Source organism: Rahnella sp. CG8 (assembly GCF_023701875.1).
Taxonomy (GTDB): Bacteria; Pseudomonadota; Gammaproteobacteria; order Enterobacterales; family Enterobacteriaceae; genus Rahnella; species Rahnella aceris.
Genome location: NZ_JABAED010000005.1, coordinates 15,066 through 130,408, shown reverse-complemented (window position 1 = coordinate 130,408; position 115,343 = coordinate 15,066). Strand labels below are relative to the sequence as shown.

The window sequence follows — 115,343 nt, the reverse complement described above, 5'->3', positions numbered from 1 at the left end:
TCGCGTGTACCTTCATCCAGCTTCACGCCCATCGTCGTCATACCCATGCGCAAACACTCCATATAAAAAATTTCAGGTGAATTCGTTATTTTATGCTGAGCAATATCTTCTATGTTGCAACCTTGTGCAACCATGTTAATGCATGAAGTATGCCTGTTGTGATTTGTCTGGCATTTTTAACAATAAAATAACGGCATGGATCTTGCCTGCATTCACCTGAGGAGAATGTCAAAGGTTGCATCAGGTGCAACTTTTGTCAGTGCAAAGTACAACCGGTATTGCGGATAACTGTGATGGAGCGTGAATTTTGTGTATTTGAAATGTTAAAAATATTGAAAAGTGGATCAGGCTAAACCAGTATCCGGCCCGACAGTAATTTTGAACAAAAACCACACAGAGTCAGTGACTACGTAAAAAATATGGAGAGTCTTGCTGCAACCTTACAGGGTTTCAGCCATCATCTCGCCCCGGCAGGTTTTTAGCGGCACTTCTGGTGGAGTGCTTCAGGACAGACAGCTGCCGGACAACATCGCAAAAAATAAGAAGTGGAGAATGGAATGACAATGAACACACCGATGCTGGTGACGTTTTGTGTTTATATTTTCGGGATGATTTTTATTGGGCTCATCGCGTATCTACGAACCAAAAACTTTGATGATTATATTCTGGGCGGACGCAGTTTAGGCAGCGTGGTGACGGCGCTTTCAGCCGGTGCTTCTGACATGAGCGGCTGGCTGTTAATGGGATTACCGGGGGCGATTTTTATTTCCGGGATTTCGGAAAGCTGGATCGCCATTGGCCTGACCATCGGCGCGTACCTGAACTGGAAACTGGTGGCAGGGCGGCTGCGTGTGCACACTGAAGCCAACAATAATGCGCTGACACTGCCGGATTACTTTACCCATCGTTTTGAAGATTCCAGCAAGCTGCTGCGCATTATCTCCGCGATTGTGATTTTGGTGTTCTTCACCATTTATTGTGCCTCCGGCATCGTGGCCGGTGCGCGTCTGTTTGAAAGCACCTTCGGCATGACGTACCAGACTGCACTTTGGGCTGGTGCAGCGGCGACCATCATTTATACCTTTATCGGCGGTTTTCTGGCAGTCAGCTGGACTGATACCGTGCAGGCCAGCCTGATGATTTTCGCGCTGATCCTGACACCGGTTATCGTCATCCTCGCAGTGGGCGGTATTGATACCTCGATGATGGTAATCAATGCCAAAAACCCTGAATACACCGATATGTTCAAGGGCATGAATCTGGTGGCGATTTTGTCATTGCTGGGCTGGGGACTGGGCTATTTTGGTCAGCCGCATATTCTGGCGCGCTTCATGGCGGCCGATTCTCACCGAACTATCCGCAGCGCGCGCCGTATCAGCATGACATGGATGATTTTGTGTCTGGCGGGCACCATTGCCGTAGGATTCTTCGGGATTGCGTACTTCAGCAATAATCCGGGCGAAGCGGGCAACGTGACGCAAAACGGTGAGCGCGTGTTCATCGAGCTGACGAAAATTCTGTTTAATCCCTGGATTGCCGGTATTTTGCTGTCCGCTATTCTGGCGGCGGTGATGAGTACCCTGAGCTGTCAGTTGCTGGTGTGTTCAAGCGCCATTACCGAAGATTTGTATAAAGCCTTCCTGCGCAAAGGCGCAAGCCAGCGCGAACTGGTGTGGGTAGGGCGTGCGATGGTGCTGGTTGTGGCGCTGGTCGCGATTGCGCTGGCTGCCAATCCGGAAAACCGTGTTCTCGGTTTAGTCAGTTATGCATGGGCCGGTTTTGGCGCAGCATTCGGACCGGTGATCCTGATTTCCGTGATGTGGAAACGTATGACGCGTAACGGTGCACTGGCAGGCATGATCGTCGGTGCCGTGACAGTGATCCTGTGGAAACAATACGGCTGGGCCGAACTGTATGAAATCATTCCCGGCTTTATTTTCGCGTCACTGGCTATCTGGATTGTCAGCCTGGCGGGGCGTAAACCTTCCGCCGCCGTGGAACAGCGCTTCACTGTTGCGGAAGCGGAATATAATACTATTTAACGGTATTTTACTTTTATGACACTCAGACCGGGGGCATTCAGCCCCCGGTTTTCAGCATTTTCCGCCAGATAAACCCCCTGACCTGATTTTTCCTGTCTATTTACTGATCACGCTTCAAAAAAGGATCGGTTACCTCTTGTATTTCTTTTGGCAAGAATGATAATCACTATCGTTTCTTTTTACTTTTCTTTACAGAGACCTTACACATTCTGTTGTTCGTCAGAATTCAGGGCTCGGGAGCTCGTCATGTTCGTTCCGTTTCTCATTATGTTTCGCGAAGGGCTGGAAGCTGCACTGATCGTCAGCCTGATTGCCAGCTATCTCAAACGGACGCAACGCGGGCAGTGGCTCGGTGTGGTCTGGATTGGCGTTTTCATCGCTGCCGCACTGTGTCTGGCGCTCGGTCTTTTCATCAATGCCACGACCGGTGAGTTTCCACAAAAACAGCAGGAGCTGTTTGAAGGTATCGTCGCCGTCGTTGCGGTGTGCATCCTGACTTATATGGTGTTCTGGATGCGCAAAGTGTCGCGTTCTATCAAAGTGCATCTGGAAGGGGCGATTGATCATGCGCTGAATTCCGGCCGCGGTCAGGGCTGGGCACTGGTCGCGATGGTGTTTTTTGCGGTAGCGCGTGAAGGTCTGGAATCGGTGTTTTTCCTGCTGGCGGCCTTCCAGCAGGACGTCGGCATCGAAGCGCCGATCGGCGCAGTGCTCGGGCTTGGCGCGGCCATCGTGTTGGGTTTCCTGATTTATTACGGCGGGGTGAAGCTGCATCTGGCGAAGTTCTTCAAATGGACCAGCCTGTTCATTCTGTTTGTCGCCGCCGGGCTGGCTGCGGGGGCTATTCGCGCTTTCCACGAAGCCGGATTGTGGAACCGTATGCAGGATATTGCTTTTGATCTGAGCGGCACATTATCCACGCACTCTTTATTCGGCACGTTGCTGGAAGGGATGTTTGGCTATCAGGAAGCCCCGACGGTCAGCGAAGTCGCGGTGTACTTCCTGTATCTGATCCCTGCGCTGTTCCTGTTCTTTATGCCACAAGGTAAATCGCCTGTGGCCGCGCCGGCCTCTGCCGGGCAAAAAACACGACGTTGATCCTTAAACCTTTCCATCATCTTGCCTTTGTCACGGAGTTGTACATGACACATTTTCGCCGTAAAGCTTTACAGATTGCACTGTTATCCCTGCCGGCTTTTGCACTGAGTGCCAACGTGCTGGCTGCTGATGTTCGTCAGGTCAAAATTGCTGTTAACGACAAACAATGTGAACCGATGGCGCTGACCGTGCCCGCCGGTAAAACCCAGTTTGTTATCCATAACAACAGTCAGAAAAACCTGGAATGGGAAATTTTGAAAGGCGTGATGGTGGTGGAAGAACGTGAAAACGTGGCACCGGGTTTCACGCAAAAAATGACGGCTAACCTTGAACCGGGCGAATACGACATGACCTGTGGTTTGCTGAGCAATCCGAAAGGCAAACTGACTGTCACCGCCGAGGGGACAGCCGCTTCCGGTAAGCCTGACGCCATGGCGCTGGTTGGCCCGATTGCGGAATACAAAGTCTATGTGACGCAGCAGGTCGCTGAGCTGGTGGCGCATACCAAAGCCTTTACCGACGCAGTGAAGAAGGGTGATCTGGCGAAAGCACAATCCCTTTACGCGTCAACCCGTGTTTACTATGAGCGCATCGAACCGATTGCCGAACTGTTCTCTGATCTGGACGGCAGCATCGACGCCCGTGAAGATGATTTCGAGAAAAAAGCCGAAGATCCTAACTTCACCGGTTTTCACCGTCTGGAGAAAATTCTCTTCGCGGACAAAACCACCAAAGGCACCGAACCCTTTGCTGACAAGCTTTATACCGATACCGTTGATTTGCAAAAACGTATCGCAGACCTGACTTTCCCGCCTAGCAAAGTGGTCGGCGGCGCGGCGGGCCTGATTGAAGAAGTGGCCGCCAGTAAAATCAGCGGCGAAGAAGACCGTTACAGCCGCACTGACCTGTGGGATTTCCGTGCCAACCTTGATGGCGCACAAAAAATCGTCAATCTGCTGCGTCCGTTACTGGTCAAAGCCGATAAACCGTTGCTGGATAAAATCGACGCTAACTTCAAAACCGTCGATGCGCTGCTGGATAAATACAAAACCAAAGACGGTTACGAGAATTATGAAAAACTGTCTGATGCAGACCGTAACGCAATGAAAGGGCCGATCACCACGCTGGCAGAAGACTTGTCCAAACTGCGCGGTGTGCTTGGTTTAGATTAAACTCCTTAGCACCCTCCCCTGCGAAGGGGAGGGTGGGGTGGGGTATTAAAGAAAAATCCAGCAGCCGAAGTATGCATAACCCCCTGTTTTATCATTAAAACCCCCTCCCAACCTCCCCCTTCGCAGGGGGAGGAGCGTTATAACGAGGCATAGCAATGAGTCACAAAAACGATAATCAGAACGACGTTTCTTCTTCCCGCCGCAGTTTACTGAAAGGTGTGGGATTGTTAGGCGGGGCATTTGCCCTGGGCGGCGCTGCCACGGCGCAGGCTGAGAAAACACCCGGCGCAAAAAAAGAGTACACACCAGGCACGGTTTCCCCGGACGAACGCTGGGGCAGGCAACCTTATTACGGCGAGCATCAGGCAGGGATTTTAACGCCACAACAGGCGTCGATGATGCTGGTTTCCTTTGACGTGCTGGCCACCAACAAAGCCGATCTGGAGCGTCTTTTCCGTCTCCTTGATTCACGGTTTGCCTTCCTGACCAAGGGTGGCACCGCACCTTCAATGGATCCGAAATTCCCGCCGATGGATTCCGGCGTGATGGGGGCAGAAATCTACCCGGATAACCTGACCATGACGCTGTCGGTGGGGGATTCCCTGTTCGATGAGCGCTTTGGATTAGCGCCGCATAAGCCGCTGAAATTGCAGCGCATGACGCGTTTCCCGAATGATTCACTGGATGCCACACTCTGTCATGGTGACCTGTCACTGCAAATCTGTGCCAACAACAACGATACGGTGGTGCATGCGTTGCGTGACATCATCAAGTACACACCGGATTTACTCAGCGTGCGCTGGCGTCGTGACGGCTTTATTTCGTCCCACGCAGCGCGCAGTCAGGGCAAAGAAACGCCGATTAACCTGCTGGGCTTTAAAGACGGCACGGCGAATCCTGACTCGAAAGACACACCACTGATGGATAAAACCGTCTGGGTCACCGCCGGTCAGGGCGAACCGGCGTGGACGCTTGGCGGCAGTTATCAGGCCACACGTCTGATCCCGTTCAAGGTGGAATCCTGGGACCGTACGCCGTTGCAGGAGCAGCAGTCTATTTTCGGGCGTAACAAAGCCACCGGCGCACCTTTGGGGATGGAAAAGGAGCACGATGTGCCGGATTACGAAAAAGACCCGGAAGGTAAGACCATCCGCCTTGATTCACATATCCGTCTGGCGAATCCGCGTACCAAAGCCACCGATGAAAACCTGATGCTGCGCCGTGGCTACAGCTATTCGCTTGGCGTGACCCATTCCGGGCAACTGGAAATGGGGCTGATTTTTGTCTGTTATCAGCATGACCTGGAAAAAGGTTTCCTGACCGTGCAGAAACGCCTGAACGGCGAAGCGCTTGAAGAGTATATCCGTCCGAATGGCGGCGGCTTTTTCTTCACGCTGCCGGGGAATAAAGATGAAAGCCACTATCTCGGTCAATCGTTAATCGAAGCGTAATTTAATGCCTCCCCCTGCGAAGGGGGAGAAGCTCAATCCAGAAATCCTTTTTACGCTTCGTTACGCAATTCACCGCCTGTTAATACTCCGCTGCATCCCAAAAAATCTCAGCAATGTCATGATGATAAATCGTCAAACTGATTTATTACGATGCCTGCTCCGAGACTGTTATGACCATCAACCATGCCCGCAGAAAATTACTGATCTTTGGCATCGGACTTTCCCTGACGGCACCACGCCTGTATGCCGCCCAAAAAGCCGTGCGCATTACCATGACATCAGACGCCAGTCAGATTCACCTGGCGTTACCGGCGGCGGATAAATACAGCCGGGTGTTTATGCTCAGTGCGCCGGAAAGAGTGGTGATTGATATGCCGATGGCGTCATTTCCACCGGAACTGGAGCATGCGCTGACGGTGGTCAGGCAGAAATTTTCGTGGGTAAAAGAGGGGAGGATTGCTCACTTCAGCCCGCAAGTGGCGCGCATTGTGTTGCAGGTAAACGGTAAACCGAAGATTACGCGCAGCACGGAAAACGGTGTGCTGAACGTGACGATATCCGGAGAAAGCCCTGACGCCGCGATTTTGCCCGTCACCACCGCTGCACCTCGGGCAGAGAAACCGCTGCTGGTGATGATTGATCCGGGGCATGGCGGAAAGGATCCGGGCGCGATCGGCAACGAAGGCACCTATGAAAAACACGTGGTGCTGCACATCGCCAAACGACTGCAAACCTTGCTTGATCAACAGCACGGTATTCAGGCGGTGCTGACGCGCCAGGATGACGTATTTATTCCGCTGTATCACCGCGTCAGCCTGGCGCATCAGCATGAGGCAGATCTGTTTATCTCAATTCATGCCGACGGTTTTACCAACGATCAGGTCTCCGGTGCGTCGGTTTTCGCGCTGTCTGAACACGGTGCGGGCAGTGCGATGGCGCGCTATTTGTCGCAAAGCGAAAACAGCGCAGATGTGTTGTATGACGACGATTTTAAAACCGACGATCAATACCTTAAAGAAACGCTGTTTGATCTCGACCAGCACGAAACCATTCATCGCAGCCTGAATTTTGGCCATCATCTGGCGACAACTATTAGTAAAGTGCATCACATGCACAGTCCGCATCCTGAACAGGCGGGATTTGCGGTACTGAAATCCCCGCGCATTCCTTCCGCGCTGGTGGAGACATCCTTCATCACCAATAAACAGGAAGAAAAATTACTGGGTGAGCCGGTGTTTCAGGAGAAAATGGCGCATGCGCTGGCGGAAGGCATTAACAGTTACTTCATCAATGAAAAGAAAAATAATCTGCTGGGCTGAGAGAAATTCAGCACGATTAAAGAGGATCTGAAAAAGATCCTCATGATCCTATTGACGTCAGCCACAAACTTTTTTACATTTTGGTAACGCAAATGTTTCAGCTGTCATTATACTGACATTTATAAGCGGTAGTTTTCACGAGGTGTACGGCAGGTGCCGTTAATAACACTGCGGGGAGCGCGAATGGTAAAGTCCATGTTTGGGCTGTTGATCGAAAATAACACACTTCTCTCATTCACTCGTTGTTGTCGCTTAAATGCAAACGAGGGCCAGGCTTCCGACTCTCTAATATTTCAACCTTTACTTTCAGCTTTTTCCTGCCGCTTGCTGCAAAAAATATCATCCACTCAACCTCAACCCTGTTCTTTAACTGACCCCGTAAATGTTTACCAAAATGATGTGAATATCACTGGCTTTTATTCTGGAATTTTCATTGTATGGGTCAGCGGTTTGTCATTATTGACACTTTTGACAATGCCTCCTCGTGAACAGAAAACAACCAAAAGACTTTCCGTTAATCCCTTTGGTTTCTTTTCCTCTTCACGTTATTCATTGGCTCCACTTGGTCTAAAAGGAGACCAAAACCTCATTTGTTAGTGAAACATAACCGTGCGGGCATTATGCCTTAGCGTTAAGTGAATCAAACTGTAAGGTGCCACTATGGGAAGACAGAAAGCAGTGATCAAAGCTCGTCGTGAAGCAAAACGTGTTATTCGTAGTGATTCACGTAGTCACCGCCAGCGCGAGGAAGAATCTGTGACGTCATTAGTACAGATGGGCGGTTTGGAATCGATCGGCATGGCTCGCGACTCCCGCGATACGTCCGTCATCGAAGCGCGTACTGAAGCTCAAGGTCATTACTTATCAGCCATAGAGAATAAGCAGTTAATTTTTGCCACCGGTGAAGCCGGTTGCGGCAAAACATTTATCAGCGCTGCGAAAGCGGCAGAGGCATTAATTCACAAAGAAATCGACAGGATTATTGTGACGCGCCCGGTATTGCAAGCCGATGAAGATCTCGGTTTCCTGCCCGGTGATATTTCTGAGAAGTTCGCGCCTTATTTCCGTCCGGTCTACGACATTCTATTACGTCGTCTGGGTTCATCATTCCTGCAATATTGTTTGCGACCGGAAATAGGGAAGGTTGAAATTGCGCCATTCGCTTATATGCGCGGGCGTACTTTCGAAAATGCGGTGGTTATTCTGGACGAAGCGCAGAATGTCACGGCCAGCCAGATGAAAATGTTCCTGACCCGTCTCGGTGAAAATGTGACGGTGATTGTTAACGGTGATATTACCCAGTGCGATTTACCACGCGGCGTAGTATCGGGGCTCAGCGATGCAATGTCTCGCTTCGAAGAAGACGAGATGATTGGCATCATTGAATTTGGCAAAGAGGACTGCGTGCGTTCAGAGCTGTGTAAACGCACTCTCCACGCCTACTCTTAATTCTCCCATCCCTCCCATGAAAAAGGCCGCTCAGTTGAGCGGCCTTTCTTTTGTCATTCTTCATTCAATCAAAATCATTTGGGTTGTATCAGGGCGGCAACCCGAAGGATGAAGATTTAAAGCATAATTAGCATCATGTAGGCGCAGAAGAGGGCCAGATGCGCAGTACCGTTTAATACATTGGTACGGCCGGTGGAGAATGAAATCTGGCACAAGATCAGCACCGCCAGCATCACCACAATATTCGCCGGATCCAGGCCGAAAATCAGATCCTGACCTGTCAGGGTGGCGATGACGGTCACCGCCGGTACGGTCAGTGAAATCGTCGCCAGCACGGAGCCGAAGAACAAATTCATGGCGCGCTGTACCTGATTTTTCAGTACCGCTTTCAGTGCGCCCAGACCTTCCGGTGAAAGGATCAGTAACGCGACCAGGAAGCCGGTGAACTGCGCAGGAGCATTCAGTTCGGTCAGCAGGCTTTCCAGCGGATTGGCGTTGAATTTGGTCACTGCGATAACCAGCACCAGATGGACAATCAGCCAGAGCGTATGCGTCAGGTTACTTTTCGAAGACGGTTTTCCGTGTCCGTCTTCTTCGCCTTCATCTTCATGCTCGTAAATAAACAGGCTCTGGTGGGTTTTGGTCTGGATAAGCAAAAATACGCCGTACATGGCGGCTGAAATCATCGCGACAAACAACGCCTGTAGCGTCGAGAAATTGCCCGCCGGCAACGCGGCAGGCAGCACCAGCACAATCACCGCCAGCGGGAATATCGCCATCAGGTACTGTTTGATACCACCGAGATTCACATATTGTGTCGCAAATTTGCGCCCGCCCAACAGCAGGGCAACGCCAACCAGACCGGCGGTAACAATCATGATGATCGAGAACAACGTGTCACGCATCAGCGCGGGCGCGGCGTCGCCGGTCGCCATCAGGGCCGAAATCAGGCTGACTTCGAGGATGACCACTGAAAGGCTGAGGATCAGCGACCCGTAAGGTTCGCCAAGACGATGTGCCAGTACGTCGGCATGACGCACCACGCTGAAGGCGCTGGCGAGGATACCGACCAGCGCGATTAAATTGATACCGACAACCGAGGCAAAGTTACTGCTGTTGCCCCAGAGGATGAGAACGATAAGTGCAGCGATGGGAAAAACCAGGGAGTATTCCTGATGGCGGGTTTTGATTTTTGGATGTTCCTGTGAAGACACCATGATGATTATTCTCCTTATAAACGCTCACGTAATAACAACCGCCTGTCTGTCAGTTGTCAGAAAAATGCCTGGCAGCATAAAGGTCTAACCTGTTAAGTATAGTAGATAAATTAATCTATTAACAGGGTAAATTCATTGTTAATGCATAAAAAATGACATATCAATTGTTTATCAGGGAATAATCTGAATTAACCAGCAATAAACACCCTAATAATTCGTTTTGTTAAAATATTAAGTCATTTAAAAACAATGTATTATATTGCTATTGTAGTAATATGGCGATTATGCGTCAGTTTATGTAAATCATCAGGATACCCACACAATTTCATGGAGGAAATGTGCAGTCAGCGGCCCGATAACGAGAATAATCTGGCAGCGTCCTTTGAGGGTAGCAGCTAGACTTTATCCTGTGCGCAGACGCCGCACATAAAAAATATCAATGCCATGAACGCTATGAAAAAGGAGACGACTATGCCTTATCAGAACCGCTCAGCGTTGCCTGAATCCGTGCGCAATGTGCTTCCTGCCCATGCGCAGGATATCTATAAGGAAGCGTTTAACAGCGCCTGGGATGAGTATAAAAAACCTAAAGACCGGCAGGGCGATGACTCGCGTGAGGAAACGGCGCATAAAGTTGCCTGGGCCGCTGTGAAACATGGGTATAAAAAAGGAGATGACGATAAGTGGCATCCTAAGAAATCCTGATATGAATGGCAGGTGAGGGCGATCCCGCGCCTGCCAGAAGGTCTGCCCGGCCTCCGGGTTCCCGCTGTTTTTGTTTTATTCCCTCCCTAAATATCAACATTCATGCAATGTTCATAAAATAATCACTTTATTTTCGTTTTGTGATCGCTCTCAACCTTGATTGCAACGAAAGAAACGAATAAGGTTTCATTCAGCAGGGGTATACGAAACTTCCTAATAAATTTGCCCCGCGGCCTGAAGCTCAGGCGAAACTGTCCGATAGCGTTATTAAATGAAACTCACGATAACGGAGAACACAGCGTTAACAGCATGGCATGTTCAAAAGTAAGTCGTACCGAAGGGGGAATGAATGTTAACTCGAGATTTCCTGCGTAACGCAGATTGCAAAACAGCATTCGGCAGCATTGATGAGTCGATGCTACTGACCCCTGAACAGCGCGCAGCCTCTCTGAGCTGCACGCTGGCGCGTCGCCCCGACAACAGCCCGGTCTGGATTTTTGGTTACGGTTCACTGATGTGGAACCCGGTTTTTGACTCGGAAGAGGCGCGACCCGCCACATTGCACGGTTATCATCGTGCCTTCTGTTTACGCCTCACCTCCGGGCGTGGCACCCATGCGCAACCTGGCCGCATGCTGGCGCTGCGGGATGGCGGAAAAACCACCGGTCTGGCGTTCCGTCTGCCGGAAGACACACTTCTCGATGAACTCGAATTGCTGTGGAAGCGTGAAATGCTGACCGGCTGTTATCGTCCGACCTGGTGCGAACTGAATCTCGACGATGGCCGCAAGGTGACGGCGCTGGTGTTCATTATGGATCCCTCGCACCCGCAATATGAGGCCGATACCGATTATCAGGTTATCGCGCCACTGATTGCGCAGGCCAGCGGCCCGCTCGGAACCAATGCACAATATCTGTTTGCCCTGGAAAAAGAGCTGAACAACTACGGCATGCGTGATGACTGCATGAGTGAGCTGGTCAAACAGGTACGGATGCTGTTGTCCGTTTCTCCCGGTTTTGATGTGCCGGAGCTGAGCTAAGCCCCGCATCTGCGGGCTGTGCGGGGCCTTCCGTGCAGCCCGCTTCCCTTAACACCCCCTGGTTTACGTGCTATTCATTCCCACATCCCTTCAGCGGGTATTTCCCTGTGGTTTGTACAGTAACAATCCCCTGCCAGACCGCATTCCGACGCTTTAATAACCAATCAGATAACGTTATGCAAAATTCGCATAACGATAGTATTTATCAGACTTTCTGGTAGGTTGAAGAAACTTTACACTCAACAAAACTTTAGCAATTTCGCTACCTTGGAGAGTCTGACCTGATGAAAGCTTTATTACCGTCCGTCCTGTTTACGGCTATTGCGGCTACTTTCTCTGCGCAGGCTGCCACGCCGCCGGATACTTTGGTTATCGCGCAATCCATTGATGACACCTCCAGTTTTGATCCGGCGCAGGGCTTCGAACTGACCACGGTTCAGGCTTTCAATAATATTTATCAGCGTCTGGTGCAGTCTGACCCGAACAACCCGATCGATTTAAAACCGACGCTGGCGGCCTCCTGGGAAACAGGTAAAGATAACCGCAGCCTGACCTTCACGCTGTCACCGAAAGCCACCTTTGCCAGCGGCAATCCGCTGACAGCCGATGATGTGATTTTCTCGTTATCGCGTGTGGTGAAGCTGAATCTCGAACCTTCGTTCATTCTGACGCAACTGGGCTGGACCGATAAAAACGTCGATACCTTCCTGACTAAAATCGATGATCAGCATGTGAAAGTCAGCTGGACCGCCGATGTCAGCCCGTCATTCGTGTTGAGCCTGCTGTCGGCGCCGGTATCTTCTATCGTTGACAGCAAGCTGGTGAAAGCTAACGCCACTGCTGACGACCTGGGGCATCAGTGGCTGAGCAACCATTCTGCCGGTTCCGGCCCGTATCAGATCCGCAACTACATTCCGCATGAAGTGGTGATTCTGTCTGCGAATCCGACTTCGCCGGAAGGCGCGCCGAAGCTGAAAACCATTCTGATCAAAAACGTACCGGATCCTGCCGCACGCCGCTTGCTGATCGAGCAGGGGGATGCCGATATGGCGCGTAATCTCGGTTCTGACCAGATGGCCGCACTCGCCGGCAAAAAAGGCGTTAAGCCTCTGGCGATCCCGTATGCCTCGCTGTACTTCATGCAGTTCAACGCCAAAGCTTCTCCGGCGTTGGGTAATCCTGCGTTCTGGGAAGCGGCCCGTTACCTGTTCGATTACAACCACATTGCGCACGACCTGATGAAAGATCAGTTCCAGGTGCATCAGGCCTTCCTGCCGGAAGGTTATCTGGGCGCGCTGAATGACACGCCATACACCTATGATCCGGCGAAAGCCAAAGCGATTCTGGCAAAAGCCGGGCTGACCAACGTCAGCTTCACGCTGTCTACCGCCAATCAGCCGCCGTACCTGGACATCGCCCAGGCGTTGCAGGCCAGCTTCGCGCAGGGCGGCGTAACGGTGAAACTGGATCCGGGTTTAAGCTCGCAGATCTCCACCAAAGTGAAATCACACAATTACGATGCGTATATGTCTTCGTGGGGACCGGATTACTTTGACCCGAACACTAACGCTTCGGCGTTTGCTTTCAACCCGGAAGATGGCAGCAAAACGCTGGCATGGCGGGCGAACTGGTCCATTCCGGCGCTCAATAAACTGACGCTGGCCGCGATTGCGGAACCGGATCAGGCCAAACGCGTGGCGGATTACCGTCAGTTGCAACTGGAAGTACAGAAAAACTCACCGTTCGTGATTGGCCTGCAAGCGAAAAGCCTGATTGCCGTACGCGACAACATCAAAGGTTACGTGCAGGGCATCAACCCTGACATGGTCTTCTACAGCAAGGCCACTAAGTAATGACAGACAGTTCAACACCCGCCGGATTCGTCCGGCAGGGTTGGCGCTGGTCAGGCCGTTTGCTGACTGGCGTGATTTCGCTGGCGCTGACGTTACTCGGCCTGCTGGCGTTTACTTTTACGCTTTCCCATCTTGCTCCGATTGACCCGACACTTCAGGTGGCGGGTGATCACGCCAGTGAAGCCACCTATGCGCAGGTGCGTCGTGATTTAGGTCTCGATCAGTCGGTGCCGGTGCAGTTCACCCGTTATCTGGAAAGACTGGCGCACGGCGATATGGGTATCTCCCGCATCACCGCGCAGCCGGTCGCCAGCGATTTGATGCGCACCTTCCCGGCAACGGTCGAACTGGCGACCTGTGCGATCCTGCTTGGCGGCACACTCGGCATTCTGCTGGCGCTGCTGGCGGTGTGGAAACCGGGAAGCTGGCTGGATAACGTTGCGAGAATGGTGTCGCTGCTCGGTTATTCTGTACCGATTTTCTGGCTGAGCCTGCTCGGCCTTTTGCTGTTTTACGCGGTGCTGCACTGGGCGGGCGGGCCGGGACGGCTTGATGACCTGTATATGTACACTATGACGCCGCGCACCGGTTTTGTGCTGATTGATACCTGGCTTTCCGGCGACCGTGAAATGTTCTACAACGCCATCAGCCATTTATGGTTGCCGGTAACGGTGCTGGCGATGTTGTCGATGGCGGGCATTACGCGCCTTCTGCGTGCGTCGATGCTCGGCGAAATGAACAAAGAATATGTGATTCTGGCGCGCTCGAAAGGCGCGGGCAGGGTACGTGTATTGCTGTGTCACGTTTTCCCGAATGTGCTCGGCACGCTGATCACCGTGCTGACGCTTTCCTACGCCAGTTTGCTGGAAGGGGCGGTTCTGACGGAAACGGTATTTGCCTGGCCGGGCGTTGGACGTTATCTGACCACCGCGCTGTTCGCCGCGGATACCCCGGCAATTCTCGGCGCTACGCTGCTGATCGGCACCTGTTTTGTGCTGCTTAATGCGCTGGCTGACGCCCTTACTTATCTGCTCGATCCGCGGACCCGGTAGTTTCTATGACTCAAATGATCCCTGAACAACCCACGCAGGTTGAGGCTGAAGCCGAAATATCCGTCTGGAAACCGGCCCGGCGCATCACCACGTTTTCCGTGGGGCTGGTGCTGGTCGCTATTCTGGTACTGACCGCGCTGCTCGCACCGTGGCTGGCGCCGTTTGACCCGAACATTCAACACATCGAACTGCGTCTGCTGCCGCCATCGGAAACCCACTGGCTGGGCACCGACGGTTTTGGCCGTGATTTGCTCTCGCGTGTGGTGTATGGCGCACGCCCGACGCTGTTGCTGGTGTCACTGATCCTGGTTCTGACCATTCCGGTTGGCCTGCTGATCGGTATCAGCGCCGGTTACATTGGCGGCTGGTATGAACGCATTGTGATGCGACTGACCGATATTGTGATGTCCTTGCCCAGTCTGGTCATGGCGCTGGCGCTGGTGGCGATCCTTGGCCCCGGTCTGATGAACGGTGCACTGGCTCTGGCTTTCACCAGCTGGCCGCCGTTTGCACGACAGGCGAGGGCCGAGACACTGGCACTTCGCCGCAGCGATTATCTGGCGGCGGCACGGATGCAGGGCATCGGTGGGTTGCGACTGATGTTCGGCCACATTTTGCCGCTGTGCCTGCCCAGCGCCGTGGTGCGGGCGGCGCTCAGCCTCGGCGGCATCATTCTGGCCTCTGCCGGTCTGGGCTTTCTCGGCATGGGCATTCAGCCACCGACGGCTGAATGGGGCTCGATGGTTGCCGAAGGCAGCAAAGTCATTTTCGATCAGTGGTGGGTCGCCGCTGCACCGGGCGGGGCGATTCTTTTCGCCAGCCTGGCTTTCAATCTGCTGGGCGATGGCCTGCGTGACAAAATGGATCCACGACATGGCAACTGACTTTTTACATAAAGACAAATCAAATAGCGACAAGCTGGTCGCGAAAGATATGACCATTTACCTGCCGGGTGAACGTCCGCTGGAACTGGTGAAATCCCTGTCATTCAGTGTCGGACAGGAACGTGTGGCGCTGGTCGGCGAGTCCGGATCCGGCAAATCCCTGACTGCCCGCGCGCTGATGGGGTTGCTGCCACATCCGTGCAAGCTGCGCGCGTCACAGCTGACGCTGGGTGATAACGATCTGACCACACTCAAAGAACGTGAGTGGAGCACGCTTCGCGGTAACCGCGTATCGATGGTCATGCAGGATCCGAAACATGCGCTGAATCCGACGCAGAAAATCGGCAAACAGGTGGAAGAACCGCTGCGTCTGCACACCCGTCTTGGCCGCAAGGAGCGTCAGGAAAAGGTCACCGAGATGCTGAATGCGGTCGGTCTGCCGAATCCGGCTTTTCTGCAACAGCAGTATCCGCATCAACTTTCCGGCGGGATGGGGCAGCGCGTGATGCTGGCGATTGCACTGATCAACGACCCGCAATGGCTGATTGCCGACGAACCCACTTCCGCGCTGGATTTCGACATGCGTGAGCAGGTTCTGGGGCTGATTGAGCGTTTAGTCGAACAGCGAAATATGGGGCTGATCCTCATCAGTCACGACCTGCAACAGGTCGCCCGCTATTGTGAACGTGTGCTGGTGATGTACAAAGGCGAACTGCTCGATGAGCTTGCAGCCGATCAGCTGGCGAACGCTACACATCCTTATACGCATACACTCTGGTCATGCCGTCCGAGCAAATTTACCCACGGTGAACGCCTGCCAGTGCTGGATCGCGCGCTGCTGGCCTCTTTAAAACAGGAGCCGCGCCATGAGTGAGATTATTGCTGAACTGCATCAGCTGAGCGTGTCGCATCGTCAGGGTTACGAAACCCGCACGGTGGTACATAACGTCAACCTGACTATCAACAAAGGCGAATGCTTCGGGCTGGTCGGGCCGTCCGGTTGCGGTAAATCCTCGCTGCTGTGGGTGCTGGCGGGCCTGAACGGACACTGGGACGGCAGCCTGACGTTGCTTGATCATCAGGTGAAACCCGGTAAACCTTTTACCGGTAGCCTGCGCCGCGACGTGCAGATGGTTTTTCAGGACCCTTATGCCTCGCTGCACCCGAAACACAAGCTGCTGCGCACGCTGGCAGAGCCGCTGAAAATCCTCAAAGAACAGGATATTGAACAGAAAATTGCCGAAGGTTTTCGCCAGGTCGGGCTGGATCCGGCGCTGATGAACCGCTATCCGCATCAGCTTTCCGGTGGCCAGCGTCAGCGCGTGGCAATTGTCCGCGCACTCCTGCTCAAACCGAAACTGCTGCTGCTTGATGAACCGACGTCTGCCCTCGATATGTCTGTACAGGCGGAAATTCTCAATTTACTCAACGACCTGAAAGCCAGCAGCGACCTGACCATGATTCTGGTCAGCCACGATGCGGATGTGATTGACCATATGTGTGATCGTGCGGTGCATATGGCCAAGGGTTACGTCTTGACGTAGTCCTTCCCCTTCGCGGGGGAGGGAGCTGGAAAATGCTTAATCTAATTTATTAAATAACAAAGCTTTATTTCATTGTTCGGGCCTTGCCGTTGCACCTCTACACTCGGAAAAACTGTCTTTTCACCTGTGGAGATCGACCTCAATGAAAGTACGTGTTCCTTCCCTGTTATTTCTGCTCATGATGGCGGCAACCCGTGTGGATGCGGCGACACCTGCGGATACGCTGGTGGTAGCCGGTTCGCTCGAAGGTATTATCAGCCTGGATCCGGCGGAGAGTTTTGAAACCGTCAGTTCCGGCAATCTGGTTAACCTGTATCAGCAGCTGGTGGTTTCAAACCGTCAGCATCCCGATCAACTCGACCCGGACGCCGCCGCCAGCTGGCAGCCAGGGCCTGACGCGCACAGCCTGATTTTCACCCTTAAGCCGGGGCAGAAGTTTGCCAGCGGCAATCCGCTGACCGCTGACGACGTGATTTATTCCTTTAGTCGCGTGGTCAAACTCAATAAAAGCCCGTCGTTTATTCTCGGCGAACTGGGCTGGACACCAGAAAATGTCGACGGCAATCTGAAAAAACTGTCGGACGATAAAGTGCAGCTGAGCTGGCCTGCGGATATCGGCAGTGGTCTGGTGCTGAGCATTTTATCCGCGCCGGTGGCAGGCATTGTTGACAGCAAGCTGTTGAAAGAACATGTCGATCAGAACGATTTCGGCAACAGCTGGCTGCGTTCACGTTCAGCAGGCAGCGGTGCCTTTGAAGTGCGTAACTATGTGCCTCACGAAGCGCTAATCTTCAAACGTAACCCGAATGCCAAACCGCTGGCGAAGCTGGAAAACGTACTCTTTAAAAATGTCGGTGATCCTTCTACCCGCCGTCTGCTGGTACTTAATGGTGATGCTGACGTGGCATACGATTTAGGCGCGGATCAGTTCAGCTCGCTGCAAAAAGAAAAGGGTGTACATGTCGCCCAGTTCCCGGCGGCGAAAGTGTTCTATCTGGCGTTTAACGTCGGCGATACCACCCAACCGGCGCTGGCGAATCCCGCACTCTGGGAGGCTGCCCGCTGGCTGGTAGATTACCAGGGTATTTCAACCGATCTGCTCAAAGGCCAGTACGGCATTCATCAGACTTTCCTGCCGGACGGTTTAGCCGGTGCCATTGACGATCAGCCGTTCAAATACGACGTCGCGAAAGCCAAAGCCATTCTCAACAAAGGCGGCATTGCACCGGGGACTAAAATCGATTTAATCGTGATTAACCAGCCACCTTATTCCGATATCGCGCAGGCGTTGCAGGCCAGCTTTGCCAAAGCCGATATCAATTTAGTGGTGCATCCGTTGGTGGAAAGCGATGTGCTGACCCGCATGCGCGCGCATAAATTCCAGTCGATCTTCACTTACTGGGGTGCGGATTACCTCGACCCGAACACCAACGCCAGTACCTTTGCCTATAACGTGCCGAACGGGCCGAAAACACTGGCACAGCGTATTCAGTGGGTGATCCCGGAAATCAGCAAACAAACCCGCGCAGCGGCGGCGGAATCTGACCCGACCAAACGCAAGGCGCTGTATGCAGATTTGCAGCGTGAATTGCAGAAAAACTCACCCTTTGTGGTGGCGTTGCAAAGCAAGTTGCTGGTGGCCATCCGCGATAACGTGAAAGGTGCGAGCCAGAATGTGGCGGGGAGCCAGTTGTATCTGGATACGGTGAGTAAGGAATAAGAGGGGTTTCATCGTCCCTTATTCTCAAGTCATGACCCCGGGCCACAGGTCTCGGGGTCGCTCCTGTCAGCAGGTTCCTGAACGCGCCATTGAGGCTTGTCTGCTGCGGAGTTTTCATGACTTTTTCATAAAATCTTTCAGATGGGCGACTTTGTTAATGTCATCCATCAGGCGCGGGTTATTGCGCACTTCCCAAATATCGACATTGGTTTGCAGGTTTAACCAAAACTCGACAGAGGTCTCAAATGTCTTTGCCAGCCGGAAGGCAATATCAACGGTCAGTTTGCGGTTGTTATTCACCAGCGCGCTGATGGTATTGCGGTGAACATTCAGCATGTCGGCGAGATCGTTGATCCGCAGGCCTGCAGGTTCGAGAAATTCGTAAAGTAAAATATCACCAACAGTAGCGGGTTTACGTGTGGTCACAGCCATACGATGTTCCTTCTGGTATGTCTTCATTAACATCAAAGCGAATATGCTCATAATTACCGGTAACTCCTGTAACCGTGGGGATCTAAATACAGGCCATGTGCTTTTCCTTCCCGCCAGTAAAAAATCAGACGGTACTGCTCATTCACTCTGATCGATGAAAATCCCTTTAACGGGGGGGCCAGATCTTCATAGCGATTGCCCGGGGGCCAGAGTAAATCGCGATAATCCATTGCGGCATTGATCATATCCAGCTTCCTTTCCAGAGCAGTTGCCAGCGTCCAGGGTATTTTGCGATGGGGAGTGGCGAAGTGGAAAAAGTCTTCCAGCCATTGATCGCGGAAACTGCTTATCCTGAGCATATCGTTCATGAGATGAACCCATCCTGATTTTTAAGGTGGGGCATCGAAGCCTTGTTGCACTGTGCTTCGGTGCATAAATTAACAGAGTCTTTTGCCGTTGTATAGGGATTGTTCTCCCGGGAACGAACGTGACTTTAATGCTTCATGCATTTAGCGAAAGCGGTTGTTTAGGATTTTGCAGGATGTTTTCCAGAGAATTTGCATCGTCCGACAGAGGGGACGGCATAAGTGCGGCAAAGCGCGCAGAATGTTTACGCTGCATTGGCGGCGTAGTGACCGCACTTTATCACCGTGGCGGCGGAACAGGCGGGGGACAACAATTTTCGATTTTAAGCCACGCCCCGGGTTGCGTCGGGCTGATGAGCATGATAATGATTTCCATCGGTATTCTGCCTGTCACTGTTTTCGACCACTGAGATCTTATGAGCCTGAAAGCTTTCAACCCTGACGTCCTGCAAAAGAGTGATCTGATTAACCTGCTGATCGCCATTCCCGCCGGGATTATTGCCGCGCTGGTGACAATCGCTTTTCGCGGGGCGATTTCGGGCATTAACGGCCTGATGTTCACCGATGGCAGCGACATCACCAAAGCTTTCAATGAATATCCCAAAATTGTCTGGCCGCTGATCACCACAGCCGGCGGCGTCATTGCCGGTTTTATCCTGATCCTGGCGCTGCGCTACGAAAACAAGCACGGCAAAATGCCGGATTATCTGGATGTTATCGATCAGCGTCTGCCGGGCATTCCGGTGGTCAGTACCGTGCTGCGCGGGCTGTCGTCGCTAGCCAGTATTGCCAGCGGTGGTTCAATCGGTCGCGAAGGGGCAATGGTGCAGTTATCCGCGCTGAGCGGCAGTCTGCTCGGGCGTTTTTCGCGTTTCAAAGGTGTACATCAGTCAGATATTATCGCCATGGCCGCCGCGGGCGGACTGGCGGCGGTGTATCACGCCCCGTTTGCCGGCGCGCTGTTTGTGGCGGAAATCGCCTTTGGTGTGACCGCAGTTCAGCGACTGATCCCGTTGTTTATCTCGGCGTCGGTCGCGGTGCTTACTGTCCGTTCTCTGACCGATTACGCGCCACTGTATCTGTATTCTTCCGCCTCTTTCAGCCCGTCTTTCGGCGCGATTTTCACCGTGCTGATTATCGGCATGGCGACGGGGATTCTCGGGCCGCTATTCATCTCATCAATCGATAAAGTCCGTCAGTGGATGAAACCCATCTCGCATCCCGCGCTGCGCCTGGGGCTCGGCGGGCTGGGCGTCGGGTTGATCGCGATGATGTCGCCGCTGGTGCTGGGTAACGGTTTTGAGGTGATTGATTTAATCCTCAATAACGGCGATTTACAGACGTCGTTACTGGTGCTGCTGATCCTGAAAATTGTCGCCACAGCGATCACCATCGGGTCCGGTGCGGTCGGCGGGTTGTTTACGCCGTCGTTACTGATTGGTGCGGCAGGCGGGGCGCTGGTGTGTACTTTCCTGCAATGGCTGGGGTTCGATCCCGGTCCGGTCGGTTTATATGCCGCGATCGGCATGAGCGCATTGCTGGCGGCGACCAGTCATGCGCCGCTGATGTCGATCATGATGGCGTTTGAAATGACCCTCAACAGTTCGCTGCTGTTCCCGCTGATGCTGGCGACGGCGATTTCTTATGTCGTGGCCTCACGCCTGAAAGTCGGTGGCACGTATCCGGTGCTGACACGTCATAACGCGCGGTTCGCGGCGAAAAATGCCTTTGAATACAGTACGGTGGCGTCACTGATTTCGCCATGTTCGAAAATGTATGTTGATGCCTCGCTGTCTGAAGTGGTCAGCGAAGGGCTGAAACAGCGCACGCGATATGTGTACGTGGTGGACAGGGAGGAGCGTTTTCTCGGCGTAGTGCCGACCAATGTGGTGGCAGCAGGGCTTATCGATGGCAGCGTGAAATCCGGCAGCCCGATTGGCCCGTTTATCGAGCAGGAATTCACGACGATTTTCCAGCAGGCCAGTTACGAACAGGCGTGGGCGATGTTCAGCAATTCGCCGCTTGAACGTTTACCGGTGCTGGAAAACGCTGAATCCCGCCGTCTGCTGGGGGTGATCACCAAAGCCTCGCTGCTGAATAAAGCCAAAGATTTCCTGTAGTTGTTGTGCGGTTCGCGGCCGTCAGCCGTCGTCGCGATGCCTTAATGCATACCAGCCCGCCAGCAGGGTAAACACGCCGACAATCATCACCAGCAAAATAAAACCGTGATGATTGCTGGCAAGCGGAATGCCCCCGACGTTCATGCCAAAGAAACCGGCCACAATATTGATCGGCAGCGCCAGCACGGTGATCACGGTCAGCACATACAGCGTGCGGTTGCTTTGCTCCATCTGGCGTGAGGTGATTTCTTCCTGCAATAACCGGATGCGTTCGGTCAGCGCGATAAGGTCATTGAGCACCACAGAAAATTCCTCGGCAAACTGCCGTAAATCCTGGACCACAGCGGGAGCTATCCAGGTAGGAGGGCGGTTCAGCAGGCGGAAAAGCGCAGTCGGTTCCGGTGCCAGTAAACGCTGAAACCGCAGCAGCATCCGGCGCAGACGCCCCAGATCGGCGCGGTTCTTTTTCACGTGATGGCTCAGGAGTCGCTCTTCGATGGTGTCCACGTACTGATTGGCCCGACGCACAATGTGTTCCAGTAAATCTTCCTGTTCTTCTAAAAGATGCACCAGCAGCGCGGTGGGCGTGCTGATGTTCAGGTGCTCCAGTCGTTTGAATAATTGCTCGATCAGCCTGACCGGTTTATGGCGTGCCGTGACCACCAGTTGCTGATGGCAACTGAGCCACAGCGTCGAAGCTTCATCACTGGTTTCATCCGGGCGAAAAATCACATCGTTGAGCACCGCCAGCAGCGTATCATCGAGCCGTTCAATGCGCGTGCTGCGCGAGCCTTCGCGGATTTCCTCGAAAAACACCTCACCGACGCCAAAATGCTTTTTCAGCCATTTTTCTGACATGGCATGATTGAGATTGACGTGGATCCAGACGAATCCTTTGTCGTGGCAAATCTGCTGCCAGGCTTCCTGAACCTGTTGTGAAGAAACACGTTCGGCAGGGCGGTTTGGACGAAAAACGAAGCCGTAAATCATTCCGGTGACTTCATCGTTGAAATTGAGTACGGCGGGTTTTTCTGTCGGCATGTCGGATTTCTGGTGACCAAAGCAGGTGGCACCATTACGCCAGACATCGGCGTAAATACAATAACCTCCCGTCTAATTTCACAATACTGTCACATTCAAACAGCCTTACCCCCAATTTTCCGTCAGATGACGTCACTCCCGCCTTTTTGCTTTCTTTCCGAAATTATGACCAATAAATCATAAAGTTAACCCCGTTTAAATTTGTACCTCTTTGGGAGTATCTGGCGTTATGTAAATAAATACATGACGCGAAGGCGTTGATCGCAATCAAGTAGACGGCTCCCGCGCGTGCATACCCTGAGCCCATATTGAGCAATGTAGTTGTATTCCCCGCCATTCACATAATGACAAAGCGCAAATAAGCCTTTGCACAGGAGAGTTCCGGATGAGCAAGTTTCTTGACCGGTTTCGCTATTTCAAACAGCTAGCTGAACCTTTTGCTGACGGCCACGGCCAGACGCTGAATACCAATCGCGACTGGGAAGATGGTTACCGCAGCCGCTGGCAGCATGACAAAGTGGTCCGTTCCACGCATGGTGTGAACTGCACCGGTTCATGTAGCTGGAAGATTTACGTCAAAAATGGTCTGGTGACCTGGGAAACTCAGCAAACTGATTATCCGCGCACCCGTCCGGACTTGCCAAACCACGAGCCGCGCGGCTGTCCGCGTGGTGCCAGTTATTCCTGGTATCTCTACAGTGCTAACCGCCTGAAATATCCGCTGATGCGCAAAAAGCTGATCCAGTTATGGCGCGAGGCCAAACTGAATTACAGCGATCCGGTCGATGCCTGGGGCTCGATTGTGAATCAACCGGAAAAAGCCAAAGAATACAAAGCGGCACGTGGTCGCGGTGGTTTTGTGCGTTCAAGCTGGCAGGAAGTGAATGAGCTGATCGCCGCTTCCAACGTGTATACCGCCAAAACCTTCGGCCCGGACCGTATTATCGGTTTCTCGCCAATTCCGGCGATGTCGATGGTGTCTTACGCTTCCGGCGCGCGTTATCTTTCTTTGATCGGCGGCGTTTGTCTGAGTTTCTACGACTGGTATTGCGATTTGCCACCGGCTTCTCCGCAGACGTGGGGCGAGCAGACGGATGTCCCTGAATCCGCTGACTGGTACAACTCTTCGTATATTATCGCCTGGGGCTCCAACGTTCCGCAGACCCGTACGCCGGATGCCCACTTCTTTACCGAAGTGCGTTACAAAGGCACCAAAACCGTCGCGATTACGCCGGATTACGCTGAAATCGCCAAGATTTGTGACCAGTGGCTGGCACCGAAACAAGGTACCGACAGCGCGCTGGCGCTGGCAATGGGCCATGTGATCCTCAAATCCTTCCACATCGACAATCCAAGTCAGTATTTCACTGACTACGTGCGCCGCTACACCGATATGCCGATGCTGGTGATGCTTGAACCGCGTGAAGACGGTTCTTATGCTGCAGGCCGTATGTTGCGTGCCTCTGATCTGGTGGACAATTTGGGTCAGGAAAATAACCCGCAGTGGAAAACCATCGCCTTCGACGAAAACACCGGCGAACTGGTCTCGCCGTTAGGTTCGATCGGTTACCGCTGGGGTGAAAAAGGCAAGTGGAATCTGGAATCCCGCGAGGGGCAAGACGGTAAAGACGTCAGCCTGAAGCTGAGCCTGCTTGATGATCATGATGAGGTCGTGAATGTTGGCTATCCGTATTTTGGCGGCGCGGTCAGTGAGCATTTCAACAGCGTGGCGCTGGATGAAATTCTGATGCACAAATTGCCGGTCAAACGCCTGCAACTGGCAGATGGCAGTACCGGTCTGGTGGCCAGTGTTTACGACCTGACACTGGCGAACTACGGCATTGAACGCGGTCTGAATGACGAAAACTGCGCGCAAGGCTACGACGAAATCAAAGCCTACACGCCAGCCTGGGCAGAAAAAATCACGGGTGTTTCTCAGCAGAACATCGAGCGCATCGCGCACGAATTTGCCGATAACGCCAACAAAACCCATGGCCGTTCGATGATTATCGTCGGTGCCGGGATGAACCACTGGTATCACCTCGACATGAACTACCGCGGCCTGATCAACATGCTGATCTTCTGCGGTTGCGTCGGTCAGAGTGGTGGCGGCTGGGCACATTATGTCGGGCAGGAAAAACTGCGTCCGCAAACCGGCTGGCAGCCGCTGGCGTTTGGTCTGGACTGGCAGCGTCCGCCGCGCCAGATGAACAGCACCTCGTTCTTCTACAACCATTCCAGCCAGTGGCGTTACGAAACCGTCGCGCCGCAGGAGTTGTTGTCGCCGCTGGCGGATAAATCCAAATTCACGGGCAGCATGATCGACTACAACGTGCGCGCCGAGCGTATGGGCTGGCTGCCGTCTGCGCCGCAGCTCAACGTTAACCCGTTGCACATTGCACAACAGGCAAAGGCCGCCGGTTTATCGCCAGCAGATTTTACCGTGGCAGCCCTGAAAGACGGCAGCGTGCGTTTCGCGGCTGAACAGCCGGACAATCCGCAAAACTTCCCGCGCAACCTGTTCGTCTGGCGCTCCAACCTGCTGGGCTCTTCCGGTAAAGGCCACGAGTACATGCTGAAGTATCTGCTGGGCACCGAACACGGTATTCAGGGTGATGATTTAGGCATTCAGGGCGGCGTGATGCCGGAAGAAGTCGAATGGCAGGCGCAGGGCGGCGAAGGCAAACTGGATCTGGTGGTGACGCTTGATTTCCGTATGTCCAGCACCTGTCTGTATTCCGACATCGTGCTGCCAACCGCCACCTGGTACGAAAAAGACGACATGAATACCTCGGATATGCATCCGTTTATTCATCCGCTGTCCGCGGCTGTTGATCCGGCCTGGGATTCAAAAAGTGACTGGGAAATCTACAAAGGTATCGCCAAAGAATTCTCCCGCGTATGCGTCGGCCATCTGGGTGTCGAAACCGATATGGTGACGTTGCCTATCCAGCATGATTCCGCCGCTGAACTGGCGCAGCCGTTTGGTGTGGAAGACTGGAAAAAAGGCGAATGTGAGCTGATCCCGGGGCGCACCGCCCCGCATCTGATGGCCGTTGAACGTGATTATCCGAACACCTATGAGCGTTTCACTTCCGTCGGTCCGTTGCTGGAAAAACTCGGTAACGGCGGTAAAGGCATTAGCTGGAATACCGACAGCGAAGTCGATTTGCTGAAAAAACTGAACTACACCAAAGCGGATGGCGCGGCGAAAGGCCAGCCGATGATCAACACCGCGATTGATGCAGCCGAAGTCATCCTGACGCTGGCACCGGAAACCAACGGTCAGGTGGCGGTGAAAGCCTGGGCAGCGCTGAGCCAGAATACCGGCCGCGACCACACGCATCTGGCGCTGAATAAAGAAGACGAGAAAATCCGCTTCCGCGATATTCAGGCGCAGCCGCGCAAAATTATCTCCAGCCCGACATGGTCTGGTCTGGAAGATGAACACGTTTCTTACAACGCCTGTTACACCAACGTGCACGAGTTGATTCCATGGCGCACGCTGTCCGGCCGTCAGCAGATTTATCAGGATCACGCGTGGATGCGCGCCTTCGGTGAAAGCCTGCTGGTGTACCGTCCGCCAATCGACACCCGCGCGGCGCAACCGTTGCTGAATGCGAAGCCGAACGGTAATCCGGAAATGGCACTGAACTTCCTGACGCCGCACCAGAAATGGGGTATTCACTCCACCTACAGCGACAACCTGCTGATGCTGACCTTAGGTCGCGGCGGTCCGATTGTCTGGCTGAGTGAAGACGATGCGAAACAGTTAGGTATCGAGGACAACGACTGGATCGAAGCGTTTAACGCCAACGGCTCACTGAGCGCCCGTGCGGTGGTCAGCCAGCGTGTACCAGCGGGGATGACCATGATGTATCACGCACAGGAACGCATCGTGAATATTCCGGGATCCGAAATCAGCCAGCAGCGCGGTGGTATTCACAACTCCGTCACCCGCGTTTGCCCGAAACCGACCCATATGATCGGCGGTTATGCGCAACTGGCCTACGGCTTCAACTACTACGGCACGGTCGGTTCTAACCGCGATGAATTTGTGATTGTGCGCAAAATGAACCGCATCGACTGGTTAGACGATGAAGGCAATGACTACGTGCAGGACGCCGTGCAACAGGAGAAAGCCAAATGAAAATTCGTTCACAAGTCGGCATGGTGCTGAATCTCGATAAATGCATTGGCTGCCACACCTGTTCCGTGACCTGTAAAAACGTCTGGACCAGTCGCGAAGGGATGGAATACGCGTGGTTCAATAACGTGGAAACCAAACCGGGTCTGGGTTATCCGCACGACTGGGAAAACCAGGAAAAATGGAAGGGCGGCTGGATCCGCAAAATCAACGGCAAACTGCAGCCGCGCATGGGCAATAAAGCCAACCTGTTGCATAAAATCTTTGCCAACCCGCATATGCCGGAAATCGATGATTATTACGAGCCGTTTGATTTTGATTATCAGCATCTGCATACCGCGAAAGACGGTAAACATCAGCCGGTGGCGCGTCCGCGTTCGCTGCTGACCGGCAAACGCATGAAGAAAATTACCGGCGGCCCGAACTGGGAAGACGATCTGGGCACTGAGTTCAGCAAACGTTCTGCCGACCAGAACTTCGCCAACATGCAGAAAGAGATGTACGGCGAGTTCGAAAACACCTTTATGGCCTACCTGCCACGTCTGTGCGAACACTGTCTGAATCCGGCGTGTGTGGCGACCTGTCCGAGCGGGGCGATCTACAAACGTGGCGAAGACGGCATCGTGCTGATCGACCAGGACAAATGCCGTGGCTGGCGCATGTGCCTGACCGGCTGCCCGTACAAAAAAATCTACTTCAACTGGAAAAGCGGCAAGTCAGAAAAATGTATTTTCTGTTATCCGCGCATCGAAGCGGGCCAGCCAACGGTGTGTTCCGAAACCTGCGTCGGCCGCATCCGCTATCTCGGCGTGGTGTTATATGACGCCGACCGTATCGGCGAAGCCGCGTCAGTTGAGAACGAGAAAGACCTGTACGAAAGCCAGATGAGTATCTTCCTCGATCCGAACGATCCTGAAGTGATGGCGCAGGCCGAAAAAGACGGTATTCCTCTGTCGGTAATGGACGCCGCGCGTCAGTCGCCGGTCTACAAAATGGCGATCGAATGGAAGCTGGCGCTGCCGCTGCATCCTGAATACCGCACGCTGCCGATGGTCTGGTACGTGCCGCCGCTGTCTCCGATTCAGTCTGCCGCCGATGCCGGTGCTTTACCGCACAGCGGCGTGCTGCCGGACGTCGAAAGCCTGCGTATTCCGGTGGAATATCTGGCGAACCTGCTGACCGCAGGGGACACCGCACCGGTGCTGCGTGCCCTGAAACGTATGCTGGCGATGCGTCATTTCAAACGTGCTGAAACGGTTGATGGCGTAACGGACACCAGCGCGCTGGAACAGGTCGGATTGTCTGCGGCACAGGCGGAAGAAATGTACCGTTATCTGGCGATTGCCAACTACGAAGATCGTTTCGTAGTGCCATCCAGCCATCGTGAACAGGCGCGTGAAGCCTTCCCGGAAGCCAAAGGTTGTGGTTTCAGCTTCGGCGACGGCTGCCACGGCAGCGACAGCAAATTCAACCTGTTCAACAGTAAACGCATCGATGCCATCGACATCGGCGCGAAAACCGAAAGGAACCGCTGATGAACAGTTTACGACTGACAGGCTTACTGCTTGATTACCCGTCCGAAGAGGTGTGGCAACACCAGCCGGAACTGCTGGAAGCGGTGGCAGATTCCCCGGAACTGACTCAGGAGCAGCGCCTTGATCTGGCGCTGTATATCACGGCGTTCTGTAAGCAGGATTTGCTGGATGCACAATCGGCGTATACCGGTTTGTTCGATCGTGGTCGCGCCACCTCGCTGCTGTTGTTTGAACATGTGCACGGCGAATCCCGTGACCGTGGTCAGGCGATGGTCGATCTGATGGGGCAATACCGTGAAGCCGGGCTGGAAATCGACAGCCGCGAGCTGCCGGATTACCTGCCACTGTATCTGGAATACCTGACCACGCGTGATGAAAATCAGGCGCGGGAAGGGCTGCGTGATATCGCACCGATTCTGGCGTTACTCAGCGCCCGCATGCAGGAGCGGGACAGTCATTACGCTGAATTGTTTGATCTGCTGCTGGCGCTGTCTGGCAGTGATATCGCGACCGAAACGGTGCGCGAAGGTATCAGACAGGAAGCCCGTGATGACACACCCGCCGCGCTGGATGCGGTATGGGAAGAGGAGCAAATCAAGTTCCTCGGCGAGCAAAGTTGTGCGTCGGGCGATGAGACTGCGCACCAGAAACGCTTCGCTGGTGCGGTCGCACCTCAGTATCTGAACCTTGATGAAATGCCTGCGGGGGAACCACGCAAATGACCGACTTCCTCAACAACTTCTTTTTCAATATCTATCCCTACCTGTGCGGCACGGTATTTCTGGTCGGCAGCTGGTTGCGTTACGACTATGGCCAGTACAGCTGGCGCGCCGGTTCCAGCCAGTTGCTGGAGAAAAAAACGCTGCGTATCGCCTCGCCTTTGTTCCACGTCGGTATTCTCGGTATTTTCGCAGGACATGCCATCGGTATGCTGACGCCGCACTGGATGTATGAATCCTTTCTGCCGGTGCCGGTGAAACAGCAGATGGCAATGTGGGCGGGGGGGGCCGGTGGCCTGATGAGCCTGATCGGCGGCGGCATGCTGGTGTGGCGTCGTCTGAGCAACGAGCGCGTGCGGGCGACCTCCAGTTTTGGTGACATCATGATCATCATTCTGCTGGTGGTTCAATGTGCCCTCGGGCTGAGTACCATTCCGTTCTCCGCGCAGCATATGGACGGCAGTGAAATGATGAAACTGGTTGGCTGGGCGCAGTCCGTGGTGACCTTCCGTGGCGGTGCGGCAGCGCATCTGGATGGCGTGGCGTTTATCTTCCGCGTGCATCTGGTGCTGGGGATGACGCTATTCTTGCTGTTCCCGTTCTGCCGCCTGGTGCATATCTGGAGCGCGCCGGTGGAATATCTCACCCGCCGTTATCAGCTGGTGCGTAATCGTCGCTGATTGACCTGCATGATTGTGATCTGGCAATTTTGACATAAAAACGAAGGGCGCTATTATGCGCCCTTATCTTTATTTTATTGCTCAAGGACGCATCTGATGGCCACCCCAAGACAACCTATGACCGTAGCCCGCCGTTTACTTCGCAACAGCCTGATCTTACTGGTTATCGGCATTGTTGCCACTATCCACGGTTTAGTGGTCGGCAGCCCTGAAACTCCGCCAGGAGAAATGGCACCGCAACTGATGCTCGGCATCTGGTTTATCTTTATCGGCTGCGTGATGGCGCTGATCAGCTGGTTAGTTATCCGTAACAAAAAGAAAAAAGGCGAACTCTGATCTTTCGCTCCATACCGCATCAGCGCTCATCAGGGCGCTTTTTTTTATGTCTGGTGTGCCGGAAACCTGCGTTGCATCAACATCTGCTGCTCAGTTTTCACGCAATTTATGCTTTCAGTCGTCTTACAGCTAATAAAAATCCTAATCAACGTTGGCCAGGAAAAATAACATGACCAGAACGGTATACCTTAACGGGGAGTTTGTTGCCGAGCATGACGCGAAGGTGTCGGTATTTGATCGCGGTTTCTTATTTGCTGATGCCGTCTATGAAGTCAGCGCCGTACTGAATGGCCGTCTGCTCGACAACGCGGCACATCTGGCGCGGCTTGCACGTTCCTGTCAGGCGCTGAATCTGCGTCTGCCTTGCGCGCTCAGCGATATTGAGACCCTGCAAAAGCGTCTGATTGCTGAAAACCATCTGGTGGAAGGGGCGGTGTATCTGCAAATCAGCCGCGGCAACAGCGGTGACCGTGATTTTGATTTCCCCGGCGAAAGCGTAACGCCAACTTTTCTGATGTTTACCCAGGCGCGGCCGCTGATAGATCACCCCAAATCGAAAAGCGGTATTCGCATGGTCTCCGTTGAGGATATCCGCTGGCAGCGTCGTGACATCAAAACCGTGGGTCTGCTGGCTCCGTGTCTGGCGAAAGAGTATGCCCATCAGCATAATGCCGATGACGCCTTACTGATCGAAAACGGCCTGATCACCGAAGCCAGTTCCAGCAATGCCTGGATCGTAGATGCTGATGGCACGCTGATCACCCGCCCGCTGAGCACGCACATTCTGCATGGCATCACCCGTCAGGCGCTGCTGGAACTGGCGAAGCATCATGATATTCGCTTCGAGGAACGTCCGTTCACGCTCGATGAAGCACAAAATGCGCGGGAGATCTTTATCAGCTCGGCAACGACCTTTATCTGGCCGGTGATCGCACTGGACGGTAAGCCGGTCGGGGACGGAAAACCAGGTGCCGTCGCCGCAAAATTGCGGGCGATTTATGTGAACATGGCGGTGGAAGCGACGAGCCGGTAATTAACGTCAACGGAAGACGGCTCCTCCCCCTGCGAAGGAGGAGGATGGGAGGGAGTATGACGGTTGTCGCTGTGTACAGACGCGAACGTTTTTAACCTGGAAATAATCCCTCATCGCTTATTTATTTTAATGATAAAAATGACGCCATCATTTATTGAAAATGATTTACCGGTTGATTGCGCCGTTTCTCTCTTGTGACTAATTTTTTGAAGGCAGGGGCAATGGAATAATGCCCACCTTCGGAATTCATCACAGGAGAGGCATTTTGAAATCAATCATTAAATTCAGCGTCGCGATGTTTATTGTCGTGATGACAATGACCGCGTGTTCCACACATCAGTACGACCTGACGTTAGATAATCAAATTACCGAATTCGAAATTAAAGCTGACCGGCAATTTGTGACCTGGACTGCGCAGGCAATGGCTGACAATACGCAACCCGCCGTGCCGGTGGTTGCCTGCCAGGCTGCGGCCGTGGCGGCAGGGCAAACACTTTCACTGATTTCTCCCCTTTCTGAACCCGACAGTCAGTTCTTCAATTCCGCGGAAACCGATCTGGCGTTGATTGAATCCCGCACCAAAGCCTTAAATAACAATCCTGCGATTGATCAGCAGATATTCGGCCTGAGAAATATCTTCTATCAGATCAAATATAAAAAGCAGCATTGTTCGCAACAGGATTCTCCGGCGTATATCGCTATTCAGCGTAAACAGGTTTCCGTGATTATGCAGTCAATGCTGACGTATGAGCGGGTATTAAAAAATGGCTCAGGCACATCGCAAAAATAATAAAGGTGAACAGGATGAGTGATATTTTTGATTTAAGAGACCGCGCAATCAATGCGGCAAAAGCTTCACTGGGCGCAAACTGGAATACGGTGGCAAGCAGTGCCGTCCCGCAGATTGAAGCCTTACTTCAGCTGACATGGGAGATTGAAAAGGGCAAAGGCAGTTTCCGTTCGGGGGAGTATGAATCTTTGCTGGCGACTCAAAAATCCACTTTCGTGGCGGTGCTGACCACCTATGAAGCGATCAGCGCAGAGATAGCCTGGCAGGCGCTGAATGCGGTCTTTGACGTGATTTTGAGCGGCGTGCGCAACGTCCTGTAAAAACGATCTTGCGGCGGGCGAGTCTAAAATTATCTTTATCGATAACTATTTTCATTTAGACTGACGGACTTGCCCGCCTCCGGGTCGTTTCTATGAGGATGTCTGATGCTCCGCCGTTTCTTCTCTTATTACGCGCCCTATAAAAAACTGTTCTTCCTCGACTTCGGGTGCGCCATTCTGGCCGGATTGCTGGAACTAGGCTTTCCGATGGCGATCAAAACCTTCATCGATAAGTTGCTGCCCGCACACGACTGGGTGCTGATCATCGGCGCGACGGTCGGTCTGTTGCTGATTTATCTGTTCAATACTGCGCTGATGGCGATCGTTAACTACTGGGGGCATGCACTGGGCGTCGGGATTGAAACCGACATGCGTCGCGAAGCGTTCAGCCATCTGCAGAAACTGTCATTCCGTTATTACGACAATACCAAAACCGGTCACATCATTACCCATGTCACCAAGGATCTGGAGGAAGTGGGCGAAGTGGCACACCACGGGCCGGAGGATGTATTTATCGCGGTGATGACCTTTATCGGCGCGTTCATTCTGATGGCGACGGTGCATGTCCAGCTGGCGCTGATGACCATCATTATTGTGCCCGCGATGACCTGGATGGTCAGCCGCTACGGTGCGCAGATGACTGAAACCTGGCGGCGCCTGTTCGGCCAGGTGGGTAATTTTAACGCACGTATAGAAGAAAGCATCGGCGGCATTCGTGTGGTGAAAGCCTTCGCTAACGAAGCGCATGAGCAAAAACTGTTTGCTTCTGACAACGATAATTACCGCACGACGAAACTGAAAGCCTATCAGATCATGACTGCCAGCCTGACGCTGAGCTATCTGAGTACGCGTCTGGTTCAGTTGATCGTGATGGTCGCCGGAACCTGGTACGTGATTAATGATCAGCTGACTTACGGCGGATTCGTGGGGTTCCTGCTGCTGGTGGAAGTGTTTTTCCGTCCGGTGGCAAAAATCAGTTCGGTACTGGAAAGCTATCCGAAAGGGATTGCTGGTTTCAAACGCTTCACGCAGCTTATTGATACCGCGCCGGATATCACGGACCGGCCGGGCGCTCAGGTGGTCAGCCATCTGCGCGGCGATATTCATTATGACAACGTGGTGTTCGGCTATACGTCAGTCAGCAAGATTCTCAATGGCATCACGCTTTCTATTAATGCCGGAGAAACACTGGCATTCGTCGGGCCTTCCGGTGCGGGAAAAACCACCTTGTGTTCGCTGCTGCCCCGTTTTTATGAGCTGGACAGCGGCAGTATCACCATCGATGGTATTGATATCCGCGACATGACGCAGACCTCGTTGCGTCATAACATCGGCATCGTGCAGCAGGATGTGTTCCTGTTTGGCGGGACGATCCGCGAGAACATTGCGTACGGTAAGCTCGGTGCCAGCGAAGCAGAAATCCGCCTGGCTGCCAGCCGCGCACGCCTTGATGACGTCATTGACGCACTGCCGCTGGGCATGGACACGGTGATTGGCGAGCGGGGCGTGAAGCTTTCCGGCGGGCAGAAGCAACGCCTGTCGATTGCGCGGATTTTCCTGAAAAACCCGCCAATCCTGATCCTCGACGAAGCCACGTCTGCACTGGATACTGCCACCGAGCAGGCTATCCAGCAGTCGCTGGCGGAGCTTTCTGAGGGCCGGACCACGCTGGTGATTGCCCATCGTCTGGCGACGATTCAGAACGCTGACCGTATTATCGTGGTCGATAAAGAAGGCATTGTTGAGCAGGGTACGCATGAATCACTGCTGGCTCATCAGGGGCGTTATGCACAACTCCACGCCGCACAGTTCCGTTAATTTTTGTACCCTCTCCTGCAAAGGAGAGGGTTGGAACGGCGAAATAATCGCCACTCAAAAGTAAAGTCTCCCCAAAAATTTCCCTATCCTTCTCAAGTCTGCCCTCTCTTTTAATATTTTCTTTTTAGTAAAAGCCCGTTTTGAATAAAAATGATGCGATTCGGGCAGGTAAAAATATTCACTTTCGTTCAATTCAATCACGCACGTCATTATTATTTCCTTTAATTTGACTTTATTTTGCTCAATATCTTTAGTGAAAATCCTAATTCGAAAAAAATTGCGTAGTACAAAAATCTTATGGCTGCTTTTTCTATTAATGTGATAATGAACTTACCCTTGTGATAATTACCCTGCTATGCACCATTTAAATGCAACGCGTCTAAATTCCTCCTTAATTCATTAACGATTGTTAACAGATAAAAACCTTTTGATAAAGGTGATCTCGGTTGCAATAACTTTACAAAGCGAGACTTGTTTTGCACCAAAAAAATGCACCGCACCGTTGTGGTGCAAAACGTTATGCTAAAAGCGCATATAATCAGGGGGTTAGCGGCTTATAACAGAAATATTATGTTACAACTCTTTACGCAAAAAAGACTTAATGAGGCGAACTTTTCCATTTTAACTTTTCGTGCTCAGTGTTAAGGTTCGAATCGTTTTACAGACAGACGTATTTCAAAACATGTACAAATACTCACAGCCCGATATTCCAGATATATAAAAGAAAGCGGGCATGAGAACTCCTTTATAAAAAATCAAGGAAACTTAAATAATGATGAAGCGCAGTGTGTTGGCCTTAGCGGTCTCTTTAATTGCAGTGGGATCTACCGCAAACGCGAGTGAAATCTATAATAAAGACGGTAACAAACTGGACCTGTATGGTCGTGTAACCGCTAAGCATTATTTCTCCGATGATAAAAGTTCTGACGGCGACATGACTTATGCGCGTCTGGGCTTTAAAGGCGAAACTCAAATTAACGACACACTGACCGGTTATGGCCAGTGGGAATATAACATTCAGGCTAACCACGCAGAATCTCAGGGCGACCTGGGCAATAAAACCCGTCTGGGCTTTGCGGGTCTGAAAGTGAAAGATTTCGGTTCTATCGATTTCGGTCGTAACTACGGTGTGGTTTACGACGCACTGGGCTTCACCGATATGCTGCCTGAGTTTGGTGGTGATACTGCTAACAATGACAACTTCATGGTGGGTCGTTCAAGTGGTCTGGCAACTTACCGTAACCAGGACTTCTTCGGTCTGGTTACCGGCCTGAACATCGCCCTGCAATACCAGGGTAAAAACGAAAACGACGGTCGTTCAGCGTCTAAAGGCAACGGCGACGGTTACGGCGCATCCATCGATTATGAAGATATCGCAGGTTCCGGCATCGGTGCAGTTATTGCGGGTTCTTCTTCTGACCGTACTAACGCACAAACCAACGCCACAATCGGTGCTGGCGACAAAGCTTCTGCATGGGCAACTGGCCTGAAATATGACGCTCACCAGATTTATCTGGCAGCGATGTACAACGAAACCCGTAACCAGGCGCCAGTCACCGTGGGCTCCACGAGCGGCTACGCTAACAAAACTCAGGGTTATGAGTTAGTTGCGCAGTATCAGTTCGAAAACGGTCTGCGTCCTTCAATCGGTTACGTGCAGTCTAAAGCGAAAGATGTTGAAGGTGTGGGTGATGCGGACCTGGTTAAATACTTCGAAATCGGTGCGACTTACTACTTCAACAAAAACATGTACACCTATGTTGACTACATGATCAACCAGATCGATGACAACAACAAACTGGGCGTAAGCTCTGACGACATCGTTGCTGTAGCACTGACTTACCGCTTCTAAGTTAGTGAACTAAATTATTACCCCATTCTGTGTCTGAAAAAGGTAATCGCAAAGGCAGAGTTCATTGGCTCTGCCTTTTTTTATACCTGTGATTTCGTGTAATGCCTCCCAGGCCGCCCCCGTTTCTCTTCTCAAATAACCACAATAAATTCATATATCTAACTCTATAGCCTAAGGTTATACCCCAGACCCAAACAAGTATTCGTCAGCCGGTTTCTCGCGTGGAATATTCTCTGCAGTCTGATTAAAACCCCATTCAAAAAAATAGACCCCGGAGAAACTGACATGCAGCAAATTCCAAAGCCGTATCTTTTATTTCTTGGTGATGTGATGGATCCGCTGGCGGCGAAAACAGCGCGCGGTATTCACGTCTGGCGTCCTGAAGCTTGTGTCGGACAAATTCGTCTGGTAACGGATTCTGTGTCCTTAGGGTTGCCGGATCTGGATATCGCCACCGCCAAAGCGCAGGGCGCGAAAACCATGGTGCTGGGCACCGCAAATTCAGGCGGTAAATTACCAGCACACTGGATTGATTCGATCAAAGCGGCCATCAGCGCCGGTCTGAATGTGGCGAACGGTCTGCATCAGGGGCTGAACGACATTCCTGAGCTGGTTGCGCTGGCGGCTGAAAATAATGTGCAACTGTTCGATGTGCGCCACATGCAACCGGCGCTGGATACCGGCACCGGCATGAAACGTAGCGGCAAACGCATTCTGACTGTCGGCACAGATTGCTCGGTCGGCAAAATGTACACCTCGCTGGCGCTTGAAGCGGCCATGCGTGAGCTGGATTTGAACGCTGATTTCCGCGCGACCGGTCAGACCGGCGTACTGGTGGCCGGTGCCGGTATTGCCATTGATGCGGTGATTGCCGACTTCATTTCCGGTGCTGTCGAAGCGCTTTCCCCGGCGAACGATGACGATCACTGGGACATCATTGAAGGTCAGGGCTCGCTGTATCATCCGTCTTTTGCCGGTGTCAGCATGGGATTGATTCACGGCGCGCAGGCGCACCTGCTGGTGATGTGTCATGAACTTGGCCGCCCGCACATGCGCCATCTGCCACATCAGTTTATGCCCACGCTGCGCCAGTGTCTCGATACCAATCTGGCGGCAGCCAGCCTGACCAGCCCTGGCGTAAGACTCGCCGGTTTCTCGCTTAACACCTCCTCCGTCAGTGAAGAAGAAGCCAAAATCGCGCTGGCGGAAATCAGCGAAGAATTCGGCGTCCCGGCCACCGATCCGGTGCGTTTCGGTATCAAAAATATCGCGCAATGGATCAAGGAAAACGCCTGATGATCCAGATGACTTTCCAGTCCGTTGAACTGCCGCTGGCAAAACCATTTGCGATTTCCCGTGGTATCCGCACCGCCGTCACGGTGGTACGTGTTTACCTGACGGACGGTGAATTTACCGCCGTCGGGGAATGCACACCGACCGCACATTATCAGGAATCACCGCACAGCGTTGGCGAGCAACTGGAACTTATCCGTCCGCAGGTGGAACAGGGACTGAGCCGCGAGGCGCTGCAACAGGCGTTGCCGGTTGGCTCAGCGCGCAATGCCCTCGATTGTGCAATGTGGCGTCTCGATGCGGCAAAACAGGGCAAAGACCTGTGGCAACTGCTTGATATGCCTAAGCCTGTTTCGGTGATTACCGCCGAAACCCTGAGTCTGGATTCGCTGGAAAATATGGCCAATGCCGCCGCCGTGGCAGTTGCCGGTGGCGCGAAGTTGCTGAAAATCAAACTCGACCGCGAGCAGATTATCGAGAAAGTGGCCGCCATCCGCGCCACGGCACCGCAGGCTACGCTGGTGGTGGACGCTAACGAATCCTGGCTGGGTTTGGATCTCGACAGCCTGTTTCAGGCGTTGCATGAATTCAACGTGGCGATGATCGAACAACCCCTTCCTGCCGGTAATGACAAAGATCTGGTGCGTTGTTTGCATCCTGTTCCTGTCTGCGCCGACGAAAGCTGTCATGAGCGTGCGGATATTGCAGGGCTGCGCGACCGTTACGAGATGATCAATATCAAGCTCGACAAATGTGGTGGCCTGACAGAAGCGCTGGCCATGACCGATGTGGCTCGGCAGTTCAATCTGCGCATTATGGTCGGTTGCATGCTGGGCTCATCCATTGCGATGGAGGCGGCGCTGCCGGTAGCGGTGCAGGCGGAACGTGTCGATCTTGATGGCCCGATCTGGCTGGCGCAGGACGCTGAACCGGCATTGCGCTATGAAAACGGTGAAGTTTGGCTTTAACAGTTCAACTTATAAAGGAGGCGTTTATTGATGACAGTGCCCATTTTGCAGATTAACGATTTGTCGGTGACATTTTCCGGCCGGCAAGGCAAAACGCAGGCGCTGAAAGGCGTTTCCTTCTCTATTCATAAAGGTGAGGTGGTGGCGGTGGTCGGTGAAAGCGGCTCCGGTAAGTCCGTCACTTCACTGAGTGTCATGGGTTTGCTGCCGGATTCGGCGCACGTCGATGCGGGAAGTATCGAATTTTTTGGCCGTAACGGCAAACGTCATACCCTGACGTCGCTGTCGGCAGAATCGCGCCGCAAACTGCGCGGCCAGGAAATGTCGATGATTTTTCAGGAGCCGATGACCTCGCTCAATCCGGTGCTGCGTGTAGGCGATCAGCTTACCGAAGGGCTGCTGGATCACGGCATGGCGAATAAAGCCACGGCGCTGAACAAAGCCCGCGAGCTGCTGAAACAGGTTCGTATTCCTGACGTTGAACGTATCCTTAAATGTTACCCGCATGAACTTTCCGGCGGCATGCGTCAGCGCGTGATGATTGCGCAGGCGCTGGCCTGCGATCCGGCGCTGCTGATTGCCGACGAACCCACGACGGCGCTGGATGTCACGGTACAGGCGCGTATCCTGCAAATTCTGCGCGACCTGCAACAGGGCACCGATATGTCGGTTCTGTTTATCACCCATGACATGGGCGTGGTGGCGGAAATTGCCGATCGGGTGGTGGTGATGTATCAGGGCCAGGTGGTGGAGCAGGGCAGTGTGACGGAAATTTTCGCCAACGCACAGCATCCTTATACCCGCGCCTTGCTGGCCGCCGTACCGAAACTGGGCGACATGCAGGGGCTGAAATGGCCGCGCCGCTTCCCGCTGTTAAGAGATAAAACCGGCCAAAATATTTCGCCAGAAAAGCAATCGGTTGCAGGTGATCATCCTCACATTTCAGCGGGTGATGGCGATCAGAAAACCGCCAACTACGATGCGCCGCCGTTGCTCGATGTGCGCGGGTTGCGTGTCTGTTACCCGATCCGCTCCGGCGTGTTGTCACGCGTGACCAAAGAAGTTCACGCCGTGGAACAAATCGACTTCTCTATCTGGCCGGGCGAAACGCTGGCACTGGTAGGCGAGAGCGGTTGCGGCAAATCCACTACCGGTCGCGCGATTTTGCGGCTGGTGGGCAGCGAATCCGAAAGCATTCACCTCGAAGGTAAAGAAATTACCCTGATGCGCGACACCCCGTTTCAGGCTGTCCGTCGTCAGATCCAGATGGTGTTTCAGGATCCCTACGCCTCGCTCAATCCGCGTCTGACCGTCGGGTTTTCCATTGCCGAACCTTTATTACTGCATGGCCTGAAAAAGTCTCTGGCTGATGCCACGCCGGTGGTCAATCAGTTGCTGAAAAGTGTCGGACTTGAACCTTTCCATGCGCGGCGCTATCCGCACGAATTCTCCGGCGGGCAACGTCAGCGTATTGCCATCGCGCGTGCCATGGCATTGCAGCCACAGGTGATTATTGCCGACGAGGCCGTGTCTGCGCTGGATGTATCGATTCAGGCGCAGGTGGTCAATCTGATGATGGATCTTCAGCGTGATACCGGCGTTGCCTGGCTGTTTATTTCACATGACATGGCGGTGGTGGAGCGGATCGCCAACCGGGTGGCGGTGATGTACAGCGGACAGATTGTCGAGATTGGCCCGCGTGATGCCGTGTTTAGTAATCCTAAACACCCATATACCCAACGCCTGCTCAGTTCGGTACCGGTGGCGGATCCGACGCAACGTGTTTTACGCAATTTTGATGATGTGGAAGTGAAATCGCCGGTGCATCCGGCGGGTGTACAGATAGAAAAACTCAAATATTCCCGCGTCAGTGAACATCACTGGGTTGCACAGGGATAACTCAACATTCTTTTTTGGGACACACAGGAGAACACCATGCATTCGACCTTAGTGCGTAAAAGCCTGCTTGCCGCCGGACTGGCGCTTTGTTTTGCGGCGTCGGCTCAGGCCAAAGATCTGCGTATTTCCATGTATGCCGACGTGACCGGTTTTGACCCGCACGACACCACAGATACGCTGAGCTATTCCATTCAGAGCGGTATTTTTGAACGCCTGTTCCAGTTCGACAGCAAAATGGCCGTTGTGCCGGTGCTGGCGACGGATTACACCAGTAACAGCGATGCGACCGAATTCACCGTTAATCTTCGCCACGATGTGACTTTCCAGGACGGCACGCCGTTCAATGCTGATGCGGTAAAAGCCAACCTGGATCGGCTGGCCAATCCGGCCAATCATCTGAAACGTAACTCGCTGTTCAGCATGATCAAATCCGTTGATGTGGTCAGTCCGTATCAGGTAAAAATCACCCTCAACAAACCGTTTGGCGCGATGATCAACACCCTGGCGCACCCGTCGGCGGTGATGCACAGCCCGGCTTCGTTAAAGCAATACCCGAACGAACAGGATCTGAGTGTGCATCCGGTCGGCACCGGTCCGTTTAAGTTTGTGGAATGGCAGCAGGGTAAAGACGTCAAACTGGTGAAATACGACAACTACTGGCAGAAAGGCTGGCCGAAAGTAGATTCCGTCACGCTGTATCCGACGCCGGAAGATTCCACGCAGGTGGCGAAACTGAAGTCCGGCGGCGTGGACGCGGTGTATCCGTTGCCGTCCGATCTGGTGGATACCGTGAAGAGCGATCCGAAGCTGGATATTGCGCAGGATCCGGGCATCTATCTGTATTACATCGCCTTCAATACGCAGAAAAAAGAGTTCTCTGACGTGCGTGTCCGTCAGGCGATTAACTACGCTATTGACCGTAATCTGTGGCTGAAAGTCGGTTTCGCCGGTCTGGGTTCGCCGTCCACCTCGCCGCTGCCGAAAAACGTTCAGTTCTATCAGAAACAAACCACGCCGGATTACAGCTATAACATCGCTAAAGCCAAAGCGCTGATGAAAGAAGCCGGTTATGAGAAGGGCTTCGACGTTGAAATGTGGAGCTCGAACAAAACCGACCGTATCCGCAGTGCGCAGTTCCTGAAACAACAACTTTCACTGATCGGCGTGCGCGTGAAACTGGTGCCGATGGATTCCGGTTCGCTTAACCAGCGTCTGTGGAGCACACCGAAACCGGCGGATGCCAAAGTGGAAATGTACTACGGCGCATGGTCGGCCTCTACCGGCGATGCAGACTGGGCGTTGCGTCCGCTGTTTGCCACCGAATCCTGGATCCCTTCTGCCTATAACGTCTCTTATTACAGCAACAAGCAGGTTGATGCGGCGATCACCGCCGGTCTGCAAACGGCTGATGTGGAAAAACGTAAAGCCGCCTATGCCGATGCGCAAAAACTGCTGTGGGCAGATGCGCCGGTGGCCTATCTCGGCGTGCCGGACAACCTGGTCGGTAAGAGCAAAGACCTTTCCGGCGTCTACATGCTGGCCGACGGCTCACTGATTTTTAATCAGGCACAGTTTAAGTAATTTTTTGCTCCTCCCCCTGCGAAGGGGGAGGCTGGGAGGGGGTTTAGCAGGCAACTTCAGATTCAGAGTTGCCATTAATACCCCACCCCAACCCTCCCCTTCGCAGGGGAGGGAGTTTATTGAATTCAGGGAATCACTTTTATGCTGACCTATTTTATCCGCCGGATACTGGAAATGATCCCCGTTTTACTGGTGGTGTCATTACTGGTTTTCGGCTTTATCAAGCTGCTGCCGGGTGACCCTGCGCGTATTTACGCCGGTCAGGATGCGCCGGTTGAGGCGGTTGAGTCAGCACGGCAACTGCTTGGTCTGAATGATCCGCTGCCTGCGCAGTACTGGCACTGGCTGGACGGCATGATTCACGGCGATCTGGGCACCACTTACCGCACGCGTCAGCCGGTGTTAAGTGTGATTGAAAGCGGGTTTATGCCGACATTGCTGCTGGCGCTGGCGGGCTTTGCCTGGTCAGTGGTGCTGGGGCTGGTGATTGGCGTGGTGTCTGCGCTCAAACGTGGAAAATGGCAGGACTGGACGCTGATGAGCATGGCGGTCGGCGGCATTTCCATGCCGCCATTCTGGCTCGGATTGTTGCTTATCCAGTTTGTCGCCATGCCGTTCGGGATATTTGCCGTCAGCGGATTTAATCAGCCCGCTGACATTATCTTACCGGCAATCACCCTGGGTTCCTCGGTGGCGGCAGTCATGGCGCGTTTCACCCGCTCAGCATTTCTCGCCGTGGCGCAGGAAGATTATGTGCGCACCGCCAACGCCAAAGGATTACGCGCGCGTCTGGTGACGTGGAAACACATCATGCGTAATGCGCTGATCCCGATTATCACCATGCTTGGCCTGCAATTTGGCTTCCTGCTCGGTGGCTCGATCATTGTCGAAAGCGTGTTCAGCTGGCCGGGGCTGGGCTGGTTACTGATCGAATCCATCAAAACGCAGGATCAGCCGGTGATTCAGGCACTGGTCATGCTGTTCGTGTTTGAATTTATTCTGATAAACCTGCTGGTTGATCTGCTGTACGCGGTGGTCAATCCTGCTATCCGTCTGCGTTAGGAGCTGCTCATGACCGATCCTGTCTCTCCTCCGGGAGAAATCCAACCGGCTGCGGTAGCCTCGCAAAACGATGATATCCGCTCGCCGTGGTACGACTTTTTTCACACCTTTATCCGTCATCCGATGGCACTGGTCTCCGGCGGATTTATCCTGCTGCTGGTGCTTGTTGCGGTGTTCGCGCCGTGGCTGGCACCTTTTGACCCGATGACACCAGACTGGATGGCACTCGGTGTCGGTCCGACGCCGGAACACTGGTTCGGCACCGACGACTTAGGTCGCGATGTCCTCAGCCGCATCATTTATGGTGCGCGTATCTCCCTTTATGTCGGTATTTTTTCGGTCACGCTCGGCATGATTGCCGGTGTGTTACTCGGGCTGCTGGCCGGATATTACGGCCGCTGGCTGGATATGCTGATCATGCGCGGTTCCGACGTTTTATTCGCTTTTCCGGGCATGTTGCTGGCCATTGCAGTCGTGGCTATTCTCGGTCCGGGGCTGAACAACGTGATCATCGCGGTCGCGGTATTCAGCGTGCCGGTGTTTGCCCGCATCGTGCGCGCTGCTACGTTATCGATTAAACAAAGCGCCTATGTCGAAGCAGTTCGCTGCGTCGGCGCGCCGGACAGGGTGGTGATTTTGCGTCACATCCTGCCGGGCACGCTCTCAAACGTCATCGTCTATTTCACCATGCGTATTGGCACCAGTATCCTGACCGCAGCCAGCCTGAGTTTTATCGGTCTGGGGCCGGAACCGGATGTGCCGGAGTGGGGCAATATTCTGGCGATGAGCCGTAATATGATGATGGCGGGCAAATGGAACGTCAGCGTGTTCCCGGGGCTGGCGATATTCCTTACGGTTCTGGCATTTAATCTGCTCGGCGACGCGCTGCGTGACACGCTGGATCCTAAACTGAAAAAGTAATAGTCACCGAACAGCTGAAACGGAAAACTGATGCATCCGCAACAACATGAAGATGAATTTCAGCAGCAGGCGTTGTCCGCCTTGCTGCTACGCTGGCGCAGGTCGCGCCAGATTTTCCGCCCGCGTTTCCCGTGCGGTGCCACCAATTCACTGACTGATGTGACCGGCGTGACTGTCGGACACAGCACGCTGGCCGCCGGAGATATTCAGACCGGTGTCACCGCCATTGTGCCGCCCGGCGACGATCTGTATGAAAAGCCGTTGCCGTGCGGCGTGGCGGTGTTAAACGGTTTCGGCAAACCGATGGGGCTGATTCAGGTGATGGAACTGGGCGAACTGCAAACGCCGGTGCTGCTCAGCAATACCTTCGCCACCGGCACGTTATTTAATGCGCTGGTGAAACGCAGTTGTCAGCAATTTCCGCAGATTGGCCGTCCTGATGCCACCATTAATCCGGTTATCCTCGAGTGCAATGATTTCTATCTTAATGATATTCAGGCGATGGCGGTGAGTGAAGACGACGCGCTGACCGCACTCGACAGCGCGACAAAAACCTTCGCCCGTGGCAGCGTGGGTGCCGGACGTGGCATGAGCAGCTTTGGCTTAAAAGGCGGCATCGGCACCGCCTCGCGCTGGTGCGAAACGCTAAACGCGACATTAGGCGTACTGGTGCTGGCGAACTTCGGCAAACTCTCTGACCTGACGCTTGACGGCGTGCGTGCCGGCGAAGCCATCGCCCAAATCCTGCCGCAACTGGCGCCGCAGGTGGACGCCGGTTCGGTGATTATTGTGATGGCCTGCGATTGCTATCTTGACAGCCGCCAGCTCGGACGCATTGCCAAACGCGCCGGTGCCGGGTTAGGGCGTCTGGGCAGTTACTGGGGGCATGGCTCAGGGGATATCGCGCTGGCATTTTCGACGCAACGTGACGGTGTCACATTACCGGATGCCGAACTTGAGCCTTTACTGGCACTGGCGGCAGACGCCACAGAACACGCTATTATTGATGCCTTACTGAGTGCTGAAACCGTTTGCGGATTCGACGGACATTACCGGCCGGGGTTGAGTGAAGTATTAGATAATCTGGCGAACTAGCCTGGCTCCTTCCCCTCTCACGAGGGGAAGGCTGGGATGGGGTGTGGGTTTAGCCTCCGTCTGGTAACCAAACCAAAAAGGGAACGACTGATGAAAGTGTTTATCTCTGCGGACATTGAAGGTATTGCGGGTGTCATGCGTCCTGAGCAGTGCAGCCCGGGGAATTCAGATTACGAGGCCGCCCGTGCACTGATGGAAGGCGAAGTTAACGCCGCCATCGACGGGGCTTTTGCCGGTGGCGCGATGGAAGTGACGGTGGCCGACAGCCACGCGATGATGCAAAACCTGCGCGCCGATAAAATCGATCCGCGAGCCAGGCTGGTACAGGGTAAACCGCGTGGTTTATCGATGGTCGAAGGGCTGCAACAACAGCAATACGACGGCCTGATGTTTGTCGGCTATCACACTGCCGCAGGCGAAAACGGTGTACTGGCGCACACCATCAATGGCCGCGCTTTTTACCGCGTTAAACTCAACGGCAACGTGGTCGGCGAAAGCGACTTATACGCCGCTGCCGGTGCGGAACTCAACGTGCCGTTATGGCTGGTGACCGGCGACGATCACCTCGAAACCTGGATCCGCCGCTATTACCCTGAATCGCAATATGTCTGCGTCAAACGGGCGATTTCCGCCAATGCCGCCGAATCCGACAGCCCGTCGATTGCCTGTGCCAAAATCCGTAAACAGGCGACCATTGCCGTCAGCAAACCTGCGCCGCTCACTGCCGGAAGATTCAGCGCGCCTTATCATCTTGAGCTGATGACCGCCAAACCGGTCCTGGCAGATTTATTTTGTCTGATCCCCGGCGTTGAACGTCTCGATGCCGTCACCGTCGGTTATCACAGCCCGACCGTTGCTAATATTATCAGCCTGTTAAGTGCTTTCTCGTACTTAGCCATCACGCAGAAATAGGGCAGCAATGCGCTTACGCCACATCGAAGTGTTTCAGGCCGTGTTACAGGCGGGCAGCGTCAGCGGCGCGGCGCGCCTGCTCAACGTGTCGCAGCCGAATGTCAGCCGCGTGCTGAATCACGCTGAGCAGCAACTGGGTTTCACGCTGTTTGACCGTACACCGCAGGGGCTGATTGTGACGCCGGAAGGGCGGCGGTTAATGCCGGAAGTCGAAGCGTTATTCAGTCATATTCAGGCCATCGGTGAGCTGGCGGAACAGTTACGTCAGGGCGAAGGCCAGCATGTGCGCATTGGTTCGGCACACGCCCTCGGACACAGCGTGATGGCGCCGGTGCTGGTGGATTTCCGCCGTCAGACGCCCGGCGGCAGCGTCGAACTGGTGACCGGACATTTCAACACGCTGAGTCAGGACTTGCTGCAATACAAAATGGATTTCGCGCTGGCATTTGGCGAGCAGGCCACGCAGGAACTGGTTGCTGAGTCGATCTATCAGGCCAATATGGTCGCGCTCCTGCCCAAAGATTCCCCGGTCGAAGGGCCGGTAACGCTGGCGTGGCTGTGCGAAAACGATCTGCTGATGTTGCAGCAGCAGGATCCGCTGGGGCAGGTGCTCAACCGCGTCCTGCGCGAAAACGGTCTGATGCCGCACTCGGCGTTGTTCATCAAAACCTACTCGGTGATCGCCGACATGGTGCTGGCAGGCGGCGGTGTCGGCGTGGTGGATACATTTACCGCCCGGCGGTATGTTGATCAACTGAAGATCGTGGCGGTAGTGGAACCCCTGCCATTTGAGGTGATTTTGCTGAGCCGCCGGGATCAACCGGCGTCGCAGGCGGCGCTCAGGCTCAGACAACTGATTAAGCGGAAAGTGGGGGAGTTGAAAGGAGTGCCTTTCGATCCCGTTTAGTTTTTAATTTCAAATTCAAATTCAAATTCAAATTCAAGACCTTGGGTTGTCACCCAAACTGCCCCAAAGGACGCGTAAGCGCGCGCCCTCTGGACTCCCGCGCTTTTTCACTGCGCGCTGTCGCTAGACACTATGTTTCAGTTGCCGCCGCGACAGGCTGGAAATCTTGCCGCTTTGCGGTTCCTTCTCTCGGTCCTGGAGCCTTGGGTCTCCAGGCCGCTCCGTTCAGCAAGATTTCTGAATCGCCCGCACGATCTTAAATTCAAAGGCAGGAGTTTTTAGATTTCAACATCAGTCAGGTTGTGAATTAAGAGCCTGAGGCCGGTTCCAAAATAACGCCGGACGAGAGGTGGAAAACCGCGCATGTTTTTGCGCGGGTTGTAACCCGATGGGAGGGCACCGCGCAGCGGCGGGATTTTGCGGCTATCGCTGCGGCTTATGGAACATAGTCAGCGAGCGGAGCGCGCAGTGAAAGAGCCCGGGGGGTCTTGGGGGGCGGCGGCGATAAGCCGTCCCCCAAGTCGGTGTGGGCCGACGCCCACGACCTTGAAGTTGAAGTTGATTTTAAAGCGCCCCCGTTGCCACCGCCCCCCTGCCACTACCGGATCTCATTCACATACATAAAGTGATCGGTGCTGAACCTGTGGTGCGCCATGATCACCGGCACGGCGCTTTGATCAAACGACACTTCGTCGATCACCATCACCGCGTGCGGGGCCTCGAGTTCCAGCCATTTCAGGTCGTCGGCATCAGCCATCTCGGCGATTAACTGCTCGCGCACGGCCGCCACGCGGACCCCGTATTTTTCCAGCAGAAAACGGTAAAGCAGCGGCGGTAAATCATCCGCTGCGGGGAAGTCCGGCAGGCGTTCGGCCGGTAATACCAGCCGTTCATGCATGGCGGGAATGCCTTTAACCCGGCGTAAACGGCGGATGCGGATAACCGGTGCGCCGTCGTCGATTTGCAGCTTTTCGGCTTCACGGGCGCTGGCCTGGCCGGTCTGATGATCGAGCAAAATCGTCTCGGAATTCAGTAACGCACCGTCGCGGCCATGCAGGCGGAAATACTGAAAGAAATAACTGAGATTGTGCAGCGGTGCCCAGCCAGTGACCACGGTGCCGGTCTTGCGACGCCGCATCAGCATGCCTTCCGTCGTTAGCGCCGAAAGCGCTTTGCGTACCGTTCCCACCGAAACCCCGAAGTCTGCCGCCAGCGCATTTTCGCTCGGCAAAACCGTACCCGGCGGCAGCTCGCCAATCAGAATGGATTCGCTGATGTGACGTTTCACCACTTCATATAACGGCGCGGATTCCCTTTCGCTTAACCGGCCAAAAGGGGAAGCGTCCTGCTCTGCTTTATTTTGTTGTGTCATACCTGATTACCTATTGACCTGAACGGGCATCTGCTTTATCTATAAACTATATAGAAATAGAATAAAGCGAGTATAGCATGTCGTGCGAAGGAAGTTTGCAAATTGCGCTGGACTCCATCCGGCAGGACGAAACCGCCATTTTACAGGATCTCAGCCAGATGCTGGCAGTAGATACCTGCTTCCCGCCGGGCACCGGTTATCCGGCATTTGCCAGCCTGATGGAATCTCTGCTGGAGCCGATGGGGTTTGTCTGTGAGCGCGTCAGCGTGCCGGAAAACTTGTGGCAAACGCCGGACGGCAGTGCGCAGGGCGAACGGGTGAATGTGATTGCTACCTTGCCGGGCAGCGCCGCCGAAGCCTGTAATCTCTATTTTCACGTCGATACTGTTCCGGCGGGCGATGGCTGGAATTACCCGCCACTGACGCTGACGCAGGCTGATGGCAAACTGATCGGTCGCGGCGCGGCAGACATGAAAGGCACGATTGTGGCGGCGCTCGCGGCAATTCGCGCTGCGCAACGTCACGGGCTGGCGCTGAAATTCAATCCGGTTCTGCTGTTGTGTACCGATGAAGAAGGTGGTCTGTACCCCGGTGTGCGCTATCTGGCGGAGCAAAAATTATTCTCCGGCCACATGCTCAGCTTTAACGGCGGGGCGGTACCGCGTATCTGGGGCGGCTGTTTCGGCAGCATCGACCTCAAAATTTGTATCACCGGCCGGTCGGCGCACTCCGGCGATCCGGTCGGGGGCATCAATGCCATTGAAGAAAGCCTGCCGCTGATGAATGCGCTGCACACGCTCAAACGTGACGTTGAACAGCGCGCTTCCGCCATGCCTGCACCCCCTCATTTCGAAGGACGTCCGCTCACATCACGTCTCACGCTGGCTGCCGCGCTAGGGGGGGGCAAAGGTTCAACCCTGCCCGCACGCTTTGAACTGCTGGTTAACCGCCGCTATTCGCCGGAAGAACCGTTCGAAACCGTCTTTAAAGAACTCACGGATTGTATCGGGCAGGCGATGAAAGATTCTGCGGCGCTGGCGGTGGAATATCACCTGATCGGCCATCTGGCTCCGGTCAGCGATCCGACCGGCCCGCACTGGCCGCGCTGGCTTGCGGCGCTCAGTCAGGGTTTTGGCTTCCACGCAAACGATTTCGCTGTCTGGGGTTCTTCCACCAGTTCTGACATGGGCTGGGTTCAGCAGGCAGGCATTCAGGAAATTTTACTCGGCGGGCTCGCCCGGCCGGAAAACCGTATCCATGCATCGGACGAATACACAACGATGCAGGACGTCGTCGCGTTATCGCAGTCAATTCTTGCTTATTTAGCTTCTGATTTTACTCCGACAGAAAATTCGCCAACCCAGGGCTTTTCGAATTCAGCAGAGAGGGTTTAATAATGTGTGCAATGAAAGGCGTTAACCGCCGTCAGTTTATCGCAGGATCCACCATTCTCACCGGCGCGGCGATGTTGCCGTGGTCGGGCAATGTCGCCGCTGCCGTTTCCAGCGCCACGGACGCCAGCGGTTCACCGCGCAAGGGCGGGGTGCTGCGCATCAGCGTAGATCAGGCCGCCGGTATGCTTAATCCGCAGCAGGCGCGCGTCAATCCGGAATATCTGCTGGCTGAGTTGCTGTACAGCGGGCTGACCCGTCTGACGCAGGACATGAAAGCTGAAGCGGATCTGGCCGAATCCTGGAAAGCCAGCGACGACCTGACGCAGTGGACCTTTACCCTGCGTAAAAACCTCAGCTTTCACGACGGTTCTGCCTGTACCTCCGCCGATGTGGTGGCCAGCCTGAATGCCATTCTCGCCCCGAAAAATGCTTCACCGGGGCAACACAATATTGGCCCGATCAAAACCGTCACCGCGCCGGATGCCGATACGGTAGTGATTGGCACCGACGGTCCGTACGCCGATCTGCCGGTGATGCTGGCGTATCCCGATGCCAAAATTATTCCCGCAGCGATTGCGGGCGGCCAGCCAGAACGCCTGAGCAAAGAGGCCATCGGTACCGGACCGTTTAAACTGGTGTCGTTTGAGCCTGAACGCCTGATTGTTGTTGAGCGCAATCCGCATTATTACGATCCGTCCCGTCCGCATCTGGACCGCGTTGAAGTGGTGGTCTATCCGGATGCCATTGCAGAAGGCTCGGCGCTGATTGCCGGTGACACCGATCTGATGCTTTCCGCCGCCTCTACTGAATTTGCCCGCCTGTCAAAATCCTCCGGCATTGTGCCGCTGCGCGTGTCGTCCGGTCAGTTCCTCAACGTGAATATGGGGTGTGACACCAAACCGTTTAACGATGTGCGCGTCCGTCAGGCGCTGGCGCTGTGTGTGGATCGCAAAGCTACTGTGGATTTTGTTGCCGAAGGCTACGGCACGGCAGGTAATGATACGCCGCTCAACACGGCCTATCCGTATTACCTGAACGAACCCCTCAAAGAACCGGATTACGCCAAAGCCAAAGCGTTGCTGAAAGATGCCGGTTATCCCGACGGATTAGATCTGACGCTGATCGCTTCCGACAAACCGTCCACCCGCACCCAGCTTGGAATTGCGTTGCGCGAAATGGCCAAACCGGGTGGTTTTCGCATTAATGTGCAGACGATGGCACACAGCACTTATCTCGATCAGGTGTGGAAAAAAGGCAATTTTTACGTCGGCTTCTACAACATGCAGCCCACGCCGGATGCCGTTTTCTCCCTGCTTTACACCTCGACGGCCTCCTGGAACGAAACCCGCTGGAATAACACTGAATTTGATACCGCAGTGAAAGCCGCGCGTGAAACAGCGGATCCGGCAAAACGCACCGAACTGTACGGCAAGGCGCAAAAACTGATGCACGATCAAGTGCCGTCACTCATTCCGGCGTTCTTCGATTTGCTGGCGGCAGGGCGCGATTACGTTGCCGGTTATCAGCTGCATCCGCGTGGTGCGGTGTTCCGTCTTGATCATGTGTGGCTGACGGCGAAAGCCCCGACCCGAAAATAACAGGGGGCATTGACAGTGACGGCGAGTTATTTGTTCAAACGTTTCATGCTGGTGATTTACACCCTGCTGGTGGTGTCGCTGCTGGTTTTTGGCATTACGCAATTGTTACCGGCGGATGCCGCCGTCACCCTGCTGGGGCAGAACGCCACGCCGCAAGCGCTGGCCGCCGTGCGTGCGCGTCTCGGGCTAAATGATCCGGCCTGGCTGCAATACTGGCACTGGCTGCGCGGCGTGCTGCACGGTGATTTCGGTGTGTCGATGCGTAACGGTTTGCCGGTGGCACCCACCATTATGGCGGCACTGGGGCGCTCCCTGCTGCTGGCCGTGTGCGCGCTGTTGCTGATGCTGGTTGTCGCGATTCCACTCGGGATCTGGGCGGCGGTCCGGCGCGGGAAACTGGCCGATATGCTGGTCAGCGTGTTGTCGTATGTCGGCATTTCATTTCCGGAATTTGTGACCGCCACACTGTTATTGCTGCTGTTTGCCGATGTCTGGCAAATCCTGCCCGCCACCGGTTATGTGCCGCTGACGGAGGATTTCCGGGGAGGCATCAGCCATCTGATCCTGCCGTCGGTGACGGTGGCAATGATACTGGTGGCGCACGTTTCACGCATGGTGCGCTCGGAGATGGTCGATGTGTTGCAGACCGATTATATCCGCGCGGCACATCTCAAAGGGTTGTCGCGCCGCAGGATTTTGTGGCGGCACGCGTTACGTAACGGCCTGCTGCCGACCATCACCATTGTGGCGCTTGATGTCGGTTATCTGCTCGGCGGTATCGTGGTGGTGGAAGAGATTTTCGCCATTCCGGGGATTGGCCGTGAACTGATCGTCGCTGTTCAGGCGCGGGATTTACCGACCATTCAGGCCGGGGTGCTGATCCTTGCCGCGACCTATTCCATCGTCAATTTCCTGGCCGATCTGGCCTATGTTTTCCTCGATAAACGGATCAGTTATGCGTGATGTGATGAAGCATTTAATCCGTTCACCGCAGGGCGCTGTCGGGTTATTTATCTTAGTGGTGGCTGCGCTGATGGTGTGTGGCGGGGCGCATATCGCGCCTTATGATCCGGAATCGATTTCGATTCTGGCGCGGTACAAAGCCCCCTCGGCAGAACACTGGTTCGGTACCGATCAGCTCGGACGCGATATTTTCAGCCGCGTGATGGTCGGTGCGCGCGCCACGATAGTGCTGTCACTGCTGGCGACATTAATGTCGATGGTTACTGGCGCGGTGATCGGCACCGCCAGCGCCTATCTGGGCGGCAAAACGGACGAAGCGATTATGCGCACTATGGATGCGGTAATGTCGATCCCGAGCCTGTTGTTCGCGCTGCTGATTGTCAGCACCCTCGGTCAGAGCAGCTTCAATGCTGTACTGGCGATCACTATCGCATTTGTGCCCGGCATGGTGCGCATCGCCCGCAGCGTCTCGCTGGCAGCGCGTCAGCAGGATTACGTCAGCGCGGCGATTGCCCGTGGTGAAGCCACGCACTACATCATTTTGCGTGAAATGCTGCCCAATATTGTCGCGCCAATCATCGTGGAAGCCACTATCCGCGTGGCCTTCGCCATCATGTTATTTGCCACACTGAGTTTCCTCGGCCTCGGCGCACAACCGCCTGAGCCGGAATGGGGACTGATGGTGTCGGAAGCCCGTGCATATTTCTTTAACGCGCCATGGATGATGCTGATCCCGGGGGTGTCGATCGCGCTGGTGGCGATTGGTTTTAACCTGCTGGGCGATGGCCTGCGCGATGCGCTTAACCCGAGGAGCCACTGATGAGCGACGCCGTATTAGCCATAGAAAATTACAGCCTCGACTACCTGCTGCCTCAGTCAGAGCCGTTGCAGGTTTTGCAGGACATTTCACTCAGTGTGCAGCGCGGTGAAGTGGTCGGGCTGGTCGGGGAATCCGGTTCGGGTAAAACCACGCTGGGCTGGTCGGTTATGCGCTACATGGCTGCCAATGCGCGGGAACGCAGCGGGCGCATTCTGCTGGCGGGTGAGGATTTATGCCAGATGTCTGCGCCACAACTTGAAAACCTGCGCGGCGGCAAGCTGGGCATGATTTTTCAGGATCCGGGAGCTTCGCTGAATCCGACACTGACCCTCGGCGAACAGATCACCGAAGTGCTGATCCGCCATCGCGGGCTGGATGCCAGACAGGCGCTGGAGCTGGGCATTCAGTTGCTCAGCCACGTCGAGCTGAAAAATCCGGCGGCAATGATGAAGCGTTATCCGCATCAGGTGTCCGGCGGCGAAAAACAACGTGTACTGATCGCCACGGCCTTTGCCTGCGAGCCGCAATGTCTGATTTTCGATGAACCGACCACGGCACTTGATGTCATCAGTTCGGCACAAATTCTGGCATTGTTTGCCCGTCTGCGTGAGGAAACCGGCGTTGCCTCGCTGTACATCTCGCACGATCTGGCGCTGGTGTCAGCGGTGGCAGACCGCGTCTGTGTGCTGGAAAAAGGTCACATTGTTGAACAGGCCACCGCGCGCACGCTGTTCCTTTCGCCACAACATGCTTACACACAAAAGCTGGTAGCCGCAGTGCCGGATCCCGCGCATCGTCTGACAGATGCCACTCCGGTGTCAGCGCAGCCGCTGCTTAGCCTGCAAAACATCAATATTGATTATGGTCGTCACGGTTTGCTGGATCGACTTCTGCGCCGTGAAAACGGTAAAACCCGTGCTGCGTCGGATGTCAGCCTGACAGTGCATCGCGGGGAAATCGTCGGCGTGGTGGGGGAGTCCGGCTCCGGTAAGTCGTCGCTGGCAAAAGCACTGACCGGTCTGGTGCCGTTCAGCGGCAAAGTGGATTTTAACGGTTACAACCTGTCTGGCCGCGCCGAAATGGATAAAGACTATCGCCGCCGTGTGCAGATGATTTTCCAGCATCCTGACGCCTCACTCAATCCGCGTCAGCGTATCGGTGAGATCATCGCCCGTCCGTTGCGGCTGTACGGTTTGCCAGAGGGTGAAAACGAAGCGCAGGCGGTAGCGCGCTTGCTGGAGGATGTCCGGTTGCCTGCCAGTTTCGCCCGGCGTTTTCCGCATGAACTTTCCGGTGGACAGAAGCAGCGCGTGGCGATTGCCCGTGCGTTTGCGCATCCGCCTGAACTGGTGATTTGCGATGAAATCACTGCCGCACTCGATGTCTCGGTGCAGGCGACGGTGATTGAGTTATTGCTGGAACTGCGCCGTCGCTACGGCACCGCTTATCTGTTTATTACCCACGATCTGAACCTGATCCGCCAGATTGCACACCGCGTGGCGGTGATGTATCGCGGGGATTTGCTGGAAGTGCTGCCGGGCGAGGCTATGGCGCAACATGCCAGTCACGATTATACGAAGGCATTGCTGGCAGCGGTGCATACGCCTGAAAAGGCCATCACAGAACATCTTTGATACTGAAAGGGTTACACATGAATTCTCAACAATTACTGGCCGCAGTTGATGATGACTATTGCCTGAATTTTCTGGCGCGGATGGTGCAGCACAAAAGTTACAGCCAGACAGACGGCGAGCGCAAACTGGCAGAATATATGGCCAGCCAGATGCAGATGCTCGGGCTGGAAACGCAACTGCAACCGGTGCCGGGCGAGCGTCTGAACGCTATCGGCACGCTTCGCGGAGAGGGCGGCGGCCACAGTTTGCTGTTCAACGGTCATCTCGATACCAACCCGGTGACCGAAGGCTGGACGGTCGACCCGTGGGAAGGAAAAATCGATGATGAATTCATTTACGGCATCGGTGTTTCCAACATGAAAGCAGGTGACGCGGCCTATTTCTGTGCGCTGAAAACGCTGATCGACAACGGTGTGAAACTTAAAGGCGACGTTATCCTGACGTATGTGGTCGGTGAATTGCAGGGCGGAATCGGCACCATTGCGGCCATCGAACAGGGCATCAAAGCCGATTATTTTATCAACTCAGAACCGACCGATGTGCAGGCGATGACCATGCATGCCGGGTCGCTGATGTTCACCATCGAACTGACCGGCGATACGCGCCATCTTTCGAAGCGCGAAGAAGCGGTCGATGCGATTCAGGCGGCCATCAGGTTAATCCCGCAAATCAATAACATCACTTTTACCGGCGCGGAAACGGACGATCACCGCAAAATTAACCGTGGCCATATCGGCACCATCCACGGCGCGCTGGGACGTGATTTAGAGGAATGGCGTCCGCCACAGGTCGCTGACTTCGTGCGCCTCAGCGGATCTGCGCGTTTTGCGCCGGGGCAAACGGTTGATACCGTGCTGGCCGATTTACAGGCGCTGCTCGATGACCTGTGCAGCGAATTTCCCGGCTTGCAGGCAGAACTGTTTGATGACGGTAAACGCCATCGCCCGACCATGCTGCCGTTCGAAGTATCGCCGGAATCGCCCATCGTTAAAGCGGTGAACCGTGCCTATCAGACGGTACGCGGTGAACAACAGCCCACCGGCGTTATTACGCCACCGGCTTTTTATGGCACTGATGCCGCGCATTTCTACCAGATGCTGGGCATGGAAGGCGTGGTCTGCGGGCCGGGTGGCAAGTTCAACACCATGCCGGACGAGCGTGTTCACATTAAAGATTTCCTCGATACCGTGCGGGTTTACCTGCTGGCAATCCTCGAAATCTGTCAGCCGGTTGAAGCCTGATTGAAGAGGGGCAACAGATGTCGATGGCTGTGAATCTGGCGGCATTGAGCCGCCTGCGTGACGCCATGCGCATGGCGGATGCCGACGTTATGCTGGTCGACAGCGGTGAACTGCTGGCGTGGCTGACCGGTTTTACCGTATCGGAAACGATGTACCGCGCCTGTCTGGTGCCGCTGAGCGGCGAGCCGTGGATGGTGCTGCGCAAGCTTGATGAAGCGCCGTGTCGTCAGTTGAGCTGGCTGCGTGACATTGTCACTTATGATGACGCTGAGAACCCCTGGAAGTGTGTGGCGCAAAGCCTGATTTCACGCGGTTATCGCGACTGCCGTCTTGGCGCAGACACCCGTTCTTACGGCATGACGGCAGATACCTGGCAGCAGCTTTCCGAACATTTACCCGAAGCCGTCTGGCGGCCTGTGCCGGGTGTCAGCGACAGTCTGCGGCAGGTGAAATTTCCTTATGAGCTGGACATCCTTCAGCAGGCGGCGCATATCGCGGATACCGCGTTTCTGACGCTGAAAGAGCAGGTGAACGCGGGCTGGCGTGTGCGGGACGTTGCCGCGCTGGCGGCACAGATTTTTCTTTCTGAAGGTGCTGATACCGGTGAAACCGGTCCGGTTGTCCGTTCCGCCGGAGACAGCGGTTTTCTGCATGCGCAGACGCATGAGGATATTATCCAGAACGGCGACATTCTGCATGTGGAACTGATCCCCAAGGTAAAACACTACAGCGCCCGCCTGATGCGCCCGTTTATCCCCGGCGGAATCAGTCCGGAGCAACACCACATCGCCCGCCAGCTTATCGCCCTGCAGGATGCGCAGATCGCCGCCATGAAACCGGGCGCGAAAGCCCGTGACGTCGATGCGATTTTACGCAACGCCGTGCTCGCCGCCGGGTTACGCGCTGATTACGGTAACGTCACCGGTTACGCGCTCGGGCTTTACACCCGTACGCCACGCCCGAGTGATTTTTCGCATTGCTTTACGCCAGCAGCAGACTGGAGGCTGGAGGAAAACATGGTGTTCCATATGTACACTTCGGCAGCCGGACTGGCGTTCAGCGAGACAGTCGTGGTGAGGCCGGAAGGCGGAATGAGGATGAGTCGTTTACCGAGGGAGGTGATTTTGATTTAAAAAGGGAGGGGGCGACCTAATTGCAAATTCAAGGTCAAGGTCGTGGGCTCGCCGCCCACACTGGCCCAGAGGACGCGTAAGCGCGCGCCCTCTGGACTCCCGCGCTTTTTCACTGCGCGCTCCGCTCGCTGACTATGTTTCATCAGCCGCAGTGATAGCCGCAAAATCCCGCCGCTGCGCGGTTCCCTCCCATCGGGTTACAACCCGCGCAAAAACATGCGCGGTTTTCCACCTCTCGTCCGGCGGTATTTTGGAACCGGCCTTAGGCTCTTAATTCACAACCTGACTGATGTTGAAATCTAAAAACTGTCTGCCTTTGAATTTAAGATCGTGCGGGCGATTCAGAAATCTTGCTGAATGGAGCGGCCTGGAGACCCAAGGCTCCAGGACCGAGAGAAGGTACCGCGCAGCGGCAAGATTTCCAGCCGGTCTCCGTGGTAACTGAAACATAGTGTCTAGCGATAGCGCGCAGTTAAAAAAACGCAGGATTCCAAAGGGTTTCGTTTAAAACCCTTTGGGCCAGTGTGGGCGGCGAGCCCACGACCTTGACCTTAAGGCCAGTTTGGGTGGCACCCCAAGGTGTTGACCTGAAGGCCAGTTTGCACAGCATGCGCAAAAAACTAATTAATTTTTGCCCCAAGCCTCTCCACTCTTTCTACCGCACCCCTGACATCTTCAAAGGTAATATCCATTGGCATGTTCGCCATATCCGGCGTGCTCAGACTGCGGTCAATAATCACGGCCAGATCCTGCTCCGTCAGCCCTGTCGCGATATGCGCTAACTGTGTTGGTATGGCACTGTCGCGGGCCAGGGCGATGGCGGTCAGCAACTCATCGTCGCTGCGGTTTTCCAGTGCCAGCAGGCACAGGTTGCTGTAACCGACCAGTAAACCATGAGGGATATGTCGGGTTTTCGGGCAGGCGGTGAAACCTTCGTATAACGCATGGGAAGCGCCGGTGTGTGCGCCGTTGCTCATGACTGAGGTCAGTCCGGCGTAGAGGAAAATGGCATCGAGCACCTGTTCGAGGGCGTTGTTGGCTTTGCCGTCATGCACCGCAAAACAGGCGTCGGCGGCGAAATGTTCGATCAGGGTGTAACACAATTCACTGTTGGTTCTGGCGACACCTGCCAGGCCGGTAAGCTGATTCAGGTCGCTGATGGCACGATATTCATACCATTTTGCCAGCGTATCGCCGATGCCCGCTGAGAGCCATTGCAGCGGGGCGGTGGCCAGTAAATCAGCGTCGATCACCACCGCAGCGGGGCCACAGGGTAACGGCATCATGTCACGGAATTCACCATCCTGATGATAACGGAACGCCAGCGAGGTCACCGCCGAACAGGTGCCCGCAATGCTCGGCAGTGTCACCACCGGAATATTGCACGCCACGCCTGCCGCTTTGGCGGTATCCAGCGCTTTTCCGCCACCGGTGGCGATAATCACTTCCACCCCTTGCGTGCGGAACACGTCTGCCAGCCGGTTGATTTCCTCCTGACAACACACGCCGTTGAAGATTTCACTGCCAAGATAGCTGACCATCTGCTGCTCGAGCTGATCCGCGACTTTCTCCTCGACGCTGGCAATGGCGCGTTTACCGCCCACTAACATTGCCCGCTGGCCTAAGCGTCCGCACATCGCGCCCAGATGCTTAATGGCGCCGCGCCCGCGCAGTACGCTGGCAGGAAATACCAAACGATGGGTGAACATGCATGCCCTCATAAACTCAGGTGTTTTATGAAGTATAGAAGGCGCGCAGCAGAGCGTAAGAATATCAGCGGCGGCGCTGACGCACGACGTCGTGGGTTTTGCGCAAGGCGTCGCGCGCACCCGGCAGACGCTGCGCGACACCGATAAACAGACAGTCGATGATCAACAACTGGCTGGTCCGGCTGGCCATCGCCGCGGCACGAAAACCCATTTCGCGGCTGCTGGTTCGTAACACGATATCGGCCTTGCGGGCGAGGGCGGCACGGCCATTGGCGGTGATCGCCAGCGTTGTTGCCCCCGCGGCTTTAGCCTGTGTAAGCGCTTCAATGACATCTGCCGTCTGGCCGGAGTGGGAAATCGCCAGCGCGGCATCTGCATTCGTTAACTGACAGGCGCTCACCAGACTTTCGTCTGTGCTGCCAAAAGTCTGGGCGACAACGCCGATGCGCCGCAGTTTCTGGCAGAAGTCCTGAGCAACCAGCGCTGAGGCACCGGTGCCGTAAATATCAATCCGGCGTGCCTGTGAAAGGATGCTGACCGCCTGTTCCAGCGTTGCTGCGCTGAGGAGCTGCGTGGTCTCGGTCGCGCCTTTGACCTCGAATTCCAGCAGCTTTTGCAGGATCTGTTTGGGCGAATCATTGTCGCCGATATCCGCCGCCAGGGGCATCTCGATGGGCATCGGACTGGAGGTTTCTGCGGCCAACGCCAGCCGCAGCGCCGGATAGCCGGTAAACCCCAGCCGTTTGCTGGTGCGTACCACCGTGGCGGTGCTGGTTTCAGCGTATTTTGCCAGTTCCGTCACGCCCATTTTCGCCACACCCAGCGGATTGAGCCTGATAATGGTGATGATGCGTTTTTCCGCCGGAGAAAAACTGCCCTGTAATGCGTTCAGACGTGACTGCAGGTCACTGCCATTCATGCTTATTCCTCCAGTTCACGTAAATGATCGTCTTTTCGTAACGTCATCAGCGCAAACAGGCTGACCACGCAGGTGGCGACCACGTAATACGCCGGAATATCCAGATTGCCGGTCTCTTTAATCAGACCGGTTATGATCAAACCGGCACAGCCGGAGAACACGGCGTTCGACAATGAATAGGATAATCCCAGACCGGTATAACGCACGCGGGTCGGGAACATTTCCGCCAGCATCGCCGGGCCGGGACCGGCAATCATGCCAATTGTTGCCCCGGCAATCAGCACTGCAATGCCTTTCACCAGCAGACTGCTTTCAGGGTTTTGCAGCAAATGCAGCAACGGAAAACTCAGCACGATGACGGCAAATACGGCAATCATCATGACCTTTTTACGGCCGATTTTATCGCTCAGCCAGCCGGAAGGCAGAATAGCCAGCGCGAAACCGACGTTCGCCAGCACGGTGGCCACCAGTGCCTGTAAAAACGTGGCGTGCAGGGAGGTTTGCAGATAAGACGGCATCACCACCAGGAAGGTATAACCGCCCGCCGACCAGCCCATCATGCGGCCAATCCCCAGCGCAATAGCTTTGGCGGTGGCGACAGCAGAGGCTTTTTCAGCGGCTGTTTTTTGCGCTTTCGGTTCGGCCTTTTTACTGGCAACAAAGTTGGGTGTTTCATCGAGTTTCAGGCGCAGATACAACGCCACCAGCCCCATCGGCAGCGCCAGCAGGAACGGAATACGCCATCCCCAGTCTTTCATTTGTGCTTCGGGAAGGGTCTGAACCAGCAACGCGACCAGCGCCACGCCGGTCAGCAAACCCAGCGAAACGGTAAACGACTGCCACGCGCCGTAAATACCGCGTTTGCCTTTCGGTGCGAATTCGGTCATCAGGGAGACCGCGCCACCGAATTCACCACCCGCAAACAAGCCCTGGAACATGCGCATCAGTGTCAGTAACAGCGGCGCGGCTACACCAATCTGCGCATACGTCGGCAGTAAACCAATGATCGCTGTGGCGAGTGTCATCAGCAGAACGACGGCGATCAGTGTCGGCTTGCGGCCAATGCGGTCGCCGATGCGACCAAAAATGATCGCACCAATGGGACGACAGAAAAACGCCAGCGCGAACGACGCATACGTCAGAAGTAACCCGGTCAGGCCGGTCTGGCCTTCCAGCGTGAAAAAGTTACCGGCGATCAGCGTCGCCAGATAACCGTAAACGCCGAATTCATACCATTCGATAAAATTACCGACCGAACCGGCGACGAGCGCGCGGCGTGACTGGCTGGCGGTAGCAGGGGAAATCTGTCCGGTGCGGGTCATCATTAACCTCTTCAGGAAAAGAACATTGTTATAAGAATAGGATGTAAATAATTTTCTAAATTCTGGTGATTATTATGTCAATAATTTTCATGTATTGAACAAAATTAAAGCGGGAAGTGTGGGGTCAGGCAGGTTTTTTGGCATAAAAAAGGCTGCGCCTCGAAAGGAGCAGCCTGTTTAAAAGCGGGGCAGTTACAGCGTGTGGATGTCGATACCGTCGCCGATATTGCTTTTCTGGTAGTAAGCCCGCGGGACTTCTACCTGATACTGTTTGTCAGCGTAAGCGACTTCCAGAATAAAACGTTCGTTTTCGTAAGATTCCACCGGAATAAACCCGAAGAATCCTTCCGTGACGCTGATCGTCCGGGAAGACGGAATAGCGTAACGATGAACAATCCTTGCTCTGAGCGGTTCTTGCTTGCCAGTTAACGTATTCCATACGCGGTTAACGGGTTGCGCCAGAGAATCAATCACCTCTGAGGCCAGCGAGTTAAGAGCGGAGGGCCAGCTCTTCGGTGTTTTCATAGTCATGATAAATACCTCGTTGGTCTATATAACCCAATTCTTATAATTATCCGCGGCTAAGATCCAATCATTTTTTACGCTAAGTTTATTCAGGTTTTGTAAGTGTTTGATTTATCCGGCGACGGTTTTGCGTCTTTTGCCGGATTTACGTTCTGCTAGCAATAACGGGCAGGAAGGGCACATGGCGTGATCGGCCAGATCGTAGCGCAGACAGCATTGCTTGCGGTATTGCGGACTGTCGGGGTCTGAGGGATCTTCCGCGCGCAGCGGCTGAAATAACGGGTTTTTGCCGCCATAACGCAGCTCGCGCGATTCCATCAGCCGCATACCGTCCGAGATATCGGCATTGACCAGCTCTGCCTGTTTGACGCCCCAGCCGACGCGGATTGCCGCGTTGCTCCAGTAAATGCCCGGCTTTAAACCGGAGAATTCTGCCAGCGCTTCGCAAACCGGACGCAATTGCTGTTCGATCATCACATCGAAACGCGCCATCGGTTCAGCGGATGTCAGCGCTTCGCCTTCGCCGTCGAGATAGATTTGCGCAGGTAAGCCTTCTTCCTGCATGCACAGATAGACATTTTCAGCGGCGATAGGCAGTTGCCAGCCGTGACGCAGGGAGACGATCACCCAGCTCGGCAGCAGGGTGGCGAAATACCATTGTGACCACATCGAGATCCGCGCACGGCGTGTGTCGCACTTTGCGGCATCGGCGGCATTGGCATCCAGATAGCGTTTGAGCACGCTGGCGCAACCTTCGGCAGTGGTCAGCAGTGACATCGGCACCGCATTGGTCACCAGCGGTGTCATCGGTTTGAAAGTCTCTGCAACCCAGCTGACCGGCGTTTCGCGGAAACTGTCGAGGAGTGTTTGCATCATCAGGTTATGAAAGTCATTCGGCTTGGTAAATCATGGGAATAGAGTAACGAATATTAAAGCGGAATAGTAATGATTTCGATTTAGATTGAGGGTTTTTGCCTCCCGCAGTGAAGGGGAGGCGCAGAGGAAGCGTTAGCCGACGACACTGACGCCAGCCTGTTTCAAAATCTCACGCACAACCTTTTGTTTGTCATTGCTCAGCGGCAGCGCCGGTTTGAGTGAATACACCGGCATTTCACTGATGACTTGTGAAATGGCGTATTTGATGACGTTGTAGATCGGCGTATCCAGCGTGTAGAGCGGAGGCAGGAAGGATAACCGTTGTTGCAGTTCTACTGCAGTGGCGAAATCTTTCTCTTTAAAGGCGCGATAAATTCCACAGGTGAGTTGCGGGGCGAAGTTGGCGCTGGCTGGGATCGCGCCGTCGCCGCCGAGGATCAGCGTGCCGAACAGATATTCGTCATACCCGGAGAACACGGCGAAATCAGGGCGCTCAGGTTTCACGGCCTGTATCGTTTCGCGAATGTGATTGAGGCTGTCCACGGTATCTTTCAGGCCGACAATGTTCGGGCATTCCAGCGCCAGACGTTTGATCAGGCTGACGGGCAACGGCTGACCCGTCAGTCCCGGATAGTTGTACATGATCACCGGCAAACCCGCGCCTTCAGCAATCGTGCGGTAATGCAGATACAGCGCTTCTTCGGTCACCGGATTGTAATAAGGATTCACCACCACCACGCCGTCCGCTCCGATACTTTTGGCGTGTTGCGCGAAGGCCAGCGTTTCTGCCGTACCCGGATGCGCTGCGCCGATCAAAACGGGCACGCGCCCGGCAACATGCCTGGTGCAAAACTCAGCCACTTCATGACGCAGCGCCTGAGACATATGCGCGAATTCCCCTGCGCTGCCGAGGAAAAACAGGCCGTTCACGCCGCCTTCAATCGTAAAATCAATCAGACGCGCCATCCCCTGACGGTCAAGCTGCTCATTCTCATTCAGGATCGTTGCGACAGGGGGGATCACGCCATGAAACAGTGGACGGCTCATACATTCGTTCTCCATATGAAAGTGGAAAGTACTCAACACCCCATTTATAGAACGCTGTTTCAAATTTTTATAGCGATGGGATCGAATTACATGGATTTAGCGAAGATTTGGAAGGGAAGTCACAAAGGCGGGGGTAACTCCCTCCCCTGCGAAGGGGAGGGTTGGGGTGGGGTATTAAGGTCAAAAACTGATGTTAAGGTTTGTTTAAACAGGGTGTTAGCCCTTAAAACCCCCTCCCGGCCTCCCCCTTCGCAGGGGGAGGAGCAGGGCAAAACCCGCTCGCGGTGCAGAGTGAAACCCGACCTACATCACCAGTGCCTGACCATCTTTGCGGGATTCGGTGCCTGCCAGATAGCCGCCTGCCGGATTGGTGACAATCACCTGCGCGCCACCGAACGAATGGCCGCCGAGCGGGTCTTCGACGATCAGCTCATGACCCATTGCGCGCAGCGCTGCCAGCGTGTTGTGACTGAACGTCGATTCGATGGCCACCTGACGCCCGCCGTTGATCCGCCAGCGCGGCGCATCGATGGCGGCCTGCGGATTTTGTTTATACAGCATCACGCGCAACGCCAGTTGCAGATGTCCCTGCGCCTGCATCGGCCCCCCCATCAGGCCGAACGACATCAGCGGTTTGCCTTCGGCGTCCTGTGCAAAGGCGGGAATGATCGTATGTAGCGTGCGCTTGTTTGGTGCGACACAGTTGGCGTGCGCCGTGTCGAGCGTAAATCCGCAGCCACGGTTTTGCATACTCAGACCGGTACCAGGCACCACGACGCCGGAACCGAAGCCCATGTAGTTCGACTGAATGAAAGAGACCATCATGCCGCTGGAATCTGCCGTCGTCAGATAAACGGTGCCGCCCGGACGCGGTGCGCCGTAAGTCACGTCGCTGGCTTTGCTGCGGTCAATGAGTTTTGCCCGCTCTGCCAGATAATCATCGTTCAGGAACAGTTGCGGATCGAAGAACATATGGTCGCTGTCGGTGACGTGCTGGTCCAGATCCGCCAGTGCCAGTTTCATCGCTTCAATACACAAATGCGTGGTTTCCACCGAATCCACCGGCTGGCTGCCGATATTCAGCTTGTCGAGAATGCCCAGTGCAATCAGCGTGGCGATGCCCTGACCGTTCGGCGGCAACTCATGAACCGAGCCACCGGCAAACGACTGCTGCAGGGTTTCCACCCAGTCGGCCTGGTGATTCGCCAGGTCGTCCAGCGTCATTGCGCCGCCGTGGGCCTGACTGTGCGCCACTATTTTTTCCGCCAGTTCGCCGCGATAAAATGCTTCGCCTTCGGTTCTGGCGATCAGTTCAAGTGAGTCAGCCAGTGCCGGATTACGGAAGATTTCACCGATTTTCGGCGCACGACCTTCGGGCGCGAAACACTCCATGAAGCCCGGCTGGTTATGCAGTTTTTTCACCGCGATTTCCCACAGGCGGCCAATCAGCGGCGATACCGGAAAACCGTTACGGGCATAATCAATCGCCGGTTGTGCCAGCGTGGTCAGCGGCAGGGTACCGAAGCGTTTTGCCAGCGCCACCCAGCCGGAGACTGCACCCGGCACGGTAACCGCATCCCAGCCGTAGGTCGGTACGGCATCTAACCCTTTGTCCGCGAAATACTCCGGCGTCCACGCTGCCGGTGAACGGCCTGAAGCGTTGAGTCCGTGGGCTTTTTTGCCGTCCCAGACGATCGCGAATGCGTCACTGCCTGCGCCGTTGCCGCTCGGCTCAAGGACGGTGAGTGCGATGGCAGTGGCGATAGCGGCATCGGCAGCATTACCGCCCAACATCAGCATTTTCATGCCTGCCTGAGCCGCCAGCGGCTGCGAGGCACAGACCGCATTGGCACCCATCATGGTCGGACGCAGGGTCGGATAAGCCACATTAAAATCGTAATTCTCAGACATGTATTCTTCCTTAAAAAAGCTGCAAACGGTTTATTCAGAACGCGGGTCGAGCGCATCACGCAGCCCGTCACCCAGCAAATTGAAACCCTGTACGGTGAGGAAAATCGCCAGACCGGGGAAAATTGACATCCACGGCGACTGCTCAAGGAAGCTGCGCGCGGTGTTAAGCATCGCGCCCCACGAGGCGTCCGGCGGTTGCTGGCCGAGGCCGAGAAACGACAGGCTGGCTTCGGTGATAATCGCTGAAGCAATCGCCAGGGTCGCCTGCACCAGAATGGGCGACAGCACATTCGGCAGCACATAACGCCAGAGGATCCAGCGGTCGGGCAGACCAATCGCCCGCGCCCCTTCAATGTATTCCTCGTTGCGGATACTCATCACCTGCGCACGCGTCAGGCGGGCGAAAATGGGCATGGCGGAAAGCCCGATGGCGATCATTGCATTACCCAGACTTGGGCCGAGAAAAGCACCCAGCGCAATCGCCAGCACCAGAAACGGACATGACAGCAACGCTTCGACCACGCGGGAGATAATGCTGTCCATCCAGCCCTGCCAGAAACCGGCGATAAGCCCCAGCGGAACGCCGATCACAATGGCGATAATTACCGACACGCAACCGGCCATCAGCGAGGTACGTGCCCCCCAGAACAGGCGCGATAAAATGTCGCGGCCCAGTTCATCGGTGCCCAGCCAGTGCAGGGCGGAAGGCGCTTTGCGTACCGCCATGAAATCGGCTTTGATCGGATCAAACGGCGAAATCCACGGAGCGAGCAACGCCAGCAAGGCGAAGGTGATGACCAGCACTGCGCCAGTCACTGCGCTTTTATTGCGCAGAAATTTGCTGAGTACGCGGTTTGGCTCGCGGGCAGGGAGTGACGTTGTCACGGAAATCACAGAAACGCTCATCTCAGGCTCTCCGCATGCGTGGGTTGACCAGAACGTACAGCACGTCGGCCAGCAGGTTCATCAGCAGAAAACCGACGGCGACCACCATCACCACGCCCTGAACCACGGCGTAATCGCGGTTAAACACCGAGTCGACAATCATTTTGCCGAAGCCCGGAATGGTGAACACCTGTTCGCTGAGCACCGCGCCGCCCAGCAGTTCGCCGAACAGCAAGGTGGTGAGCGTGATGATCGGCACCAGCGCATTGCGCAGCGCGTGTTTCATGATCACCTTTTTCGGCAGCAACCCTTTGGCGCGGGCGGTGCGGATGTAATCGGCTTTCAGCACCGCAATCATCGCCGCACGGGTATGGCGCATCAGCGTGGCAGAAAGGCCGGTACCGAGCACCGCCGCAGGCAGCAGCATGGTTTTCAGGTTTTGCAGCGGATCTTCTGAAAACGGCACGTAACCTGACGCAGGAAGCCAGTGGAGTTTCACGGAGAACAACATAATCAGCAGCACACCCAGCCAGAAATGGGGGATCGAAATCCCCGACAGCGCCAGAAAATTGGTGCCGTTATCTATCCAGGTGCCTTTGTTCACCGCCGCCAGCACGCCCATGGTGATGCCGATAATCAGCGCCACAATCATCGCCAGCAGCGACAGTTCCAGCGTCACCGGCAGTTTGCTGGCGATCAGTTGTAATACCGGTTCCTGCGTGCGCAGCGACGTACCGAAATCGCCGCGCAGCGCGTTGCCGACCCAGTGGAAATACTGGCTGGGGATCGGGTCATTCAGATGATATTGCTCGCGTAACTGCGCAATCACTGCCGGATCCCGCTCCTCGCCCGCCATCGCGGTGATCGGGTCGCCCGGCAGTAATTTCTGCAACGAGAACACCATCAGCGTGACCAGAAACAACGTCGGTATGGCTGAAATCAGCCGTTTCACCACCAGTTCTAACATTGTCTTTCCTCAGGCAATTACTTGTTCAGCGCCAGACCCTGCAGCCGGATCAGCCCGTCGGCGTAAGGTACGAAACCGGTCACTTTTTTACTCATGCCGAAAATGCGCGGTTCGAAGTACAGATACACCAGCGGATCGTCGAGGTTTTCCTGCACCACAATCTGCTTGTAGAGGGCTTTACGCTTCTCCACATCGCTGGTCAGACGCGCTTCCTGCAACCACTGATCGACCTGCGGATTGCTGTATTTGCCGTCGTTCAGGCCGCCTTTGGTATTGAGGAACGAGAAGATATTGCCGTCCGGATCCGGGCGCCCTGACCAGCCGGACATGCTCATTTTGAATTCGCCGCGTTGCTGGCGATCGAGCAGCGTGGCGTATTCGGTCATTTGCAGATTCAGGTTGATGCCCGCTTCGCTGACCATCGCCTGCAATACCTGCGCAACCTGCTGTGACGTCGGGTTATTGGCGACCAGGAAATCAATGGTCATCGGTGTTTTCACCCCGGCGGCGGCCAGCAGCGCTTTGGCTTTCCCGATGTCACGTTTTGGCACCGGAATGTCGGCGTGATACGGGCTGGCAGGAGAGAACGCCTGATTCGCCGGAGTATATTGCCCCTGGAATACCACCTGATTCAGGGCGTCACGGTCAATCGCCAGCGACAGCGCCTGACGCACGCGGGCATCTTTCGCCAGCGGCGTATCGGTATTGGCGGTGCCGTTGGCGATATTGATCGTCAGCCCCATGTAACCGAGGCCGGTGGTACTGGCCAGTTGCAGATTACTGTCGGCTTTCACCGTTGCGGTGTCGCTGGCGGCAATGCCTTCGGTGATGTCTAAATCGCCCGCACGCAGGTTGGCAAGGCGAACCGACGCATCCGGAATAGGCAGGAACACCACTTTATCGAAGTGATACGCGCCTTTGTTCCAGTAATTTTCAAAACGCTTAAGCACGATGCGGTCCTGCTGCACGCGGCTGACAAACTCGTACGGGCCGGAACAGACCGGATGCGCCGCCACATTGCCTTTGGCCGTCGCTTCCGGCGCCATCATGGTGCCCGCGCGGTCAGTCAGTTGCATCAGCAACGCGGCATCTGCGGTTTTCAGATGGAAAACCACGGTGTACGGCGCGGTGACTTCCACGGATTCAATGGAAGAGAGCTCACTTTTGCGCAAAGAACCCGGCAGCGTCAGGTAACGTTCGATATTGTATTTCACCGACTGCGCATCAAATTTCTCGCCATCATGGAAGGTCACGCCTTCGCGCAGATGGAGGGTCAGCGTTTTGCCGTCGTCGCTGTATACCCAGTCTTTCGCCAGACCCGGCACGATTTTAAGATGCTGATCGACATCCACCAGACGTTCACACATGGCGCTGAACACGAAACGCCCGTAATAGGTGCGCGCCGTGGCCGGATCCAGCATGTCAGGATCGCTGCCAAGGCCGATGCGCAGGGTGCTTTCCGCATGGGCGAGGCCCGCAGACGTCAGCAACATTAAGGCGGGAATGCAGGCAGTTAAGCGGGGTGCAAATCTCATGGTCGGGTTCCCTGGGTTGAGGTTGGAGTGGAAAGTGAAAGCCGGGACTGGCTCGCTTGCTCAAACAGCGCACGCCGTAAGGTAAAAGCGGCGGACGGCGGCGGAACCAGCACCGAGGTGCGGTCCCGTTGCAGTTCGCTCCAGCGGTGGCAGGCCACCATGCGGTTGTCACTGACGGTTTCGAGTGGCGGTTCCACCAGACGACATTCGTCGGTGGCGTACGCGCAGCGGGTATGGAAACGGCAGCCGGTGGGCATATTGGCCGGATTGGGCATATCACCCTGCAACAGGGGCACCGGGCGTTTAACGCCGGGTGTGAGCAGCGGCGCGGAGGCAATCAGCGCCTGGGTATACGGATGCAGCGGCTGATCAAAAATGTCATCGGTGCGGGCCAGTTCCACGATTTGCCCGAGGTACATCACCGCCACACGGTCGCTCATATGGCGGATCACCGCCAGACCGTGCGCGACCACAATCATCGTCAGGCCAAACTGTTGTTTCAGGCTTTCCAGCAGATTCACCACCTGCGCCTGCACTGACACATCCAGCGCCGACACCGGTTCATCCCCCAGCAGCAGTTTCGGCGAGGACGCCAGTGCGCGGGCGATACCGATGCGCTGGCGCTGACCGCCGGAAAACTCATGCGGATAGCGGTTGCTGAATGCGGCGGGCAGGCCGACCGTGGTCAGCAGTTCGCGCACTTTTTCCTGTCTGTCTGCTTTACCACTGACAATGTTGTGCAGCCACAGCGGTTCGCCGACGATTTCTTCCACGGTCATGCGCGGGTTGAGTGAGGCAAACGGATCCTGAAAGATGATTTGCAGGTCGCGGCGCAGCTTTTTCATCTGTTCAGCCGAAAACTGTTTCAGGTTTTCGCCTTCATAAAACACGTCGCCGTCGGAGGCGCTGAGCAACTGCAATAACAGGCGCCCCAGGGTTGACTTCCCTGAGCCGGATTCGCCGACAATCGCCAGCGTTTCGCCATGCCAGACGCGCAAAGACACACGATCTACCGCCTGCACGATTTTCGGTTTGCTGAATAGTGACGATGGCCCTTTAAAAACTTTGCTCAGCGCGGCGGCTTCCAGAATGGGGCGGGGAGTGAGGCTCATGCGCAGGCTCCTTCGGCGGACAACACGAAATAGTTTTCCAGCGGCGCAAAGAAACAGGCGACGTGGTGCGGCGACTGATTCAGGGCGCGCAATGGCGGACGCTCCTGGTGGCAGCGTTCGGTGGCGAACGGGCAGCGTGTCGAGAAGCGGCAGCCCTGCGGCATGTCTTTCGGTAACGGCACGGCACCGGGAATGGTGGACAGTGCGCCCTGACGCGGAGCCAGCGACGGCATCGACCCCATCAGCCCGATGGTGTAAGGATGCTGCGGATTAGTGAAAATATCGGTCACCAGACCCTGTTCGACGATCTGCCCGGCGTACATCACCGCCACACTGTCGGCGACTTCCGCCACCACACCCAGGTCGTGGGTGATCAGCAACAATGCGCTGCCGGTTTCCTGCTGAATACGGTTGAGCAGGGCGAGGATTTGCGCCTGAATGGTGACGTCCAGCGCGGTGGTCGGTTCGTCGGCAATCAGCAACTGCGGACGGTTGATCAGCGCCATGGCAATCATCACCCGCTGGCGCATACCGCCGGAAAGCTGGTGCGGATAAGCCTCCATCCGCAATTCAGGAGCGGGAATCTGCACCTTTTTCAGGATTTCCAGCGCCTGTTCGCGGGCCGGTTTTTTGCCGACACCCTGATGACGCATGACCGCTTCGGCAAGCTGATCGCCCAGTGTCAGCGCCGGATTGAGCAACGTCATTGGCTCCTGAAAAATCATCGCCAGTTCCTGACCGCGCAGGTCGGCGTACTGACGCTCAGACAGCCCGAGCAGCGAGGTATCATTGAGCCGGATATCGCCCTGCAACACTTTAGCGCTGGCGGGCAATAACCCCATCAGCGCCAGCGACGTCACGCTTTTGCCGCAACCAGATTCGCCCACCAGCGCCAGCGTTTTTCCGGCTTCCAGTTGTAAGGAAATACCGTCGAGCACGGTCGCGGGAGAACCGGAAAATTGCACCCTCAGGTCGTTAATGTGTAACAGCGGCCTGACGGGTCCGGCGGGGTCAGTCATCAGTAAAATCCTCGTCATCATCATGCAGGGTGGAAAGAAATGCCTGTTGCAGCGCCAGAAGGTGCTCGCGCATGACTTTCGCGGCTTCTTTCGGCTGGCGTGCGGCGATGTGTTCTACGATACGTTCATGGTGATCGTCGTAACGGTTCAGGCGCTCCTGATTGCGTGCCGCGTTGCGCACCGCCAGCCAGCTCGGGTCACGGCGGATGGCGTCGACGGCATCAAACAATCCGAGCAACAACCGGTTACCCGCGGCATCGGCAATAGCGCGGTGAAAGGCGCTGTCCCACAGCTCAATCTGATCCGGATCACCGCGCGACATCGTTTTCACTTTGTCCAGTAAACGGCGCATCAGCTGGATTTGTTCCGGCGTAGCGCGCAGTGCGGCGTATTTCGCCAGCCCCGGTTCGATTTGCAGACGGGCTTCCATCACTTCCTGCAAGTTGGATTGTTTCGGTAACGCCTGCAGGCTCAGCGGCTGGGCAGGGCCATTGGGCCCGATAAACGTGCCTTTCCCCTGCTTGCGCCACACGCGACCTTCTTCTTCCAGCACATCCAGCGCCCGGCGGATTTCACGGCGGCCGACATCAAACATTTGCATCAGATCACGCTCCGCAGGCAGTGGCTGCGTCTGATCCGGATGCTGTTGTATCAGCTGGCGTAGCTGTTCCAGCGCTGAATTCGAAGTGCCGTTAGAAGGGGGTAGCGCCCCGGAGTGCGTTGTCATATGTCAGTTTCCCGCTGGGAATTAAATCGTTAATCAGTCCTTTGCATTTTCTGAACCAATTTTGTAATGGTTCGTGAAAAAGTTTTGCAAACAGGAGAATTTGTTTTTAATTTCAAAAGACTAAAATTTACGCACTTTAGTCAGGGGATCGTTTTAATTTTTTATAAGATATTGATATTCATCTTATATGCACAAGTGTAGTGCGTTAAATTAATGTTAACGGATCGTAATGGTGCGTGATTTTGCGGGATGAGAAGCCGATCAAATAAATGGAATAAGTTGGCTAATGGTTCGCTATTTCGTTGCTTTACCAAAGAAGGAAAGGGTCGGGCGGGGTATTAAGGAATAATTCGCAAGCCGGAGCGGACACGGGCAGTGGTTTCGTCTGCAAGTTTGTGAGTAATGGTGAAGTTTCCGCAGGGGAGCCAGAGAATTCAGTTCAGCTCCCTCCCCTGCGAAGGGGAGGGTTGGGGTGGGGTATTAATGCAAAATCAGATAGTTAAAGTGTACTTTGACCGGGTGTTAACCCTTAAAACCCCCTCCCAGCCTCCCCCTTCGCAGGGGGAGGAGCTAAAACAATCGTCAGAAATAACAGGCTTATATACCGCTGTTCCCCCGATCACTCCCGGCACAAACCGTGTTTAATACCTATCATCAGAGAGGTGCGAACCCGGTTAGTCGTGACTCTGAGGGTTGAGGGCGCCCGAAGAAATACCCCTGGAACAACGTACAACCTTCTTCTTTCAGACGCCGGAATTGCTCGTCGGTTTCCACACCTTCTGCCGTGGTCTGAATGTCCAGACTGCGGCTCATGCCGGTGATGGCACGGATAATTGCCAGCGCTTCGCGGCTGTCGTGCATGTCGTTAATGAATGACCGGTCTATTTTGATTTTGTCGAACGGGAAAGACCGCAGATAACTCAGCGACGAATACCCGGTGCCGAAATCGTCCAGCGCAATCCGCACACCCAGCGATTTCAGTTTCCGCAATGTGCTGATATTGCCAAGCGTGTTATCGAGCAATACCGATTCCGTGATTTCCACTTCCAGACGTGACGGATCCAGCCCTGAGGCTTCCAGCGCTGATTCCACCACCGACAGCAGCCCGCTGTTTTTGAACTGAATCGGTGAAAGGTTAACGGCAACCGTCTGACTGCCTTTCCAGCTTGCGGCTTCGCGGCAGGCTTCGTGCAACGCAAATGAGCCAAGACTGTGGATCAGCCCCGTTTCTTCGGCAATCGGAATGAAATCGACCGGCATGATCAGCCCGTTTTCCGGATGATGCCAGCGCATGAGCGCCTCGTAACCCATTACGGCATCGTGACGGGCATCGGTGATCGGCTGGTAGTAAAGACGCAACTGATTACAGGTAATGGCGTCGCGTAAGTCCATTTCGACCACCCGGCGTTTGCGCGCGGCGGCATCCATCTCAAGGCGGAAATCTTCATAACGGTTGCGGCCGTTACGTTTGGCTTCATACAGCGCCATGTCCGCACAACGCAGCAATTGATCGGGGGTGTTTTCCGTCGAACCGGCGAGCGCAATACCGATGCTCAGGCCGACGGATAACGAATGGCCATCGATAATGACTGGCGGACGTACTGATTCAATCAGGCGTTTGGAAATCTGGTGCGCGGCAGAAATGTCTTTCAGCCCCGGCAGCACCACGGCAAATTCGTCACCGCCGATGCGTGCCAGCGTGTCGTCATCGCGCAGCGTCATGCGCAGACGTTTGGCTATCGCGCGCAGCAGTTCGTCACCAACCTGGTGGCCGAGCGCGTCATTGACGTTCTTGAAGTTATCGAGATCCAGACACAGCGTGGCGGTGTGGCTGTGAGTATAGCTGTCGCGCTGCAAGGCTTCACTGAGACGCTGGCTGAACAGAATGCGGTTCGGCAGACTGGTGAGGTTGTCGTGATGCGCCATGTGGTGAATACGGGCGTGGGCGGCCTGTTGGTCCGTCACGTCATCAGCAATCATCATCACGTAGCTGGTCTGAGGATCGTGCCCGCGGATCACCGAACTGGTGGTCTGCAACGTCCGGTCGCCAATAGCCGTCAGTAATTGCTGCTCGCTGCGGTGCAGGCCTTCTGCGCGCAAACATTCATCCGATTGCTTATTAATAAAGGTGCTCAGTCCGATGCCCATACAATCCTGCGGGCGCTTACCGAGCATTTTGTCGCGGGGAATCCCCAGCAGACGCTCTGCCTGGCGGTTGACCAGCAGAATTTCGCGCGAGACGGCATTCTCGACAATCACCGAGGACGGGATATTGGCGATCACGGTATTGAGGAAATGTGACAGGGACGAGAGCTGCTCGCTGTTGGATTCGGCCAGTTCTTTGGCCTGCAACAGGGCCTTTTCCGTTTCACGACGCTCCGTGACATCACGGGTGATTTTGGCAAATCCGATGATTTCTCCGGCTTCGCGTAAGGCTTCAATAATAATGTGCGCCCAGAAACGCGAGCCGTCTTTGCGCTGTCGCCAGCCTTCGGATTCGTAACGGCCAGTGGAACGCGCCGTTTCCAGCCCGCGTTGCGGCCAGCCGTTTTGTCTGTCTTCTTCGGTGTAAAAACAGGAAAAGTGCTTACCGACAACTTCTTCAGGCGTATAACCTTTCGCCCGCTGCGCACCGGCATTCCAGTTCGCAATATGGCCATCGGGAGTCAGCATATAAATCGCATAGTCTTCTACGCGCTGAACCAGCAATCGATAAAGTACATCAGAATCTTCACTCATATTTTTTGCCTGATAGCTGGCCGTCTCTGCACGGGGTCCGTCCAAATCAGAGTCCGGCTAAATAGTGCGCCTGTTCCCGACGCATTTTTGCTGTGATGTGCCCGTGAAACGTTAGCATAAGAAAATTCTTACTTCGCCAAATTTTGCTTCTAACGTGCTTAAATTTAAGCGTATTTAGCAAAAAGATCGGCCTTAAGTGAAATCTGTTATTTGGGTTTTAACTAACGGGAATGTTATCGGCAGGTAAGTTCGGGGCTTTAATAAAAAGGCACATAATGTTCATGCGTTACAAGCAGTTAATCAGCATGTAAAAAAGCCGCAACAATGTGCGGCTGAGTCTTTGGCGCTTAAAGGCGCTCAGGATTGAAACAACAATCAGGATAAAGCTTAATCCGCTGTGTTTAACGGATAATTTAAACCGCGTTTAGGGAAAGCTGATGGAGGCGCAGGGTCCGTCAGTCACCGAATCCCGCAAAATAAGTTCAGACACAAACTTATTCTGTTGGGATAAATAACCGCCATCGAGCATGGAAATAATCTGACTGATGACTTCACTGACCATATCGCTGACCGGATCCTTTACACTCGACAGCGCCGGAATAAGAAACGGCGCGGTCGGGATATTATCAAACCCGATCACCGAAACCTGTGCGGGTACGGCAATACCGGTTTCGTTCAGTTTTTTCATCGCGCCGATCGCCATTTCATCGTTACTGGCCAGAATTGCGCTGAAAGTCTGACCGGTCATCAGCAGGGTTTCCACGGCGGCAGCGCCGCTGGCTGGCGACCATTTTCCCTGCGCAATCAGCGATTCCCTGACCGGCAATCCGGCTGCGGCGAGCGCCTCTTTATAACCCGAAAGACGTTCTATCGCCGTCGGGGAATCCAGGGAACCGGTGATAAACGCAATATTATGGTGACCGTGTTCAATCAGGGTCTGTGTGGCATTAAAACCGGAACCTTTGTGGTCGCAGTAAATACAATGGCTCTGATGTTTGCGCAATTTACGGTTAACCACCATCACCGGTTTTTTATATTTATCGATGATCTCATCCATTTCATCAACGGATAAAAAGCGCGGATAAATAATAATGCCGTCGCAGCGTAAATCATGCAGAAACTGAATGGCTTCCCGTTCTTCTTCGGCGCTGTGTTTGCCATCGACCAGGATCAACTGACGGCCATTGGCGTCGAGTTTTTTTGCCGCCTGAGAAATTAACTCACTGAAATAATTGCCGTTGTACAGCGTGTTGGTCACCACCAGGCCAATGCACATCGACTTGCTGGTCGCCAGATTGCGCGCCAGTAAATTTGGCCGGTATCCCGCTTCGTCAATGGCTTTAAATACCTGATCTTTGGTTTCCTGGCTCACATAACCTTTACCGGAAAGTACACGGGAAACGGTGGCTTTGGAGACGCCCGCTTTATTAGCCACTTCCTGCATTGTCGACATCAGGGCTTCCTGAAAGTGAAAAATGATGCGTCATTCTACACATTTCAGCCGTTTTACGATGTTTTTGGCATAACAGAACGACAGTGAGAGATCGTCATCACAAAAATAAAACAACGTTGCATTTTTTTATTGAAGTTACAGAGGGAACTGCACATTCTCGTATGAAACCGGTTACCTATCGTTTCACAGCCTTTCATAAAAAAAGCATAACGTTCATAAAAAGTGGTTTCACAGGAGCCAGGGCTTCTGAAAAACATTCATAACCCTATGAATCTGAGAGAGTTGTACACATGTCTAAAAATTTTGCAGCAATATCACAATCGATTGTGGATGCCATCGGCGGCGCACAGAACGTTGCGGCAGTGACACACTGCATGACGCGCCTGCGCTTTGTGCTGAATGACGAATCTGTTGTTGATGCCGCCACACTGAAAGCCATTACCGGCGTGATGGGCGTGGTGCGCAACGAAAAACAGTGCCAGGTGATCATCGGTAACAACGTTTCTCAGGCGTACGCTGAAGTGCTGAAACTGCTGCCGGAAGGCTTCTCAGCCAGTGACGACAGCGCCGCACCGTCGAAAAATAAAATCACCCTGAAACGTATCGGCTCCGGCATTCTGGATGCGCTGATCGGCACCATGTCGCCGCTGATCCCGGCCATTATCGGTGGTTCAATGGTGAAACTGCTGGCGATGATCCTGGATATGACCGGCGTGTTCGACAAGGGCGCTTCCACGCTGGTGATCCTCAATACCATCGGCGACGGTGCGTTCTTCTTCCTGCCGGTGATGGTGGCGGCGTCGGCAGCGGTGAAATTTAAAACCAATATGTCGCTGGCGATTGCGATTGCCGGGATCCTTGTCCATCCGGCATTTATCGATTTAATGGCGAAAGCGGCACAGGGGCAGAAAGTCGAATTTATTGGCATTTCCGTCACGGCGGTGAAATACACCTACACCGTTATTCCGGCGCTATGCATGACCTGGCTGCTGTCTTACATTGAAAAATGGGTCGATCGCATTACACCGGTTGTCACTAAAAACTTCCTCAAACCGATGCTGATTATGCTGATTGCCGCACCGATCGCCATCATGCTGATTGGTCCGCTGGGCATCTGGATCGGTACCGGGATTTCAGCGGTGGTGTATACCGTTCACAGTTATCTGGGCTGGCTTTCTGTCGCCATTATGGGCGCGGCCTGGCCGCTGCTGGTGATGACCGGCATGCACCGCGTGTTCACGCCAACCATTATTCAGACCATCGCGGAAACCGGCAAAGAGGGCATGGTGATGCCGTCCGAAATTGGCGCGAACCTGTCACTGGGCGGTTCTTCACTGGCGGTCGCGTGGCGTACCAAAAACCCGGAACTGCGTCAGACTGCGCTGGCCGCAGCGGCTTCAGCGATTGTCGCCGGGATTTCCGAACCCGCCTTGTACGGCGTGGCGCTGCGGCTGAAACGTCCGCTGATCGCCTGCTTAATCAGCGGCTTTATTTGCGGTGGCGTGGCGGGATTAGGCGGACTCGCCAGCCATTCGATGGCGTCGCCGGGGCTGTTTACCAGCGTGCAGTTCTTCGACCCGTCGAATCCGATGAGCATTGTCTGGGTGGTGGGCGTGATGGTCCTCGCGGTGGTGATCTCCTTCTTCACTACCTTGCTGCTCGGATTTGAAGATATTCCGGTGGAAACCGTGGCGCCAAAAAATACAGCGCCGGAATCAACGGCTTCCGCCTCCTTTGCGGTTTCGCAAAGCGCAGTTAAATAAATTAAAGGAGAGGATTTTACATGTCAGCATCAGCATTTCCTGAAGGTTTTTTATGGGGCGGCGCGATTGCCGCAAACCAGGCCGAAGGCGGCAGTTTCGAAGGAGGCAAAGGGCTGACCACGGTAGATATGATCCCGCATGGCGCGCACCGTCTGGCGGTAAAAACCGGTCAGGAAAAACGTTTCTCCCTGAAAGACGACGAGTTTTATCCGGCGCATCAGGCGATTGATTTCTACCATCGGTACAAAGAAGACATCGCGCTGATGGCAGAAATGGGCTTTACCGTGTTCCGTACCTCAATTGCCTGGAGCCGTCTTTATCCGAACGGTGATGAGCAGGTGCCGAACGAGGAAGGTATCGCGTTTTACCGTGACGTATTTGCGGAATGCAAAAAGTACGGCATCGAACCGCTGGTGACGCTGTGCCATTTTGATGTGCCGATGCATCTGGTCATCGAATACGGCTCGTGGCGTAACCGCAAAATGGTGGAGTTTTTCGCCCGCTATGCGCGTACCTGTTTTGAAGCGTTCGACGGGCTGGTGAAATACTGGCTGACCTTCAACGAAATTAACATCCTGCTGCACAGCCCGTTCTCCGGTGCCGGTTTAGTCTTTGAAGAGGGCGAAAATCAGGAGCAGGTGAAATATCAGGCGGCGCACCATGAGCTGGTGGCCAGTGCTTTAGCGACAAAAATTGCCCATGAAGTGAACCCGGAGAATCAGGTCGGCTGTATGCTGGCTGGCGGGAATTTCTATCCGCAAACCTGTAAACCGGCTGATGTCTGGGCGGCCCTGCAAAAAGACCGCGAGAACCTGTTCTTCATCGATGTGCAGGCGCGTGGCGAATATCCGTCATATACCCGTCGCGTCTTTGCCGAAAAGGGCGTTAACGTCGTGACTGAGCCGGGCGATGACGACATCCTGAAAAACACCGTCGATTTTGTCTCGTTCAGTTACTACGCGTCGCGTTGTGCGTCAGCAGACATGAACGACAACAACAGCAGCGCGGCGAATATTGTTAAATCGCTGAAAAATCCGTACATCGAGGCCAGCGAATGGGGCTGGGGCATCGATCCGCTCGGTCTGCGCATCACCATGAACATGATGTACGACCGCTATCAGAAGCCGTTATTCCTGGTCGAAAACGGCCTCGGCGCGAAAGATGAAATCAACGCGCAGGGCGAAATCAATGACGATTACCGCATCAGCTATCTGCGTGAGCACATCCGCGCGATGGGTGAAGCGATCACCGATGGCGTTCCGCTGATCGGCTACACCTCATGGGGGTGTATCGATCTGGTCTCCGCCTCGACCGGTGAAATGAGCAAGCGTTATGGCTTCGTTTATGTTGACCGCGACGATGCCGGTAATGGCACGCTGGAAAGAAAGAGAAAGAAATCGTTCTGGTGGTACAAGAAAGTGATTGCCAGTAACGGGGGGGATCTGGGCTAATGCTGTAACGGGGAATATCCGCAGACCGGGTATTCCCCGTTACCGGAAGGTATTAATTAATCATTTCATTTACTGAAGTTATTTTCGTCATTATTTATTATAGTTTTAACGTTATTATTTCCTGTAACAAACATGCAATATAATTATCCCATTGCATCCACTCTGCTATTCTTTTCTCCTTCTCCATTAATTCTATTTTAATTTCACCCTCTGTCACGCGGGGGAATTTTCCTGTTGGCTCAGCAAATTAGGTAAAAAGAGTGTGATCTTAATTGCAGAACCTGAGCATGCAAATTGCAGCTATTGTTCGCAGGTAATAAAAAGCAGCGAATAATATGAGTTAATGCATTTTAACATCAGGAGTGATGAATGAAAAAGCAATGGAGCAGGGAACAGGCGGCTGCGTGGAGTGAGCAACAGGGCTGGATTTGCGGATTTAATTATCTGCCGCGCACGGCGGTTAACTGGACCGAACTGTGGCAGCGTGAAACTTTTGATGCGCCGGTGATTGATCAGGAACTCGGCTGGGCACAGGAAGCGGGTTACAACCAGTTGCGCATCAATCTGCCGTTTATCGTCTGGCAGGCCGATCGCGACGGTTTGCTGGCGCGCATCGATCAGTTTCTCAGTATTGCCAGTCGTCATGACATCAGGGTCATGCTCACGCTGATGGACGATTGCGGATTCTCCGGCGATGAGCCGTTCCTCGGGCCGCAAAAAGCACCGGAACCGGGCAAACATAACAGTCAGGCGGCTGCCAGTCCGGGGCGGGATGTGGTCTGCAACCGCGATATGTGGCCGGAGGTGGAGATTTATGTGCGCGACATCATCCGTCATTTCCGCACCGACGACCGTATTGCCATCTGGGATTTGTACAACGAACCGGGTAACCGTGGCACGTTCGCCACCGGACTGGAAGAAACGATGTATGACGAAAAACTGGAAGGGTTTGCGCTGGAACTGATGCATAAGGCATTTGTCTGGGCGCGCGGGGAAGATCCCGTCCAGCCGCTGACCGTCGGTGCCTGGCATTGTTCACAGGATCCGGACCAGCCGGAAAGCGAGTTTTTCACCCATCCCATCGATGTGGCGGCGGCTGAACTTTCTGACGTCATCAGTTTTCACGCGTATGTCGCGACGCCGAAACTTTTACAGACACTGCGTTTCTGGCAGAAATTCAACCGCCCGATGTTATGTACCGAATGGCTGGCGCGCCATGTCGGCAGCGTGTTTGAGGAGCAACTGCCGCTGTTCAGCGCGTTCAATGCGGGCTGTTATCAGTGGGGATTAGTGCGCGGTAAAACCCAGACCACGCTGCCGTGGCCCTCGGTGCGCAAGGGCAATCACGATTATGCCCATTTATGGTTTCACGATGTGCTCGACGAATACGGCATTCCGTTCCGGCGCGCCGAAATGGAGCTGGTCCGCCGTTTAACGCGCATTAAGAGTACAGGTTGATTATTCAGGTTTTGACATGCTGAATTATTATGCTGCTGAAACAGCATTATGTTTCCATGTTACAGGCCGAAATTTGAAAGAAAAGGCGTCCGTTGGCATCCGGGAAACTGCGTGCTGACGGACTTTTTTTTACTTCATTAAGTTGTTCATATTTTTTCGTGATGAATTCCCCTAAAAATTTAAGTTTTGTCAAAAACGGGCGATAAAAGAGAAATACCGAATGGGTGACTGACAAACCCTGTCAGTGAGTTATGGATAATCACCACATCACCTCACTGTAGCTTTAGGATTAAACGATGGCGCGTCGCGTAAAATGCCGCTCGGCGGAGCGGCTGGTTGATATATTAACGGAGCTACACCTGAATGGCGTTGTTAAACGCAATTCGCTTATGGAGAAATTCTCAATCACTGAACGGACGGTCTATCGTGATTTGAATGCACTGTCGACGGTCATTGAGCACTGTGGCGAAGGTGAATACCGGCTTTCATCCGCCCTGCAATCGACACAAACGGAAAATTTGCATCATTCGCTGGCAAAATTTTTGCAGGCTGACAGTTACTTCCCCGAACGTGGAAGTGATTTTTGGCAGTATCTCGATGCCCGATTGAACGAAAAACATATCAGCATTCAGAATGCCAGCCCTGAACATACGTTAAAGGCCGATCTTCGTCGTCATTTCCCGGCCATCGAGAAAGCCATCAGACAGCGGAATCTCTGTAAACTGACCTATAAAGGTAAAGACCGGGAACTCCACCCGTACCGGCTTATCAATCAGCACAATATCTGGTATTTACAGGCGACAGATAAAGGGAAGCTGAAATCTTTTTCACTGAGTCAGATCGAGTGGCTGGATATTAAAAAAGAAACCTTTATTCCCGATATTACGGTAATGGCTTTACTGGAAAGCAGTCAGGATCCCTGGATTAGCCGGGAAGGCTTTGACGTGAAACTTCATGTGAAAGGACGCCATGCTCATTATTTCAAAAGACGTGACTTACTGCCTGAACAGAAAATGCTTCAGGATGACGGAAATGGTGTTGTCGTGAGTTGCCGGGCTGCGCATGAAAATCAAATATTACCGCTGATACTTTTCTGGTTGCCTGAGATAGAAATTCTTGAACCTTTCTGGCTCAGGGATGCGCTTTTCCGTTTATTAAAAGGCTACCTGTCCTCAGCTGAAAAATCCTTACTGCCCGCAGAGGCAAAATAATTTAAATAACAATGGAGATGTATTATGGCAATTCCTCTAATCATTTTAGGTGCCGCAGCAATTGCAACTGCCGTCGGCGGTAAAAAAGCGTACAAAGGCTATCAGGACAAATCTGAAGCCAATGAGATCCTTGAGGGGGCTAAAAATCGCTATGACAGTCGCAAGAAAGCCTTCGATATCGTCAATGATGACGCTTCCCGCAAACTTGAACGCCTGGGTAAAAAAGAATTAAGAATTGGCGAGGAATTCCGCGAGTTTGACACCATAGCTAAAGAACTTTTGGCAAAAATGGAGCAAGACGGCCATACCCAGTTGCGTCTGGAAATACCACAGCATCGTTTAAACAAGATTGAGAAGCTGGCTATTTCGGCGACCGAATATCTCGGAACTGTTGTGGGGGCCGGAACATCAGGTGCAGCGGCCGGATTCGCTGTTTACAGTGGTGTCGTGGCGTTTGCGGCGGCCTCCACCGGCACACCTATCGCAGCACTCTCAGGTGCAGCAGCCTATAATGCCACGATGGCTGCCATTGGCGGAGGCTCGCTGGCGGCAGGCGGTTGGGGTATGGCCGGTGGGGCGATGGTATTGGGCGGCGCGGTGGTTGCACCCATCCTGATGATCGCCGGCTGGGCTTATGCGGCACATGCGGAGAAAGCACTGGAAAATGCACAGGATGTCGCCCGTCAGGTGAGATCTGCCGTAGATAAAATGAATCTGGCCGAGTCGCATCTTAAAGTGGTGAATAAATATGTTGATTCTATTTATACTTCCTTGTCTCAGCTTCACACCCTTTTTGCGACCTATTTCACCCCGCTGAAAGAAATGCATCAGAAAATTCTCGAGCGTCGTAATAACAATATTCAGGATGCTATTGAAGACTCTGAAGAATGTCTGCGTATGATTGAGAATGGTTACATGCTGGCGGCTATTATGACTGATGTCATTACCACGCCGTTATTTAAACCAGTGACCAATGAAAAAAATGAAGCTGTTATTGAGAACGGTGTCGTGCAATTGCAGACCGATACGGATGGGATCAACGTGCTGAATAAACACGCACTGGATAAGGCGTTGGCTAAATCCGAAGTGGATAGCGCGAAATATACCTTAAAAGCTTAAAACTGACCGGGCCTGCGTGCCCGGTATTTTTCAGAGTGGCTATTTATACAACAGGTGGCATTATCCTATGGCGACGCAGGAAATAGATTGGGGAAAGGAATTACATGAGACTGTGGTGAAAAGTCTCGCAACATCATTTGGCCTTGATTTTCTGCTGCTTAAAGATCAGGACGGCGGTGATGTTAATACGATTCAAAATGTCCGAAAGGGGATTTACGCTACTGAAGAAGAACGCACGCGGTATGAAAACCGTGCAGCCTATGATCCTGATGTCTACCATCAACATGCAAACTATAAAAAAAACAACGCCAGCGTCAGTGCGCAGCGCAAAGCCGGGACATTAACGGACAGCTACACGGGCGAAACGCTAAAGCCCAATGACAAGGTGCATCTTGACCATATTATTGCCGCCAACGAAATTCATCATGATGCGGGTCGGATCTTGTCAGAACTGAACGGAGCCGATCTGGCCAATGATGACAGCAATCTGACGCCGACCGGAGCAACGCTAAACACTTCTAAAAAAGCACAGCCGATGTCGGATTTCGTGAAAAAATTGCAAAAGGAATATCAGGTTAATCAGCAGGAAATCGCGACCTTAAAAAGTCAGCCGGTGCTGACGGAGAAACAGCAGAAGCGCCTGCAAAGTCTGGAAAATAAGTCTAAAGCAGATTTTGAACGGATGCAGAAAGCAGATGAAAAAGCACGGGGGCGTTATGAATCAGAAGTCAACCTCAGCTATTACACCAGCAGCAAATTTGCCCTGAATGTCGCCAGTGCGTCGTTATCAACCGGATTGCGGATGGGAAGCCGTCAGATGCTGGGGCTTATCCTCGCAGAGGTCTGGTTTGAAGTTCACGAACGCATCCCTTCCCTCTATGCCCGCCAGCGTAAACGCTTTGATGCCAGAGAATTCCTGGGTGATATCGGTGAAACATTGGTCGCCGCATGGGAACGGGTAAAAGCAAAATTTCGTGATTTTCTCACGGCCTTTAAAGACGGCGTATTGGGTGGCGTGCTGTCGGCTATCACCACGGCGTTGTTTAACATTGTTTTCACTACGAAAAAGATGCTGGTCAGATTGATTCGCGAGATGTGGAATAATCTGGTTCAGGCATTCAAAATCATGGTGTTCAATCCGGATAATCTGCCGCCAGGCCAGCAGGCCAAAGCAGCGAGTCGCGTGATAGCCGCGGGAATTGCCGTCGTAACGGGTGTGCTGATTAATGAATATCTGGCGAGCGTATTTCTGTTCCCGTTCGGCCCTGAACTTGCTGCATTTTGCAGCGCACTGGCGACGGGGATCCTCACGCTGACCATGAATTATTTTCTGGAAAGCAGTGCTCTGATGCAAAAACTATGGGCATTCCTCGACAGATTCAAGGATAAGTATCAGAAAGCGGTAGACTATTTCCAGAATGTGAATGCGGAGCTTGATCGTTATATTCTGGAATTAACCCGGATTGAGTTTGCTATGGATGCGGATGAACTTGCCGCATTTACCGGACATTTAGGGTTGATCAATGATGAAATTTGCCGCGGATTGCTGCTGAAAGCAGAGGCGGAGAAACGCAATATCAGCCTGCCTTTTGAGGCCGGAAATGCACAATCCACCCGAAGCTGGCTGAGTTCTTTATGAGTCTGACGCCATCTTTTCCCTGTAATCAGTGCGGTGCCTGTTGCCGCCATGTTCATCGGGCAGAGGAAACGCGCTATCTCGATCGCGGTGACGGTGCCTGCCGTCACTACGATGATACCCGCCGCCAATGTAAGGTTTATGACCAGCGCCCGCTGATATGTCAGGTCGAAAAACAGTTTTTACTGAATTATCAGCAGCAATATAGCTGGCCTGAATTTATCGAACTCAACCAGATAGCCTGCCGCGTACTTGAGACGTTGTAATCATCAATACGCGCGGGGACAGGCTACCTGCACCGGTATTTCATCTCCGGCACACTTCTTGCTTAACCTGATCAACCTCTGTCTGATATCAGGTTCCTCCATGTCCCTTTCTGCCCTTAGTTTCGTACTGGCATCGAAAAAAAGTGAAATCATCTGCCTGCAACAACTGCTGGAGATGGGCAAGCTGGTTGGCGCGGTCAGCCAGCTGATCCATGTGCTGCAACGTGAGCGGGGCACGGCGAACATCTATTTATGTTCGCACGGCGAACTGTGGGCGGAACAACTGAGTGAGCGGGCGTTACAGGTCCAGATGGCGGAACAGGCGGTGGACCAGCAGTTGCTTGCGCGGGATCTTAACGGACAGAGCATGGGCAATGCGCCGCGTCTGTTCAGCCGTATCGCTGCCGTCTTACACAGCCTCAGCACATTGCCGGTGCTGCGCCGTCAGGTGCGGGCGCTGGATATCAGCCAGCCGGAAGCCATGCGTCAGTACAGCGAGGTTATCCGCACGCACCTGGCGCTGGTATTTGAAGCCGCCGATATTTCGGGTGACCCGTCCATTTCACGGGCGTTACTGGCGATGTTTAGCTTTATGCAGGGTAAGGAACTGGCCGGACAGGAGCGTGCATCAGGCGCTGCAGGGTTTGCCGCGCGGCACTTCGATGACGTGACGCATCAGTTGCTTTTAGATCTGATCGAAGGTCAGGAGCGGTGTTTTCAAACCTTCAGGGAATTTGCCGATGTCCGCTGTCTGGCGCTGTGGCAACAACAACTGAGCGCCGACAGCAGCGAGTTCGAGCGCCTGCGCCGGATTGCCTGCACCCGAACCACCCCGGCAGATGACGGCCCGGATGCTGCGCTGCGCTGGTTTGAGGTGACCACGGTGCGTATTGACGGCATGAAAGTGGTGGAAGATTTACTGGAAGACATTCTGATGGAGTGCTGCCGTGAGCGGATCCGCGAAGCGCAGGCGTCGCTTGCCCTTCAGCAGCAAGATATCGGAGAAATGCCGCAGCAGGAGTCGCATTATCCGGCGCTGATGCCGCCGCAGCTCAGCCGTTGCGTACTGGAGCTGGTCGAGCAGCAATCCCGTCAGTTACAGGCGCTCGATGCCGAACTGGCCGGGCTTCGCGCCACACTGGCTGAGCGAAAACTGGTGGAACGTGCCAAAGGGTTGCTCATGCAACACCACGGCCTGACCGAACCGCAGGCGCATAAAACTCTGCGTGATATGGCGATGAACCAGAACAAGAAGCTGTCGGAGATTGCCGAAGCGATGCTTGCGGTATCGGCTGTATTAGGGAAGAAAGGCGACTAATCCCTAAGGAGTATCTGCACTGTCCGTGTGCCATTGTGATGTGCACAGCGTGCTGTGGCGGTGCACCAGGCGGTCAGGCGAGTGCGGGAAATGCGCTAACCGGCTGATTTTATTGCGATGCGCGAAGTTGGCATACAAGCTGCATTGTTTTACAACATAAGGACTAAACCAATGGCGGTTTAGTCAGGATTACGGATAAAGGCGTCCGTCAGCGTTCAGGAAACTGAGCGCTGACAGGACGCTTTTTTTTTGCTCATTTTTCAACATTACAGGAAGCCGCAATGACGCAAGACGATAAAAAAACTCCGGGGCAATTCTCCCGCCGCCGCTTTATTGCCGGCAGTGCGGTGCTGGGCGGCAGCATGATGATGCCGGGCTTTATGAACAGCGTCTGGGCGGCCGGTTCAGATGCGCCCGAGAAAAAAGAAATCCGCGTCGGGTTTATTCCGCTGACCGATTGTTCGTCCGTGGTGATGGCGGCAGTGAAAAAGTTTGATGAGAAGTACGGCATCAAAATTATCCCCAGCAAGGAATCAAGCTGGGCGTCGGTACGCGACAAACTGGTGTCCGGTGAACTTGATGCCGCGCATGTGCTTTACGGGCTGGTGTATGGCCTGCAATTGGGCGTGTCCGGCCCGCAGCATGACATGGCGATGTTGATGTCGCTCAACAATAACGGGCAGGCGATCACGCTTTCAAATCAGCTGAAACAGGCCGGTGTCACCGATGCGGCTTCGCTGAAAAAAATGGTCGATGCCAGCGCCAAAGGCACCTACACCTTTGCGCAGACATTCCCCACCGGCACGCATGCCATGTGGCTGTATTACTGGCTGGCGAACGCCGGTATTCACCCGTTTAACGATGTGCGCAACGTGGTCGTACCGCCGCCGCAAATGGTGGTGAACATGAAAATCGGCAACATGAGCGGTTACTGCGTCGGTGAACCCTGGAACCAGCGCGCCATACAGGACGATATCGGTTTCACCGCCGCCACGTCACAGGAGATCTGGCCGGATCATCCGGAAAAAATTCTCGGAACGACGTCAGCCTGGGTCGCGGCCAATCCGAATGCCGCCCGTGCGCTGACCGCCGCCGTGCTTGATGCCTCACGCTGGATTGACACCTCCGATGCCAACCGTACCGAAACCGCGCAGGTCGTCGCCGCACGCGCCTACATCAATACGCCGGTGGCAACGATTCAGGGGCGGATGCTCGGTGATTACGAAAACGGACTGGGCAAAAAGTGGAAAGATGCCCACAGCATGCGCTTCTTCAACGACGGCGCAGTCAACTACCCGTATCTCTCCGACGGCATGTGGTTCCTGACCCAGCACAAACGCTGGGGATTGCTGGACAAAGATCCGGACTATCTGGCGGTGGCCAAAAAAATCAATCGCATTGACGTCTACAAACAGGCGGCGACGGCGGTCGGCGGCATCAACCTGCCGTCCGGGGATATGCGCAGCAGCACGCTGATGGACGGGAAAGTCTGGGACGGCAGTAACCCTGCTGAATACGCCAACAGTTTTGCCATGAAACGCTAAGTGAGGTCGCCGATGTCCATGAATTCAAAACCTAATGTTATCGCGCTGACCGAACCGGTGAGTGCAGAAATTGTACCGATCGCCCCGGTAACGCAGAACGCCGCGCCGCCGGTCCGCGCCGCCAAAACGGCTTACCTCGCCCGGTTGCGCGTGGTGATGCACCGCGTGTTGCAAAAAGCCATTCCGGCATTGCTGGGCGCCATCGTCGTGATCGCACTGTGGCAGATTGCCGCGCTCAGCAGTAAAGGGTTTCCGACGCCGCTGAAAACCTGGGAAGCGGCCAAAGTGATTTTCGCCGATCCGTTTTACATCGCCGGACCGAACGACATGGGCATTGGCTGGAACGTACTGGCATCGCTCAAACGTGTGGCGATGGGCTTCGGGCTGGCGGCACTGATCGGCATTCCTGCCGGATTCCTGATCGGGCGTTTCAGTTTTATCGCCAGCATGCTCAATCCGATCATTTCATTGCTGCGGCCGGTCAGTCCGCTGGCGTGGTTACCCATCGGTTTACTGCTGTTTCAGCGCGCGGAACCCGCCTCGGCGTGGACCATTTTTATCTGCTCGATCTGGCCGATGATCCTCAATACGGCTGAGGGCGTAATGCGTATTCCGCAGGACTATCTCAACGTCGCGCGGGTGCTGAAACTCAGCGAATTCACCGTGATGCGCAAGATCCTGTTTCCGGCGGTACTGCCTTACATCCTCACCGGTGTGCGTCTGTCGATTGGTATCGCCTGGCTGGTGATTGTTGCCGCCGAAATGCTCACCGGCGGTGTCGGGATTGGTTTCTGGATCTGGAACGAATGGAACAACCTCAACGTGGAAAACATCATTATCGCCATCCTGCTGATTGGCGTGGTGGGCATGGTGCTGGAGCAGGGGCTGATGGCCATTGCCCGCCGATTCAGTTACGACAACCGTTAGGAGCCTGAGATGAAAAACGACAAAGCCATTATCCGCGTGCAGAACGTCAGCCAGAGTTTCCCGACCGCGAAAGGGCAGTTTCTGGCGCTCGACAACGTCAGCTTTGATATTGCGCAGGGCGAAACGGTCAGCCTGATTGGTCATTCAGGTTGCGGAAAATCCACCTTACTGAATCTGATTGCCGGGCTGAGTCGCCCGACGGAAGGCGTGTTGCTGTGTGATAACCAGGAAATCACCGGCCCCGGCCCGGAACGCGGCGTGGTGTTTCAGAACCATTCACTGCTGCCGTGGCTGACCACTTTTGAGAACGTGGCGCTGGCGGTGAATCAGGTATTTAAAGGGGTGATGAGTAAAAGTGAAATGCGTGACTGGATTTCGCACAACCTCGATCTGGTGCACATGGGGCATGCGGCTGACAAACGTCCGGGTGAGATTTCCGGCGGTATGAAACAGCGGGTGGGCATCGCCCGTGCGCTGGCGATGAAACCGAAAGTGTTGCTGATGGATGAACCTTTCGGCGCGCTCGATGCGTTAACCCGTGCACATTTGCAGGATGCGGTGATGGAGATTCAGTCGCGCCTGAAAACCACGATTTTGCTGATCACACACGACGTGGACGAAGCGGTATTGCTTTCAGATCGCGTAATGATGATGACCAACGGCCCGGCAGCGAAAGTCGGCGACGTGTTGCAGGTAGAACTGGCGCGTCCGCGCTCACGGCTGGCGCTGGCGAACGATCACCTGTTCCACCAGTACCGTCAGCAGGTGCTGCAGTTCCTGTATGAAAAACACCGGTCAGTTGCCTGATTCAGCAGGCGGGATAAGCACAATGGATAAACCCACTCTGATAGTGATTGGCAACGGAATGGCGGGCGTGCGGCTGGTGGAACGGCTGTGCGAGCGTGCGCCGGAGCGTTACCGCATTGTGATCATCGGCGAAGAAAAACAGCCTGCGTATAACCGCATTCTGCTCACGCCGGTGCTCGCCGGTGAAAAACAGTTCGATGACATCGTGACTCATGATGCGCAGTGGTACAAACGTCACAATGTCACGTTTATCGCCGGTGCGGCGGCGACAGAAATTGACCGCACTGCCCGCAGGGTACGGGCTGGCGGGCAGATGTTTGACTATCACCATCTGGTGCTCGCCACCGGTTCGCGGCCTTTTATGCTGCCGGTGCCGGGCGCACAACTGCGCGGTATTCACGGTTTCCGTCAGCAGCAGGATGTGGAAAACATCCTCAGCGGAGATTACGCCGGACAACCGGTCGTGGTGGTGGGCGGCGGTGTATTAGGCGTGGAAGCCGCTGCCGCACTGGCGCTGCGGGGCATGCAGGTCAGCCTGTTGCATCGCGGCAACCATCTGATGGACAGCCAGCTCGATGAACATAGTGCAGAACTGCTTCGCGCCAGCCTCGCCACGCGCGGCATTACGTCCATTTTACAGGCGCAGACCGTGGCCTATGCCGGTGACCCTGCCGGGAATGTACGGGCGGTGAGGCTCAGCGACGGGCGTGAAATTCCCGCGCAACGCGTGGTGGTAGCCGCCGGTGTCCGGCCCGAGATTGCCCTGGCGCAGTCCGCCGGACTGGACTGTGATCGCGGCATTCTGGTCAGCGACACGCTGCAAACCTCCGACCCGGCTATTTCGGCCATCGGCGAATGTTGTCAGCAGGGGGAACTGACCGCCGGTCTGGTCGCGCCGTGCTGGCAACAGGCTGAGGCGCTGGCGGCCCGTCTGGCCGGTGCACCGGTGGTTTCTCCGGTGATGCACACGGTGCCGCTGCGCCTGAAAGTGACCGGCATTGACGTGTTCTGTGCCGGTGAACTGCATGGCGGCGACGGCGCACAAATTCACACGGTATCTGACCCGGTTGACGGTCATTACCGCCGCCTGTTGCTGCGTGATAACCGGCTCACCGGCGTGTTGCTGTGGGGTGATATCAGCGACGGACCGGAATATTTCGCCCGCATCAGCCATCCCGCCAACTGCCAGACGCCATTGAGCATATTCAGCCCCGGCGATGAACCGGCCATTAAATCAGAACAGTTACCCGCCGAGGTAACGAGGAGCACTGCAATGTCGAAACCCGTATTAGTCATGGCCGGACACGGCATGGTTGGCCACCATTTTCTGCAACAACTGGTCGAGCGTGAACTGCATCTGCAATATCAGGTAATTGTGTTTGCGGAAGAAAAATCACCGGCCTACGACCGGGTGCATTTGTCCGAGTTTTTCTCCGGTCGCAGCGCGGAGTCGCTGTCGGTCGTAGAAGAGGGTTTCTTTGCGTCGACCGGCATTGAACTGCGCCTCGGGCACAGCATCGGTCATATCGATACCCGTCACCGTTTTGTGGTCGATCATCAGGGGCGGCAGACGGCTTACGATTTGCTGGTGCTGGCGACCGGTTCTTATCCGTTTGTCCCGCCAATTCCGGGCAACGATGCGCCGGGCTGCCTGGTTTACCGCACGCTGGACGATCTGGCGGCGATTCAGGCCTGCGCTGCCACCGGCAAAACCGGTGTGGTGGTGGGGGGCGGTTTGCTGGGGCTGGAAGCCGCAAACGCCCTGAAACATCTCGGGCTGCAAACGCATGTGGTGGAATTCGCCCCACGGCTGATGGGCGTTCAGCTTGATGAAGGCGGTGCGGCGATGCTGCGCCGTAAAATTGAAGCGCTGGATGTGCAGGTCCATACCGGCAAAGAAACCCGCGCTATCGTGGCCGGAGAAGCCAGTCGTTATCGCATGGAGTTTGCCGACGGCGGTCATCTCGAGACCGATCTGGTGCTGTTCTCCGCCGGTATCCGTCCGCGGGATCAGCTGGCAAAAGAGTGCGGGCTGGAGGTCGGGCCGCGTGGCGGTATCGTGATTAACGATCAGTGTCGTACCTCTGATCCGGCCATTTTTGCTATCGGTGAATGTGCCTTGTGGAACGGGCAGATTTTCGGTCTGGTCGCCCCCGGCTATCAGATGGCGCGCACGCTGGCCGATACGCTTTCCGGCAGCGAGGTGGCGTTTAAAGGCGCGGACATGAGCACCAAACTGAAACTGCTGGGCGTAGAAGTGGCCTCAGTCGGCGATGCACATGGCCGCACGCCGGGCAGTCAGAGTTATAGCTGGGTCGACGGTCCGGCGGAAGTGTACAAAAAAATCGTGGTCTCGCAGGACGGCAAACGCCTGCTCGGCGCGGTGCTGGTCGGCGACAGCAACGAATACAGCACGCTTTTGCAGATGATGCTTAACGATATGCCGCTGCCCGCCAGTCCGGAAAACCTGATCCTGCCCGCCAGCGCCGGTGCAGCGCCACAAACGCTGGGCGTCGCGGCATTGCCGGACGGTGCGCAAATCTGTTCCTGCCATAACGTCAGCAAATCAGATATCTGTGACGCGGTGAAGGGCGGTTGCGGCGATATGGCGGCGGTCAAAGCCTGCACTAAGGCGGCGACAGGTTGCGGCGGCTGTGCAGCGCTGACCAAACAGGTGATGGAATTCGCACTCACCGAAATGGGCGTTGAAGTGAAAAAAGACGTCTGCGAGCACTTTGCTTATTCCCGTCAGGAAATTTATCACCTGGTGCGCATGGGCAATATCCGCAGCTTTGCCGAACTGATTCAGAAACACGGTCACGGCAGCGGCTGTGAAATCTGCAAGCCGCTGGCGGGATCCATTCTGGCGTCCTGCTGGAACGATTACCTGCTCAAACCGCAGCATTTGCCGTTGCAGGACACCAACGATCGTTATTTCGCCAATATTCAAAAAGACGGTACCTATTCCGTGGTGCCGCGCATTCCGGCCGGTGAAATCACGCCTGACGGGCTGATCGCCATCGGTCTGGTCGCCAAACGCTACAACCTCTACACCAAAATTACCGGCGGGCAACGGGTGGATTTATTCGGCGCCCGCCTCGAACAACTGCCGGAAATCTGGCAGCAACTGGTGGACGCCGGTTTTGAAACCGGTCATGCCTACGGCAAATCGCTGCGCACGGTGAAATCCTGTGTCGGCTCAAGCTGGTGCCGCTACGGTGTACAGGATTCCACCGGCCTGGCGCTGCAACTGGAGAACCGCTACAAGGGGCTGCGCTCCCCGCACAAAATCAAAATGGCGGTCTCGGGTTGTACCCGTGAATGCGCCGAAGCACAAAGCAAAGACGTGGGCGTGATTGCCACCGAAAAGGGCTGGAACCTGTACGTGTGCGGCAACGGCGGCATGAAACCGCGCCACGCTGATTTACTGGCGCAGGACATGAGCACGGAAGATCTGATCCGCACCGTAGACCGCTTTCTGATGTTTTACATCCGTACCGCTGACCGCCTGCAACGTACCAGCACCTGGATGGATAATCTCGAGGGCGGCATGGATTACCTGCGTCAGGTGGTGCTGGAAGACAGTCTGCACATCGGCGCAGAACTGGAAAGTGAGATGAACGCGGTGGTCGGCACGTACCAGTGCGAATGGCAAACCACGCTGGCAGATCCGGACCGGCTGGCGCTGTTCCGTCCGTTCGTCAACAGCAGCGAGCCGGATGAAGCGGTGGTGATGGTGACGGAGCGACAGCAGGTTCGCCCCGCGACGTCGCAGGAACGCGCCGGTATTTCCGTCAGCGCCGTTTCTCAGCCGGTGATGGCGGTGCAGGGCTGGGTGGAGCTGTGCGATCTCAGCGCCATTCCGGCCAATGCCGGTATGGCGGCGCGGCTGGCTAACCGGCAGATTGCGCTGTTCCATTTGCCGGAGCATCCGCAGCAGGTTTTCGCGCTGAGTAACCATGAGCCGGACAGCGATGCCAATGTGCTGGCACGCGGGCTGGTGGGCGATGTGAAAGGCGAGCCGGTGGTGATTTCGCCGCTGTACAAACAGCGTTTCCGTTTACACGACGGGCGCAGCGTGGACGACGCGCAACTGGCGCTGAGCGTCTGGCCGGTGAAAGTCGAAAATGGCCGTGTCTGGGTGCAGGAACAGCCGGGGGTGAAAACCGCTGAAACCATTGCGACGGTCAGCGTATGAAAAGACCTCCGGCAACAGCACCGGCGCTGACCACCTGCGCTTACTGCGGCGTGGGATGTGGCGTCAGCATGGAACCGCAGACCGGGGGTTTCAGCGCCCGTGGTGATAAAACGCATCCGGCTAATCACGGACGACTGTGCGTAAAAGGCAGCGCGCTGGGAGAAACGCTGGGGTTGCAGGGGCGGTTGTTACAGCCGGAAATCGACCGCCAGCCGGTAAGCTGGACGCGGGCGCTTGATACGGTCGCGCAGCGGTTACAGGCGGTGATCGACGAACAGGGGCCGCAGGCTGTGGCGTTTTACGGTTCCGGCCAGTTGCTGACTGAAGATTATTATGTCGCCAATAAACTGATGAAAGGCTTTATCGGCGCGGGAAATATGGATACCAATTCGCGGCTGTGCATGGCCTCTGCCGTGGTGGGTTACAAACGCGCGTTCGGGGCCGACGCGGTGCCGTGCAGTTATCAGGATCTGGAACGGGCCGACTGCGTCTTGCTGACCGGTTCGAATACGGCATGGGCACATCCGGTGGTGTATCAGCGGCTGGCGCAGGCCAAAAAGGACCGGCCGGAGATGCGCATTATTGTTATCGATCCGCGCCAGACCGCCACCTGTGATATCGCCGATTTGCACCTGGCGTTACGCCCCGGCAGTGATGCGGCGCTGTTCTGTGGTGCGCTGAACGCGATGGCGGAGAGCGGAAAACTCGACACCGCTTTCCTGCAACGCCATACACAGGGTGCTGAAGACGCATTGCGGGCGGCACGGGACTGGACAGTGGCGCGTACCGCCGCGTATTGCGGATTGCCTGTGGATCAGTTGCTGGCGTTTTATCAGATGTTGGGCGACAGCCAGCGGCTGGTGACGCTGTATTCGATGGGGATCAATCAGTCCGGTTCCGGCGTGGATAAATGCAACGCCATTATTAACCTGCATCTGGCGACCGGCCATATCGGGCGCGAGGGGTGCGGACCGTTTTCAATCACCGGTCAGCCGAACGCGATGGGCGGACGGGAAGTCGGCGGACTGGCGAATCAGCTGGCGTCGCACATGGGCTTTACGCCGGAAGATATCAGCCGCGTGGGGCGGTTCTGGCTGAGTGACAACGTCACACAATCAGCCGGACTGAACGCCGTGGAGTTGTTCCGCGCGGTGGAAGAAGGCCGGATAAAAGCGGTGTGGATCATGGGCACCAATCCGCTGGTGTCGCTGCCGGATGCCGACCGGGTACGGGCCGGACTGGCGCGCTGCCCGCTGGTGATCGTCTCCGACATTATACGCGACACCGATACCACCCGTGCCGCGCATATCTGCTTGCCCGCGCTGGGCTGGGGCGAGAAAAACGGTACCGTGACCAATTCTGAACGTTGTATTTCACGCCAGCGGGCGTTTCTGCCTGCACCGGGTGAGGCGAAACCAGACTGGTGGATCCTCAGTCAGGTCGCGCAGCGTTTAGGGTTTGCAGAGGCATTTTCGTATCAGCATCCGGCAGAAATTTTCCGCGAACATGCTGCGCTTTCCGGTTTTGAAAATCACGGTTCGCGGGCGTTTGATATCAGCGGGCTGGCGCAGCTTTCGGATGAGGAGTGGGACACCCTGCAGCCTGTGCAGTGGCCGGTGAATGCCGCCAATCCGCAGGGCACGGCGCGGCTGTTTACGGATAACCGGTTCTTTCACCCTGACGGCAAAGCGAAACTGATCGCCATCACGCCAAGGCTGCCGGTAAATTCGCCGAATGCGGCGTATCCGCTGATCATGAATACCGGCAGGGTCCGCGACCAGTGGCACACGATGACGCGCACCGGTAAGTCAGCGCGTCTGATGCAGCACATCAGCGAGCCGTTTTGTCAGTTTCATCCTGATGACGCGCCGCAGATCCAGCCCGGTGATCTGGTACGCGTTGCCTCCTCGCACGGCTGGTTGTTGCTGCGCGCCCAACCCGACAATCTGCAACCGCGCGGCAGCGTGTTTGTGCCGATGCACTGGAACAGCCAGTTCAGCCAGCAGGCGCGGGTCGATGCACTGATTGAAGCGCATGTTGATCCGCTGTCGGGACAGCCGGAAAGCAAACATATGCCGGTCAGCCTGAGCCGCTGGCCTGCCGCGTGGCAGGCCGAACTGTTTGTGCGTGGTGAAAATATTACGCCACCGGTGACCACTTACTGGAGCCTGATCACCCAGCCGGGTGTGACCCACTTTACGCTGGCCGACTCTTCGCTACCGGCAGACTGGATGGCGTGGCTGAAGGAATCTTACGCCACGGACAACCTGCTCTGCCAGACCGCGCAACTGGGCGATGACGGTTTCAGCCTGCTGGCCTGGTCTGACGGCGCGTTACAACTGGCGTTCTATGCCCGCCGCAGGCCGCCGTCACCCGACCGGCAGGCGGTGCTGGCGGCATTCACCACACCGCCGCACACGGCGCAACAGCGTCTGGCGTTGCTGGCAGGCCGTGCAGGCCGTGATAAAGCGCCCGCCGGTGCCATCATTTGTAGCTGTTATTCCGTGGGGGAAATCCCGATCACTGAAGCCGTCCGCCAGGGATGTCACAGCGTGCAACAGCTTGGCGAAAAACTAAAATGCGGCACAAATTGCGGCTCATGCATTCCTGAACTCAAAAAAATCATTGCCGGTCAGCTCGCCACGCTGACGGCGGGAGACAGCCAATGAACAACATTCCCGAAAGAACATTACAGATGCAGCAGATCGCGCAAATTCTGGCGGGTGCCCACCGGCGTAATCCGGTGTGTCGCGGTGAAGTCTGGCTGGTCGGCGCGGGGCCGGGGGATGTCGAGCTGCTGACCCTGAAAGCGCTGCGCGTGATCCAGCAGGCGGATGTGGTGGTGTTTGACCGGCTGGTGTCTGAGCCGGTGATGGCGCTGATCCCGGACGCGGCGCTGCGCATTGATGCCGGTAAATCGACGCGCAATCACACGCTGGGACAGGAAGAAATTAATCAGTTGCTGGTCAGTCTGGCGCTGGCCGGGCATCGCGTGGTGCGCCTCAAAGGGGGGGATCCGTTTGTGTTCGGTCGCGGCGGCGAGGAGATGGCACATTGCCAGCAGCACGGCGTAAGGTGCCACATCGTGCCCGGTATCACGGCGGCGATGGGGTGTGCGGCATCCACGGGTATTCCGCTGACCCACCGCAGTCTGGCGCAGTCAGTACGGTTTGTGACAGGTCACGGGGCTCAGGGAGAGCCGGATGTTGACTGGCGGGCGCTGGCCGAAGCGCGTCAGACGCTGGTGTTTTATATGGGCATTGCCAACAGCGAAACCATCAGCCACCAGCTGATGGCGCATGGCTTACCGGGGACGACCCCGGTGGCAGTCATTGAGCGCGGCACCCGGCCGGAACAGCGGGTGCTGACCGGCAGGCTGGAAACACTGGCAGACATGATCCTTACCGGACAGGTGCAAACGCCTGCGCTGCTGATTGTCGGTGAGGTGGTGGGGATGTACCGGGGAGAGGGGCAACGTCAAGACCGTGGGTTGCCACTCACACCGGCCCAAAGGGTTTTAACCGAACCTCTTTGCAGTCCTGCGTTTTTTTAACTGCGCGCTAACGCTGGCTGGCTATGCTTCAGTTACCGCAGTGACAGGCTGGAAATCTTGCCGCTGCGCGGTGCCTTCTCCCGGTCCTGGAGCCTTTGGTCTCCAGGCCGCTCCGTTCAGCAAGCTTTCTGAATCGGCAGCACGCACAACTCCCCCGCACGATCATCGGAAAAGCTTATGCTTAATTGATCCATCTATATCCTTTTTTGTTAGTGGCATCGACCTCATTTCTTATGCAATTCTCTGACTCACAAAAGAAAAAAAATTAAATCTCCTGCTTTGTAAATTTGGGGCGCAAGCCCTCTGCAGACTATTCATAAGGAAAAACGATGACCGTTATTCAGTTTAATCAACGTCAAATGACAACAAGCAAAATTGCTGCCGGGCTGGTTCTGGCAATCAGCACGCTTTCTACTTTTGCCGCCCACGCTGACCAACTGGCGGATATCAAAAAAGCCGGTGTTGTGAAAGTCGCGACTTTCGATTCCAATCCGCCGTTTGGGTCTGTGGATGCGAAAACGCACGATATTGTCGGCTATGACGTCGATTTCGCCAAAGCGCTGGCGAAAACCCTGGGTGTGAAATTGCAACTGGTGCCGACCAATCCGGCCAACCGTATTCCGTTGTTGCAGTCCGGCAAGGCGGATCTGATTGTGGCTGATATCACCATCACCCCGGAACGCGCGAAAGTGATCGACTTCTCCGTGCCTTATTTCGTCACCGGCCAGCAGTTCCTGGTGCCCGCCGGATCGCCGGATAAGCTCGATGCGTATGCCACGGCGCGCATTGGTGCGGTGAAAGGCACCACCGGCGAGCAGGAGTTGCATAATCGCTTCCCGCAATCCCGCGTGCTGTCTTATGACGATATTCCGCTGGCGCTTTCCGCTTTACGTAACGGCAACGTGCAGGCGATTACCCAGGACAGCACCATTCTGGCCGGTTTGCTGGATGGCGCGCCGGACAAGGCGAAATACAAAGTGTTGCCTGAATTGCTGAGCAAGGAAGAGATTGGCGTTGGCGTGAAAAAAGGCGAAACCAGCCTGCTGAAAGTGGTCAACGACGAGCTGCTGAATCTGGAGAAAAACGGCCAGGCGGTCAGCATTTATAACGTCTGGTTCGGCCCGCAGACCAAATCTCCTCAGCCGCGTCTGTTCAAAATCGAAGCCAAATAATCTGTTTTATGCAAGGTAAGGCACATGCCGCAAGACACTTACTCAACCGCAGCAACGTCTGCGGTTTTTTCACATTCATCCGCCGGTAAAACCGCTGCCGTCGAATTTCGTCAGGTCAGTAAATCTTTTGGTCCGCATGAAGTGATCCGCAACGTCGATTTGCGTGTGGACAGCGGCGAAGTGGTGGCCGTTTGCGGGCCTTCCGGCTCCGGAAAATCCACCCTGATCCGCCTGATTAATCAGCTTGAATCCGCCTCAGGCGGCGAGATCCTGATCGACAATCTGCCGACGCGAAACCTCAAAGGTGCGGCATTACGCCAGTTGCGCACGCATATCGGTTTCGTGTTTCAGCAGTTCAATCTGTATGCCCATCTCACCGCCGAAGACAACGTCAGTCTGGCGCTGATCAAAGTGCATGGCTGGAAGAAAAGTGAAGCGCGGGAAAAGGCGCGGGCGCTGCTGACGCGTGTCGGGCTGGGGGATAAAGCGCGGCATTATCCCGAGCAGCTATCCGGCGGTCAGCAACAGCGCGTGGCAATTGCCCGGGCGCTGGTCACCGATCCGAACATTATTTTATTTGATGAACCGACTTCAGCGCTCGATCCGGAAATGATCGGCGAAGTGCTGCTGGTGATGCAGGAGCTGGCGAAAAGTGGCATCACCATGATTGTGGTGACGCACGAAATGAGTTTTGCCCGTGAAATCGCCGACCGGGTGATTTTCATGGATGGCGGCGAAATTCTCGAACAGGCGCAGCCGGAAGATTTCTTCCTGCGTCCGCAACATCCGCGCGCGCAGCGGTTTTTGCAGAAAGTATTGTTTCCGCTGCATCCGCAGGCAGGAGCAGAGCGATGATCTGGCATCCTGACTGGGCGGGTGTGCTGAGCGGTCAGCCTTTGCAATGGATTATCTCCGGCTTTCTCACCACGCTGTATGTCAGCCTGGCGGGCAGTCTGATCGCTACGTTACTGACTGTGCTGCTGATTGCGCTGCGCCTGAGTACCTCGCGTATTGCACGCGGCGCGGTGGCGGCGTTCGTCTCTGTTTTCCGTAACACGCCGCTGCTGGTGCAACTGCTGTTCTGGTATTTCGCGGCGTATGGCGCGCTGCCGCAAAGCTGGCGTTTTTACATTGGCGACAATCATCCGTGGGCGACGTTTCCGGGCAACATTGCCTGGCTGACGCCGGAATTTTTGTGTGCGGCCTGGGGGCTGGCGCTGTTCACGGCGGCGTTTCTGGTGGAAGAAGTGCAGGCGGGTCTGAATTCCGTGCCCAAAGGCCAGACTGAAGCGGCGATTTCGCAGGGGTTTAGCCGCAAGACATTGCTGCTTTCCATTCTTTTGCCGCAGGCGCTGACCAATGCGTGGCAGCCAGTCACCGGCCAGTATCTGAATCTGATGAAGCTTTCCTCGCTGGCGACCGGCATCGGTTTTTCGGAACTGACGTATCAGGTCAGTCAGATTGAAAGCTATAACGCACACGCCTTCGAAGGGTTTGCGGTCGGGACATTGCTGTATCTGGCGCTCGGGCTGATCCTCGGCGGGCTGATGACGGCGTTTGGTCCGAAACGTCCGCAGCGCAGGCCGCAGGCGGCAATGACGGAGGAAACCCGCGATGGAATTTGACGGGTCTGTTTTGCAGGATAATTTCACTTATCTGCTGTGGGGAAGACTGGCTGACGGTGAGCCGGGCGGGGTGTTGCTCACATTAATTATGGCGGCATCGGCGGGCGTTCTGGCGTTACTGGCCGGGGTTTTGATGGCGGCACTGGCGTGGCGTTTCGGCGGCTGGACGCGAAAAATTCTGTTTATCTGGGCGTCGTTTATCCGTGGGATCCCGCTGATTTTCGTGATTTTTTGGCTGTATTTCCTGCTGCCGGTGGTGTTTGGCGGATCGATTCCCGGCCCGCTGACGGTGATTCTGGCACTGGCCTGGTTTACCTCGGCGGCGGTGATGCATTCGACGCTGGCGGGTCTGGAAGCCTTGCCGCGCGGGCAAACCGAAGCGGGGATCGCGTCCGGCATGAGCTACGGCAAAGTGTTGTTGTTCGTGCTGTTACCGCAGGCGTGGCCGAATCTGCTGCCGTCCTATCTCGGACTGCTGATCTCACTGGTGAAAGACACGTCGCTGGCGTTTATCGTCAACGTGCCGGAACTCACCACGGTGGCCGGACAGGTGAACAACCGGGTGCAAATTTACCCGGCAGAAATCTTCCTGCTGGTCGGACTGATGTATTACCTGCTGTGTGTGACGCTGGCGTATCTGGCGGGGAGGGTAGTAAGAAAAAACAAAACAGCGTGAACGATTAAACAGTTGTAAGTGAAGGATAAGGATATGGATAACCGGGAGCCGTAAATAACCTCCGGTTATCCAAAATGAGTACAATAAAAATCAGCTCTGTTTTTTTATATCCTTACCCCATAACTTCAACCAAGGCGCAGTTTCAAAGTCTTTGGGGTAATTACTTTTTTCTTCCTCCTCGTCTGCAAATAAGTCGCGGAAATTTTTAACATATCGTTCTAATGAGCTTAAATCTGGTGTGTAACCTCTATGTGAGTAGTTTAGTATTGGAAGCACACTTCCTTTGCTTTGTTCCATTTGCGCCATAAATGCATGAGCGCTTATATAGCCCGTAAGTTTTTCATCTAATCTGTACCAGCTATTTTTTTCATAGAAGTCAGGGCTAACTGCTTTATTATTGTAAAGATATAACGTGGCATAAGAATTTTTAGCGTTAGTTGAGATCGGAAAATGGGGATCCATGTTGTTCACGATACTGGCTGAATAATGCTTTGCAATATCACGTAATAACCTGGGTTTGACATGCCGGATGAATATTTCATAGGGAATGTAGGCCCACGCTGACCAGAATTCCATTAAAACAGAAAATTCTGCACTTTCCAGAATTTCAATATTGTCTATGACATGCAGGCTGCGTGAATCTGGCATTGAAATTTTTAATAAAAAACCAGAATATTCTTTAACCTTATTGAGCAAGTTTTTATATTCTGTATCAGATATTGCTGCAACTAAATCACAGGTGCTTCCATATTTCAAATCTTCGGAGCCCCATATTATACCGTGCACAGCAGCATACTTCAGTACGTATGAAGGGTCGAATGCAAACGCTGTACGTTGTTCTGCTTCGGCCTGATTGTGTATTGCTGACCACTTTACGGCTTCAACATCGTGGTCCAGTCGTTCGCTTTCCGGCCAATCTTTGAGATGATTTTTGCGGTCATTCATTAAGAGTTTTTCTAACCATTCCGCATTTTTTCGCACTTCAGTTTGAGTCCAGCGAACAAAAGATTCATCTGGTTCAATGATCTTTTGCTGCAATACAACGATCGGTGCGGCTCCTCTATGGCAGTTTCCTTGTAAGCAGGCCGCGGTATTAACATCTTCCTGCAATGCTGTCATGCGCACACGCAGCGCCTTTGTTTGATCTTGACTGTTACACGCAAAATGTTCAAAGCATGATTTTTTTAGCGGATTGCTTATATCATTGAAAATAAACTCTTTGGTTCTTGTATTAGGACAAGCCAGTGTTGTTCCCACTGCTCTTAATGCTTCACGAAAGTCTTGACGCGGTAAATTATGCGTGCCTTTTGCACTTACTACGGCAATTCTTGGACGCATCCAGATATAAAACTGATCTAAATCATCCCTGTCTTTAGGTTTATTATCCGAAAGATAAACTCTTCCTCCGTGGTGCGGTGCTTTAAGCACATCAACTCCAAGACCAGCAGGATATTCTGAGCAAATCCAGGACCAGTTTTCCTGATCCCCGGTTAAAACGATGCGTCTGCGTTGACTACCGTCCAGTAATGCATCAATAACAATAACCAGCGAGGTATCGTTTAAAACGGAATTACCAAAAAAATTAGGTTCAGAAGTATTATCACGATATTTCTTTATTCTTTGACCTATGTTGTTTTGATTACGCAGATTGTTATCCTGATTACTCACCGGAGAAAAATTATCTCGTGAGAGCGCATTCATGGTGTCGAATACATTTGCCGCCTCGGAAAATTGCTCCTCCTCTTGCCATGATTCACCCCGTATAAGCCATTCATGGGGCAGTGATTCATGAGCCAGTAATGTTTCAAGTTCTGAATAGGGGGCGCTATAAAGACGTTTTATCATTTTCCGTGCAGGTGAAATAACGGAAACCGTCACATTGCCATTGGTTTGAAAACGATGTTTATAGCCTTCAAGAGGATAGATAACAGGGATCTTTCTTGTATTAGCTTCATTCTCAAGGCCTTTTGCTTTGGAAACAGCGTCTTGCACTCTTGGTGCAAATAACCAGCTAAGCCTTTCAAAAGCCGGTAAACAGGGCAGCCAGAGTTCGCCGATAGTAATGTCTGTTTTTTTTAGCAGTGAGTGAAATCCCCCCTGATGGTCGTGATCAATGTGGCTTAGAACAACCACATCAAGATCCTCACTTCCGTCTTCTTTTTTATGGTCATTCAGGTGATCGGTTAAAGCTTGAGGCAAAGAGACACCACCGTCATATAACAGGCGAAAGGCGACTTTACCATGATGGTGAAGCTCTACCAGATGACAATCACCATGGCCAACCCCAAAGGTTATAATCTCGAAACTGTCTGCTGGCAATGTGGGTATAATCGAGCTCATCACAATTCCCTATAATTTCAATTATTTACTTGTTTTCATGTATCACAGATATTGTTTACATCAAATGCATAAGTGGTGATTATTAATCGATAATACGCACATTCCGGACTGGAATCCAAAACCCCGCCTGTTTCGGGCGGGGTTTTGGAGCGGAAAGCCACGGTAAAAATGCGTTTATTGTCTTTTGCTGACCGAGGTTAATTCCGTATCCACACTCAGATCCCGGTCAAACCATTTTTCGGAAATCTTCTTCAATGTGCCGTCTGCCCGTAATTCACCGAGTGCGACATCCACTTTTTGTTTCAGCGCTTCTCCGCGCGCATCTTTTCTGAATGGCAGGGCGACCTGTTTCAGGCCAAAGGGTTCTCCGACGACTTTCAGCGGCAGATTTTTACGCTTGATTTGCCCGAGCAGGATCACCTGGCCGGAAACATACGCATCGACTTTTCCCTGCGCCACGCTGTTAACCACCACATCCATACCCTCAAAGGTCACCAACCTGATTTCGTTTTTCGGGTCAAATTCTTTCAGGACTTTGCCATAGTTCGAACCGAGATCGGCGGCGACCGTTTTCCCTTTCATGTCCTGTAAACCGTGAATAGTGGTGTTGTTTTTACTGACTGCCAGTTGCGCCGCAGAGTAATAGTAGGGCGCTGAATAATCATATTTCTTGCGCCGCTCCGGCGTGTCAGCAAAATTGCCCACGGTATCCACTTTGCCGGTTTCCAGAGAGCCAAGAACGCCCACCCAGTCGGAGGTTACCCATTCAACTTTGTAGTGGATCTTGCCGGCGACGGCGTTGAGAATATCCGTGCTGAATCCTTTGATGGTGTCGCCCTCTTTAAAATAGTGCGGATAACCGTCCGGTGTCGCGCCCACCCGCAGAACGGGTTGATCATCCGCTTTGACGGCGGGTTTATCGCAGGCAGTCAGTAAAAGGGGGAGGGATAAAATAGACAGTGTTAACAATCGCATATGAAAATTTCCTGTTTAACCGGCATAGGGTTTGCCGAGATGTTTTTCGAGGCGACGTTGTAACTCACTGAAAATGATGGTCAGCGCCCAGTAGACCAGCGCCACAGCGAAATACGCTTCGAAGAATTTCAGCGACTCTGTGGCCACCATTTTTCCTGCAGCCAGCAGTTCGCTCACGCCTAAGGTGAACGCCAGTGAGGAGTTCTTGATCAGGCCGATATAGACGTTGCCGGTAGCCGGAATCGCATTGCGGCAGGCTTGCGGAAACAGGATACGGCTGGAGGCTTTAAACATGCTCAGCCCGGAGGCCAGAGAGGCTTCCAGTTGCCCTTTATCGACGGAGTCGATAGCGGCACGGAAGATTTCCGCCAGATAGGCAGACGTGTTTAAGCTTAAACCGAGGATCACCGCATTCATGGCACTCAGTGAATTCATCGAAGGGATAATTTGCGGCAGACCAAAATAAATAATCAATAACTGTACCAGTACCGGCGTACCACGAAAGAATGAAATATAAAGATGCGCGAAAGCCGCGGGTATTTTACCGGCCCTGAGTAATAAGGCGAAAATAATGCCCAGAACGGTTGCCAGCAGAATGGAAAGAAATGAAATCAGCAAAGTCACGGGAAGATAGACGAGGATCTGCGGAATAACGCCGAGCATATAAGGGAAATCAAAATTCATTGTGAAAAGTTCCGTTTACGGCCATCAGGTAAAATCATGTAAAAAAGAACGGGTGCGGTTTCCGGAAACGGTCTGGAATATTTTTGCCGGTTCGCCTTGTTCGATAATATGACCGTGCTCCATGAAAAATATCCGGTCAGAAACATTGCGGGCGAACCCCATTTCATGCGTGACGATCATCATGGTTAAGTCGCGACCGGCCAGCCCTTCAATCAGGTTCAGCACTTCACGGCGCATTTCGGGATCCAGAGAAGACGTGGGCTCATCAAATAAAATCACCTGCGGATCAACGGCCATTGCGCGGGCGATACCGACGCGCTGCTGCTGTCCACCGGAAAGAGTGCCGGGATAGGCTGCCGATTTGTGCGCCAGCCCCACCTGCGCCAGCAATTCCTGACCCCGTTCCCGCGCCTGCGCTTTATTCAGTTTTTGGGTAAAACGTAAGATCTCAGTGATATTTTCCAGTGCGGTTTTATTTTTAAACAAATTGTAGTGCTGAAAAACCATGGATGTCTGGCGGCGAAAATCGCCCGTTTGTTTGCGGGTAAGGGTTGCAGCATTAATGTGTTTATCACCAATCTGCATCAGGCCGGAATCCGGCCTGACCAGCAAATTCAGCGAACGTAACAGGGTGGATTTCCCGGAACCCGAAGGGCCAATAATCGATACCACTTCCCCTTTTTTTACAGTGAAATTAATATCCGACAGAGCAGGGAACTGGTTAAATGATTTATTCAATCCGCTGACCGTTATCATGCGTACTCCCGCACAGAAACAAACTGATTCTCCGGCTCACTTAACCCCAGATTCCCCCGCAGGGTCTGTGCCTCATAGTCCGTCCGGTACAATCCCCGCGCCTGCAAAATCGGGATCACACGGTCGGTGAAATCATCGAACGCCGTCGGGGTGCCGCCCCGGACGATAAAACCGTCGGCCGCACCGGAGGTAAACCAGTGTTCCAGACCGTCGGCGACATCTTCGGCGGTACCGGAGAAGGTCGGTCGTGGTGTCGCGGCTTCCAGTGCGGCCTGACGCAGGGTTAATCCGCGTTCGCGGGCGTTGCGTTTGATCTCATCTGTGGTGCTGCGGAAGCTGTTTTGCCCCAAATCGCCGATGTCCGGGAATGGTGCATCCGGGTCGTATTGCGCAAAATTGTGATGCTCAAAGTAGCGGCCAAGATAATCCAGTGCGCTTTCCAGCGTCACCAGTTGGGCGGTTTCCTGATATCGACGTTCAGCATCGGCAGGCGACTCACCGATAATCACGCTGATGCCCTGAAAGACGCGGATGTCTTCGGCGGCACGGCCGTTTTCCACCAGCTGACGCTGTACATCGAGACGAAATGCGCGGGCCAGTTCGGGGGTTTCCTGACGGGTGTAAATGGCGTCAGCGGCTTCGGCAGCAAAGGCTTTGCCCTGTTCCGACGCCCCGGCCTGAAAGACGATCGGACGGCCCTGCGGGGAGCGTCCGACGTTCAGCGGCCCCTGCACCGAGTAGTATTTGCCGTGATGATTGAGTGTGTGCAGTTTCTCCGGCACAAATAACTGGCCGGTGGCTTTGTTGCGCACAAATGCATCTTCTTCCCAGGAATCCCACAGCCCTTTCACCACGCTGACGTATTCACTGGCGATGCGGTAACGCTCGTCATGTTCCGGGTGCTTATCGCGGGAGAAGTTTTTCGCCGAGCCTTCCAGCGGCGAGGTCACCACGTTCCAGCCCGCCCGGCCACCGCTCAGATGATCGAGGCTGGCGAACTGACGTGCGACGGTAAACGGCTCGCTGTAGGAGGTGGATAAGGTGGCGACCAGTCCGATGTTGTGGGTGACCAGCGACAGGGCAGAAAGCAGGGTAATCGGTTCAAAACGGTTGAGGAAATGCGGAATAGATTTCTCAGTAATATAAAGTCCGTCGGCGACAAATAAGAAATCAAATTTAGCCTGTTCAGCTCGTTGCGCTAATTGCTGGCAGAACTGAATATTAATACTGGCATCAGCAACCGCATCCGGATGACGCCATGCAGACATATTTCCGGATGCGCCCTGAATAATGGCACCCAGGCGTATTTGTTTTTTCTGACTCATTGTTTCATCCTTAAGAATATATTATTCAGCCGCCGTTAAACCAGCGTGCGTAATTCAGCGATGGAGCGCACCAGTGGCGCCTGCTCCTGTGCTTCGAATGCCTGCTGGTTGAGAATTTTGCGCAGATAGACCAGTTCGACACCCAGCGGGTTGGTCGCGGTATGAAATGGCTCATAACCCCGTCGCTGATACAACCCGGTCAGCCACGGATGTTTCACCGCCGTTGCCAGATACACCGCCGGTGATTTCAGCGTGTCACGCAAAAACGTCTCTTCCACGTAGCGGATAATTTCATTGCCAAATCCCTAGCCTTTGGCGTGTTCTGCCACCGCAAACCAGTGCACAAACGGCCACGGCGCAAGATGATTTTTTGCCGGTGTCCACAAAAAACGGGTGGTCAGCGTCGCCGTCAGTACGCCGTCGTTTTCCAGCACATAGGTGGTTTCATTGCGGATAACATCCCGCACGTCTTCAACGCTGGCGCGGGTGATGGTGAAATGAATGTTATGTTCCAGCAGCGGCTCGTAAGCCTTTTGCAAAAGGCTGTGCAGCGCCGCTGCTTCAGACTCCTGAGCAAGGCGGATCACGTGGCTCATATCCAGTTCCTGTTGTTCGCAACACATCGTTAACAACGATTATTAAAGTCAGGAACAAAGGATGTAAAACAACAATAGTTGCTATGCAGTTGCGGGAGATGGAATAGGGGGTGGGGTGGCCGCCCATACGGGCGTTAACTTCAAAGTCAAAACCGTGGGCGTCGGCCCACACCGACTTGGGGGGCGGCCTGCCGCCGCCCCCCAAGACCCCCCGGGCTCTTTCACTAATACCGCCGGACGAGGTTATAAACCGCGCTGACAATCCGTTTCGTCAGCATGGCGGTGAGGCTCATAACAAATTTTCCTGACGTTCCAGCCAGCGGGCGTGGCTTTTTTCATCGAGAATTTTTTTCATGTACAGCGTGGTGTGTCCTTTGCCGATGTCTCTTTCGAAGACCGGCTGAAAACCTAGTTTCAGGTACATGTCACGCAGCCACGGATGGCTGGTGGCGGTGCCAAGCGAGTAAGCCGGGGCTTTCAGTTCGCGGATCAGAATGTTGTCTTCCAGCCAGTCCAGCAGCTTCTTGCCGAGACGCTGACCGGTGTAATCCGGATGCGTGCCTAACCAGCCAATATGCGGCAGGCCTATGAGTCCCGGCATTGCACCCCACGGGAAGCGCAGGGTGACCGAAGCCACCATCCGCTGGTCATCAAAGAGCGCAAACACTGCATGATCGTTGAGATGTTGTGTCACGCTTGCCAGATCGGCGGTGGCAGCATCAAACTGAATCCCGAGTGCTTTGATTGGCGCATAAGCGTCCAGCATCAGCGCCAGATAATCGTGTTTATCATCCAGCGTCAGCCGCCTGAAATGTTGTGTCATAACCCGGATCCCTCAGAAGAAGTCAGATGACCGGACTGCACGGCAAAGCGGATGACCTCATCAACTTTTTGCGCGGCGCGGCCGGTGTAATGAGCCGGATCTCACCAGTGGTCAAGATCCCGTTCAGTAATATTGGCCGCCAGCACCGGATGTGCAAGCAGAACAGTTTTAAAAGATGGCTGTTTTTCAAACTGAAGCGTATTCCGGTGCGATCAAGTATGACGCGCACGGCGTGTATTTAGGCGCGATGTATACCCAGGCGTATAAAGCGTCCCGCTTCGGTTCTGTTTCTGATGTATACGTTTTGAATGTTTAAGCCGTGTCTGAGAAGTAAAAAAGGCGATGTATGTTGCCTTTTTTACTATCACGCCAGGCACCTGTCAGGTGCTTATTTAATCCGGACTGCTTTTATGCATGCACAGGGGGGAAAACTTTCTCCAGAGATTTAATGAGGTCAGAGAAGAAGGTGTTATTTAAAGAGGTTTTATTATAAACCATATAGACCGGTAACTTTGGAAGATTTAAATCTACAGCTACCGGACGTATCTCATACTGATTTTTGTATTGTTCATAGGCATGGAGAGGAACGAACGCCAGAGTATCAGTAGCTTCAATAATGGGTATCGCAGATCCGACATACCCGACAGAATAGCGGATTTTCCTTTTCATTTTTGTTGTCTTCTCAAGTTGCCTGGCGAAATTAATTCTGACCAGGCTTTCATTATCAATAAACGTGAAATCTTCCTTCATCAATTCCTCTGGCAACGCTGTCTCATTAACTCTTGGGTGATTTTTAGCACATATCACAACCAAAGGTTCTTCGTACAGCAAAAATGTATTTCGGGATAAGTTATTGTGCGGGTTTATATCAAATACGATGTCCGTTTTACGGAATGTCAATAAATCATCTATTGTCGAAAGAGAATTTCCTGCGGTGGTATGAACAACCTTACAGTCCGGCGCGATCTTAGCGACCTGCCTGATTAAAGGTCCCAGAATAGTCAGGGATAAATAGGGTGGGCAGTTGACAGCCAGGCTTGTAATGGTTGACGGGCTATCAATCTCCTGGAAACGGGCTAATAAATTATCATAAGATTCAAACAATTTATCATGAATGCTATTCGCCGTTGTTGTAGGGAAAAGGCTTTTCCCTTGCCGGACGAATAATGGATCAGAAAAATGATCTCGTAAGCGTCCCAGCGCCTGACTGACAGCCGAGGGGGTGAGCCCCAAAATATTGGCCGCTTTGGTAACGCTGCCATGAATGTAGACAGACTCAAACATTGTTATTAGATTGAGGTCAAAGCCTTTAACAGCATTAAGACGTTCGGTATTATGAGTTGCTTTCATATTTTTCTCACTTTGTTGTACAGAAAGATAAGGTCATTTAAACCCGTGCACTTAAAAGTGTAGTTTTGAATTCTGATTTTTCGAGATATTAAAAATAACTATGAAATTATTTTATGAAAAGATGGTAAATTCAATAATTTACCCATAACCATCATCATTTCTACATGCGCTATAAAGCAGGGGTGGTTGCGTTATAACTTTATAATATACCTGATGGTCGACGCTACTTTTATTAATGAATTTTTAATTATCATGGCGTTATTAAAAGCGATTAGGAGTTTTTTTATAAGGTAATTATTTGTTATGACACATGTAATTCGAATCCTTTAACAAACTTAAAGAATCTTTCAGTTCACTGTGTTTATTTCATGGCTCGTAATGTGAATAATGCGTCTCCCCTGTTTATGGATTCAGGGAATTAAATCACGATTTCAATGGAGATATATTTTGAAAATTAACACATTTTTTAAGATGAGCGTACTGGCTGCCGGCATGGTTGCCGCACTGGGCGCAAACGCGGCTGACGGCACCATTAACGTTGGCGGTACTATTATTGAGACCGGCTGTCAGGTGGATGCTGCCAGCATCGCAGCTCCAGTTGCTCTGGGGGACATGGCGTCTACAAGTTTCCCAACAATTGGTTCAATTTCTGCCAAAAAAGATATTAACGTTGTGCTGACTGAATGCCCGGTAACTCAAAGTGGTGTATCGCTGATTGCACTCGGTGCTGCCGATGCGACTAATAATGAATTACTCGCGCTCAATGATGAATCAACCGCAGCCGGTCTCGGTATTGCTCTGTATAACATGGATGGTTCATTGATCCCGATGAATTCGTCCTCTGCAGTTGCATCCATTAATGCTGAAACCGGTTCGGCAACGATTGCGATGCAGGCCGCTGCGATGTCAACGGCAGAAAAAGTTACCGCCGGTGCTTTCACTGCAACCACTAATTTCTCCCTGACATATAACTAATATCCGCTGTTAATAATTAAGTTTTTAAAAAACTGTTTATTTTTATTAACCCGGTTCAAAGGATTAAACCATATTATGAAAAAATTAAGTTTTGCTGTTGCGATGATGTTGGGTATGGGGTTAACGGGCGCTCAGGCTGCTGAAACTGGCACTCTGAATTTCTCAGGAAATGTTACCACGAGGACATGTAGCATTGACAGTGCCAGCCTGAATACAACCCTCTCTTTTGGTAATTTAGCAAAAAATAGCATTTTGAGCTTGGCTGCAATAGGTGATACTAATGCTCAACTGACAAAGCCTTTTAATATAAAGTTAGTAGATTGTCCGAATGGCACACCTATCTCTGTAAAGTTTGATGGAGATCCGACTTATTTCGATGGGAACGTTCAGGGTTACAGAGATAATAAATCAGAAAATCAGGTGAACATTGCAGCTATGGTTTTTGATGCTGATTCTGGCGCTAAGGTTCTTCCTAAGCAATTTGTTAGCAAGGGTGTTGCTATCGAAGGGGTTAATGACCTGAAATATAATATTTCATTAACCAGATATGCAACTTCTGCAGTAGTCACTAATGCTGGTGATTTTTCCATGGCTATCAACTACACGATGTCTTATGAATAAGATTAATATTTAATGACTGTGGCTCTTATTTTCCTGTGAAGAAAGAGCCATTCTTTATAGAGGGTTAAAATGAATATACTATCTAAGCTGTGTTTAGGTACAGCGTTTTTGTGCGTTTCGATCTCGGCTTCTGCGGGGTTTTCCGTTGGTGCAACCCGCGTTATCTATAATGGTAATGTGAAAGAGGCTTCCCTTTCTGTTAAGAATACAGAAGACTCTAATGTCTATCTTATCCGCTCCTGGGTCAGTTCTGACAATAAAGAGGAAAAGGTTCCCTTTATTACGACTCCACCATTATTCCGCATAGAACCAGGCCAGGATAATGCTGTGCGTATAACTCAGACATCCTCTTCCTTAGCGCAGGACAAAGAGTCCATCTACTGGCTGAACACGCTTGCCATACCACCTGCGACGAAAGAAAAGAACTCGCTCCAGTTTTCCATTAATACCCGTATCAAATTGATTTATCGTCCGACAGCGTTGAATAACAAAGAGGCGATTGCAAAAGCTTATCAGCATCTGACTTTCTCCCGCTCAGGCACCATTGTCACCGCCAGTAACCCGACGCCTTATTATGTCAGTATGACCAAAGTCAGCATCAATGGTCATGAATTAAAAGACGGCTATATAGTTCCGCCAAAATCTTCATTGAAAATCGATAATGCTCCGGTTGGAAACAATATTAGTTGGCAAGCTATTAATGACTTTGGTGGACTGACAGAAAAAGCCAAAGCATCAATTTAATAAGTCGAGCGACTCAAATCAGGAAAGATTGTGAAGTATGGAAAATAATAATATTAAAAATCGTCAGGGAAAAGACAGTATCAGAATAAAAGGGACTAAAACAAAAAAAGGTATGCTGCAACGTAACTCAGCCGCCCGCTTTTTTTTATTAAAACCCTTATCATTTTTCATATTGTTATCTTTACCCGGATTGACTTTCTCCGCTGAAACTTTTAACCCTGAGATGCTTAAGTCCATCGGTGACGGTGGCGATTTACAAGGTGTTAATCTGGATTATTTCGCCGAAAAGGGCGGGCAAATGCCCGGCACCTATCAGGTTGATGTTTATCTGAACAACCAGCAGGTTGACTCACGCAATGTCGAATTTGTCAGCCTGCCGGATGCGCCGGGTAAACTTTACGGGGCGATCACGCCCGCGGAGATGGCGGATTACGGCGTTAAACTGGATGTTTTCCCGGATCTGAAAGCCGTTGCACCTGACGCAAAGCTGACCAGGCCACTGAGCGCCTATGTGCCGCAGGCCACTGAAAACCTGGATTTAAACCGTAAGCGTTACGACATCACTGTACCGCAAATCGGGGTCAACGTCCGTCCGCGTAACTCGGTTGATCCGAAGCGCTGGGATAACGGTATTCCCGCGTTCATGCTGAACTACAGCTATTCCGGTTCAACAACGCAACGCGATAACAGCGGTCAGTCGCAAAGTAACTTCGTTAACCTGCGCAGCGGGGCAAACCTCGGCGCGTGGCGCCTGCGTAACTATTCGACCTACAGTGATCAATTTACTGAAGGTTCGCACGGCGGTGAAGACACCAGTACCCGTAAGTTTGAGTCGATTAATACTTATGTGCAGCGTGACGTGCGTTTCCTGCAGGGTGGGCAACTGACACTGGGTGAGTATTCCACGCCTGCCGATGTCTTTGACAGTATTCAGTTTACCGGTGCGCAACTGGCCTCTGACGACCAGATGTTGCCTGATTCCATGAACCAGTTTGCGCCTACGGTGCGCGGCATTGCTAAATCTAATGCGCAGGTGACCATTAAGCAGAATGGTTATGTGATCTACCAGACTAACGTGTCACCCGGCCCGTTTGCGATTACGGATTTATACCCGTCGGGCAACGGCGGTGATATGGAAGTGACTGTCACCGAGTCCGATGGATCCGCCACTAAATTCAACATTGCCACCAGTTCCGTGCCGATTTTACAGCGCGAAGGCCGTTTCAAATACAACATGGCGCTGGGGAAATACCGTACCGGGAATGATGACACCGAGACACCGAACTTTATTCAGTTGTCCAATATTTACGGTCTGACCGCACGTACCACCGTTTACGGCGGCGTGCAGTATGCCGAAAACTACCGTGCCGCTAATGTCGGCGTGGGTTTTGACTTAGGTTCAGCGGGTGCGGTGTCATTTGATGCCACGCAGGCCACCAGTGAGTTTGAGGATTCAACCGATACTCAAAAAGGCCAGTCCTACCGGGCGATGTACGCCAAAAACTTCGAGGCAACCGACACTAACCTGCAAATCGCCGGTTACCGTTACTCCACCGAAGGTTACTACGCTTTCAGTGACGTACAGGATTACCAGCAAGAAACTGACAGTGATTTCGATAACTACAACCGCTCGCACAATCAGCGCAGCAAAATGCAGGTGTCCGTCAGTCAGTCGATTGGTGATTACGGTTCGATTTATATCAGCGGCAGCCAGCAGGATTATTGGGGCGGTGACGGTAAAGAACAGCTACTACAGTTGGGCTACAACACCAGCATTTACGGCATCTCTTACGGCTTTAACTACAACTACTCGAAAAATCCGGGTATGACTGAAGCGGATCAAGTATTTGCTTTCAATATGTCAGTGCCGCTCGACAGATTCATCGGGTCCTCAGGGGCATCGGCAACCTACAACATGAGCAGCAAAAAACACGGTTCGACCGTTCAGCAGGCCGGCGTCAGCGGGACGTTATTGCAAGGTGACAACCTCAGTTATTCCGTCCAGCAGGGCTACGAAAATCAGGGCAACGGCGCGTCCGGTAATGCCAGCATGGATTACAAAGGCGGCTCCGGCGAAGGTAACCTCGGTTACAGCTATGACCAGGATACCCGTCAGTGGAGCTACGGCTTGCAGGGCGGCGTGCTGATCCATGAAAACGGCATCACGCTGTCACAACCGCTGGGCGATACCGTGACGCTGGTGAAAGCGCCGGGGGCTGATGACGTCAACGTCGAAAACAACAGCGGCGTGCACACCGACTGGCGCGGCTATGCCGTGGTGCCGTACGCCCAGCCATACCGCAAAAACAGCGTGACGCTGGAAACCGAGAGCTTCGGCGACGATGTGGATATGGACATGAGCAGCCAGACGGTCATTCCAACCCGCGGTGCCGTAGTGCGTGCAGAATTCAAAACCCGCGTGGGCCAGCGTGCTTTAGTGCAATTGCTGTTTATGGGTAAACCGGTGCCGTTTGGTGCCACCGTCAGCCTGCTGGATAACGACAGCACCGTCACCGGCATAGTCAGTGACAACGGCGAAGTTTACCTGACCGGTCTGCCGGAAAGCGGCAGCATCATGGCGAAATGGGGCAACGGTAGCAATGAACAGTGCAAAGGCACTTACTCGCTGACCAGCAGCAATGCCAGTGACCCGTCTGCGCTGATTAAACAAATTACGGCGCAATGCCACTGAGGCATGAGGAAGTAACATGAAGAATTTATATGCTATTTTAAAAAAAACCGGCTTCGGCAAGATGGGAATACGGTCAATACTGGCAGTACTTTTGTTGATCTGTGGTGTGCATAACGCCATGGCGCTGGGTGTTTGTGACTATCCCTCCACATTTGGGAAAGTAACGGTAGATCGTCAAATTACAGCAATGCAAAGCCAGCCTGTAGGCAGCGTGCTCGCAACTAACACCTATAAACAGCTGAATCTACTGGCCAATAGCTGTACCGGTGATTACATGTTAAACAATATTCCAAATACTTCTGCCTTTCCAAATGGTGGTCTAGCAACTAACGGGATTTATAACAGTGGGGTCACGGGAGTAGGAATACGCGTTACTATAGATTATAAACAAGTTTATCCTGTATATATTGTCCAAACCCACACAGGGGATGGCACTACCCCTATTTATCTCTCCAACGTAAAAGTTGAGTTCGTTAAAACGGGGGAGATCGTTCCCGGCAAGGTAACCTCGGGTAATCTGGCTTCAGTTGTGATGGTGGACAGTGCAGGCAACAAAGATGTCTTTAAAGTAAACATAGGAACAGTCGTCATTAAGCAGGCATCTTGCGAAATCACCGGCTCAAGCGCGATCCCTCTGCCAATGGGTGACGCCAAAAAGGAAGATTTTAGTGGCAAGAACTCAACACTCCCCCCGGTGGACATCAAAATCCCTCTGCAATGCTACGCAGACACGACGGTCAATATCAGCTTCGAGGCCCAATCTTCTCTGGGTAATGGCATTATTGATTTGACCAAAGGGGGTGCGGAAGGTGTAGGGATACAGCTAAAACTTAATAGTAAACTGGTTGAATTCGACAAAAAGACATTTGTCACCAAGACAACTCAGGAAGGCGCATTCGACATTCCGCTGACTGCGGCCTATATACAAACTGCTGATACAATCAAACCGGGCACCGCCAATGCGGTGGCGAACTTCACCGTAACCTACGAATAATATGCACTCATAACCGGCGGCTGATCCTTGAGAGATGCCGCCGCACTTCACTCTGGTACTGACCTTATCCTGCCTGACCTTCAGCATCACACTACCGCCTTCAAATAGCTGCCCCAGTAAAAACTGCAACGCCTCTCGGCAAGATTTCTGAACCGCCCACGATCTTGAATCTGAATTCGATTTTAAAAGCGCTCCAGGTCGCCCACCTGCAAAACCTGAGATCCGAAGAAGGGCGCACTTGCTGCGCCCTGGATTAACCCGCTATTCAGAGGTAGCCGCTCTTTTGTATGCAGGCCTTAAGGGCCTTTCAACAAATTCCATTGTAACTGGATTAAAGTAACCAACTTTTTGCGCGGCGCGGCCGGTGTAATGAGCCGGATCTCACCAGTGGTCAAGATCCCGTTCAGTAATATTGGCCGCCAGCACCGGATGTGCAAGCAGAACAGTTTTAAAAGATGGCTGTTTTTCAAAC

At 53.9% G+C, this 115,343-nt stretch carries 97 protein-coding genes (1 of these 97 only partly in view); 67 read left to right on the top strand and 30 right to left on the bottom strand.

Features of this window, described 5'->3' with window-relative positions; all coding sequences use genetic code 11:
- On the bottom strand, positions 1-47 hold the beginning of the coding sequence (putA, locus tag HGO41_RS06750; RefSeq protein WP_250980895.1) for a trifunctional transcriptional regulator/proline dehydrogenase/L-glutamate gamma-semialdehyde dehydrogenase. It extends 3,928 nt beyond the left edge of the window; 47 of the gene's 3,975 nt are visible here — the first part of the coding sequence; it begins with the start codon at positions 45-47; its stop codon lies off the left edge, out of view.
- A 510-nt stretch (positions 48-557) separates the two neighbouring features.
- Between putA and putP the strand changes: the two genes are divergently transcribed.
- From putP to phoH, 7 genes are all read left to right on the top strand, one after another.
- A complete protein-coding gene (putP, locus tag HGO41_RS06745; protein ID WP_013575770.1) occupies positions 558-2,042 on the top strand; it encodes a sodium/proline symporter PutP in 1,485 nt (494 codons plus the stop codon).
- Positions 2,043-2,288: 246 nt separating this feature from the next.
- Positions 2,289-3,140 (top strand): iron uptake transporter permease EfeU, encoded by an 852-nt coding sequence (gene efeU / locus HGO41_RS06740; RefSeq protein WP_037034423.1) that lies wholly within the window; start codon positions 2,289-2,291, stop codon positions 3,138-3,140.
- A 44-nt stretch (positions 3,141-3,184) separates the two neighbouring features.
- Entirely contained in the window at positions 3,185-4,312 is a 1,128-nt protein-coding gene (gene efeO / locus HGO41_RS06735; protein WP_013575768.1) for an iron uptake system protein EfeO, read from the top strand.
- Positions 4,313-4,467: 155 nt separating this feature from the next.
- Positions 4,468-5,763, top strand: a complete 1,296-nt coding sequence (gene efeB, locus HGO41_RS06730) for an iron uptake transporter deferrochelatase/peroxidase subunit (RefSeq protein ID WP_013575767.1) — start codon at positions 4,468-4,470, stop codon at positions 5,761-5,763.
- Positions 5,764-5,933: 170 nt separating this feature from the next.
- The gene (locus HGO41_RS06725; protein ID WP_250980894.1) at positions 5,934-7,082 is read left to right on the top strand and encodes an N-acetylmuramoyl-L-alanine amidase; all 1,149 of its coding nucleotides are present in this window, start codon (positions 5,934-5,936) and stop codon (positions 7,080-7,082) included.
- 183 nt (positions 7,083-7,265) lie between these two features.
- On the top strand, positions 7,266-7,679 hold the full coding sequence (locus HGO41_RS06720; protein WP_071823627.1) for a hypothetical protein: 414 nt from the start codon (positions 7,266-7,268) through the stop codon (positions 7,677-7,679).
- A gap of 63 nt (positions 7,680-7,742) precedes the next feature.
- Positions 7,743-8,531: a phosphate starvation-inducible protein PhoH gene (gene phoH / locus HGO41_RS06715; protein WP_013575764.1), complete on the top strand. Its 789-nt coding sequence runs from the start codon at positions 7,743-7,745 to the stop codon at positions 8,529-8,531.
- A gap of 116 nt (positions 8,532-8,647) precedes the next feature.
- On the opposite strand, the gene chaA is transcribed toward phoH, so the two are convergent.
- A complete protein-coding gene (gene chaA, locus HGO41_RS06710) occupies positions 8,648-9,748 on the bottom strand; it encodes a sodium-potassium/proton antiporter ChaA (protein ID WP_013575763.1) in 1,101 nt (366 codons plus the stop codon).
- Between the two features lie 471 nt (positions 9,749-10,219).
- Between chaA and chaB the strand changes: the two genes are divergently transcribed.
- The 8 genes from chaB (at position 10,220) to HGO41_RS06670 (ending at position 18,545) form a co-directional block, all read left to right on the top strand.
- The gene (gene chaB / locus HGO41_RS06705; protein WP_013575762.1) at positions 10,220-10,453 is read left to right on the top strand and encodes a putative cation transport regulator ChaB; all 234 of its coding nucleotides are present in this window, start codon (positions 10,220-10,222) and stop codon (positions 10,451-10,453) included.
- Between the two features lie 349 nt (positions 10,454-10,802).
- Complete coding sequence (locus tag HGO41_RS06700) at positions 10,803-11,492, top strand: gamma-glutamylcyclotransferase (RefSeq protein WP_112152545.1); 690 nt, start codon at positions 10,803-10,805, stop codon at positions 11,490-11,492.
- Between the two features lie 284 nt (positions 11,493-11,776).
- On the top strand, positions 11,777-13,345 hold the full coding sequence (locus HGO41_RS06695; protein ID WP_250980893.1) for an ABC transporter substrate-binding protein: 1,569 nt from the start codon (positions 11,777-11,779) through the stop codon (positions 13,343-13,345).
- Complete coding sequence (locus HGO41_RS06690) at positions 13,345-14,397, top strand: ABC transporter permease (protein ID WP_013575759.1); 1,053 nt, start codon at positions 13,345-13,347, stop codon at positions 14,395-14,397. The genes HGO41_RS06695 and HGO41_RS06690 overlap by 1 nt, the downstream gene beginning before the upstream one ends.
- 5 nt (positions 14,398-14,402) lie before the next feature.
- Positions 14,403-15,281, top strand: a complete 879-nt coding sequence (locus tag HGO41_RS06685) for an ABC transporter permease (RefSeq protein WP_250980892.1) — start codon at positions 14,403-14,405, stop codon at positions 15,279-15,281.
- 49 nt (positions 15,282-15,330) lie between these two features.
- Positions 15,331-16,155, top strand: a complete 825-nt coding sequence (locus HGO41_RS06680) for an ABC transporter ATP-binding protein (protein WP_223509804.1) — start codon at positions 15,331-15,333, stop codon at positions 16,153-16,155.
- Positions 16,148-16,825, top strand: coding sequence for an ABC transporter ATP-binding protein (locus HGO41_RS06675; protein ID WP_015690031.1), 678 nt, complete (start codon positions 16,148-16,150; stop codon positions 16,823-16,825). Before HGO41_RS06680 ends, HGO41_RS06675 begins: the two co-directional genes overlap by 8 nt.
- A 142-nt stretch (positions 16,826-16,967) precedes the next feature.
- Complete coding sequence (locus HGO41_RS06670; protein ID WP_015690030.1) at positions 16,968-18,545, top strand: ABC transporter substrate-binding protein; 1,578 nt, start codon at positions 16,968-16,970, stop codon at positions 18,543-18,545.
- Between the two features lie 114 nt (positions 18,546-18,659).
- Here the strand turns inward: HGO41_RS06670 and HGO41_RS06665 are convergent, their stop codons facing one another.
- Complete coding sequence (locus HGO41_RS06665; RefSeq protein ID WP_015690029.1) at positions 18,660-18,977, bottom strand: HigA family addiction module antitoxin; 318 nt, start codon at positions 18,975-18,977, stop codon at positions 18,660-18,662.
- A gap of 53 nt (positions 18,978-19,030) precedes the next feature.
- Positions 19,031-19,345 (bottom strand): type II toxin-antitoxin system RelE/ParE family toxin, encoded by a 315-nt coding sequence (locus tag HGO41_RS06660; RefSeq protein WP_013575753.1) that lies wholly within the window; start codon positions 19,343-19,345, stop codon positions 19,031-19,033.
- Positions 19,346-19,518: 173 nt separating this feature from the next.
- Here HGO41_RS06660 and HGO41_RS06655 point away from each other — a divergent pair, with 173 nt between their 5' ends.
- Both HGO41_RS06655 and HGO41_RS06650 read left to right on the top strand, forming a co-directional pair.
- Positions 19,519-19,752, top strand: coding sequence for a hypothetical protein (locus HGO41_RS06655; RefSeq protein WP_250980891.1), 234 nt, complete (start codon positions 19,519-19,521; stop codon positions 19,750-19,752).
- A 6-nt stretch (positions 19,753-19,758) separates the two neighbouring features.
- The gene (locus HGO41_RS06650; RefSeq protein ID WP_013575751.1) at positions 19,759-21,462 is read left to right on the top strand and encodes a chloride channel protein; all 1,704 of its coding nucleotides are present in this window, start codon (positions 19,759-19,761) and stop codon (positions 21,460-21,462) included.
- A gap of 21 nt (positions 21,463-21,483) precedes the next feature.
- On the opposite strand, the gene HGO41_RS06645 is transcribed toward HGO41_RS06650, so the two are convergent.
- Positions 21,484-22,503 carry a transporter gene (locus HGO41_RS06645; RefSeq protein WP_013575750.1) on the bottom strand — a complete coding sequence of 340 codons (1,020 nt, stop codon included), beginning with the start codon at positions 22,501-22,503 and terminating at the stop codon, positions 21,484-21,486.
- Positions 22,504-22,888: 385 nt separating this feature from the next.
- On the opposite strand from HGO41_RS06645, the gene HGO41_RS06640 reads away from it, so the two are divergent.
- The 19 genes from HGO41_RS06640 (at position 22,889) to HGO41_RS06550 (ending at position 46,371) form a co-directional block, all read left to right on the top strand.
- Positions 22,889-26,653, top strand: coding sequence for a nitrate reductase subunit alpha (locus HGO41_RS06640; RefSeq protein WP_112152550.1), 3,765 nt, complete (start codon positions 22,889-22,891; stop codon positions 26,651-26,653).
- Positions 26,650-28,185, top strand: coding sequence for a nitrate reductase subunit beta (gene narH / locus HGO41_RS06635; protein WP_037034411.1), 1,536 nt, complete (start codon positions 26,650-26,652; stop codon positions 28,183-28,185). Before HGO41_RS06640 ends, narH begins: the two co-directional genes overlap by 4 nt.
- Positions 28,185-28,907 (top strand): nitrate reductase molybdenum cofactor assembly chaperone, encoded by a 723-nt coding sequence (gene narJ, locus HGO41_RS06630; RefSeq protein WP_250980890.1) that lies wholly within the window; start codon positions 28,185-28,187, stop codon positions 28,905-28,907. The genes narH and narJ overlap by 1 nt, the downstream gene beginning before the upstream one ends.
- Positions 28,904-29,584: a respiratory nitrate reductase subunit gamma gene (narI, locus tag HGO41_RS06625; RefSeq protein ID WP_250980889.1), complete on the top strand. Its 681-nt coding sequence runs from the start codon at positions 28,904-28,906 to the stop codon at positions 29,582-29,584. The genes narJ and narI overlap by 4 nt, the downstream gene beginning before the upstream one ends.
- Before the next feature lie 96 nt (positions 29,585-29,680).
- Entirely contained in the window at positions 29,681-29,920 is a 240-nt protein-coding gene (locus HGO41_RS06620; protein ID WP_013575745.1) for a hypothetical protein, read from the top strand.
- Between the two features lie 169 nt (positions 29,921-30,089).
- Positions 30,090-30,953 (top strand): D-amino-acid transaminase, encoded by an 864-nt coding sequence (locus tag HGO41_RS06615; protein WP_121019259.1) that lies wholly within the window; start codon positions 30,090-30,092, stop codon positions 30,951-30,953.
- A gap of 265 nt (positions 30,954-31,218) precedes the next feature.
- Positions 31,219-31,743: a hypothetical protein gene (locus HGO41_RS06610; protein WP_232829727.1), complete on the top strand. Its 525-nt coding sequence runs from the start codon at positions 31,219-31,221 to the stop codon at positions 31,741-31,743.
- Between the two features lie 14 nt (positions 31,744-31,757).
- Positions 31,758-32,063 (top strand): hypothetical protein, encoded by a 306-nt coding sequence (locus tag HGO41_RS06605; RefSeq protein ID WP_013575742.1) that lies wholly within the window; start codon positions 31,758-31,760, stop codon positions 32,061-32,063.
- Between the two features lie 105 nt (positions 32,064-32,168).
- Entirely contained in the window at positions 32,169-33,881 is a 1,713-nt protein-coding gene (locus HGO41_RS06600; RefSeq protein WP_166860424.1) for an ABC transporter ATP-binding protein, read from the top strand.
- 772 nt (positions 33,882-34,653) lie between these two features.
- Entirely contained in the window at positions 34,654-35,733 is a 1,080-nt protein-coding gene (locus tag HGO41_RS06595) for a porin (RefSeq protein ID WP_013575739.1), read from the top strand.
- A 285-nt stretch (positions 35,734-36,018) separates the two neighbouring features.
- On the top strand, positions 36,019-37,029 hold the full coding sequence (gene dgcN / locus HGO41_RS06590) for an N-acetyltransferase DgcN (RefSeq protein ID WP_015690024.1): 1,011 nt from the start codon (positions 36,019-36,021) through the stop codon (positions 37,027-37,029).
- The gene (gene dgcA, locus HGO41_RS06585) at positions 37,029-37,994 is read left to right on the top strand and encodes an N-acetyl-D-Glu racemase DgcA (RefSeq protein ID WP_015690023.1); all 966 of its coding nucleotides are present in this window, start codon (positions 37,029-37,031) and stop codon (positions 37,992-37,994) included. Before dgcN ends, dgcA begins: the two co-directional genes overlap by 1 nt.
- Positions 37,995-38,024: 30 nt before the next feature.
- The gene (locus tag HGO41_RS06580; protein ID WP_250980888.1) at positions 38,025-39,893 is read left to right on the top strand and encodes an ABC transporter ATP-binding protein; all 1,869 of its coding nucleotides are present in this window, start codon (positions 38,025-38,027) and stop codon (positions 39,891-39,893) included.
- 36 nt (positions 39,894-39,929) lie between these two features.
- Complete coding sequence (locus tag HGO41_RS06575) at positions 39,930-41,474, top strand: glutathione ABC transporter substrate-binding protein (protein WP_013575735.1); 1,545 nt, start codon at positions 39,930-39,932, stop codon at positions 41,472-41,474.
- Between the two features lie 141 nt (positions 41,475-41,615).
- The gene (locus HGO41_RS06570) at positions 41,616-42,536 is read left to right on the top strand and encodes an ABC transporter permease subunit (RefSeq protein WP_250980887.1); all 921 of its coding nucleotides are present in this window, start codon (positions 41,616-41,618) and stop codon (positions 42,534-42,536) included.
- 9 nt (positions 42,537-42,545) lie between these two features.
- Positions 42,546-43,457: an ABC transporter permease subunit gene (locus HGO41_RS06565; RefSeq protein WP_015690020.1), complete on the top strand. Its 912-nt coding sequence runs from the start codon at positions 42,546-42,548 to the stop codon at positions 43,455-43,457.
- 30 nt (positions 43,458-43,487) lie between these two features.
- The gene (locus tag HGO41_RS06560; protein ID WP_250980886.1) at positions 43,488-44,552 is read left to right on the top strand and encodes a DmpA family aminopeptidase; all 1,065 of its coding nucleotides are present in this window, start codon (positions 43,488-43,490) and stop codon (positions 44,550-44,552) included.
- A gap of 90 nt (positions 44,553-44,642) precedes the next feature.
- Positions 44,643-45,464 (top strand): M55 family metallopeptidase, encoded by an 822-nt coding sequence (locus HGO41_RS06555; protein ID WP_013575731.1) that lies wholly within the window; start codon positions 44,643-44,645, stop codon positions 45,462-45,464.
- A gap of 7 nt (positions 45,465-45,471) precedes the next feature.
- On the top strand, positions 45,472-46,371 hold the full coding sequence (locus tag HGO41_RS06550; protein ID WP_013575730.1) for a LysR family transcriptional regulator: 900 nt from the start codon (positions 45,472-45,474) through the stop codon (positions 46,369-46,371).
- A 598-nt stretch (positions 46,372-46,969) separates the two neighbouring features.
- On the opposite strand, the gene HGO41_RS06545 is transcribed toward HGO41_RS06550, so the two are convergent.
- The gene (locus HGO41_RS06545; protein ID WP_112152613.1) at positions 46,970-47,743 is read right to left on the bottom strand and encodes a GntR family transcriptional regulator; all 774 of its coding nucleotides are present in this window, start codon (positions 47,741-47,743) and stop codon (positions 46,970-46,972) included.
- A gap of 77 nt (positions 47,744-47,820) precedes the next feature.
- Between HGO41_RS06545 and HGO41_RS06540 the strand changes: the two genes are divergently transcribed.
- Genes HGO41_RS06540 through HGO41_RS06510 form a run of 7 tightly spaced genes read left to right on the top strand, consistent with a single transcriptional unit; the run spans position 47,821 to position 56,526 of the window.
- The gene (locus tag HGO41_RS06540; protein ID WP_250980885.1) at positions 47,821-49,137 is read left to right on the top strand and encodes a M20 family metallopeptidase; all 1,317 of its coding nucleotides are present in this window, start codon (positions 47,821-47,823) and stop codon (positions 49,135-49,137) included.
- Between the two features lie 2 nt (positions 49,138-49,139).
- The gene (locus tag HGO41_RS06535; RefSeq protein ID WP_250980884.1) at positions 49,140-50,735 is read left to right on the top strand and encodes an ABC transporter substrate-binding protein; all 1,596 of its coding nucleotides are present in this window, start codon (positions 49,140-49,142) and stop codon (positions 50,733-50,735) included.
- Positions 50,736-50,750: 15 nt separating this feature from the next.
- Positions 50,751-51,698 (top strand): ABC transporter permease, encoded by a 948-nt coding sequence (locus tag HGO41_RS06530; protein ID WP_013575726.1) that lies wholly within the window; start codon positions 50,751-50,753, stop codon positions 51,696-51,698.
- Positions 51,691-52,518 (top strand): ABC transporter permease, encoded by an 828-nt coding sequence (locus tag HGO41_RS06525; RefSeq protein ID WP_250980883.1) that lies wholly within the window; start codon positions 51,691-51,693, stop codon positions 52,516-52,518. The genes HGO41_RS06530 and HGO41_RS06525 overlap by 8 nt, the downstream gene beginning before the upstream one ends.
- Positions 52,518-54,152, top strand: a complete 1,635-nt coding sequence (locus tag HGO41_RS06520) for a dipeptide ABC transporter ATP-binding protein (RefSeq protein WP_013575724.1) — start codon at positions 52,518-52,520, stop codon at positions 54,150-54,152. Before HGO41_RS06525 ends, HGO41_RS06520 begins: the two co-directional genes overlap by 1 nt.
- A 17-nt stretch (positions 54,153-54,169) precedes the next feature.
- Complete coding sequence (locus HGO41_RS06515) at positions 54,170-55,393, top strand: M20 family metallopeptidase (protein ID WP_013575723.1); 1,224 nt, start codon at positions 54,170-54,172, stop codon at positions 55,391-55,393.
- Between the two features lie 17 nt (positions 55,394-55,410).
- On the top strand, positions 55,411-56,526 hold the full coding sequence (locus HGO41_RS06510; RefSeq protein WP_015690013.1) for a M24 family metallopeptidase: 1,116 nt from the start codon (positions 55,411-55,413) through the stop codon (positions 56,524-56,526).
- Between the two features lie 620 nt (positions 56,527-57,146).
- Here HGO41_RS06510 and HGO41_RS06505 read toward each other — a convergent pair.
- The 15 genes from HGO41_RS06505 to HGO41_RS06435 all read right to left on the bottom strand — a co-directional run bounded on the left by HGO41_RS06505 (position 57,147) and on the right by HGO41_RS06435 (position 75,272).
- Entirely contained in the window at positions 57,147-58,235 is a 1,089-nt protein-coding gene (locus HGO41_RS06505) for an iron-containing alcohol dehydrogenase family protein (RefSeq protein WP_250980882.1), read from the bottom strand.
- A gap of 64 nt (positions 58,236-58,299) precedes the next feature.
- Positions 58,300-59,154, bottom strand: coding sequence for a MurR/RpiR family transcriptional regulator (locus tag HGO41_RS06500; RefSeq protein WP_013575720.1), 855 nt, complete (start codon positions 59,152-59,154; stop codon positions 58,300-58,302).
- A 2-nt stretch (positions 59,155-59,156) separates the two neighbouring features.
- Positions 59,157-60,476, bottom strand: a complete 1,320-nt coding sequence (locus HGO41_RS06495) for an MFS transporter (RefSeq protein WP_013575719.1) — start codon at positions 60,474-60,476, stop codon at positions 59,157-59,159.
- Positions 60,477-60,668: 192 nt separating this feature from the next.
- Complete coding sequence (locus tag HGO41_RS06490) at positions 60,669-61,007, bottom strand: hypothetical protein (RefSeq protein ID WP_013575718.1); 339 nt, start codon at positions 61,005-61,007, stop codon at positions 60,669-60,671.
- A 105-nt stretch (positions 61,008-61,112) separates the two neighbouring features.
- Positions 61,113-61,877, bottom strand: a complete 765-nt coding sequence (fhuF, locus tag HGO41_RS06485; RefSeq protein ID WP_013575717.1) for a siderophore-iron reductase FhuF — start codon at positions 61,875-61,877, stop codon at positions 61,113-61,115.
- Positions 61,878-62,009: 132 nt separating this feature from the next.
- The gene (locus tag HGO41_RS06480; protein WP_112152390.1) at positions 62,010-62,924 is read right to left on the bottom strand and encodes a dihydrodipicolinate synthase family protein; all 915 of its coding nucleotides are present in this window, start codon (positions 62,922-62,924) and stop codon (positions 62,010-62,012) included.
- Between the two features lie 303 nt (positions 62,925-63,227).
- Positions 63,228-64,835, bottom strand: coding sequence for a gamma-glutamyltransferase family protein (locus HGO41_RS06475; RefSeq protein ID WP_250980881.1), 1,608 nt, complete (start codon positions 64,833-64,835; stop codon positions 63,228-63,230).
- A 30-nt stretch (positions 64,836-64,865) separates the two neighbouring features.
- Positions 64,866-65,741, bottom strand: a complete 876-nt coding sequence (locus tag HGO41_RS06470) for an ABC transporter permease (RefSeq protein ID WP_013575714.1) — start codon at positions 65,739-65,741, stop codon at positions 64,866-64,868.
- A 1-nt stretch (position 65,742) separates the two neighbouring features.
- On the bottom strand, positions 65,743-66,687 hold the full coding sequence (locus HGO41_RS06465) for an ABC transporter permease (RefSeq protein WP_013575713.1): 945 nt from the start codon (positions 66,685-66,687) through the stop codon (positions 65,743-65,745).
- 17 nt (positions 66,688-66,704) lie between these two features.
- A complete protein-coding gene (locus tag HGO41_RS06460) occupies positions 66,705-68,222 on the bottom strand; it encodes an ABC transporter substrate-binding protein (RefSeq protein ID WP_250980880.1) in 1,518 nt (505 codons plus the stop codon).
- Positions 68,219-69,334: an ABC transporter ATP-binding protein gene (locus tag HGO41_RS06455; RefSeq protein ID WP_013575711.1), complete on the bottom strand. Its 1,116-nt coding sequence runs from the start codon at positions 69,332-69,334 to the stop codon at positions 68,219-68,221. The genes HGO41_RS06460 and HGO41_RS06455 overlap by 4 nt, the downstream gene beginning before the upstream one ends.
- A complete protein-coding gene (locus HGO41_RS06450) occupies positions 69,331-70,353 on the bottom strand; it encodes an ABC transporter ATP-binding protein (protein ID WP_250980879.1) in 1,023 nt (340 codons plus the stop codon). Before HGO41_RS06450 ends, HGO41_RS06455 begins: the two co-directional genes overlap by 4 nt.
- Positions 70,346-71,080: a FadR/GntR family transcriptional regulator gene (locus HGO41_RS06445; RefSeq protein ID WP_013575709.1), complete on the bottom strand. Its 735-nt coding sequence runs from the start codon at positions 71,078-71,080 to the stop codon at positions 70,346-70,348. The genes HGO41_RS06450 and HGO41_RS06445 overlap by 8 nt, the downstream gene beginning before the upstream one ends.
- Before the next feature lie 654 nt (positions 71,081-71,734).
- A complete protein-coding gene (locus tag HGO41_RS06440; RefSeq protein WP_013575708.1) occupies positions 71,735-73,819 on the bottom strand; it encodes a putative bifunctional diguanylate cyclase/phosphodiesterase in 2,085 nt (694 codons plus the stop codon).
- A gap of 424 nt (positions 73,820-74,243) precedes the next feature.
- On the bottom strand, positions 74,244-75,272 hold the full coding sequence (locus tag HGO41_RS06435) for a LacI family DNA-binding transcriptional regulator (RefSeq protein ID WP_250980878.1): 1,029 nt from the start codon (positions 75,270-75,272) through the stop codon (positions 74,244-74,246).
- A gap of 290 nt (positions 75,273-75,562) precedes the next feature.
- On the opposite strand from HGO41_RS06435, the gene ascF reads away from it, so the two are divergent.
- From ascF to HGO41_RS06345, 18 genes are all read left to right on the top strand, one after another.
- Positions 75,563-77,035 carry a PTS cellobiose/arbutin/salicin transporter subunit IIBC gene (ascF, locus tag HGO41_RS06430; protein ID WP_241917108.1) on the top strand — a complete coding sequence of 491 codons (1,473 nt, stop codon included), beginning with the start codon at positions 75,563-75,565 and terminating at the stop codon, positions 77,033-77,035.
- Between the two features lie 20 nt (positions 77,036-77,055).
- Positions 77,056-78,486, top strand: coding sequence for a 6-phospho-beta-glucosidase (locus tag HGO41_RS06425; protein WP_112152396.1), 1,431 nt, complete (start codon positions 77,056-77,058; stop codon positions 78,484-78,486).
- Positions 78,487-78,855: 369 nt separating this feature from the next.
- The gene (locus HGO41_RS06420; protein ID WP_013575704.1) at positions 78,856-79,944 is read left to right on the top strand and encodes a glycoside hydrolase 5 family protein; all 1,089 of its coding nucleotides are present in this window, start codon (positions 78,856-78,858) and stop codon (positions 79,942-79,944) included.
- A gap of 296 nt (positions 79,945-80,240) precedes the next feature.
- Positions 80,241-81,155: a helix-turn-helix transcriptional regulator gene (locus HGO41_RS06415; protein ID WP_013575703.1), complete on the top strand. Its 915-nt coding sequence runs from the start codon at positions 80,241-80,243 to the stop codon at positions 81,153-81,155.
- 24 nt (positions 81,156-81,179) lie between these two features.
- Complete coding sequence (locus HGO41_RS06410) at positions 81,180-82,274, top strand: hypothetical protein (RefSeq protein ID WP_013575702.1); 1,095 nt, start codon at positions 81,180-81,182, stop codon at positions 82,272-82,274.
- Positions 82,275-82,341: 67 nt separating this feature from the next.
- Complete coding sequence (locus HGO41_RS06405; protein ID WP_153375706.1) at positions 82,342-83,913, top strand: cobalamin adenosyltransferase; 1,572 nt, start codon at positions 82,342-82,344, stop codon at positions 83,911-83,913.
- Positions 83,910-84,176 carry a YkgJ family cysteine cluster protein gene (locus HGO41_RS06400; protein WP_013575700.1) on the top strand — a complete coding sequence of 89 codons (267 nt, stop codon included), beginning with the start codon at positions 83,910-83,912 and terminating at the stop codon, positions 84,174-84,176. The genes HGO41_RS06405 and HGO41_RS06400 overlap by 4 nt, the downstream gene beginning before the upstream one ends.
- 100 nt (positions 84,177-84,276) lie before the next feature.
- Positions 84,277-85,494 (top strand): nitrate- and nitrite sensing domain-containing protein, encoded by a 1,218-nt coding sequence (locus tag HGO41_RS06395; protein WP_250980876.1) that lies wholly within the window; start codon positions 84,277-84,279, stop codon positions 85,492-85,494.
- Between the two features lie 281 nt (positions 85,495-85,775).
- The gene (locus HGO41_RS06390) at positions 85,776-87,038 is read left to right on the top strand and encodes a CmpA/NrtA family ABC transporter substrate-binding protein (RefSeq protein ID WP_112152399.1); all 1,263 of its coding nucleotides are present in this window, start codon (positions 85,776-85,778) and stop codon (positions 87,036-87,038) included.
- A gap of 12 nt (positions 87,039-87,050) precedes the next feature.
- Positions 87,051-87,965: a nitrate ABC transporter permease gene (gene ntrB, locus HGO41_RS06385; RefSeq protein WP_112198696.1), complete on the top strand. Its 915-nt coding sequence runs from the start codon at positions 87,051-87,053 to the stop codon at positions 87,963-87,965.
- Positions 87,966-87,974: 9 nt separating this feature from the next.
- The gene (locus HGO41_RS06380; RefSeq protein ID WP_013575696.1) at positions 87,975-88,772 is read left to right on the top strand and encodes an ABC transporter ATP-binding protein; all 798 of its coding nucleotides are present in this window, start codon (positions 87,975-87,977) and stop codon (positions 88,770-88,772) included.
- A gap of 22 nt (positions 88,773-88,794) precedes the next feature.
- Positions 88,795-92,970 carry a nitrite reductase large subunit NirB gene (gene nirB, locus HGO41_RS06375; RefSeq protein ID WP_250980875.1) on the top strand — a complete coding sequence of 1,392 codons (4,176 nt, stop codon included), beginning with the start codon at positions 88,795-88,797 and terminating at the stop codon, positions 92,968-92,970.
- Positions 92,967-95,639 carry a nitrate reductase gene (locus HGO41_RS06370; protein ID WP_250980874.1) on the top strand — a complete coding sequence of 891 codons (2,673 nt, stop codon included), beginning with the start codon at positions 92,967-92,969 and terminating at the stop codon, positions 95,637-95,639. Before nirB ends, HGO41_RS06370 begins: the two co-directional genes overlap by 4 nt.
- A gap of 26 nt (positions 95,640-95,665) precedes the next feature.
- Positions 95,666-96,523 carry a uroporphyrinogen-III C-methyltransferase gene (gene cobA, locus HGO41_RS06365; protein WP_489389373.1) on the top strand — a complete coding sequence of 286 codons (858 nt, stop codon included), beginning with the start codon at positions 95,666-95,668 and terminating at the stop codon, positions 96,521-96,523.
- A 359-nt stretch (positions 96,524-96,882) separates the two neighbouring features.
- Positions 96,883-97,695, top strand: a complete 813-nt coding sequence (locus tag HGO41_RS06360; protein WP_370633801.1) for an ABC transporter substrate-binding protein — start codon at positions 96,883-96,885, stop codon at positions 97,693-97,695.
- A 24-nt stretch (positions 97,696-97,719) separates the two neighbouring features.
- Positions 97,720-98,550, top strand: coding sequence for an amino acid ABC transporter ATP-binding protein (locus HGO41_RS06355; protein ID WP_013575691.1), 831 nt, complete (start codon positions 97,720-97,722; stop codon positions 98,548-98,550).
- Entirely contained in the window at positions 98,547-99,320 is a 774-nt protein-coding gene (locus HGO41_RS06350) for an amino acid ABC transporter permease (RefSeq protein WP_013575690.1), read from the top strand. Before HGO41_RS06355 ends, HGO41_RS06350 begins: the two co-directional genes overlap by 4 nt.
- Positions 99,310-99,996 (top strand): amino acid ABC transporter permease, encoded by a 687-nt coding sequence (locus HGO41_RS06345; protein WP_112152405.1) that lies wholly within the window; start codon positions 99,310-99,312, stop codon positions 99,994-99,996. Before HGO41_RS06350 ends, HGO41_RS06345 begins: the two co-directional genes overlap by 11 nt.
- 90 nt (positions 99,997-100,086) lie before the next feature.
- Here the strand turns inward: HGO41_RS06345 and HGO41_RS06340 are convergent, their stop codons facing one another.
- The 8 genes from HGO41_RS06340 to HGO41_RS06305 form a co-directional block, all read right to left on the bottom strand.
- Positions 100,087-102,336: an MBL fold metallo-hydrolase gene (locus HGO41_RS06340; protein ID WP_250980872.1), complete on the bottom strand. Its 2,250-nt coding sequence runs from the start codon at positions 102,334-102,336 to the stop codon at positions 100,087-100,089.
- 174 nt (positions 102,337-102,510) lie between these two features.
- Positions 102,511-103,311 (bottom strand): amino acid ABC transporter substrate-binding protein, encoded by an 801-nt coding sequence (locus HGO41_RS06335; RefSeq protein WP_013575687.1) that lies wholly within the window; start codon positions 103,309-103,311, stop codon positions 102,511-102,513.
- 15 nt (positions 103,312-103,326) lie between these two features.
- Positions 103,327-103,995, bottom strand: a complete 669-nt coding sequence (locus HGO41_RS06330) for an amino acid ABC transporter permease (protein ID WP_013575686.1) — start codon at positions 103,993-103,995, stop codon at positions 103,327-103,329.
- Between the two features lie 24 nt (positions 103,996-104,019).
- The gene (locus HGO41_RS06325) at positions 104,020-104,751 is read right to left on the bottom strand and encodes an amino acid ABC transporter ATP-binding protein (protein ID WP_013575685.1); all 732 of its coding nucleotides are present in this window, start codon (positions 104,749-104,751) and stop codon (positions 104,020-104,022) included.
- Positions 104,748-106,076 carry an LLM class flavin-dependent oxidoreductase gene (locus HGO41_RS06320; RefSeq protein WP_250980871.1) on the bottom strand — a complete coding sequence of 443 codons (1,329 nt, stop codon included), beginning with the start codon at positions 106,074-106,076 and terminating at the stop codon, positions 104,748-104,750. The genes HGO41_RS06325 and HGO41_RS06320 overlap by 4 nt, the downstream gene beginning before the upstream one ends.
- Before the next feature lie 35 nt (positions 106,077-106,111).
- A complete protein-coding gene (locus tag HGO41_RS06315; RefSeq protein WP_250980870.1) occupies positions 106,112-106,354 on the bottom strand; it encodes a hypothetical protein in 243 nt (80 codons plus the stop codon).
- Between the two features lie 27 nt (positions 106,355-106,381).
- Positions 106,382-106,672, bottom strand: coding sequence for a hypothetical protein (locus tag HGO41_RS06310; protein ID WP_250980869.1), 291 nt, complete (start codon positions 106,670-106,672; stop codon positions 106,382-106,384).
- Between the two features lie 289 nt (positions 106,673-106,961).
- Positions 106,962-107,495, bottom strand: a complete 534-nt coding sequence (locus HGO41_RS06305; RefSeq protein WP_112152407.1) for a GNAT family N-acetyltransferase — start codon at positions 107,493-107,495, stop codon at positions 106,962-106,964.
- Positions 107,496-107,521: 26 nt separating this feature from the next.
- On the opposite strand from HGO41_RS06305, the gene HGO41_RS06300 reads away from it, so the two are divergent.
- Entirely contained in the window at positions 107,522-107,737 is a 216-nt protein-coding gene (locus HGO41_RS06300) for a hypothetical protein (protein WP_223509807.1), read from the top strand.
- A gap of 166 nt (positions 107,738-107,903) precedes the next feature.
- Here the strand turns inward: HGO41_RS06300 and HGO41_RS06290 are convergent, their stop codons facing one another.
- Positions 107,904-108,845 (bottom strand): LysR family transcriptional regulator, encoded by a 942-nt coding sequence (locus HGO41_RS06290; RefSeq protein WP_250980868.1) that lies wholly within the window; start codon positions 108,843-108,845, stop codon positions 107,904-107,906.
- Between the two features lie 447 nt (positions 108,846-109,292).
- Between HGO41_RS06290 and HGO41_RS06285 the strand changes: the two genes are divergently transcribed.
- The 5 genes from HGO41_RS06285 (at position 109,293) to HGO41_RS06265 (ending at position 114,871) form a co-directional block, all read left to right on the top strand.
- Entirely contained in the window at positions 109,293-109,820 is a 528-nt protein-coding gene (locus tag HGO41_RS06285) for a fimbrial protein (protein ID WP_157962145.1), read from the top strand.
- Between the two features lie 75 nt (positions 109,821-109,895).
- Positions 109,896-110,441 carry a fimbrial protein gene (locus tag HGO41_RS06280; RefSeq protein WP_200225221.1) on the top strand — a complete coding sequence of 182 codons (546 nt, stop codon included), beginning with the start codon at positions 109,896-109,898 and terminating at the stop codon, positions 110,439-110,441.
- Positions 110,442-110,510: 69 nt separating this feature from the next.
- Positions 110,511-111,185, top strand: coding sequence for a fimbrial biogenesis chaperone (locus HGO41_RS06275; protein ID WP_250980867.1), 675 nt, complete (start codon positions 110,511-110,513; stop codon positions 111,183-111,185).
- A gap of 112 nt (positions 111,186-111,297) precedes the next feature.
- Complete coding sequence (locus HGO41_RS06270; protein WP_112152426.1) at positions 111,298-113,877, top strand: fimbria/pilus outer membrane usher protein; 2,580 nt, start codon at positions 111,298-111,300, stop codon at positions 113,875-113,877.
- Positions 113,878-113,893: 16 nt separating this feature from the next.
- Positions 113,894-114,871 carry a fimbrial protein gene (locus HGO41_RS06265; RefSeq protein WP_250980866.1) on the top strand — a complete coding sequence of 326 codons (978 nt, stop codon included), beginning with the start codon at positions 113,894-113,896 and terminating at the stop codon, positions 114,869-114,871.
- Positions 114,872-115,343: the final 472 nt, after the last annotated feature.

Excerpts from the sequence above, each read along its gene's own strand:
- putP (WP_013575770.1), top strand. The coding sequence starts at position 558 with ATGACAATGAACACACCGATGCTGGTGACGTTTTGTGTTTATATTTTC.
- efeU (WP_037034423.1), top strand. The coding sequence starts at position 2,289 with ATGTTCGTTCCGTTTCTCATTATGTTTCGCGAAGGGCTGGAAGCTGCA.
- efeO (WP_013575768.1), top strand. The coding sequence starts at position 3,185 with ATGACACATTTTCGCCGTAAAGCTTTACAGATTGCACTGTTATCCCTG.
- efeB (WP_013575767.1), top strand. The coding sequence starts at position 4,468 with ATGAGTCACAAAAACGATAATCAGAACGACGTTTCTTCTTCCCGCCGC.
- HGO41_RS06725 (WP_250980894.1), top strand. The coding sequence starts at position 5,934 with ATGACCATCAACCATGCCCGCAGAAAATTACTGATCTTTGGCATCGGA.
- HGO41_RS06720 (WP_071823627.1), top strand. The coding sequence starts at position 7,266 with ATGGTAAAGTCCATGTTTGGGCTGTTGATCGAAAATAACACACTTCTC.
- phoH (WP_013575764.1), top strand. The coding sequence starts at position 7,743 with ATGGGAAGACAGAAAGCAGTGATCAAAGCTCGTCGTGAAGCAAAACGT.
- chaA (WP_013575763.1), bottom strand. The coding sequence starts at position 9,748 with ATGGTGTCTTCACAGGAACATCCAAAAATCAAAACCCGCCATCAGGAA.
- chaB (WP_013575762.1), top strand. The coding sequence starts at position 10,220 with ATGCCTTATCAGAACCGCTCAGCGTTGCCTGAATCCGTGCGCAATGTG.
- HGO41_RS06700 (WP_112152545.1), top strand. The coding sequence starts at position 10,803 with ATGTTAACTCGAGATTTCCTGCGTAACGCAGATTGCAAAACAGCATTC.
- HGO41_RS06695 (WP_250980893.1), top strand. The coding sequence starts at position 11,777 with ATGAAAGCTTTATTACCGTCCGTCCTGTTTACGGCTATTGCGGCTACT.
- HGO41_RS06690 (WP_013575759.1), top strand. The coding sequence starts at position 13,345 with ATGACAGACAGTTCAACACCCGCCGGATTCGTCCGGCAGGGTTGGCGC.
- HGO41_RS06685 (WP_250980892.1), top strand. The coding sequence starts at position 14,403 with ATGACTCAAATGATCCCTGAACAACCCACGCAGGTTGAGGCTGAAGCC.
- HGO41_RS06680 (WP_223509804.1), top strand. The coding sequence starts at position 15,331 with ATGACCATTTACCTGCCGGGTGAACGTCCGCTGGAACTGGTGAAATCC.
- HGO41_RS06675 (WP_015690031.1), top strand. The coding sequence starts at position 16,148 with ATGAGTGAGATTATTGCTGAACTGCATCAGCTGAGCGTGTCGCATCGT.
- HGO41_RS06670 (WP_015690030.1), top strand. The coding sequence starts at position 16,968 with ATGAAAGTACGTGTTCCTTCCCTGTTATTTCTGCTCATGATGGCGGCA.
- HGO41_RS06665 (WP_015690029.1), bottom strand. The coding sequence starts at position 18,977 with ATGGCTGTGACCACACGTAAACCCGCTACTGTTGGTGATATTTTACTT.
- HGO41_RS06660 (WP_013575753.1), bottom strand. The coding sequence starts at position 19,345 with ATGAACGATATGCTCAGGATAAGCAGTTTCCGCGATCAATGGCTGGAA.
- HGO41_RS06655 (WP_250980891.1), top strand. The coding sequence starts at position 19,519 with ATGTTTTCCAGAGAATTTGCATCGTCCGACAGAGGGGACGGCATAAGT.
- HGO41_RS06650 (WP_013575751.1), top strand. The coding sequence starts at position 19,759 with ATGAGCCTGAAAGCTTTCAACCCTGACGTCCTGCAAAAGAGTGATCTG.
- HGO41_RS06645 (WP_013575750.1), bottom strand. The coding sequence starts at position 22,503 with ATGCCGACAGAAAAACCCGCCGTACTCAATTTCAACGATGAAGTCACC.
- HGO41_RS06640 (WP_112152550.1), top strand. The coding sequence starts at position 22,889 with ATGAGCAAGTTTCTTGACCGGTTTCGCTATTTCAAACAGCTAGCTGAA.
- narH (WP_037034411.1), top strand. The coding sequence starts at position 26,650 with ATGAAAATTCGTTCACAAGTCGGCATGGTGCTGAATCTCGATAAATGC.
- narJ (WP_250980890.1), top strand. The coding sequence starts at position 28,185 with ATGAACAGTTTACGACTGACAGGCTTACTGCTTGATTACCCGTCCGAA.
- narI (WP_250980889.1), top strand. The coding sequence starts at position 28,904 with ATGACCGACTTCCTCAACAACTTCTTTTTCAATATCTATCCCTACCTG.
- HGO41_RS06620 (WP_013575745.1), top strand. The coding sequence starts at position 29,681 with ATGGCCACCCCAAGACAACCTATGACCGTAGCCCGCCGTTTACTTCGC.
- HGO41_RS06615 (WP_121019259.1), top strand. The coding sequence starts at position 30,090 with ATGACCAGAACGGTATACCTTAACGGGGAGTTTGTTGCCGAGCATGAC.
- HGO41_RS06605 (WP_013575742.1), top strand. The coding sequence starts at position 31,758 with ATGAGTGATATTTTTGATTTAAGAGACCGCGCAATCAATGCGGCAAAA.
- HGO41_RS06600 (WP_166860424.1), top strand. The coding sequence starts at position 32,169 with ATGCTCCGCCGTTTCTTCTCTTATTACGCGCCCTATAAAAAACTGTTC.
- HGO41_RS06595 (WP_013575739.1), top strand. The coding sequence starts at position 34,654 with ATGATGAAGCGCAGTGTGTTGGCCTTAGCGGTCTCTTTAATTGCAGTG.
- dgcN (WP_015690024.1), top strand. The coding sequence starts at position 36,019 with ATGCAGCAAATTCCAAAGCCGTATCTTTTATTTCTTGGTGATGTGATG.
- dgcA (WP_015690023.1), top strand. The coding sequence starts at position 37,029 with ATGATCCAGATGACTTTCCAGTCCGTTGAACTGCCGCTGGCAAAACCA.
- HGO41_RS06580 (WP_250980888.1), top strand. The coding sequence starts at position 38,025 with ATGACAGTGCCCATTTTGCAGATTAACGATTTGTCGGTGACATTTTCC.
- HGO41_RS06575 (WP_013575735.1), top strand. The coding sequence starts at position 39,930 with ATGCATTCGACCTTAGTGCGTAAAAGCCTGCTTGCCGCCGGACTGGCG.
- HGO41_RS06570 (WP_250980887.1), top strand. The coding sequence starts at position 41,616 with ATGCTGACCTATTTTATCCGCCGGATACTGGAAATGATCCCCGTTTTA.
- HGO41_RS06565 (WP_015690020.1), top strand. The coding sequence starts at position 42,546 with ATGACCGATCCTGTCTCTCCTCCGGGAGAAATCCAACCGGCTGCGGTA.
- HGO41_RS06560 (WP_250980886.1), top strand. The coding sequence starts at position 43,488 with ATGCATCCGCAACAACATGAAGATGAATTTCAGCAGCAGGCGTTGTCC.
- HGO41_RS06555 (WP_013575731.1), top strand. The coding sequence starts at position 44,643 with ATGAAAGTGTTTATCTCTGCGGACATTGAAGGTATTGCGGGTGTCATG.
- HGO41_RS06550 (WP_013575730.1), top strand. The coding sequence starts at position 45,472 with ATGCGCTTACGCCACATCGAAGTGTTTCAGGCCGTGTTACAGGCGGGC.
- HGO41_RS06545 (WP_112152613.1), bottom strand. The coding sequence starts at position 47,743 with ATGACACAACAAAATAAAGCAGAGCAGGACGCTTCCCCTTTTGGCCGG.
- HGO41_RS06540 (WP_250980885.1), top strand. The coding sequence starts at position 47,821 with ATGTCGTGCGAAGGAAGTTTGCAAATTGCGCTGGACTCCATCCGGCAG.
- HGO41_RS06535 (WP_250980884.1), top strand. The coding sequence starts at position 49,140 with ATGTGTGCAATGAAAGGCGTTAACCGCCGTCAGTTTATCGCAGGATCC.
- HGO41_RS06525 (WP_250980883.1), top strand. The coding sequence starts at position 51,691 with ATGCGTGATGTGATGAAGCATTTAATCCGTTCACCGCAGGGCGCTGTC.
- HGO41_RS06520 (WP_013575724.1), top strand. The coding sequence starts at position 52,518 with ATGAGCGACGCCGTATTAGCCATAGAAAATTACAGCCTCGACTACCTG.
- HGO41_RS06515 (WP_013575723.1), top strand. The coding sequence starts at position 54,170 with ATGAATTCTCAACAATTACTGGCCGCAGTTGATGATGACTATTGCCTG.
- HGO41_RS06510 (WP_015690013.1), top strand. The coding sequence starts at position 55,411 with ATGTCGATGGCTGTGAATCTGGCGGCATTGAGCCGCCTGCGTGACGCC.
- HGO41_RS06505 (WP_250980882.1), bottom strand. The coding sequence starts at position 58,235 with ATGTTCACCCATCGTTTGGTATTTCCTGCCAGCGTACTGCGCGGGCGC.
- HGO41_RS06500 (WP_013575720.1), bottom strand. The coding sequence starts at position 59,154 with ATGAATGGCAGTGACCTGCAGTCACGTCTGAACGCATTACAGGGCAGT.
- HGO41_RS06495 (WP_013575719.1), bottom strand. The coding sequence starts at position 60,476 with ATGACCCGCACCGGACAGATTTCCCCTGCTACCGCCAGCCAGTCACGC.
- HGO41_RS06490 (WP_013575718.1), bottom strand. The coding sequence starts at position 61,007 with ATGACTATGAAAACACCGAAGAGCTGGCCCTCCGCTCTTAACTCGCTG.
- fhuF (WP_013575717.1), bottom strand. The coding sequence starts at position 61,877 with ATGATGCAAACACTCCTCGACAGTTTCCGCGAAACGCCGGTCAGCTGG.
- HGO41_RS06480 (WP_112152390.1), bottom strand. The coding sequence starts at position 62,924 with ATGAGCCGTCCACTGTTTCATGGCGTGATCCCCCCTGTCGCAACGATC.
- HGO41_RS06475 (WP_250980881.1), bottom strand. The coding sequence starts at position 64,835 with ATGTCTGAGAATTACGATTTTAATGTGGCTTATCCGACCCTGCGTCCG.
- HGO41_RS06470 (WP_013575714.1), bottom strand. The coding sequence starts at position 65,741 with ATGAGCGTTTCTGTGATTTCCGTGACAACGTCACTCCCTGCCCGCGAG.
- HGO41_RS06465 (WP_013575713.1), bottom strand. The coding sequence starts at position 66,687 with ATGTTAGAACTGGTGGTGAAACGGCTGATTTCAGCCATACCGACGTTG.
- HGO41_RS06460 (WP_250980880.1), bottom strand. The coding sequence starts at position 68,222 with ATGAGATTTGCACCCCGCTTAACTGCCTGCATTCCCGCCTTAATGTTG.
- HGO41_RS06455 (WP_013575711.1), bottom strand. The coding sequence starts at position 69,334 with ATGAGCCTCACTCCCCGCCCCATTCTGGAAGCCGCCGCGCTGAGCAAA.
- HGO41_RS06450 (WP_250980879.1), bottom strand. The coding sequence starts at position 70,353 with ATGACTGACCCCGCCGGACCCGTCAGGCCGCTGTTACACATTAACGAC.
- HGO41_RS06445 (WP_013575709.1), bottom strand. The coding sequence starts at position 71,080 with ATGACAACGCACTCCGGGGCGCTACCCCCTTCTAACGGCACTTCGAAT.
- HGO41_RS06440 (WP_013575708.1), bottom strand. The coding sequence starts at position 73,819 with ATGAGTGAAGATTCTGATGTACTTTATCGATTGCTGGTTCAGCGCGTA.
- HGO41_RS06435 (WP_250980878.1), bottom strand. The coding sequence starts at position 75,272 with ATGTCGACAATGCAGGAAGTGGCTAATAAAGCGGGCGTCTCCAAAGCC.
- ascF (WP_241917108.1), top strand. The coding sequence starts at position 75,563 with ATGTCTAAAAATTTTGCAGCAATATCACAATCGATTGTGGATGCCATC.
- HGO41_RS06425 (WP_112152396.1), top strand. The coding sequence starts at position 77,056 with ATGTCAGCATCAGCATTTCCTGAAGGTTTTTTATGGGGCGGCGCGATT.
- HGO41_RS06420 (WP_013575704.1), top strand. The coding sequence starts at position 78,856 with ATGAAAAAGCAATGGAGCAGGGAACAGGCGGCTGCGTGGAGTGAGCAA.
- HGO41_RS06415 (WP_013575703.1), top strand. The coding sequence starts at position 80,241 with ATGGCGCGTCGCGTAAAATGCCGCTCGGCGGAGCGGCTGGTTGATATA.
- HGO41_RS06410 (WP_013575702.1), top strand. The coding sequence starts at position 81,180 with ATGGCAATTCCTCTAATCATTTTAGGTGCCGCAGCAATTGCAACTGCC.
- HGO41_RS06405 (WP_153375706.1), top strand. The coding sequence starts at position 82,342 with ATGGCGACGCAGGAAATAGATTGGGGAAAGGAATTACATGAGACTGTG.
- HGO41_RS06400 (WP_013575700.1), top strand. The coding sequence starts at position 83,910 with ATGAGTCTGACGCCATCTTTTCCCTGTAATCAGTGCGGTGCCTGTTGC.
- HGO41_RS06395 (WP_250980876.1), top strand. The coding sequence starts at position 84,277 with ATGTCCCTTTCTGCCCTTAGTTTCGTACTGGCATCGAAAAAAAGTGAA.
- HGO41_RS06390 (WP_112152399.1), top strand. The coding sequence starts at position 85,776 with ATGACGCAAGACGATAAAAAAACTCCGGGGCAATTCTCCCGCCGCCGC.
- ntrB (WP_112198696.1), top strand. The coding sequence starts at position 87,051 with ATGTCCATGAATTCAAAACCTAATGTTATCGCGCTGACCGAACCGGTG.
- HGO41_RS06380 (WP_013575696.1), top strand. The coding sequence starts at position 87,975 with ATGAAAAACGACAAAGCCATTATCCGCGTGCAGAACGTCAGCCAGAGT.
- nirB (WP_250980875.1), top strand. The coding sequence starts at position 88,795 with ATGGATAAACCCACTCTGATAGTGATTGGCAACGGAATGGCGGGCGTG.
- HGO41_RS06370 (WP_250980874.1), top strand. The coding sequence starts at position 92,967 with ATGAAAAGACCTCCGGCAACAGCACCGGCGCTGACCACCTGCGCTTAC.
- cobA (WP_489389373.1), top strand. The coding sequence starts at position 95,666 with ATGCAGCAGATCGCGCAAATTCTGGCGGGTGCCCACCGGCGTAATCCG.
- HGO41_RS06360 (WP_370633801.1), top strand. The coding sequence starts at position 96,883 with ATGACAACAAGCAAAATTGCTGCCGGGCTGGTTCTGGCAATCAGCACG.
- HGO41_RS06355 (WP_013575691.1), top strand. The coding sequence starts at position 97,720 with ATGCCGCAAGACACTTACTCAACCGCAGCAACGTCTGCGGTTTTTTCA.
- HGO41_RS06350 (WP_013575690.1), top strand. The coding sequence starts at position 98,547 with ATGATCTGGCATCCTGACTGGGCGGGTGTGCTGAGCGGTCAGCCTTTG.
- HGO41_RS06345 (WP_112152405.1), top strand. The coding sequence starts at position 99,310 with ATGGAATTTGACGGGTCTGTTTTGCAGGATAATTTCACTTATCTGCTG.
- HGO41_RS06340 (WP_250980872.1), bottom strand. The coding sequence starts at position 102,336 with ATGAGCTCGATTATACCCACATTGCCAGCAGACAGTTTCGAGATTATA.
- HGO41_RS06335 (WP_013575687.1), bottom strand. The coding sequence starts at position 103,311 with ATGCGATTGTTAACACTGTCTATTTTATCCCTCCCCCTTTTACTGACT.
- HGO41_RS06330 (WP_013575686.1), bottom strand. The coding sequence starts at position 103,995 with ATGAATTTTGATTTCCCTTATATGCTCGGCGTTATTCCGCAGATCCTC.
- HGO41_RS06325 (WP_013575685.1), bottom strand. The coding sequence starts at position 104,751 with ATGATAACGGTCAGCGGATTGAATAAATCATTTAACCAGTTCCCTGCT.
- HGO41_RS06320 (WP_250980871.1), bottom strand. The coding sequence starts at position 106,076 with ATGAGTCAGAAAAAACAAATACGCCTGGGTGCCATTATTCAGGGCGCA.
- HGO41_RS06310 (WP_250980869.1), bottom strand. The coding sequence starts at position 106,672 with ATGAGCCACGTGATCCGCCTTGCTCAGGAGTCTGAAGCAGCGGCGCTG.
- HGO41_RS06305 (WP_112152407.1), bottom strand. The coding sequence starts at position 107,495 with ATGACACAACATTTCAGGCGGCTGACGCTGGATGATAAACACGATTAT.
- HGO41_RS06300 (WP_223509807.1), top strand. The coding sequence starts at position 107,522 with ATGACCGGACTGCACGGCAAAGCGGATGACCTCATCAACTTTTTGCGC.
- HGO41_RS06290 (WP_250980868.1), bottom strand. The coding sequence starts at position 108,845 with ATGAAAGCAACTCATAATACCGAACGTCTTAATGCTGTTAAAGGCTTT.
- HGO41_RS06280 (WP_200225221.1), top strand. The coding sequence starts at position 109,896 with ATGAAAAAATTAAGTTTTGCTGTTGCGATGATGTTGGGTATGGGGTTA.
- HGO41_RS06275 (WP_250980867.1), top strand. The coding sequence starts at position 110,511 with ATGAATATACTATCTAAGCTGTGTTTAGGTACAGCGTTTTTGTGCGTT.
- HGO41_RS06270 (WP_112152426.1), top strand. The coding sequence starts at position 111,298 with ATGCTGCAACGTAACTCAGCCGCCCGCTTTTTTTTATTAAAACCCTTA.
- HGO41_RS06265 (WP_250980866.1), top strand. The coding sequence starts at position 113,894 with ATGAAGAATTTATATGCTATTTTAAAAAAAACCGGCTTCGGCAAGATG.